This window comes from Bradyrhizobium sp. USDA 4341, from assembly GCF_054063755.1.
Genome location: NZ_JBSSGO010000002.1, coordinates 4498691 through 4609077, shown reverse-complemented (window position 1 = coordinate 4609077; position 110387 = coordinate 4498691). Strand labels below are relative to the sequence as shown.

113 protein-coding genes, 1 pseudogene and 1 riboswitch (2 of these 115 running past the window's edge) are annotated in these 110387 nt (G+C 64.6%); of the genes and pseudogenes, 64 read left to right on the top strand and 50 right to left on the bottom strand.

The genetic code is table 11. The features are described from left to right. Positions 1-877: the 3' portion of a 3-hydroxyacyl-CoA dehydrogenase NAD-binding domain-containing protein gene (locus tag ACVIGB_RS27890; RefSeq protein ID WP_456720224.1), read on the top strand. 1337 nt of this gene lie to the left of the window's left edge; 877 of the gene's 2214 nt are visible here — the last part of the coding sequence; its start codon lies off the left edge, out of view; it ends in the stop codon at positions 875-877. Positions 878-1415: 538 nt separating this feature from the next. Here ACVIGB_RS27890 and ACVIGB_RS27885 read toward each other — a convergent pair. The 3 genes from ACVIGB_RS27885 to gstA all read right to left on the bottom strand — a co-directional run bounded on the left by ACVIGB_RS27885 (position 1416) and on the right by gstA (position 3115). Then, positions 1416-1667: a hypothetical protein gene (locus ACVIGB_RS27885; RefSeq protein ID WP_456720225.1), complete on the bottom strand. Its 252-nt coding sequence runs from the start codon at positions 1665-1667 to the stop codon at positions 1416-1418. A 227-nt stretch (positions 1668-1894) separates the two neighbouring features. Next, positions 1895-2329 carry a hypothetical protein gene (locus ACVIGB_RS27880; protein WP_456720226.1) on the bottom strand — a complete coding sequence of 145 codons (435 nt, stop codon included), beginning with the start codon at positions 2327-2329 and terminating at the stop codon, positions 1895-1897. 168 nt (positions 2330-2497) lie between these two features. Continuing rightward, the gene (gene gstA / locus ACVIGB_RS27875) at positions 2498-3115 is read right to left on the bottom strand and encodes a glutathione transferase GstA (RefSeq protein WP_456720227.1); all 618 of its coding nucleotides are present in this window, start codon (positions 3113-3115) and stop codon (positions 2498-2500) included. A 130-nt stretch (positions 3116-3245) separates the two neighbouring features. On the opposite strand from gstA, the gene ACVIGB_RS27870 reads away from it, so the two are divergent. The 3 genes from ACVIGB_RS27870 to ACVIGB_RS27860 all read left to right on the top strand — a co-directional run bounded on the left by ACVIGB_RS27870 (position 3246) and on the right by ACVIGB_RS27860 (position 5932). Further along, complete coding sequence (locus ACVIGB_RS27870) at positions 3246-3770, top strand: MarR family winged helix-turn-helix transcriptional regulator (protein WP_092119179.1); 525 nt, start codon at positions 3246-3248, stop codon at positions 3768-3770. A gap of 93 nt (positions 3771-3863) precedes the next feature. Next, complete coding sequence (locus ACVIGB_RS27865; RefSeq protein ID WP_092119176.1) at positions 3864-5234, top strand: glutamate--cysteine ligase; 1371 nt, start codon at positions 3864-3866, stop codon at positions 5232-5234. Positions 5235-5377: 143 nt separating this feature from the next. Beyond that, on the top strand, positions 5378-5932 hold the full coding sequence (locus ACVIGB_RS27860) for a PAN domain-containing protein (protein WP_456720228.1): 555 nt from the start codon (positions 5378-5380) through the stop codon (positions 5930-5932). A 147-nt stretch (positions 5933-6079) separates the two neighbouring features. On the opposite strand, the gene ACVIGB_RS27855 is transcribed toward ACVIGB_RS27860, so the two are convergent. Together ACVIGB_RS27855 and ACVIGB_RS27850 are read right to left on the bottom strand one after the other, a co-directional pair. Further along, a complete protein-coding gene (locus tag ACVIGB_RS27855; protein ID WP_456720229.1) occupies positions 6080-7426 on the bottom strand; it encodes a sensor histidine kinase in 1347 nt (448 codons plus the stop codon). Positions 7427-7443: 17 nt separating this feature from the next. Then, positions 7444-8124, bottom strand: a complete 681-nt coding sequence (locus ACVIGB_RS27850; RefSeq protein ID WP_456720230.1) for a response regulator transcription factor — start codon at positions 8122-8124, stop codon at positions 7444-7446. A 245-nt stretch (positions 8125-8369) separates the two neighbouring features. Here ACVIGB_RS27850 and ACVIGB_RS27845 point away from each other — a divergent pair, with 245 nt between their 5' ends. Both ACVIGB_RS27845 and ACVIGB_RS27840 read left to right on the top strand, forming a co-directional pair. Then, on the top strand, positions 8370-9257 hold the full coding sequence (locus tag ACVIGB_RS27845) for a MipA/OmpV family protein (protein ID WP_456720231.1): 888 nt from the start codon (positions 8370-8372) through the stop codon (positions 9255-9257). A gap of 6 nt (positions 9258-9263) precedes the next feature. Continuing rightward, entirely contained in the window at positions 9264-10022 is a 759-nt protein-coding gene (locus ACVIGB_RS27840; RefSeq protein WP_456720232.1) for a hypothetical protein, read from the top strand. A gap of 195 nt (positions 10023-10217) precedes the next feature. Here ACVIGB_RS27840 and ACVIGB_RS27835 read toward each other — a convergent pair whose 3' ends face one another. The 6 genes from ACVIGB_RS27835 to ACVIGB_RS27810 form a co-directional block, all read right to left on the bottom strand. Beyond that, positions 10218-11321 (bottom strand): IS481 family transposase, encoded by a 1104-nt coding sequence (locus ACVIGB_RS27835; RefSeq protein ID WP_456720233.1) that lies wholly within the window; start codon positions 11319-11321, stop codon positions 10218-10220. A gap of 96 nt (positions 11322-11417) precedes the next feature. Continuing rightward, positions 11418-11984, bottom strand: coding sequence for a nucleotidyltransferase family protein (locus ACVIGB_RS27830; protein WP_456720234.1), 567 nt, complete (start codon positions 11982-11984; stop codon positions 11418-11420). A gap of 110 nt (positions 11985-12094) precedes the next feature. After that, a complete protein-coding gene (locus tag ACVIGB_RS27825; RefSeq protein WP_456720235.1) occupies positions 12095-12436 on the bottom strand; it encodes an MmcQ/YjbR family DNA-binding protein in 342 nt (113 codons plus the stop codon). Between the two features lie 121 nt (positions 12437-12557). Further along, entirely contained in the window at positions 12558-13328 is a 771-nt protein-coding gene (gene lepB, locus ACVIGB_RS27820) for a signal peptidase I (RefSeq protein ID WP_456720236.1), read from the bottom strand. Further along, positions 13328-14752 (bottom strand): metalloprotease TldD, encoded by a 1425-nt coding sequence (gene tldD, locus ACVIGB_RS27815; RefSeq protein WP_092119161.1) that lies wholly within the window; start codon positions 14750-14752, stop codon positions 13328-13330. Before tldD ends, lepB begins: the two co-directional genes overlap by 1 nt. Positions 14753-15022: 270 nt before the next feature. After that, the gene (locus ACVIGB_RS27810) at positions 15023-15493 is read right to left on the bottom strand and encodes a winged helix-turn-helix transcriptional regulator (RefSeq protein ID WP_456720237.1); all 471 of its coding nucleotides are present in this window, start codon (positions 15491-15493) and stop codon (positions 15023-15025) included. 135 nt (positions 15494-15628) lie between these two features. Here ACVIGB_RS27810 and ACVIGB_RS27805 point away from each other — a divergent pair, with 135 nt between their 5' ends. Genes ACVIGB_RS27805 through ACVIGB_RS27795 form a run of 3 tightly spaced genes read left to right on the top strand, consistent with a single transcriptional unit; the run spans position 15629 to position 17176 of the window. Next, positions 15629-16021 carry a DoxX family protein gene (locus ACVIGB_RS27805; RefSeq protein WP_456720238.1) on the top strand — a complete coding sequence of 131 codons (393 nt, stop codon included), beginning with the start codon at positions 15629-15631 and terminating at the stop codon, positions 16019-16021. A gap of 10 nt (positions 16022-16031) precedes the next feature. Next, positions 16032-16535, top strand: a complete 504-nt coding sequence (locus ACVIGB_RS27800; protein ID WP_375786711.1) for a DsrE family protein — start codon at positions 16032-16034, stop codon at positions 16533-16535. 35 nt (positions 16536-16570) lie between these two features. Further along, positions 16571-17176 (top strand): TlpA family protein disulfide reductase, encoded by a 606-nt coding sequence (locus ACVIGB_RS27795; protein WP_456720239.1) that lies wholly within the window; start codon positions 16571-16573, stop codon positions 17174-17176. A gap of 130 nt (positions 17177-17306) precedes the next feature. On the opposite strand, the gene ACVIGB_RS27790 is transcribed toward ACVIGB_RS27795, so the two are convergent. Beyond that, positions 17307-17780, bottom strand: a complete 474-nt coding sequence (locus ACVIGB_RS27790) for an invasion associated locus B family protein (RefSeq protein ID WP_456725061.1) — start codon at positions 17778-17780, stop codon at positions 17307-17309. A 684-nt stretch (positions 17781-18464) separates the two neighbouring features. On the opposite strand from ACVIGB_RS27790, the pseudogene coxB reads away from it, so the two are divergent. The 8 genes and pseudogenes from coxB (at position 18465) to ACVIGB_RS27750 (ending at position 25043) form a co-directional block, all read left to right on the top strand. Then, positions 18465-19305 (top strand): annotated as a pseudogene (gene coxB, locus ACVIGB_RS27785) (cytochrome c oxidase subunit II). A 111-nt stretch (positions 19306-19416) separates the two neighbouring features. Then, a complete protein-coding gene (gene ctaD / locus ACVIGB_RS27780) occupies positions 19417-21033 on the top strand; it encodes a cytochrome c oxidase subunit I (protein WP_092119146.1) in 1617 nt (538 codons plus the stop codon). Positions 21034-21095: 62 nt separating this feature from the next. Further along, positions 21096-22034 (top strand): heme o synthase, encoded by a 939-nt coding sequence (locus tag ACVIGB_RS27775; RefSeq protein ID WP_456720240.1) that lies wholly within the window; start codon positions 21096-21098, stop codon positions 22032-22034. A gap of 38 nt (positions 22035-22072) precedes the next feature. Further along, positions 22073-22237: a CoxF protein gene (locus tag ACVIGB_RS27770; RefSeq protein ID WP_092119139.1), complete on the top strand. Its 165-nt coding sequence runs from the start codon at positions 22073-22075 to the stop codon at positions 22235-22237. A gap of 5 nt (positions 22238-22242) precedes the next feature. Beyond that, the gene (locus ACVIGB_RS27765) at positions 22243-22881 is read left to right on the top strand and encodes a cytochrome c oxidase assembly protein (protein WP_456725062.1); all 639 of its coding nucleotides are present in this window, start codon (positions 22243-22245) and stop codon (positions 22879-22881) included. 55 nt (positions 22882-22936) lie between these two features. Beyond that, the gene (locus ACVIGB_RS27760; RefSeq protein ID WP_092119134.1) at positions 22937-23833 is read left to right on the top strand and encodes a cytochrome c oxidase subunit 3; all 897 of its coding nucleotides are present in this window, start codon (positions 22937-22939) and stop codon (positions 23831-23833) included. A gap of 62 nt (positions 23834-23895) precedes the next feature. Continuing rightward, positions 23896-24282, top strand: coding sequence for a DUF983 domain-containing protein (locus ACVIGB_RS27755; protein ID WP_092119130.1), 387 nt, complete (start codon positions 23896-23898; stop codon positions 24280-24282). Continuing rightward, positions 24279-25043, top strand: coding sequence for an SURF1 family protein (locus ACVIGB_RS27750; protein ID WP_456720241.1), 765 nt, complete (start codon positions 24279-24281; stop codon positions 25041-25043). Before ACVIGB_RS27755 ends, ACVIGB_RS27750 begins: the two co-directional genes overlap by 4 nt. A 93-nt stretch (positions 25044-25136) precedes the next feature. Here ACVIGB_RS27750 and ACVIGB_RS27745 read toward each other — a convergent pair whose 3' ends face one another. The 4 genes from ACVIGB_RS27745 to ACVIGB_RS27730 are packed head-to-tail and all read right to left on the bottom strand — an operon-like array spanning position 25137 to position 30719. Continuing rightward, positions 25137-25793, bottom strand: coding sequence for a hypothetical protein (locus ACVIGB_RS27745; RefSeq protein ID WP_456720242.1), 657 nt, complete (start codon positions 25791-25793; stop codon positions 25137-25139). Positions 25794-25813: 20 nt separating this feature from the next. Beyond that, entirely contained in the window at positions 25814-28933 is a 3120-nt protein-coding gene (locus ACVIGB_RS27740) for an efflux RND transporter permease subunit (RefSeq protein WP_456720243.1), read from the bottom strand. After that, on the bottom strand, positions 28930-30126 hold the full coding sequence (locus ACVIGB_RS27735) for an efflux RND transporter periplasmic adaptor subunit (RefSeq protein ID WP_456720244.1): 1197 nt from the start codon (positions 30124-30126) through the stop codon (positions 28930-28932). Before ACVIGB_RS27735 ends, ACVIGB_RS27740 begins: the two co-directional genes overlap by 4 nt. Then, on the bottom strand, positions 30123-30719 hold the full coding sequence (locus ACVIGB_RS27730; protein WP_456720245.1) for a hypothetical protein: 597 nt from the start codon (positions 30717-30719) through the stop codon (positions 30123-30125). The genes ACVIGB_RS27735 and ACVIGB_RS27730 overlap by 4 nt, the downstream gene beginning before the upstream one ends. Positions 30720-30799: 80 nt before the next feature. Here ACVIGB_RS27730 and ACVIGB_RS27725 point away from each other — a divergent pair, with 80 nt between their 5' ends. Next, positions 30800-31699: a LysR family transcriptional regulator gene (locus tag ACVIGB_RS27725; protein ID WP_092126235.1), complete on the top strand. Its 900-nt coding sequence runs from the start codon at positions 30800-30802 to the stop codon at positions 31697-31699. 81 nt (positions 31700-31780) lie between these two features. Here ACVIGB_RS27725 and ACVIGB_RS27720 read toward each other — a convergent pair whose 3' ends face one another. Continuing rightward, a complete protein-coding gene (locus ACVIGB_RS27720) occupies positions 31781-33385 on the bottom strand; it encodes a DHA2 family efflux MFS transporter permease subunit (protein ID WP_456720246.1) in 1605 nt (534 codons plus the stop codon). Continuing rightward, the gene (locus ACVIGB_RS27715) at positions 33385-34641 is read right to left on the bottom strand and encodes an HlyD family secretion protein (RefSeq protein ID WP_456725063.1); all 1257 of its coding nucleotides are present in this window, start codon (positions 34639-34641) and stop codon (positions 33385-33387) included. Before ACVIGB_RS27715 ends, ACVIGB_RS27720 begins: the two co-directional genes overlap by 1 nt. A gap of 222 nt (positions 34642-34863) precedes the next feature. On the opposite strand from ACVIGB_RS27715, the gene ACVIGB_RS27710 reads away from it, so the two are divergent. Next, on the top strand, positions 34864-35586 hold the full coding sequence (locus tag ACVIGB_RS27710) for a TetR/AcrR family transcriptional regulator (RefSeq protein WP_456720247.1): 723 nt from the start codon (positions 34864-34866) through the stop codon (positions 35584-35586). Between the two features lie 169 nt (positions 35587-35755). Beyond that, the gene (locus tag ACVIGB_RS27705; RefSeq protein WP_456720248.1) at positions 35756-36622 is read left to right on the top strand and encodes an outer membrane protein; all 867 of its coding nucleotides are present in this window, start codon (positions 35756-35758) and stop codon (positions 36620-36622) included. Between the two features lie 31 nt (positions 36623-36653). On the opposite strand, the gene ACVIGB_RS27700 is transcribed toward ACVIGB_RS27705, so the two are convergent. The 6 genes from ACVIGB_RS27700 to ACVIGB_RS27675 all read right to left on the bottom strand — a co-directional run bounded on the left by ACVIGB_RS27700 (position 36654) and on the right by ACVIGB_RS27675 (position 41185). Next, positions 36654-37370 carry a dihydrofolate reductase family protein gene (locus ACVIGB_RS27700; protein WP_456720249.1) on the bottom strand — a complete coding sequence of 239 codons (717 nt, stop codon included), beginning with the start codon at positions 37368-37370 and terminating at the stop codon, positions 36654-36656. Positions 37371-37526: 156 nt separating this feature from the next. Then, positions 37527-38246 carry a superoxide dismutase gene (locus ACVIGB_RS27695; RefSeq protein ID WP_456720250.1) on the bottom strand — a complete coding sequence of 240 codons (720 nt, stop codon included), beginning with the start codon at positions 38244-38246 and terminating at the stop codon, positions 37527-37529. A 59-nt stretch (positions 38247-38305) separates the two neighbouring features. Then, entirely contained in the window at positions 38306-38641 is a 336-nt protein-coding gene (locus tag ACVIGB_RS27690) for a hypothetical protein (RefSeq protein ID WP_456720251.1), read from the bottom strand. A gap of 44 nt (positions 38642-38685) precedes the next feature. Further along, the gene (locus tag ACVIGB_RS27685) at positions 38686-38919 is read right to left on the bottom strand and encodes a PepSY domain-containing protein (RefSeq protein WP_456720252.1); all 234 of its coding nucleotides are present in this window, start codon (positions 38917-38919) and stop codon (positions 38686-38688) included. Positions 38920-38978: 59 nt separating this feature from the next. Further along, positions 38979-40370, bottom strand: a complete 1392-nt coding sequence (gene chrA, locus ACVIGB_RS27680; protein ID WP_456720253.1) for a chromate efflux transporter — start codon at positions 40368-40370, stop codon at positions 38979-38981. Then, positions 40367-41185 (bottom strand): chromate resistance protein ChrB domain-containing protein, encoded by an 819-nt coding sequence (locus ACVIGB_RS27675; RefSeq protein WP_456720254.1) that lies wholly within the window; start codon positions 41183-41185, stop codon positions 40367-40369. Before ACVIGB_RS27675 ends, chrA begins: the two co-directional genes overlap by 4 nt. Before the next feature lie 274 nt (positions 41186-41459). Between ACVIGB_RS27675 and ACVIGB_RS27670 the strand changes: the two genes are divergently transcribed. The 3 genes from ACVIGB_RS27670 to ACVIGB_RS27660 all read left to right on the top strand — a co-directional run bounded on the left by ACVIGB_RS27670 (position 41460) and on the right by ACVIGB_RS27660 (position 44047). Continuing rightward, positions 41460-41738, top strand: a complete 279-nt coding sequence (locus ACVIGB_RS27670; protein WP_092126226.1) for a metal/formaldehyde-sensitive transcriptional repressor — start codon at positions 41460-41462, stop codon at positions 41736-41738. 5 nt (positions 41739-41743) lie between these two features. After that, complete coding sequence (locus ACVIGB_RS27665) at positions 41744-42829, top strand: nickel/cobalt efflux transporter (protein WP_456720255.1); 1086 nt, start codon at positions 41744-41746, stop codon at positions 42827-42829. A gap of 123 nt (positions 42830-42952) precedes the next feature. After that, positions 42953-44047 carry a Cj0069 family protein gene (locus tag ACVIGB_RS27660; protein ID WP_456720256.1) on the top strand — a complete coding sequence of 365 codons (1095 nt, stop codon included), beginning with the start codon at positions 42953-42955 and terminating at the stop codon, positions 44045-44047. Between the two features lie 680 nt (positions 44048-44727). On the opposite strand, the gene maiA is transcribed toward ACVIGB_RS27660, so the two are convergent. The 3 genes from maiA to metF all read right to left on the bottom strand — a co-directional run bounded on the left by maiA (position 44728) and on the right by metF (position 50339). After that, positions 44728-45387: a maleylacetoacetate isomerase gene (gene maiA / locus ACVIGB_RS27655; protein ID WP_456720257.1), complete on the bottom strand. Its 660-nt coding sequence runs from the start codon at positions 45385-45387 to the stop codon at positions 44728-44730. A 168-nt stretch (positions 45388-45555) separates the two neighbouring features. Then, positions 45556-49410, bottom strand: coding sequence for a methionine synthase (gene metH, locus ACVIGB_RS27650; RefSeq protein ID WP_456720258.1), 3855 nt, complete (start codon positions 49408-49410; stop codon positions 45556-45558). A 14-nt stretch (positions 49411-49424) separates the two neighbouring features. Further along, entirely contained in the window at positions 49425-50339 is a 915-nt protein-coding gene (gene metF, locus ACVIGB_RS27645) for a methylenetetrahydrofolate reductase [NAD(P)H] (protein WP_092119088.1), read from the bottom strand. A 391-nt stretch (positions 50340-50730) separates the two neighbouring features. Here metF and ACVIGB_RS27640 point away from each other — a divergent pair, with 391 nt between their 5' ends. Beyond that, complete coding sequence (locus ACVIGB_RS27640; RefSeq protein WP_092119085.1) at positions 50731-51750, top strand: LLM class flavin-dependent oxidoreductase; 1020 nt, start codon at positions 50731-50733, stop codon at positions 51748-51750. Positions 51751-51836: 86 nt separating this feature from the next. Here ACVIGB_RS27640 and ACVIGB_RS27635 read toward each other — a convergent pair whose 3' ends face one another. Both ACVIGB_RS27635 and ACVIGB_RS27630 read right to left on the bottom strand, forming a co-directional pair. Further along, entirely contained in the window at positions 51837-52697 is an 861-nt protein-coding gene (locus ACVIGB_RS27635) for a prephenate dehydratase (protein WP_456720259.1), read from the bottom strand. A gap of 21 nt (positions 52698-52718) precedes the next feature. Then, positions 52719-53459 (bottom strand): 3-deoxy-manno-octulosonate cytidylyltransferase, encoded by a 741-nt coding sequence (locus tag ACVIGB_RS27630; RefSeq protein WP_456720260.1) that lies wholly within the window; start codon positions 53457-53459, stop codon positions 52719-52721. 199 nt (positions 53460-53658) lie between these two features. On the opposite strand from ACVIGB_RS27630, the gene ACVIGB_RS27625 reads away from it, so the two are divergent. From ACVIGB_RS27625 to ACVIGB_RS27600, 6 genes are all read left to right on the top strand, one after another. Continuing rightward, positions 53659-54207 (top strand): c-type cytochrome, encoded by a 549-nt coding sequence (locus ACVIGB_RS27625; RefSeq protein WP_092119076.1) that lies wholly within the window; start codon positions 53659-53661, stop codon positions 54205-54207. Between the two features lie 214 nt (positions 54208-54421). Continuing rightward, positions 54422-56326: an extracellular solute-binding protein gene (locus tag ACVIGB_RS27620; protein ID WP_456720261.1), complete on the top strand. Its 1905-nt coding sequence runs from the start codon at positions 54422-54424 to the stop codon at positions 56324-56326. 16 nt (positions 56327-56342) lie between these two features. After that, positions 56343-58214 carry an extracellular solute-binding protein gene (locus tag ACVIGB_RS27615; protein WP_456720262.1) on the top strand — a complete coding sequence of 624 codons (1872 nt, stop codon included), beginning with the start codon at positions 56343-56345 and terminating at the stop codon, positions 58212-58214. A 3-nt stretch (positions 58215-58217) separates the two neighbouring features. Further along, positions 58218-59327 (top strand): microcin C ABC transporter permease YejB, encoded by a 1110-nt coding sequence (locus ACVIGB_RS27610; RefSeq protein ID WP_092119068.1) that lies wholly within the window; start codon positions 58218-58220, stop codon positions 59325-59327. Next, entirely contained in the window at positions 59327-60511 is a 1185-nt protein-coding gene (locus ACVIGB_RS27605; RefSeq protein ID WP_375786747.1) for an ABC transporter permease, read from the top strand. Before ACVIGB_RS27610 ends, ACVIGB_RS27605 begins: the two co-directional genes overlap by 1 nt. A 3-nt stretch (positions 60512-60514) precedes the next feature. Next, positions 60515-62140, top strand: coding sequence for an ABC transporter ATP-binding protein (locus ACVIGB_RS27600; RefSeq protein WP_212314261.1), 1626 nt, complete (start codon positions 60515-60517; stop codon positions 62138-62140). A gap of 116 nt (positions 62141-62256) precedes the next feature. Here the strand turns inward: ACVIGB_RS27600 and ACVIGB_RS27595 are convergent, their stop codons facing one another. Both ACVIGB_RS27595 and ACVIGB_RS27590 read right to left on the bottom strand, forming a co-directional pair. Continuing rightward, the gene (locus tag ACVIGB_RS27595; protein WP_456720263.1) at positions 62257-63099 is read right to left on the bottom strand and encodes an NlpC/P60 family protein; all 843 of its coding nucleotides are present in this window, start codon (positions 63097-63099) and stop codon (positions 62257-62259) included. Continuing rightward, positions 63092-64471: a leucyl aminopeptidase family protein gene (locus tag ACVIGB_RS27590; RefSeq protein WP_456720264.1), complete on the bottom strand. Its 1380-nt coding sequence runs from the start codon at positions 64469-64471 to the stop codon at positions 63092-63094. The genes ACVIGB_RS27595 and ACVIGB_RS27590 overlap by 8 nt, the downstream gene beginning before the upstream one ends. Positions 64472-64677: 206 nt before the next feature. Between ACVIGB_RS27590 and ACVIGB_RS27585 the strand changes: the two genes are divergently transcribed. Further along, the gene (locus ACVIGB_RS27585; RefSeq protein WP_456749241.1) at positions 64678-65475 is read left to right on the top strand and encodes a tetratricopeptide repeat protein; all 798 of its coding nucleotides are present in this window, start codon (positions 64678-64680) and stop codon (positions 65473-65475) included. A gap of 171 nt (positions 65476-65646) precedes the next feature. Here ACVIGB_RS27585 and ACVIGB_RS27580 read toward each other — a convergent pair whose 3' ends face one another. The 9 genes from ACVIGB_RS27580 to ACVIGB_RS27540 all read right to left on the bottom strand — a co-directional run bounded on the left by ACVIGB_RS27580 (position 65647) and on the right by ACVIGB_RS27540 (position 74402). After that, positions 65647-66621 carry a type II secretion system F family protein gene (locus ACVIGB_RS27580; RefSeq protein WP_456720265.1) on the bottom strand — a complete coding sequence of 325 codons (975 nt, stop codon included), beginning with the start codon at positions 66619-66621 and terminating at the stop codon, positions 65647-65649. Between the two features lie 9 nt (positions 66622-66630). Then, positions 66631-67608 (bottom strand): type II secretion system F family protein, encoded by a 978-nt coding sequence (locus tag ACVIGB_RS27575; protein ID WP_456720266.1) that lies wholly within the window; start codon positions 67606-67608, stop codon positions 66631-66633. A gap of 11 nt (positions 67609-67619) precedes the next feature. Continuing rightward, complete coding sequence (locus ACVIGB_RS27570; protein WP_456720267.1) at positions 67620-69083, bottom strand: CpaF family protein; 1464 nt, start codon at positions 69081-69083, stop codon at positions 67620-67622. Between the two features lie 24 nt (positions 69084-69107). Continuing rightward, a complete protein-coding gene (locus ACVIGB_RS27565; RefSeq protein ID WP_092119041.1) occupies positions 69108-70376 on the bottom strand; it encodes an AAA family ATPase in 1269 nt (422 codons plus the stop codon). Then, entirely contained in the window at positions 70373-71125 is a 753-nt protein-coding gene (locus ACVIGB_RS27560) for a CpaD family pilus assembly protein (protein WP_456720268.1), read from the bottom strand. The genes ACVIGB_RS27565 and ACVIGB_RS27560 overlap by 4 nt, the downstream gene beginning before the upstream one ends. 8 nt (positions 71126-71133) lie before the next feature. Continuing rightward, complete coding sequence (locus tag ACVIGB_RS27555; protein WP_456725064.1) at positions 71134-72618, bottom strand: type II and III secretion system protein family protein; 1485 nt, start codon at positions 72616-72618, stop codon at positions 71134-71136. Positions 72619-72620: 2 nt separating this feature from the next. After that, on the bottom strand, positions 72621-73415 hold the full coding sequence (cpaB, locus tag ACVIGB_RS27550; protein WP_456720269.1) for a Flp pilus assembly protein CpaB: 795 nt from the start codon (positions 73413-73415) through the stop codon (positions 72621-72623). Between the two features lie 127 nt (positions 73416-73542). Continuing rightward, on the bottom strand, positions 73543-74067 hold the full coding sequence (locus tag ACVIGB_RS27545; protein WP_092119029.1) for an A24 family peptidase: 525 nt from the start codon (positions 74065-74067) through the stop codon (positions 73543-73545). Between the two features lie 170 nt (positions 74068-74237). Next, positions 74238-74402, bottom strand: coding sequence for a Flp family type IVb pilin (locus ACVIGB_RS27540; protein ID WP_092119027.1), 165 nt, complete (start codon positions 74400-74402; stop codon positions 74238-74240). A 278-nt stretch (positions 74403-74680) separates the two neighbouring features. On the opposite strand from ACVIGB_RS27540, the gene ACVIGB_RS27535 reads away from it, so the two are divergent. From ACVIGB_RS27535 to ACVIGB_RS27515, 5 genes are all read left to right on the top strand, one after another. Next, complete coding sequence (locus tag ACVIGB_RS27535) at positions 74681-75511, top strand: sterol desaturase family protein (RefSeq protein WP_456720270.1); 831 nt, start codon at positions 74681-74683, stop codon at positions 75509-75511. Between the two features lie 24 nt (positions 75512-75535). Next, the gene (locus ACVIGB_RS27530; protein WP_456720271.1) at positions 75536-76981 is read left to right on the top strand and encodes a hypothetical protein; all 1446 of its coding nucleotides are present in this window, start codon (positions 75536-75538) and stop codon (positions 76979-76981) included. A 268-nt stretch (positions 76982-77249) separates the two neighbouring features. After that, the gene (locus ACVIGB_RS27525) at positions 77250-77753 is read left to right on the top strand and encodes a pilus assembly protein N-terminal domain-containing protein (RefSeq protein WP_456720272.1); all 504 of its coding nucleotides are present in this window, start codon (positions 77250-77252) and stop codon (positions 77751-77753) included. A 171-nt stretch (positions 77754-77924) separates the two neighbouring features. Then, positions 77925-78473, top strand: coding sequence for a TadE family protein (locus ACVIGB_RS27520; protein WP_092119018.1), 549 nt, complete (start codon positions 77925-77927; stop codon positions 78471-78473). Positions 78474-78481: 8 nt separating this feature from the next. After that, entirely contained in the window at positions 78482-79111 is a 630-nt protein-coding gene (locus tag ACVIGB_RS27515) for a TadE/TadG family type IV pilus assembly protein (RefSeq protein ID WP_456720273.1), read from the top strand. 158 nt (positions 79112-79269) lie between these two features. Here the strand turns inward: ACVIGB_RS27515 and ACVIGB_RS27510 are convergent, their stop codons facing one another. From ACVIGB_RS27510 to ACVIGB_RS27500, 3 genes are all read right to left on the bottom strand, one after another. Beyond that, positions 79270-79482 (bottom strand): cold-shock protein, encoded by a 213-nt coding sequence (locus ACVIGB_RS27510; protein WP_016842648.1) that lies wholly within the window; start codon positions 79480-79482, stop codon positions 79270-79272. A gap of 268 nt (positions 79483-79750) precedes the next feature. Then, on the bottom strand, positions 79751-80044 hold the full coding sequence (gene infA / locus ACVIGB_RS27505) for a translation initiation factor IF-1 (protein WP_016842649.1): 294 nt from the start codon (positions 80042-80044) through the stop codon (positions 79751-79753). A gap of 24 nt (positions 80045-80068) precedes the next feature. Beyond that, a complete protein-coding gene (locus tag ACVIGB_RS27500; RefSeq protein WP_456720274.1) occupies positions 80069-81487 on the bottom strand; it encodes a DEAD/DEAH box helicase in 1419 nt (472 codons plus the stop codon). 532 nt (positions 81488-82019) lie between these two features. Here ACVIGB_RS27500 and urtA point away from each other — a divergent pair. From urtA to ACVIGB_RS27415, 17 genes are all read left to right on the top strand, one after another. Next, positions 82020-83348 carry an urea ABC transporter substrate-binding protein gene (urtA, locus tag ACVIGB_RS27495; protein WP_092119009.1) on the top strand — a complete coding sequence of 443 codons (1329 nt, stop codon included), beginning with the start codon at positions 82020-82022 and terminating at the stop codon, positions 83346-83348. Between the two features lie 117 nt (positions 83349-83465). Then, entirely contained in the window at positions 83466-85061 is a 1596-nt protein-coding gene (urtB, locus tag ACVIGB_RS27490) for an urea ABC transporter permease subunit UrtB (RefSeq protein ID WP_456725065.1), read from the top strand. Further along, entirely contained in the window at positions 85058-86227 is a 1170-nt protein-coding gene (gene urtC, locus ACVIGB_RS27485) for an urea ABC transporter permease subunit UrtC (protein ID WP_456720275.1), read from the top strand. The genes urtB and urtC overlap by 4 nt, the downstream gene beginning before the upstream one ends. A gap of 4 nt (positions 86228-86231) precedes the next feature. Beyond that, positions 86232-86993, top strand: a complete 762-nt coding sequence (gene urtD / locus ACVIGB_RS27480) for an urea ABC transporter ATP-binding protein UrtD (RefSeq protein WP_456720276.1) — start codon at positions 86232-86234, stop codon at positions 86991-86993. 3 nt (positions 86994-86996) lie between these two features. Beyond that, positions 86997-87692, top strand: a complete 696-nt coding sequence (urtE, locus tag ACVIGB_RS27475) for an urea ABC transporter ATP-binding subunit UrtE (protein ID WP_092119000.1) — start codon at positions 86997-86999, stop codon at positions 87690-87692. Between the two features lie 51 nt (positions 87693-87743). Then, positions 87744-88679 carry an urease accessory protein UreD gene (locus tag ACVIGB_RS27470; protein WP_456720277.1) on the top strand — a complete coding sequence of 312 codons (936 nt, stop codon included), beginning with the start codon at positions 87744-87746 and terminating at the stop codon, positions 88677-88679. Positions 88680-88707: 28 nt separating this feature from the next. Beyond that, on the top strand, positions 88708-89010 hold the full coding sequence (locus ACVIGB_RS27465) for an urease subunit gamma (RefSeq protein ID WP_063695274.1): 303 nt from the start codon (positions 88708-88710) through the stop codon (positions 89008-89010). Between the two features lie 9 nt (positions 89011-89019). Beyond that, on the top strand, positions 89020-89325 hold the full coding sequence (locus ACVIGB_RS27460; protein WP_038387566.1) for an urease subunit beta: 306 nt from the start codon (positions 89020-89022) through the stop codon (positions 89323-89325). 50 nt (positions 89326-89375) lie between these two features. Continuing rightward, positions 89376-89918 (top strand): HD domain-containing protein, encoded by a 543-nt coding sequence (locus tag ACVIGB_RS27455; RefSeq protein WP_092126222.1) that lies wholly within the window; start codon positions 89376-89378, stop codon positions 89916-89918. Beyond that, the gene (gene ureC / locus ACVIGB_RS27450; protein WP_456720278.1) at positions 89915-91630 is read left to right on the top strand and encodes an urease subunit alpha; all 1716 of its coding nucleotides are present in this window, start codon (positions 89915-89917) and stop codon (positions 91628-91630) included. The genes ACVIGB_RS27455 and ureC overlap by 4 nt, the downstream gene beginning before the upstream one ends. 49 nt (positions 91631-91679) lie before the next feature. Further along, complete coding sequence (locus tag ACVIGB_RS27445; RefSeq protein WP_024581875.1) at positions 91680-91979, top strand: putative quinol monooxygenase; 300 nt, start codon at positions 91680-91682, stop codon at positions 91977-91979. 25 nt (positions 91980-92004) lie between these two features. After that, positions 92005-92304 carry a putative quinol monooxygenase gene (locus tag ACVIGB_RS27440; protein ID WP_092118991.1) on the top strand — a complete coding sequence of 100 codons (300 nt, stop codon included), beginning with the start codon at positions 92005-92007 and terminating at the stop codon, positions 92302-92304. An 8-nt stretch (positions 92305-92312) separates the two neighbouring features. After that, the gene (locus ACVIGB_RS27435; RefSeq protein WP_456720279.1) at positions 92313-92942 is read left to right on the top strand and encodes an urease accessory protein UreE; all 630 of its coding nucleotides are present in this window, start codon (positions 92313-92315) and stop codon (positions 92940-92942) included. Next, a complete protein-coding gene (locus tag ACVIGB_RS27430; RefSeq protein ID WP_456725066.1) occupies positions 92923-93660 on the top strand; it encodes an urease accessory protein UreF in 738 nt (245 codons plus the stop codon). The genes ACVIGB_RS27435 and ACVIGB_RS27430 overlap by 20 nt, the downstream gene beginning before the upstream one ends. 150 nt (positions 93661-93810) lie before the next feature. Continuing rightward, positions 93811-94455 (top strand): urease accessory protein UreG, encoded by a 645-nt coding sequence (gene ureG, locus ACVIGB_RS27425; protein ID WP_456720280.1) that lies wholly within the window; start codon positions 93811-93813, stop codon positions 94453-94455. Positions 94456-94857: 402 nt separating this feature from the next. After that, positions 94858-96519 (top strand): CHASE domain-containing protein, encoded by a 1662-nt coding sequence (locus ACVIGB_RS27420; RefSeq protein ID WP_456657925.1) that lies wholly within the window; start codon positions 94858-94860, stop codon positions 96517-96519. Positions 96520-96722: 203 nt separating this feature from the next. Beyond that, positions 96723-97751: a cytochrome-c peroxidase gene (locus ACVIGB_RS27415; RefSeq protein WP_456720281.1), complete on the top strand. Its 1029-nt coding sequence runs from the start codon at positions 96723-96725 to the stop codon at positions 97749-97751. Positions 97752-97781: 30 nt separating this feature from the next. Here the strand turns inward: ACVIGB_RS27415 and ACVIGB_RS27410 are convergent, their stop codons facing one another. Further along, positions 97782-97943, bottom strand: a complete 162-nt coding sequence (locus ACVIGB_RS27410) for a hypothetical protein (RefSeq protein ID WP_171947852.1) — start codon at positions 97941-97943, stop codon at positions 97782-97784. A gap of 317 nt (positions 97944-98260) precedes the next feature. Between ACVIGB_RS27410 and ACVIGB_RS27405 the strand changes: the two genes are divergently transcribed. Continuing rightward, positions 98261-99244 carry a hypothetical protein gene (locus tag ACVIGB_RS27405; protein ID WP_456720282.1) on the top strand — a complete coding sequence of 328 codons (984 nt, stop codon included), beginning with the start codon at positions 98261-98263 and terminating at the stop codon, positions 99242-99244. Positions 99245-99265: 21 nt separating this feature from the next. Here the strand turns inward: ACVIGB_RS27405 and ACVIGB_RS27400 are convergent, their stop codons facing one another. After that, positions 99266-99631, bottom strand: a complete 366-nt coding sequence (locus ACVIGB_RS27400) for a methylamine utilization protein (RefSeq protein ID WP_092118973.1) — start codon at positions 99629-99631, stop codon at positions 99266-99268. Positions 99632-99846: 215 nt separating this feature from the next. Between ACVIGB_RS27400 and ACVIGB_RS27395 the strand changes: the two genes are divergently transcribed. Beyond that, a complete protein-coding gene (locus tag ACVIGB_RS27395) occupies positions 99847-102756 on the top strand; it encodes an EAL domain-containing protein (protein WP_456720283.1) in 2910 nt (969 codons plus the stop codon). A 60-nt stretch (positions 102757-102816) separates the two neighbouring features. On the opposite strand, the gene ACVIGB_RS27390 is transcribed toward ACVIGB_RS27395, so the two are convergent. From ACVIGB_RS27390 to ACVIGB_RS27380, 3 genes are all read right to left on the bottom strand, one after another. Further along, on the bottom strand, positions 102817-103263 hold the full coding sequence (locus tag ACVIGB_RS27390; protein WP_456720284.1) for a YdeI/OmpD-associated family protein: 447 nt from the start codon (positions 103261-103263) through the stop codon (positions 102817-102819). A gap of 83 nt (positions 103264-103346) precedes the next feature. Next, entirely contained in the window at positions 103347-103895 is a 549-nt protein-coding gene (locus ACVIGB_RS27385) for a sigma-70 family RNA polymerase sigma factor (protein WP_092118964.1), read from the bottom strand. After that, entirely contained in the window at positions 103895-104098 is a 204-nt protein-coding gene (locus ACVIGB_RS27380) for a NepR family anti-sigma factor (RefSeq protein WP_018269610.1), read from the bottom strand. The genes ACVIGB_RS27385 and ACVIGB_RS27380 overlap by 1 nt, the downstream gene beginning before the upstream one ends. 266 nt (positions 104099-104364) lie before the next feature. On the opposite strand from ACVIGB_RS27380, the gene ACVIGB_RS27375 reads away from it, so the two are divergent. Then, positions 104365-105177 (top strand): response regulator, encoded by an 813-nt coding sequence (locus ACVIGB_RS27375; protein WP_212314214.1) that lies wholly within the window; start codon positions 104365-104367, stop codon positions 105175-105177. Between the two features lie 95 nt (positions 105178-105272). Here ACVIGB_RS27375 and ACVIGB_RS27370 read toward each other — a convergent pair whose 3' ends face one another. Then, positions 105273-106484, bottom strand: coding sequence for a cytochrome P450 (locus ACVIGB_RS27370; protein ID WP_456720285.1), 1212 nt, complete (start codon positions 106482-106484; stop codon positions 105273-105275). Between the two features lie 113 nt (positions 106485-106597). Between ACVIGB_RS27370 and ACVIGB_RS27365 the strand changes: the two genes are divergently transcribed. The 3 genes from ACVIGB_RS27365 (at position 106598) to ACVIGB_RS27355 (ending at position 108489) form a co-directional block, all read left to right on the top strand. After that, complete coding sequence (locus ACVIGB_RS27365; RefSeq protein ID WP_456720286.1) at positions 106598-107323, top strand: TetR/AcrR family transcriptional regulator; 726 nt, start codon at positions 106598-106600, stop codon at positions 107321-107323. 83 nt (positions 107324-107406) lie between these two features. Then, entirely contained in the window at positions 107407-108288 is an 882-nt protein-coding gene (locus ACVIGB_RS27360) for a DMT family transporter (protein WP_456720287.1), read from the top strand. Positions 108289-108348: 60 nt separating this feature from the next. Further along, on the top strand, positions 108349-108489 hold the full coding sequence (locus ACVIGB_RS27355; protein ID WP_456720288.1) for a hypothetical protein: 141 nt from the start codon (positions 108349-108351) through the stop codon (positions 108487-108489). Between the two features lie 26 nt (positions 108490-108515). Here the strand turns inward: ACVIGB_RS27355 and ACVIGB_RS27350 are convergent, their stop codons facing one another. Next, positions 108516-108758 carry a hypothetical protein gene (locus tag ACVIGB_RS27350; protein ID WP_092118949.1) on the bottom strand — a complete coding sequence of 81 codons (243 nt, stop codon included), beginning with the start codon at positions 108756-108758 and terminating at the stop codon, positions 108516-108518. Between the two features lie 179 nt (positions 108759-108937). On the opposite strand from ACVIGB_RS27350, the gene ACVIGB_RS27345 reads away from it, so the two are divergent. The 5 genes from ACVIGB_RS27345 to ACVIGB_RS27325 form a co-directional block, all read left to right on the top strand. Next, positions 108938-109114, top strand: coding sequence for a hypothetical protein (locus tag ACVIGB_RS27345; RefSeq protein ID WP_171947849.1), 177 nt, complete (start codon positions 108938-108940; stop codon positions 109112-109114). Continuing rightward, positions 109080-109274 (top strand): hypothetical protein, encoded by a 195-nt coding sequence (locus tag ACVIGB_RS27340; protein WP_143046768.1) that lies wholly within the window; start codon positions 109080-109082, stop codon positions 109272-109274. The genes ACVIGB_RS27345 and ACVIGB_RS27340 overlap by 35 nt, the downstream gene beginning before the upstream one ends. Before the next feature lie 57 nt (positions 109275-109331). Beyond that, positions 109332-109392: riboswitch (Fluoride riboswitch) on the top strand. Positions 109393-109462: 70 nt separating this feature from the next. Next, the gene (locus tag ACVIGB_RS27335) at positions 109463-109636 is read left to right on the top strand and encodes a hypothetical protein (RefSeq protein WP_456720289.1); all 174 of its coding nucleotides are present in this window, start codon (positions 109463-109465) and stop codon (positions 109634-109636) included. Next, positions 109633-110019 carry a fluoride efflux transporter CrcB gene (crcB, locus tag ACVIGB_RS27330; protein ID WP_456720290.1) on the top strand — a complete coding sequence of 129 codons (387 nt, stop codon included), beginning with the start codon at positions 109633-109635 and terminating at the stop codon, positions 110017-110019. Before ACVIGB_RS27335 ends, crcB begins: the two co-directional genes overlap by 4 nt. A 362-nt stretch (positions 110020-110381) precedes the next feature. Beyond that, positions 110382-110387, top strand: partial view of a hypothetical protein gene (locus tag ACVIGB_RS27325; RefSeq protein ID WP_092118943.1) — the 5' portion only. 216 nt of this gene lie beyond the right edge of the window; only the first 6 of its 222 coding nucleotides appear in the window; the start codon lies at positions 110382-110384; the stop codon falls past the right edge of the window.

Here is a 110387-nt window from a genome sequence, read left to right as displayed (position 1 = left end):
GATCAATTCGCTGGCCGAGGAGTTCAAGGACCAGGGCAAGTTCATCGGCATCCACTTCTTCTCGCCGGTCGAGAAGATGATGCTGGTCGAGATCATCCTGGGCAAGAACACCGGCGACGTCGCGCTGGCGACCGCGCTCGACTATGTCCGCGCGATCGGCAAGACGCCCATTGTGGTGAACGATTCCCGTGGCTTCTTCGCCAACCGCTGCGTGATGCGCTACATCTCCGAGGGCAATGAGATGCTGCTCGAGGGCGTGCCGCCGGCGATGATCGAAAACACCGCCAAGATGGCGGGCATGCCGGTCGGGCCGCTGTCGCTGCAGGACGAGGTCGCGCTCGATCTCGGCCTCAAGATCACCAAGGCGACCGAGGCCGATCTCGGCCCCAACGCGATCGACCAGGCGCAGAAGAAGCTGATGGTCGAGATGGTCGAGAAGCAGGGCCGCTTCGGCCGCAAGAACGGCAAGGGCTTCTATGACTATCCAGAGAAGGGCAAGGGTCAGAAGAGCTTGTGGCCGGGGCTCGCCAATCTGCAGCCGAAGCAGCTCGATCCCGACACGCTCAGCGTCGAGGAATTGAAGCAGCGCTTCCTGGTGGTGCAGGCGGTGGAAGCCGCGCGCACCGTCGAGGATCACGTCATCACCGACGTGCGCGAGGCGGATGTCGGCTCGATCCTCGGCTTCGGCTTCGCGCCGTTCACCGGCGGTGCGCTGTCCTACATCGACTTCATGGGCACCAAGAATTTCGTCGCGCTTTGCCACGCCTTCGAGAAGAAATTCGGTTCGCGCTTCACGCCGCCGAAGCTGCTCGAGGAGATGGCGGCCAAGGGCGAGACCTTCTACGGCCGTTTCCCGCCGAAGAAGCAGGCGGCGTAAGCGCTGTCGTCTTTCAAAAACGCGATGAGATCGCGAGGTCTCTCCCCTCCCTCTCCCCGTTCTTACGGGGAGAGGGTTGGGGTGAGGGGCCATCTCCGCGAGCTTGATGCAGCGAGTGCGCGGAGATTCCCCCTCACTCGGATTGCATCTGCCTATGCAATCCGACCTCTCCCCGCACGCGGGGCGAGGTGATGCGGAGTCCGCTGCTCGACCTCAGCAAAGTCATCGAGCTCCAGGATCGCAAGGAATCAAGCCGGTCATCGATCCGACTTGATCCTGTTGCGTGACGGTCGCGCAGGTCAAAGTCCCGCCACGCTTGCTCCCCACTGGCACCATGCTGCTGGCATCACTCTTGCTGGTCGATCGCCAAGACGATCACCAAAGATGACGATCAGGGTTGGGGTGTCCTGCAATGCGTTCTGTGCTCAAGGAAGGTGCCGCTGAGGTCACGGGCAAGCATCCCGTCTCGCTCTCACCGCCGCGACGAGGGAATCCGCTGCGCTTGCGGGGCAAGGGTCCTTCCTGGTTCGGCCTGGTGCTATTCTTTCTGGCCGTGGACCTTGTGCTCGCGGCGGCCGCGTGGAATGCCGTCGACTTCTTCCGCCATTGAGCCGTCATGGCCCGGCGAGAGCACAGCGCCGGTGAGATAGGCGATCTGGTTGAATGCGAGGCAGGCGACGACGATCGGGGCGCCAGTGGCAAAGGCATAGCCGTCGGATTGGAGCACGATTGCCGCGAGCACCGCGATCAGCGGCGACACCAGCATCAAGGTCCAAACCCGAAAGTACAAACTGGTTGCCAGCCCGACGAGCGCACTGGTCAACAAAAGCGTAAAGGCGATCGTCACATTTTTAGACCAGTTGGAGCGGAGGGCGCGCCTTAGGTCATAGTCGGTCAGTCGGATCGCTCGAACAAGGACAAGAACGCCCTCAGCCGGAAGTACACCGACTTAGTCTTAATCGGTACAATGCGGATCAAATTCGATTTGTTCCAGCGCGTGCCAAAAGTTTGCCCTGCTCATTTCTCCCTGAAGGCGCGGTGCACCTGGTCGGCCAGCGGCTTCATCAGATAGGACAGCACGGTTCGCTCGCTGGTCCGGATGAAGACCTCGACCAGCATGCCCGGCAGCAGATGCGCGGTCGCGAGCTTGTTCAGCGCCGACGGCGGAATCGCAATGCGTACAAGGAAGTAGGTCGGAGCCGTCTTGTCGTCGCGCGAGACGTCGGTGCCGATCCGGCTGACCTCGCCTTCGATTTCAGGCGTGGTGCGCTGGTTTAAGTTGGTGAAGCGCAGCACCGCTGATGCGCCCAGCTTGACCTGATCGATATCTTGCGGCGCAACATGCGCGATCGATGCGGTGAGCTGGCCGCGTTCGCCGAGCAGCCGCGCCGAATCCCGTTGCAGCGCGCTGAGGCGCGACAGCGAGACCAGGCGTTGCTCCCAGAGCTGCACGCCGGTCAGTTCGTTGGCGATCTGAAAATTGCAGGGAAAGGGCGAGACCGGCCCGGAAATCGGCGTGCTGCACAGTGATGCTTGACGCGACCTCTTCGGTCGAGCGCAGAAAAAAGGGCCGGATCTTTGATCCGGCCCCTTCACGTCTGATGAAACCGGCTCGAGAGCTCAGGCCGCCTTCAGCAGGCCTTCCTTCTTCAGCGCTTCCTGCACCTTCGGGCGCGCCGCGACGCGGGCTTTGTAGGCCATCACATTCGGCAGGCCGGAGAGATCGAAACCGAGCCGATCGGTGGCCCACATGATCATGGTGAAGAGGTAGCCGTCGGCGACCGTGAACTGGTTGCCCATCAGGTATTCGCGTCCGGCGAGCTGGCTCTCGACATACTTGAACTTGCCCATGGCGCGGTCCTTGAAGAAGGCCTTGGCGTCATCGGCGAGCACCGGCGAGAACATCGGGCCGAGATTCTTGTGCAACTCGGTCGTGATGTAGTTCAGCCATTCGAGCAGCTTGTAGCGCTCGTTGGAGTCCCGCGCCGGTGCCAGCTTCCTGTCGGCGACCCTGTCGGCGATCATCTGGATGATGATCGGCCCTTCGGTGATCATTTCGCCGGTATCCAGCGCCAGCGCGGGCACCTGGCCCTTGGGGTTCACTTGCAGGAAATCGTCGCCGTTTTCGAGCTTCTTGGCGCGCAGATCGACCTTGACCAGGTCGTAGGGCAGGCCGGCCTCGAGCAGGGCGATGTGGGGGGAGAGGGAGCAGGCACCGGGGGAGTAATAAAGCTTCATGGGGGTATTCCTTCCCTTGTTCTTGGCGTCCGGAGAGGGATTGCCTACATGCACCTGCATGAAATAGTCAAGATTGATGCAGATGCATTCAGTGCGGTACAGTCGGTGCCGGGACCTTATGGGCTAGACGATGAAACGCAAGCTATCGAGCGAGGCGACGGCCGCCTGGATCCGCCTGATGCGGGTGCCGAGCCGGGTGCTGGACTGCGTCGAGCAGGATTTGAAGAAGGCCGGCTTTCCGCCGCTCGCTTGGTATGACGCCTTGCTCGAGCTGTCGCGCGCGCCGTCGGGCGAGCTGCGCCCGGTCGAGCTCGAGCGGCAGATGCTGATCCCGCAATATTCGACCTCGCGGCTGATCGACAAGCTGGTCGACGAGGGGCTTGCGGCCCGGCGCGAATGCAAGATCGACAAGCGCGGCCAGTTCGTCGAGATCACCGAGGCCGGTCGCGAGCTCCAGAAGAAGATGTGGAGCGCCTATTCGGCCGCGATCGACAAGCATGTCGGCTCGAAACTGTCCGATGCCGACGCGGCCAGGCTGTGCGGTCTGCTCGACCGTCTGGGCTGCTCCTGCGGCGACGCCAAAGGTGACACCAAGGTCGATGCAAAGAGCGATACCAAGGCCGCGCCGGCGCGAGACGGCGTACCTGCCCGATGATATTCCTGACCCCATCATCCGCGGCCGTTGTGGCCCGCGGATGTCCCTGCCACCGCGCGCCTTCGATCGAAGCGCCCTTGAGTTGGATTTTCTATGGCGCGTGACCAGATCGACATGACGCCGCTGCAATCGCGCGACGAACTCGTGGCGTGGATTGAAGCCGGCGTGAAGCCCGAATCCGAATTCCGGATCGGCACCGAGCACGAGAAGACCCCGTTCACGCTCGAGGGCCATCACCCCGTGCCCTATGAAGGCGCGAAGGGCATCGGCGCGCTGCTCGAGGGCATGAAGCTCCTGCTCGGCTGGGAGCCGATCATGGAGTGCGGCAACATCATCGGGCTCTATGACGTCACCGGCGGCGGCGCGATTTCGCTCGAGCCGGGCGGGCAGTTCGAATTGTCGGGCGCGCCGGTCGAGACCGTGCATCAGACCCAATCGGAGCTGATGGCGCATCTGGCGCAGGTGCGGGAGATCGCAACCCCGCTCGGCATCGGCTTCCTCGGCCTCGGCATGACGCCGTCCTGGTCGCGGGCGCAGATCCCGGCGATGCCCAAGGGCCGCTACAAGATCATGAGAAATTACATGCCGAAGGTCGGCAAATACGGCCTCGACATGATGTTCCGGACCTGCACGGTGCAGACCAATCTCGACTTCTCCTCCGAAGCCGACATGGTGAAGAAGCTGCGGGTGTCGCTGGCGTTGCAGCCGATCGCGACCGCCTTGTTCGCCAACTCGCCCTTCACCGAAGGCAAGCCCAACGGCTTCCTGTCGTTCCGCTCCGAGATCTGGCGCGACACCGACAATGCGCGCAGCGGCATGATTCCGTTCGCATTCGAGGACGGCATGGGCTTCGAGCGCTATGTCGATTACGCGCTCGACGTGCCCATGTATTTCGTCAAGCGCGGCGAGGAATATATCGACGTCTCCGGCTCGTCGTTCCGCGATTTCTTCGCCGGCAAGAATGCCGCCATCCCCGGCGAGCGTCCGACTCTGTCGGACTGGGCCAATCACCTGTCGACGATCTTCCCCGAGGTGCGGCTGAAGCGTTACCTCGAAATGCGCGGCGCCGACGGCGTGCCGTGGGGCCGGCTGCCGGCGCTGCCGGCGTTCTGGGTCGGGCTGCTCTACGACAATGACAGCCTCGATGCCGCCTGGGACATCGTCCGGCACTGGACCGCGGCGGAGCGTCAGGCGCTGCGCGACGACGTGCCGCGTTTCGGCTTCAAGTCGCGGATCAAGGACCGCTATCTGTTCGAGATCGCCAAGGAGTGCCTGATCTTGTCGCATGCCGGATTGCGGCGGCGCGGCCGGATCGATCATCTCGGACGCGACGAGAGCCGCTTCCTCGAACCGCTCGAGCGCATCATCGAAACCGGCCGCTCGCCGGCGGAGGAGATGCTGGAGAAGTTCAACGGCCCGTGGAAGGGCTCGGTGGAACCGGCCTATCAGGAGTACGCTTTCTAGTCCCCGCTTGGCCTGAATTCGGGTTCGGAACGCGCGCGGACGGCGGTGGTGTCGCACCCGCCGTTCATCAGCCGTACAGGTTCATGGCGTTCAAATGACGCACCGCGGAGTGCGCGGGGCTGTGCGAATTTGAAAGCAATATCATGGGGATAGGTCGCCTCTTTAGGGCGTGGATGGTGATGTTCGCGGTTTTTGCGGCCGCTTTCGTCGCACGCCCGGCATTGGCGCAGACCAATTTCGACCGTCCCGGCGGCGACTACCAGAATGCGCCGGTGACATCAGGCGATCCCGCCGATTGCGCGCTCACCTGCGAGCGTGACCGCCGCTGCCGCGCCTGGAGCTTCAACTATCCGACCGACGCCAATAATGGCGCGGTGTGCTGGCTGAAGAACACCGTGCCGGCGCGGGTGCAGGACGTCTGCTGCGTCTCCGGGGTGCGTGGTGCGGGCGTGGTCGAACCGCGCAACGGCGCCATCGAAACCTCGATCGACCGCCTCGGCGGCGACTACAAGAATTTCGAGCTGAAGAGCAGCGACGGCGACGAGGCCTGCCAGGCCGCCTGCACCGCCGACAACAAGTGCCGCGCCTGGACCTACGCCCGGCCCGGCTATGCCGGCCGCGACGCGCATTGCTTCCTGAAGAAGGAGATCAAGCCGCCGCGCCGCAAGGCGGGGTTCACGTCGGGCGTGGTGCGGTAGCGCCACCGCGCATCGTCGGTGCGTAACCTGATCCGGGAAAAGAGGCGACGCCCTGGCAGGCGCTCGGGCATCCCGGATGCGTCGCTGGGTGTTGACTGGCCTCTGGATGCGATGATCGCCCATCCGATCCGCATCAACCGGCCGCCCTCAGGTTACCCCGGCCGCGCGCTGAATTGGCATGGCCAACGCGGCCTCCGGAAAGCGAAGGCAAGCGGTCGTTCCCTGTCCGCGGTTCGACGCAATGACGAGCTCACCCCCGTGCGAGGCCATGATCTCCTGCACGATCGACAGGCCGAGGCCGGCGCTGTTCCTGGCCGTGCCGCCGGTCTGGAATGGCTCGATCAGCTTGCGCTCCGAGCCCGGAGCGAGTCCGGCGCCGTCGTCGCTGATCGATACGCGGCCGCGGCTGAGGCTGGCCCTGATGCATCGGGCGCCCCGGGCGTGAATCAGCGCGTTGCCGACCAGGTTGGCCAGCGCGCTCCTGACAGCAGCTTCGACGCCCTGCACCATGGTGGCCGGTTCGTCGCTGTGTTCCAGCGAGAGTTCGATCCCGGCGTCCAAAGCCGACGGGCTGAAATCTGCCAGCACGTCGCGCGTCACGGTCGCAAGGTCGATCGGCCGCTTTTCGAGCGTCCCGTTTTGCAGCCGCGCCAGGTCCAGCATGGCCGAAACAAGCGATGTCAGCCGGCGGACATCGTGAATCAGCTCCACCCGCAAGGCGGGATCGGCCACGTCCTCGACCCTGGCGCGCAGCAACGTCAGGGGGGTGCGGAGCTGATGGGCGGCATTGCCCAGGAACCGGCGCTGCATCCGGATGTAGGCGTGGATCTCATCAAACGCGCGGTTCAGCGCTGTGGCTAGCGGCTTCAGTTCTGCGGGGACCCGATCGAGCGAAATCGATCCCTGCGGCGCGGCCGGATCGATCGCGAGCGCAAGCTTTGTCACCCGTTCGATGCTGCGCGCCACGAAGCGCGCGGCGAGGAACACGCCGATCGCCACGATCAATACGTACCCCGCCGCGTAGAGGGAAATCTCGATCAGATTTTTCAGGATGAACCACATCGCGATCTGGTCAGGACGGACGTGGGCGTTTCCGATCATCATCACGAGTTCGGGGACGTGGCCGCTGTGCATCACCGCCATGCAGAACGAGCTATTCTGGTCGAGCGACTTGAGCATGGAAAGACCGCTCGGTCCGACAAAGGGCAGCGAAACCGGAAGCTGTGGCCTGCGCTCGCGCCCGAATTCGCTCGTCATATCGCCATAGGCCACGACGTACCACAGATCCGGGCTTTGGGATTTCAGCTCTTCCAACCGGGCGGTGGGGCGGACTGTGAGGCTGTTGCCGGGGTTGACCTCGGTGGCGCGGCCAAGAACGTAGGCGGCCGCAAAGCAGCCGCTGCGTTCGGGCTCCTGCGCGATGAACAGCCAGAACACGAGGCCGAGCGCGGCGAAGAAAATCACGGCGGCGGCCATCCCGAGCGAGAGCGTCAATGTCCGTGCGATCGACGTCATCGGATATTTGCCATCCTGAGAATGTAGCCGATGCCGCGCATGCTGCGGATCTCGACGTTGCTGCCAAGTTCGGACAGCTTCTTGCGAAGCCGAGACACCTGTGCCTCGAGCGTGTTGGATTCGATCTCGTCGTCGAATCCGTAGATGGCCTCGATCAGCGCCTCGCGGGCGATGACGCGGTCGCGTCGCATCAAGAGCGCCTCGAGGATCAAGGCCTCGCGGCGCCGGAGCAGGACCTTGTGGCCGGCGACGGTCGCCTCGTTGGTGCCGATCTTCAGTTCGACATTGCCGAACGAAAGCATTGACGACACGAATACGCGGGGCCGCCGCAGCACGGCCCGTGCTCTCGCGATGAACTCCTGCGGCTCGAAGGGCTTGCCCAGATAGTCGTCGGCGCCGCCGTTCAGCCCGTCGATCACGTCTTCCTTGGCGTCCTTGGCGGTCAGCATGATGATGGCCGGCCTGTCCGGCTGTCGGCTCAGCGTCGTGACGATATTGAGCGCATCGCCATCGGGCAGCATTCGGTCGACGATCGCCAGATCGTAGTTGAAACTGCTGAGCGCATGCCTCGCGTCCGTAACGGACTCGACGATGTCGATAACGCCGCCGAGCTGTCCGAGCAGCCGGTCGAGATAGGCGGCGATTTGCGGTTCGTCTTCGATCACGAGAAAGCGCACAGACCTTCCCTCGCATGGTCGGCCGATGATCTTGCAGACGATTGTGTCGGCATCGCGCCAGCGATGGTTCAGCGCTCGCAGCACTCATCGACAGTTCGCTCTGACAAGACAAGCCACGAATCTTTGCGCGCCTTGCGGGCGCTCGCGGCGCGGCAATCTTCGGGCAATGTTCACAGGCCACCTACCCGCGACCATGCAGCAACCCTTCCCACAAGGCCCAGGTCAGAGGTTTTGAGCATTCCGCCATGCGAGAGTTCTCCCGTTCTTGCGCGGCGAAGACCGCGCGTCGTGCCGTCGTTGCTGCTCTTCCTGCCGCATTCGGCGTTGTCGCGGCCTTTCCCGGTCAGGCTGCCGCGCAAACCGCGTTCACGTTGCCGGCTCCGCCTTTTTCAGTCCCTTTCCTGCCCTCGGTCTCGGGCAACTGGACTGTGATGATCGGCGCGAGCGGGGCGTCCAGACCGGATTTCGAGGGTACAAACCACAGCAAGTTCGCCCCGGTCCCGATTTTCGCGATCCGTCGCCCCGGCACCGTCGACCAGTTTCGCAGCCCGCGCGACAACGCGAGCATCGCGATCGTCGACTTCGGTGATTTTCGGGCCGGCCCCGTCGGCAAGTTCGTGTCGTCGCGAAAAGCGAGCAGGTATTCCGAGCTCAGCGGTCTTGCTGACGTCAACGCGGCCTTCGAGCTCGGCGGATTCGTCGAATACTTTCCGGTCGACTGGTTTCGTGTGCGCAACGAGACGCGCCAGGGCCTCGGCGGGCACCACGGCATCGTTTCCGACTTCTCGGCGGACTTCATCGTGCCGGTGTTTGGCGGCCTCACCGTTTCCGCCGGACCGCGCTTCACGGTGGAGACCGCGAAGGCGGTCTCGCCCTATTTCAGCATCGATACCGTGCATGCGATGGCGACCGGGCTGCCGGTCTTTGACGCCAAAGGCGGGGCGCATTCGGCCGGTGTCGGCGCGCAGCTGTCGTATCGGATCAATCCGAAGTGGGAAGTTCATTCCTATGTCGAATATGATCGACTGCTCGGCGACGCCGCGAAGAGTCCGATCGTGACGGTCCGCGGCTCGGCAAATCAGACCACGTTCGGCGTCGGCGCCTCCTATTCATTCGACGTCAAGGTTCAATGAGAGCCCATGCGACGCAGCGGTCGATGTGCGAGCTTCGCGGCGGTCGTTCTTGTCGCCGCAACTGTGGCCGGGTGCGCGACGTTTGCGACCAGCGACAGCAAGCTGCAGGCGGTCAAGACCGTCGGCATCATTTCGGCGGTCGGCGATCAAGTGACCGTCGCCAAGGGAGGGCTCACGGGCCTGGACAATGGCAGCAAAAGCTTCCCGATCGAGCCGTGGGGGCTTGATGATCTGATCGTCCAGCAGGCGACGGCGGCGCTGGGCGGCCGCTTTCAGGTGCAGCCGGTCACCTACAGCCGTTCCGCCTTTGCCACTATCAAGGATTCCGTGTTCACGCCCGCCAACCTTGTTCGCGGCGATCCGTTCAAGCAGCTGGTTCGGACCGAGGTGTCTCCGCAAGGGCTCGATGCGTATATCGTCATCACCAAGGCGCAGGCGGCTTACGGTGGCGGCCACCGAAAGGTCGAAGGCGTCGGCTTCATCACCTACCACACGGTGACGGAGTCCTACAGTCAGATCTATGCGCTCTACGAAATCAGGGTGATCGACGGCAAGACGTTTGACGTCATCGACAAGAAGGCGGCCCAGCCGCTGGGCAATGCGGGGAATGTCCCGCTCGCCGGTCCGAGCCGGCCGGTCGACGGGAATTTTCCGATCAGCTCGGGCGATGGCAACGATGAGGGTCTGCACCGGGCGATTGTCGACCTCATTACGCGCAGCCTGCCGGCGACGTTGGGCGACATGCATCTCGCGGCTGTCCGCTGATACCAATCAACAAGCTGGGAGAACTGCTTTGGAGACGTCGATGTTTGACCGGTACTGGTTCCTGCTGGCCGTCTTGCTTGGCGTTGCCGTGATTTTCCTGGTGAGTCTGAGCTTGATCATCTACGCCTAGATCAGGCACGCAGCATCGCAAGAACCGTGCGGGCGAGATCAAGCCGCCGCGCCGCAAGGCGGGATTCACGTCGGGCGTGGTGCGGTAGCGCCGCACATACATCTGTCGTCCCTGCCTAGTGCGCAATTGCGCACGGGAGCAGGGACCCACCACCGATGCAGGTTGTTGTCCGATCCCGGAATGACGAGTCCCATTCGCCACGTCCGCCGCGGAGTATGGGTCCCTGCTTTCGTGTTTGGTCCCGTGTGATTGGCGAGGGCCTGCATTGGGGCCAGGTAGCCGAGGCATTTGAGGCGAGTTCGGTTGTAGTCGTGGACGAACTTGGCGATGAAGGCGTCCCGATCGGCATGGTCGATGAAGGTGCGCCTTGCACTGCCGCGCTTTTGTTCGCGGCCAATGGCTTCGGCGATACGGCGGTTGAAGCGTTCAACGAGACCGTTGGTCTGCGGGTGGTAGGGCTTGGTCAGGCGATGCTGGATGCCGCGCTGCTTGCAGACCTGATCAAAGGGGTGGTCGCCGGACGGTTTCCCGACCGGCTTGTTCTTCTTGTCGACAGCAAAGCGGTCGGTGAACTCGGCGCCGTTGTCGGTCAGGATGGTGTGAACCTCGTGCGGGAAGTCGGCCAGGAAGCGTTTGAGGAAGCCGGTCGCGGTGGCTCCGTCCCGCCTGGAATGGATCTCGACAAAGACGTAGCGGGTGGCGCGGTCGATGGCGACGAAAGCATAGCTGGTGCGGCGTTGCAGAGCCGGCAGATACTTCACGTCGATATGGATAAAGCCGATGCTGGCGGTCTCGAAGATACCGGGCTTGGGCTTGTCAGGCTTGGCAAGCCGGCTGATGCCATTGCGCTGCAGGCAGCGGTGAATGGCGCTGCGGGACAGCTTGGCATTGATGCATCGCTGCATCACCTCGACGATGTCGTCCAGCGGCAACTGCAGCGACGTCCGCAACTCGCAAACCGCTCGCTCTTCGACGGCCGACAGGCTGGTCGTGAGGTTGTTCGGCCGGTGCGAACGGTCTCCAACCGTGGTGCGGCCGCGCCAGCGGTAGATCGTGGTCTCGCTGACCCCCAGTTCAGCCGCCAACTGGGCAACCGACTTCTTGCTGCGCTGGATGTAGGCGCGCGTCTTGGGTGTCGTGGTGGCGTTCGCGTGCAGGTTCAGTTCCATGACACGAGGTGCTCCCTGACAAAGGCCACGCCTCGTTCTACACCGATTCCATCCAACCAATCAGCAGGGACCAAACACTTTCGCAGGGACGACAGGCTACGCCGCCGCCAGCACCGTGATCTCCGGCCATAGCGCCTTCCACCGCGCCGCCTTCTTCGCATAGTTCGCCGCGGAAAAATTCGCGGTGAGGTTCGGCCGCACGATCATGCCGGCGACATCGTCGAAACCGTTCGGCGCATAGACGTCGTAACCATCGGTGCTGCGGCGGATGCCGATCTGCGTGGTCGCGGTGAGGAAGCGATCGATGCCGTCGGTCGAGCGCGACAGTGCGGGATAGGGCAGGCCGTGCTTGTCGGGATACCAGAGATGGACGCGGGCCTGGTTGCGCGCCTCGATCGCAACCCCGAGATGCCCGAGCCGTGCCTTCAGCTCGCGGATCACTGCGTCCTCGGCCTCCCACGACGTATCCGGATCGAAATAGAAGATGTCGTAGTCGCTGATGCCGTGATCGATCGGCCGGCTCGTCAGCACATTCCACACGGTCTGCACCAGGCAGCCGGACACCAGCCAGGCATCGGGCAGCGCAAGGCGATATAGCTCGTCCGTGATCGCTGGATTGACAGGGTTGCGCAGCGCCGCATCGAGGAATTGGTCCCGAGTCATATTTCCGGGTCTCTCGCCGTCATTGCGAGGAGCGAAGCGACGAAGCAATCCATCGATCCGTTATGCCGTGACATGGATTGCTTCGCTGCGCTCGCAATGACGAGAAACCATTACCCGGTCGCGTCGTAGTCCCTGACCGCTTTCTTCGATGCCAGCGTGCACCAGTGCCGGCGCAGCAGCGGCTCGACGGTCGTGCGCTTGGCCTTCGACAGGCGGATCAGCACGATCGGATAATCGCGGTAGTGATCGGTGAAGTAGAACACCGTCGGCTGGCTCTCGACCAGCATGTCGCGCTCGTCCGGCGGCACGCCGGGCATCACCAGGCTGTCGCCGTCTTCCTTGAGCCGCGCCAGCATCTTCTTGCGCACCTTCAGCGCCGGCGTGCCGTAGGACGAGCCATTCTCGACCTCCGGCCACGCCAGCGCGATGTGCCTGATGTCGTCGAAGGTCACGGCTGGTGCCTCGCGAAGAATGTAGCCCGGATGAGCGAAGCGATATCCGGGATGGTCTCGACACAAGCCCCGGATGTCGCTTCGCTCATCCGGGCTACGTGGGCTACGGGTCTGTTCGAGCTTACTGCACCGAGGTGAAGAAGCGTGCGAGGCGGAAGCCGGAGAGCCAGGTCCAGACCGGCTGGCTGCGGATGCCCATGTCCCAGGAGCCGACCACTGCATCGGCGCGGCCGATCAGATTGTCGATCGGCAACAGACCGACGCCTCCGTCGCGCACCGGCACGCGGCTGTCGGCGGAATTGTCCCGGTTATCGCCGAGCACGAACAGATTGCCGGGCGGCACCGTCACCTCGGCCGTGTTGTCGAGCCGTCCATTGTCGCGGATCTTGAAGATCGCGTGGCTGACGCCGTTCGGCAGGGTCTCGATATAGCGGTAGGCATCCTCGCCGCCGCCGCGATCGTCCTCGGCAAAGCCGGTGCCGTCGGGCTTCAGCGCGGCCGGATGATCGTTGATGAAGAGCTGGCCCTGCCGCATCTGGATGCGATCGCCGGGCAGCCCGACCACGCGCTTGACCCAGGCCTGTGAGCGGTCGCCCGGCCAGCGGAACACGACGACGTCGCCGCGCTTCGGCGTCTCGCCGAACACCCGGCCGGTCTCGGGCAGGGTGATCTGGATCGGCAGCGACGCCGCGCCGTAGCCGTAGGGAAATTTCGAAGCGACCAGCGCGTCGCCGATCAGCAGCGTCGGTTCCATCGAGCCCGACGGCACGTAGAACGGCTCGGCGATCGCGCCCTTGGCAAGGAACACGACGGCCACGATCGCGGCGAGTTGCACGGCCTGCCCGCGCCAGCTGGTCGGCTTGGCCGCCACGACTTCGTTTCCGCTGGTCACTAGCCTGTTCCTCCGACCGTAATCCGTTCCATCCGCAGCGTCGGCTGGCCGACGCCGACCGGCACGCCCTGGCCGTTCTTGCCGCAGGTGCCGATTCCCGTATCGAGCGCAAGATCGTTGCCGATCATGGTGATCCTGTGGAGATCGGTCGGTCCATTGCCGATCAGCATGGCGCCCTTCAGCGGCGCGCCGAGCTTGCCGTTCTCGATCTTGTAGGCCTCGGTGCACTGGAACACGTACTTGCCCGAGGTGATGTCGACCTGGCCGCCGCCGAAATTGGCGGCATACATGCCGTTCTTCACCGAGGCGATGATCTCGGCCGGGTCGCGGTCGCCGGACAGCATGTAGGTGTTGGTCATGCGCGGCATCGGCACATGGGCATAGCTCTGCCGGCGGCCGTTGCCGGTCGGCTTCATGCCCATCAGCCGGGCATTCTGGCGATCCTGCATGTAGCCGACCAAGACGCCGTCCTCGATCAGTACGGTGCGGTTGGTCGGGGTGCCCTCGTCGTCGATCGACAGCGAGCCACGGCGCGACGCCATGGTGCCGTCATCGACCACGGTGACGCCCTTGGCTGCGACCTGCTGGCCCATCAGGCCGGCGAAAGCCGAGGTCTGCTTGCGGTTGAAATCGCCCTCGAGCCCGTGGCCGACGGCCTCATGCAGCATCACGCCGGGCCAGCCGGCGCCGAGCACGACATCCATCTCGCCGGCGGGCGCCGGCACCGATTCGAGATTGACCAGCGCCTCGCGCAGCGCGCCGTCGGCGGCATCGCGCCAGGCCTTGGTCTCGATGAAGCGGGCATAGCCCTCGCGGCCGCCATAGCCCTTGCTGCCGCTCTCCTGCCGGTCGCCCTGGCCGGCGACCACGGAGATATTGACGCGCACGAGCGGACGGATGTCGCGATAGCTCTCGCCGTCGGGCCGCAGGATCTCCACCACCTGCCAGGTCGCGGTGAGGCTGGCCGAGACCTGCCGCACCCGCGGGTCCTTGTCCCGGACATAGGCGTCGATCTCGCCGAGCAGTTTTACTTTTGCCTCGAACGCCGGGCCATCCAGCGGGTTCTCGTCGCCATAGAGCCTGACATTGGTGTGGGCCGGTGCCGCGGCGAAAGTCCCGGCATAGCCGCCGCGCACCGCCGCCACCGCGTCCGCCGCGCGAATCAGCGCCGGGATCGAGACGTCGGAGGAATGCGCATATCCGACCGCGTCGTCCTTGACGGCTCGCAGGCCGAAGCCCTGCGAGGTGTCATAGGTCGCCTGTTTCAGCCGGCCATTGTCGAACACCAGCGCCTCGGTCTGCCCGAACTCCAGGAACAGCTCGCCGTCGTCGGCGCCTTCAAGTCCGCGGGACACCTCGCGGCGGACGGCATCGCGGTCCAGATTGGCGCGGTCGAGCAGGGAGGTGGTGGCAGGATTGGTCATGGTCACTCCGACGCAGTGCGATTCCTTGGCGATTCCTTGTCATCCTTGCCTGAAGCGCAGCTGATTGCCAGTGCGGAACCCGCAGCAGGACTTTCGGGCGATTGAAGCAGAGACGAGCGGAAAACTCACCTTACAACCCGGAAACCTGTGCCGGTCCCGGTTGAGGCCTGGACGGCGATCGGCAAAGATAGTGTTTGGGGTGGCAAACCGGGAGTGCCTGCGGCTATGCGGTCGATCACGGCAGCCCCCGGGATCCTCACCTTGTCGTCATCACCCCGCCCGCCGATCCGCCTTCTGCGGCTGGCTTTCCGGCTCGTCGGCATCGCTCGATTGCGATGCCGGCTTCGGCTGCGCGCCACCGGCGGCGCCCTGTGCCGAGGTCGGAAAACCATGCTCCTGCGCCCACCTGTACAGCTCGTCGAACACCGGTTTGAGCGCCTTGGCCGACGGCGTCATCTCATACTCGACCCGCGGCGGCACCTCGGGATAAACCGTGCGCTTGACCAGGCCGTTGGCCTCGAGATCGCGCAGCTGGGTGGTCAGCATGTGCTGGGTCACGCCGGGGATCGCCTGCCGCAATTCGCCGAACCGGCGCTTGCGCTCGACCAGTTGCCAGAGGATGTCGCCCTTCCATTTCCCGGCCAGCACCGAAAGTGCCCGATGAAATTGCGCCGACAGGTCGCCGTTGCACGGCTTGGACGCAGCAGGAGGCTCGGTGGGCTCAATAGTCATCTTTTTCATACTACCTCACAAAAAGCATCCTACTTGTTCTTTTCATCTTACTCCCGAATTTAGTGCGTCGAAAGCCGCGGGCCGGTCGCCGAATGGGCGGGTGGCCGCGCGGTCCGGTCGATTCGAACATTTGGGGAGTCATCCATGTCAGTTGCCGTTGCCGCAGCGCCGTCGCGCTGGAAATCCGTCACGCTGTGGGTCGTCAGGGGATTGCTCACGCTGGCCTTTGCCGCAGCCGGTGCGGCCAAGCTCTATGGCGTGCCGATGCTGGTCGAGGAATTCGAGCATATCGGGCTCGGCCAGTGGTTCCGCTATTTCACCGGATCGTTGGAGCTGCTCGGCGCGGTCCTGATCCTGGTGCCGCCGGTCGCTGCCTTCGGCGGCCTGCTGCTGAGCTGCATCATGGTCGGCGCCACGCTGACGCATCTGTTCGTGATCGGCGGCTCCCCGGTGCCCGCCCTGGTGCTGCTGGCGCTGAGCGCGATCGTCGCCTACGCCAAGCGCAGCCAGTTCGCCCTGGTCCCGAGCGCACCGTGAGGTGGGCGCGATGCGCGTCTCTCGCCGCATCCTGACGCTGGCCGCGGGGCTCGCGCTGGCCTTCGCGGTGCCGTTCGCCGTGACATTGCTGCTCACCGGTTCAGTCGCGGCGGTGTCCAAACCGGAGGCGAAGAAGCCCGAGCCGCGCGTGCACCATGTGGTGCTGCCGATCAACAGCGACGACCCGACCACGATGCGGGCCCTGATCTCGACCGCGCTCAACCTCCCGAAATATTATCGGGAGCGCAACGAGCCGTTTGAGATCGAGGTCGTCGCCTACAATGCCGGCGTCCACATGCTGCGCGCCGATACCTCGCCGGTGAAGGACCTGTTGCGGGTGGTGCGGGGGCTCACGCCGGACATCCGCTTCGTGGTCTGCGAAGCCACCAAGCTCGGCATGGAGCGCGCCGAGGGACATCCGCTGGTCTTGCTCGACAATGTCGATCTGGTGCCGAACGGGCCCGGACGCATCATCGAATTGCAGGAAGCCGGCTGGTCCTACATCCGGTCCTGAGCGATCTGGCTATCAACGCAAGCGGAGAAACCGACATGACTTCTGTTCGCGTGCCCACCCGCCGTGCCGTCGTCGCCGGCATGATCGGCGCCGGCGCCTCGCTCGCGATGCCGGCAGCTCCGGTCCGCGCAGCGTCGGGCGGGCCGCCGCCATTCGGCACCGTCCGGCACCAGTTCACGCTGGTTCAAGGCGCCCGCCCGGTGCCGCCCGTTGCGATCCCGGCGCTCGCCGGCGGCGCGCTCGATCTCACCGCGTTCAAGGGCAGGCTGGTGCTGGTGAACTTCTGGGCCACCTGGTGCGCGGCGTGCCGGACCGAGCTGCCGATGCTGGATCGCCTCGCCGCCAGCGGCCGCAGCGACCTCGCGGTCGTCGCTGTCAGCACCGATCGCAACCGCGCGCAGGTCGCGCCCTACGTCAAGCAGCTCAAGCTGCGCCACCTTGCGATCGGCTTCGATCCCGGCGGTCTCGTCTCGCGCCTCGACGCCGCCGAGCTCGACACGCCGTTCGCGCTCTACGGCATGCCGATCTCGTTCCTGATCGGCATCACGGGACAGGTCGAGGGCTACATGACGGGAGAGGCGGACTGGTTGTCGGCGGAGGCGGACGGGTTGTTCGATTATTATGCGGGCGGTGGGCGGTGAGATGGCGTAGCCCGGATGAAGCGCAGCGAAATCCGGGGCTGGTCAATCCGCGATTGGAGCGGCCCCGGATTGCGCTACGCTCCATCCGGGCTATGTGCTGCTGTGCCTTGTGAGGCAGCAGGGTGAGTCGCTACGGTAATTTGTCATAACCCTCCGCCAAGCCGTTCAGGCTGAGCGGAAAGCCGATGCCCTCTTCCGGGGTCTCGAAGATGATGAACGTCGCGGTCTTGGCGTTCTTGAGCTGGCCGAGCAGCTTGTCGTCCATCACGACCTCGGCGACGCAGCCATTGGGCAGGCATCGGACAAAACCGGCGCGGCCGACGTCCTGGTTGTCGAGCTTCAGGCCGAGGCCGGAGGGCAAGAGCACACCGAGCGGGGCCACCACGCGCATCAGGCGGCTCTTTTGGTCGGCGGTCTTCAGCACGATCACGGTCAGGCCGGCATTGGAGCGGTCTTCGGCTACCACGCTCTGGATCAGCGCGCATTGCTCGGCCTGGGCGCCGGGCGGGGTGTCGCAGCGGATCTGCCAGTCGCCATGGACCGAGCGCACCGCGCCCTGCGCGTTTGCCGGCCGGGTCAGGCCAAAACAGAGGGCCAGAATCATGAGACCGCCGAGCCAGAAGGCCGCCGTCAAACGCAAATCCCTTGCCTGCAAATCCCTGGCTTGCAAATCCTTGGCCTGAATGTTCGAAGCGCCCATCCGGGTCGATCCTTTGATGTTCGGTCGGTCCGGCCGTCCGCCCGGCCGCCGCTCACACGCGCGATCAGGATGCGCCTGCAAAAACCGCATCGTGATCTCATCTCTTTGTTTGAGCATGATCTTTTCGGAAAACCGGTGATCCCTGTTCCGGATCGTGCTCGTTAGCCGACTGATACCGCAATGACGGCGCCTTGAAGGCGATCTTGAAGCCATTCCCGCGCCGGATTGGGGCAGCCCGCAGCGAATCAGGTTCCTGCGGGCCATCCCGTCTGTGCGTACATCCGGTAATCCCCCTGTCAACAGTACGCGGCGTTGTTTCGGCGACTTTCGCTTGATTTTGCGGGAAAATTCGCAAGCGGCAGCTTCATCGCACGCGCATGGCTTTCGGCCGTACTACTGCATTGCGAGCGCCTGCGAATTATGGTTTGAGAGGCTGGATTTCGACGCGTTCTAGCGATCTGGCTCCCGTACCCACCTTGACTCAGAGACGGGTATGTCCGGAAGGCCATTTGTCAGGGCGGATCGTGCTGTATCTCCGGTCACGTGCCGGGGGTGCGTTGGGGAATAATGCAAGGGAGCGCGAACGGCATGAAGATGTCGATTGGCCGGTTGGGCAGGCAATTGCTGGGGTTGGCGGTGGCGGGTGTGGCGTCAGTCGCCGCGGGATCGGCCTTCGCCGAAATGGGGCAGCCGGCGCCATGGGAGCACACGCTGCAGGAAGCCGCGACCCCGGTGATGGAAAACATCATCTGGTTTCACAATTTCCTGCTGGTGCTGATCACCGTCATCACCCTGTTCGTGCTGGCGCTGCTCGTTATCGTGGTGGTGAAGTTCAACGCCAAGGCCAACCCGGTCCCCTCCAGGACCACCCACAACACGCTGATCGAAGTGGCCTGGACGCTGATCCCGGTCCTGATCCTGGTTGGCATCGCGGTGCCGTCGTTCCGCCTCCTGTTCCTGGAGCTCGACGTGCCGAAGCCGGACCTCACCGTGAAGGTCACCGGCAAGCAGTGGTATTGGTCATACGCCTACCCGGATAACGGCAAGTTCGAGTTCGACTCGCTGCTCGACAAGGACAAGCAGCCCCGGCTGCTCGGCGTCGACAACGAGATGGTGGGTCCCGGTCAACAAGGTGGTGCGGATCCAGACCACCGGCGCCGATGTGATCCACTCCTTCGCGGTGCCGGCCTTCGGCGTGAAGATCGACTCGGTCCCCGGCCGCCTCAACGAGAGCTGGTTCAAGGCCACCAAGACCGGCGTGTTCTACGGCCAGTGCTCGGAACTGTGCGGCAAGGACCATGCCTTCATGCCGATCGCGGTCCGGGTCGTCAGCGACCAGGAATTCGCGACCTGGGTTGAAGGGGCGAAGAAGAAATTTGCGACCAACCCGGCGAATTCCTACGCCTCGGCTGGTCAGGCGGCGCAGTAAGCCCCAAGGGTTAAGGCCCCAAGGCTTGAGGCCCCAAGGCTTGCGGCGCGGATGGAATAAGGGCGATGGGACCGCAAGGTCCAAGAGGGACTGCAAGGCAGGATTTTGAACATGGCGACAGGCGCAGCGACACACGACGATCACGCCCATGATGATCACGCCCACCATCCGACCGGATGGCGGCGCTATCTCTACTCCACGAACCACAAGGATATCGGTACGATGTACCTTATCTTTGCGGTGATCGCGGGCATCATCGGCGCTGCGATGTCGATCGCGATCCGTGCTGAGTTGATGTACCCGGGCGTCCAGATATTCCACGAAACGCACACTTATAACGTGTTCGTGACCTCGCACGGTCTGATCATGATCTTCTTCATGGTCATGCCGGCGATGATCGGCGGGTTCGGCAACTGGATGGTGCCGCTGATGATCGGCGCGCCGGACATGGCGTTCCCGCGCATGAACAACATCTCGTTCTGGCTGCTGCCGGCCTCGTTCGCGCTGCTGCTGCTCTCCACCTTCGTCGAGGGTGAGCCGGGTGCCAACGGCGTCGGTGCGGGCTGGACGATGTACGCGCCGCTGTCGACCTCGGGCCATCCGGGACCTGCGGTCGATTTCGCGATCCTGTCGCTGCATCTCGCCGGTGCGTCGTCGATCCTCGGTGCCATCAACTTCATCACCACGATCTTCAACATGCGCGCGCCGGGCATGACCCTGCACAAGATGCCGCTGTTCGTGTGGTCGATCCTGGTGACCGTGTTCCTGCTGCTGTTGTCGCTGCCGGTGCTCGCCGGTGCGATCACCATGCTGCTGACCGACCGCAATTTCGGCACCGCCTTCTTTGCGGCTGACGGCGGCGGCGATCCCGTGCTGTTCCAGCACCTGTTCTGGTTCTTCGGCCACCCCGAAGTGTACATCCTGATCCTGCCCGCCTTCGGCATGGTCAGCCAGATCGTCTCCACCTTCTCGCGCAAGCCCGTGTTCGGCTATCTCGGCATGGCCTACGCCATGGTCGCGATCGGCGGCATCGGCTTCGTGGTGTGGGCGCACCACATGTACACCGTCGGCATGTCGTCGGCGACGCAGGCCTATTTCGTCGCCGCCACGATGGTGATCGCGGTGCCGACCGGCGTGAAGATCTTCTCCTGGATCGCCACGATGTGGGGCGGCTCGATCGAGTTCAAGGCGCCGATGATCTGGGCGATCGGCTTCATCTTCCTGTTCACCGTCGGCGGCGTCACCGGCGTCGTGCTGGCCAATGCCGGCGTCGACCGCGTGCTGCAGGACACCTACTACGTGGTGGCGCACTTCCACTACGTGCTGTCGCTCGGCGCCGTGTTCGGCATCTTCGCCGGCTGGTACTACTGGTTCCCGAAGATGTTCGGCTACATGTACTCGGAGCGGATCGCCAAGGCGCACTTCTGGTTCACCTTCATCGGCGTCAACCTGGTGTTCTTCCCGCAGCACTTCCTCGGCCTGTCGGGCATGCCGCGCCGCTACGTCGACTATCCGGATGCGTTCGCCGGCTGGAACCTGATCTCCTCCTGGGGCTCCTACATCTCCGGCATCGGCGTGCTGATCTTCATCTACGGTGTGATCGATGCCTTCGTCCGCAAGGAGCAGGCCGCGAACAACCCGTGGGGTGCGGGTGCGACCACGCTGGAGTGGACGCTGACCTCGCCGCCGCCGTTCCACCAGTTCGAAGTGCTGCCCCGCGTGCAGTAAGTCCAAGACCACGCGGCGCACCCTGGGTGCGCCGCGCCTTTTGAGAGAAGTGAGACCTGATCTTGTCGGTTGTCGATCACAACGCCATCGAGCTGCCCCGGATTTCCGAGGCCGAAGTGGGCGACTACATCGCGCTGCTGAAGCCGCGCGTGATGTCGCTGGTGATCTTCACCGCGCTGGTCGGGCTGATGATCGCGCCGGTGCATGTCCATCCGGTACTGGCGTTCACCTCGATCCTTTGCATCGCGGTCGGCGCCGGCGCCTCCGGCGCGCTCAACATGGCCTATGAGAGCGACGTCGACGCCTTGATGTCGCGCACCGCCAACCGGCCGATCCCGCGCGGCCGCATCACTCCGGCCGAGGCAGCCGCCTTCGGCCTGACGCTCGCCTTCTTCTCGGTGATGACGCTCGGCATCCTGGTCAACTGGGTCGCGGGCGGGCTGCTTGCCTTCACCATCTTCTTCTATGCCGTGATCTACACGATGCTGCTGAAGCGCTGGACCGCGCAGAACATCGTGATCGGCGGTGCTGCCGGCGCACTGCCGCCGGTGGTGGCGTGGGCGGCCGCGACCGGCTCGCTCTCGGTCGAGCCGATCCTGCTGTTCCTGATCATCTTCTTCTGGACCCCGCCGCACTTCTGGGCGCTGGCGCTGTTCCGCAGCGACGACTACGCGCGCGCCGGCATCCCGATGCTGCCGGTGGTCGCCGGTCCCGACGCGACCCGGCTGCAGATCCTGCTCTACACCGTCGTGCTGGTCGCGATCGCGCTGGCTCCATGGCCGCTCGGCTATTTCGACGCGATCTACGGCGTCACCTCGCTGGTAGCAGGCGCCGGCATGCTGTGGCTCGCCGTCGAGGTCTATCGCCGCCGTGAGGGCGTTGTAGCCAACCGCGCCACGCGCCGGCTGTTCGCCTTCTCGATCCTCTATCTGTTCGCGCTGTTTGCCGTCCTCCTCGCCGAGGTGGTCGTCCGCGCGATCCTGCCTGTCTTCATCGGGTAGGGACGCCGGGGGGCAAGATGGGGGCGCATGGGATACCAATGGACGAGAAACGCGAACCAGAAGGAATCGTCCTCACCGAGGCGCAGCTCAGGAGCCGCCGCCAACGCTCGATCGCCATTGCGCTCGCGCTCGGCGTCATGGTCGTGCTGTTCTTCGCCGTCACCCTGGTCAAGGGGCCGGCCGTGCTGGTGCGGCCGCTGTGAGTGAGATGGCAAACCAGAGCGCACCGCAGGCTCCGCAAGGCGAGGGCGCCAAGGTCACGCGCCGCATGCTGACGCGCGACGCCATGGTCGCGTCGATCTGCGGCTTCGTCGTGGTGCTGATGGTCGGTGCGTCCTACGCAGCCGTGCCGTTCTACAACTGGTTCTGCCGCACCACCGGCTTCAACGGCACCACCCAGGTCGCGACCTCGGTGCCGACGGATGCGCCGCTGGCGCGCACCATTTCGGTCAGCTTCGATTCCAACGTCGCGCCGGGCCTGCCCTGGAAGTTCGAGGCCGAGCAGACCACGATCGACGTCAAGATCGGCCAGGTCGTCACGGTCTATTACACCGTGACCAACCAGTCGGCGCGCGCCACGACGGGACAAGCCGCCTACAACGTCGCGCCGCTGACGGTCGGCGCCTATTTCCAGAAGATCAACTGCTTCTGCTTCACCGAACAGACCATGGCGCCGGGCGAGAAGCGCGAGATGGCCGTGGTGTTCTATGTCGATCCGGCGCTGGCCAAGGACAGCGAGAACGACACGCTGAAGACCATCACTTTGTCCTACACCTTCTTCCCCGTGCGCGACGCCGCGCCGAAGCCCGTGGCTGCGGGCGAGGCGGAGCAGCGCAAGGGCGGCTAGTTCTGGAATTCTAAGATTAAGACGTGCCTTGCGGCACGCGAATGGAGAGACGGCAATGGCTGAGGCGCAAGTCAAGCATCACGACTATCATCTCGTCGACCCGAGCCCGTGGCCGGTGGTCGGCTCGGTCTCGGCCTTCATCATGGCGCTCGGTGCGATCGGCTGGATGCACCACATGTTCTCCGCCGCGCCGATCGTGTTCGGCGTCGGCACCATCGGCGTGCTCTACACCATGGCGAGCTGGTGGGGCGACGTGATCAAGGAAGCCCAGTACAAGGGCGACCACACCCGCGTGGTCCAGATCAGCCATCGCTACGGCATGATCCTGTTCATCGCCTCCGAAGTGATGTTCTTCGTCGCCTGGTTCTGGGCGTTCTTCAATTCGGCGCTGTTCCCGGCCGATGCGGTGCATGCCACCCGCGATGCCGTGTTCGGTTGCGGCGCCGGCACGGCGATGGGTGCCTGCTCGGTTCCCGGCACCTGGCCGCCGCATGGCATCGAGACCTTCGATCCCTGGCATCTGCCGCTGCTCAACACGCTGCTGCTTCTGACCTCGGGCACGACCGTCACCTGGGCGCACCATGCGCTGCTGGAGAACGACCGCCAGGGCCTCAAGCAGGGCCTGATCCTCACCGTGATCCTCGGCGCCTGCTTCACCTGCGTGCAGGCCTATGAGTACGCCCATGCGACGTTCTCGTTCGGCGGCAACGTCTACGGCTCGACCTTCTTCATGGCGACCGGGTTCCACGGTTTCCACGTGCTGGTCGGCACCATCTTCCTCTTGGTCTGCCTGATCCGCGCCTATGCCGGCCACTTCACGCCGAAGCAGCATCTCGGCTTCGAGTTCGCCGCTTGGTACTGGCACTTCGTCGACGTAGTCTGGCTGTTCCTGTTCATCTGCATCTACGTCTGGGGCCACGGCGCCGAGTCCATGGCGCACGGCGCACACTAACCTCACTGACGTGCTAAGAGGGGGCGGCCCGATGGCCGCCCCTTTGCTTTTGAAGAGAACCGATGACGGACACTCCGCCCACTGTGACCGAAAGCGCGCTGCGCGGCATCGCCTGCCGCTGCCCGCGCTGCGGCAAGGGCAAGCTCTATTCCGGCTTCCTGACGCTGGCGCCGCGCTGCCAGGCCTGCGGCCTCGACTTCGCGTTCATCGATGCCGGCGACGGTCCGGCGATCTTCGTCATCATGCTGGCCGGCGCCATCGTGGTCGCGGCGGCGCTGATCGTCGAGGTGAAGTACCAGCCGCCGTTCTGGGTTCACGCCGCGTTGTGGCTACCGTTGATCGTGGTCACCACGATCCTGCCGCTCCGTTCAATGAAGGCGCTGCTGATCGCGCTGCAATTCCACCACAAGGCCGCCGAAGGCCAATTGATCGAGCGCGACCCGCAATGAATGACGACACGACGACGCGTCGGCCGAGCGCGGCCGGCTTCGGCATTTTCACGCTGATCCTGATCGCGGTGTTCATCGCCCTCGGCGTTTGGCAGTTGCAGCGCAGGGTCGAAAAGCATGCGCTGATTGCCGCGCTCGACGAGCGGCTGGCCGCCCCGACCGAGGCGCTGCCGCCGCCATCGGCGTGGCCCGCGGTGACCTCGGCCAGGGATGAATTCCGCCGCGTCACGCTGACCGCGACCTACGCGAAACAGCCGGACGCGATGGTCTTCAGCTCCGGCTCGGCGGTGCGCGACGATGTCGCGGGACCCGGCACCTGGGCGTTCCTGCCGGCCAAGCTCGCCAGCGGCGAGACCGTTGTGATCAACACCGGCTTTGTCCAGAACACGATGCAGGACCGCGCCTTCGAGGATCGCGTCACAGGCCGCCTCGTCACCGGCGCGCCGGTCGAGCTGACCGGCTACATTCGCTTTCCCGAGCCGCCGGGCCGGCTGACGCCGAAGGAAGATCTGCCGAAGCGGCTGTGGTTCGTGCGCGATCATCGCGCGATGGCGCAGACGCTCGGCTGGGGACAGGTCGCGCCGTTCTATATCGACCTCGAGGCGCCGGTGCCCGACAGCGGCACACCGAAGCCCGGACCGCTCAAGGTGCGGCTCAAGGACGACCACATGCAGTACGCCATCACCTGGTTCTCGCTGGCCGCCGCGGTCACGATCGCCTTCGGCCTGTGGTGGCGCGGTCAACGCCGCCGGGCGGCCTGAGAGACGCGGTGATTGCGGCGGTGTGCTGCGCAGGGCTGCCCAGCCTTGGCGCAGCAGAAGCGCGATGACGATTCGACCCAGTCTCATCGTGCTTCAGGTGGAGAGCGCCTGGCCGGCTCCGATCAGGCGGATCAGCATGTCGCCCCATAGCGCGCCGAGAATCCCGGTCAGCACGAACGCGGTCCAGAACAGCGCGGGACGCCCGATCCGCGCCCATCGGGCCGCAGCCACCGCCGGCAGGCCGATCGCGACGGCCAGAAGCACGATGGACGAGCCGGTCTGGCCGGGGTCCACCACCCAGTCGGCCAACGAGCTGGCGAATGCCTGCGCCAGCATCGCGACGATCCAGAACGGAGCCTGGTCGCGGACCGAGTCGACGGCGAGGAATCCCGTTGTTCCCGCCACCCGAGCCCAGACGATCAGGGCGAGCGCGAACAGCGCCGCCAGCTGAACCGAGGCGACAAGATCGCCGATCCCGAGCGACCGGTCCGCCATATGCGCCAATGCCGCGCTGACGACCAGGACGCCGACAAGCACCGGCCAGAAGGCGATCCGACCGGCACGATCGCGCGCATACAGGCCCCCGATCGCCACCACGCCGGCCGCGGCCAGGACGTGGCTCCCCTTGCCCGCGACGGCATGGCCTCCGAGTTCGCCCAGCACTGCAGCCGCGGTCCTGATCGTCCAGAACCGCAATGCGGCCTCGCGCACTCCCATCGTCCATCGCATCTCGATATGACGCATGTCCATGCGCGTCTCCCCGGCAGCGTTCAGGTCGACAATGTCGGATGTGCCGCAGGCTCACCCGAACGGCCGCGGCGCATTCGGTTGATCCATTGGGTCAAGCCATCGAGATAGATGTACACGACAGGCGTCGTGAACAGCGTCATCAGCTGCGAGACGATCAGGCCGCCGACGATGGCAAAGCCGAGCGGCTGGCGCAGCTCCGATCCGGTGCCGGTGCCGATCATCAGCGGAACGCCGCCGAGCATCGCGCACATCGTCGTCATCAGGATCGGGCGGAAGCGCGCCTTGCAGGCCATATAGACCGACTGCTCGGCAGAGAGATGCTGGTGGCGTTCGGCCTCCAGCGCGAAATCGATCAGCATGATGCCGTTCTTCTGCACAATGCCGATCAGCAGGATGATGCCGACCAGCCCGATCACGTCGAGCCCGAAGCCGAAGGCCCACAGCGCGAGCAGCGCGCCGAGCCCGGCGGACGGCAGGGTCGAGAGGATCGTGATCGGATGGATCGTGCTCTCATAGAGCATGCCGAGGATCAGATAGACGGCGACCACCGCGGCCAGGATCAGGATCGGCGTCGACGCGAGCGCGGCCTGGAACGCCTGCGCATTGCCCTGGAAGCTGGTGATCACGGTCGACGGCACGTGCAGGTCGGCGGTCGCTTTCTGGACCGCCGCGACCGCGGTCCCCACCGCCGTGCCCGGCGCCAGGTTGAAGCTCAGCGTGACCGACGGAAACTGGCTCTGGTGGTTCACTGAGAGCGGCGCGGTGCCGTAATCGATGCTCGCGATCTGGCTCAAGGGCACCATCGTCCCCGCGGACGAGCGGACGTAGATGCGGTTGAGCGCATAGGGGCCGAGCTGGAACGACGGATCGACCTCGAGGATCACGTAATAGGTGTTGAGTGTCGTGAACAGCTGGGCGACGTGACGCTGGCCGAATGAATCATACAGCGTGTTGTCCACTGCGGCCGGATCGATGCCGAGGCGGGAGGCCGCGTCGCGGTCGATCTGCAGCTTGAGCTGACGCGCGGCGTTGGCCTGGTCGGTGGCGACGTCGGCCAGTTCCGGCAACGTCTTCAGCTTCTGATACAGCTTGCCGGCCCACAGATTGAGCTCGTCCTGGTTCACGTCGGTGAGGGTGAACTGATACTGCGTCTTGGACAGCCGGCTGGCGAGATTGATGTCCTGCGTCGCCTGCATGAACACCGACATCCCCTTGATCTTCTGCAGCGCGGTGTCGAGCTGCCGGATCACCTGATCGGCAGAAGCATTGCGCTCGTTGCGCGGCTTCAACAGCACGAACAGGCGGCCGTTGTTCTCGGTCACGGTCGGGCCGCCCGGTCCGATATAGCCGGTCGCATTGGCGACCGCGGGGTTCTTGGCGATGACGTCGATGACACTGCGTTGCAGCGTCGCCATCTGCGCCGGCGAGATGTCCGCCGAGGCCTCGGTGATGCCGGTGATCATGCCGGTGTCCTGCTGCGGGAAGAAGCCCTTGGGGATGGCCACGAACAGCAGGCCGGTCACCACGACGCTTGCCAGCATGATCGACATGGTGGTGGCCTTGTAGCGCAACGCCCTGGCAAGCACGGCCTCGTAGGCGGCCTGGATCGCAACGAAACCGCGTTCCAGCGCGCGCGACACTGCCCCGGCCTCGGCGCCCTGGTGCGGCGACAGCAGATAGGCGCACATCATCGGCGTCAGGGTCACCGAGACGATCACCGACACCACGATGGCAACGCACACGGTGACGGCGAACTCCTGGAACATGCGGCCGATCACCCCGCCCATCAGCAGCAGCGGAATGAACACCGCGATCAGCGAGACCGAGATCGAGATGATGGTGAAGCCGATCTCGCCGGCCCCCTTCAGGGCGGCCTGCATTGGAGAGAGACCTTCCTCGATATGCCGCGAGATATTCTCGATCATCACGATGGCATCGTCGACGACGAAGCCGACCGCGATCGACAGGCCCATCAGCGACAAATTGTCGAGGCTGTAGTTGAGCAGATACATCACGCCGAAGGTGCCGATCAGCGAGATCGGGACCGAGACCGCGGGGATGATGGTCGCCCACAGATTGCGCAGGAACAGGAAGATCACGCCGACCACCAGCGCAATGGTCAGCACCAAAGTGAGCTGAACGTCGGCGACGCTGGCGCGGATGGTCTGGGTGCGGTCGGAGGCGATCTGGACCTTGATGTCGGACGGCAGGCTCGCCACCAGCTGCGGCAGCAGCTTCTTGATGCCGTCGACCGTGCTGATCACGTTGGCGCCAGGCTGGCGCTGGATCGCGAGGATGATGGCGGGCTTATCGTTGTACCAGCCATGCAGCGTGATGTCCTCGGCCGCCACCACGGCATGCCCGATATCACGCAAGCGGACCGGCGCGCCGTTGCGATAGGCGATGATCAGATCGTCATACTTGCTCGCGACCAGCACCTGGTCGTTGGTGGCGAGCGTATAGGCCTGCTGGCTGCCGTAGAGCACGCCCTTGGGCTGGTTCACGGTGATGTTGCCGAGCGTGGTGCGCAATTGCTCGAGATCGAGCCCCGCGGCGGCGAGCTTGGCCGGATTGACCTGCACCCGGATCGACGGCTTCTGCATGCCGCCGATGGTGACGAGCGAAACGCCCGGCACCTGCGACAATTTCTGCGCCAAAATGCTGTCGGCATAGTCGTCGACCTTGGTCAGCGGCTCGGTGTCCGACATCAGCGCGATCAGCAGCACCGGCACGTCGGCCGGGTTGACCTTGTGGAAGGTCGGCGGCGACGGCATGGTCTTGGGCAATTGCCCCGATGCCGCATCGATCGCGGTCTGCACGTCCTGCGCGGCCGCATCGACGCTGCGGTTCAGTGCGAATTGCAGCGTGATCTGGGTGTTGCCGAGCCCGCTGCTCGAGCTCATGCCGGTGAGGCCTGCGATCTGCCCGAATTGCCGCTCCAGTGGCGTCGCGACCGAGGAGGCCATGGTCTGCGGATCGGCGCCGGGCAATTGCGCGGTGACCTGGATGGTCGGGGTGTCCACCGTCGGCAGCGCCGAGACCGGCAGCCGCACGAAGGCGATCATGCCGACCAGCACGATGGCGATGGCCAGAAAGGCGGTGGCGACGGGCTTGCGGATAAAACCTGCGGAGACGTTCATGGCAGCATCCCTGCGCTGGCGGTGGTTGCGTCCTGGACCTGGTCTTTCTTGTCATCGGGCACGATCTCGACCGCCGTCCCCGGATTGAGCCGGTACTGACCCGCGGTGACGACGGTCTCGTTCGCCGCGAGGCCCTGCTCGATCAGGACCTGCCCGTCGCGCGATTGGCCGGTGGTGACATTGCGGATGCTGACGATGTTGTTTGCGCCAACCACATAGGCGAAGCCGCCGTCCGGTCCCTGGCGCACCGCCGTCAGCGGCACGGTGAGCGCGTCGTGGCGAACCGCGATCGTCAGATGGACGTTGACGAAGGTGCCGGGCCACAGCGTGTTGCCGGCATTGGGAAAGGATGCCTTCAGCTGCACCGTGCCGCTCGTGCTGTCGACCTGGTTGTTGATCAGCATCAGGCTGCCGTGGTCGAGCTTGCGCTTGTTCTGTGCATCATAGACGTCGACCGAGGCGTCTCCGGACGCCAGCGCCTGCCGCACGCCCGGGATCTCGCCGGACGGCAGCGTGAAGATCACCGCGATCGGCTGCAACTGGGTGAGAACCACGAGCCCGTTGGTGTCGGTCGGGTGCACGATGTTGCCGGGATCGATGCGGCGGATGCCGGTGACGCCGTCGAACGGCGCGGTGATCGTGGCGAAGCTCAGCTGGGTCTGCGCGGCTTCCAGCGCAGCCTTGTCGAGCGCGACGGTGCCTTCGCCCTGCGTGACCTGCGAATCCTGAGTGTCGAGCAGTTGCTGGGTCGCAAAGCCGCGATTGGCGAGCGGCTGGGTTCGCGCCAGATTGGTCCTGGCGTTCTTCAGGCTCGCCTCGTCGCGCGCCAGCGCGGCCTCGGCCTGGTCGACCTGGGCCTCGTAGACCCGCGGGTCGATCTTGGCGAGCACGTCACCGCGCTTCACCTGCTTGCCCTCGACGAAATCGACGCTGTCGAGCGTGCCCTGCACCTGGGTGCGTATCGTGGCCGTGTTGATCGGCGTCACGGTGCCCAGTCCTTCGAGCACGATCGGCACGTCATGCTGCAGCACCTTCGCGGCCGTCACCGGAACCGCGGGCGTGATCGTCTTCGACTGGGCCGCTGCCGGGGTCTTGTCCGCTGCGCCGTCCGGCCGCACGGCATAGACGCCGGCGCCGATTGCGGCGGCGGCCACCAGGATCGCGCACGCGATCTTGAAGGTCTTCGATGTCATGGATTACCAACTCCATCGGTTGTCCGGCGGCCGATGGTTGCGACCAGCTCCAGGACAAAGGTTTCAGTTGCGCTCGCCGCGGCCGCTTCTGCCCCGCGGCCGGCAGCCAGGTCGAGATTGATGATGCGTGCGTCGAGATCGGCGGCGCGCAAACTGCCGATCAAATTGCCATGCGGCCCTTCGTCGGTGTGATGAACGACAAGCCGGATCGCGGTCGCCGTCGGCACGATGCGAAACGGCAATGCGTCGGCGGCGACGTCGATCGCGACGATGCCGCCGCAGGGCAGTTCGTGCCGCAGCGCCAGTTCGAGCATGCGCCGCGCGACGGGTCCTTCGCCCAGCAGGATCAGCTGCCGCGGGGTCATGCCGACGCGGTCGAGCGCAGCCGCGACGCCGCTCAGGATGCCGGCATGGCCCGTTTCGCAGAGCTCGATCGGCAGCCACGTCGCAAGCGGCGTCAGCCGGCGCCAGCGCGCGAAGGTTTCAGGCATGGCGATCGACGCGGCATCGGGGGCGACCAGGACGCCGACCAGCACGCGCGCGGTGGCGCGACGGGGCCGGGCTGCGATTGCGCTGTGCGGGCTTTCGGACATGACCGGAAGCTGGGCCTTGGCGCAGTATTATACAAATGAATTGTCTTTATCCGCTAATTCACATCGTGCATGATGACGGCATGCGGATGCGCAATCTGGATCTCAATCTGCTGCTGGTGTTCGACGCCGTCATGCGCGAGCGCAGCGTGGTGCGCGCGGCCGGCGCGCTTGCCATCAGCCAGCCCGCCGTGAGCCATGCACTGAACCGGCTCCGTCATGCGCTGAAGGACAGGCTGTTCGTCCGCACGCCGTCCGGCATGCTGCCGACGCCGCGGGCGGAAGCGCTCGCGCTGCCGGTCCGCAAGGCGCTCAGCGAGCTGCAACTCGCGGTCGAGGGAGATCGTTTCGATCCGGCGCAGGCGGAACGGCGCTTCACCATTGCCGTCAACAATTATGCCGCGGTGGTCGCGGCCGGCTCGATCATCGCGGCGGTGCGCGCGCAGGCGCCCAGGGTGCGGCTGACGCTGGTGCCGAGCGGGACGCTCAATCTCCCCGACAGGCTCGATCGCGGCGAGCTCGATCTCGCGATCTCCGCCCGCGCGATGGAGGGCGAGCGCTTCGCCTCCTGTCGGTTGATTGAGGACCGCTTCGTCGCGGTGCTGAGGGCCGGTCATCCGGCGTTGCGCAAGAAGCTGACCGGCGAGACGCTGGTCGAGCTGCCACACCTTGCGATCACCTCCAGCGGCGAGAATCTGGATTTCATCGACGCCTGGCTGCGGGCGCGCAAGGCGAGCCGCACCATTGCGACCGATGTCCCGTATCTATCCGCCGGCGCGGTCCTGGTGCAATCGAACATGGTCGCGATCCTCGGGCGCAAGCTCGCGCTCGAATTCCGCCGCGCCTATCCGATCGAGATGCGGGAGCTGCCGTTCGATGCATCGAAGCTGCAGAGTGTCATGAGCTGGCACCGCCGCTTCGACGATCTGCCGGCGCATCGCTGGCTGCGGGACACGATCGTCGCCGCCACCGGCGGCATTTGATCTGTGTCGCGACGATCCGGAATCAAATACGCCCGCGCCGATCCGTGGCGCGGGCGTATCGCAGTTGACCTCCGCACCCCGTCAGTGGCCGACAGGGGCGGGGCCGCCGAGCTTGACCTTGCGCAAGGTCAGCGCCAGCGGGATAGCCGAGAGCGAGATCAGCATCAGGACCCAGAACGCGTCCATATAGGACAGGAACGAGGCCTGGGTCTGCACCTGCTGCCCGATCCACTGGATCGCCTGTTGATGCGCCTGCGCCAGTGAATTGCCCTGAGCGACGAAGAAATCGGTGACCCGGTGCAGCGTGTCCTGGTATTGCGGGCTCGACGGCGTCACCTGCTCCACCAGCCGGCTCTGGTGGAATTGCTGGCGATGGGTCAGCACGTTGGAGACGATCGATACGCCGATCGAGCCGCCGGTGTTGCGCGCCGCGTTGATCAGCGCGGAGGCCTGGTCGGTCTTGTCAGGCGGGATGCCGTCATAGGACGCTGCCATGATCGGCACGAAGATCAGGGGCAGACCGACGCCGATCAGCATGCGCGAGCGCGCCATGAACCAGAAGCCGAGGTCGCCGTACACGTTGGTCATGCTGTACATCGAGGCGGCGATCACCAGCGCGCCGGCGACGATCAAATATTTCGGCTGCACCTTGGCGGCGAGCCGGCCGACTGCGAACATCATCACCATAGTTACCACGCCGCCGGGCGAGAGCACGAGGCCGGCCCAGGTCGCGGTGTAGCCGAAATCCTGCTGCACCAGCTGCGGCAGGAATTGGGTGGTCGCAAGCAGAATGGCGCCGGTCGCCAGCATTACCAGGAAGCAGGCGCCGAACTGCCGGGTTGCGACCATGCGCAGGTCGATCATCGGATTGCGGCGGGTCATCTCCCACGGGATCATCAGCACGAACGCCGTGGCGCTTATCGCCGCGAAGGTGATGATGAAGGGCGAGCCGAACCAGTCGTCCTCGAGGCCGCGGTCGAGCGTCACCTCGAGCGCGCCGAGGAAGGTCGCAACCAGCGCGAAGCCGATGAAATCGAAGCTGTTGTTCTGCGGCTGCGCGGCCTTCTGCGCTCCTTTGGCCTTCGCGGGCTCCTGCAGCACGGCTGCAATCAGCGCGATCGCGAACACGCCGACCGGCGCGTTGATCAGGAAGCACCAGTGCCAGGACAGATTGTCGGACAGCCAGCCGCCGAGCGTCGGCCCGACCACCGGCGCCACCACCACGGCGATGCCGAACACCGCAAACGCCTGGCCGCGCTTGGCCGGCGGGAAGGCGTCGGCGAGGATCGACTGCGCTACCGGAACCATGCCGCCGCCGCCGAGTCCCTGCAGGATGCGGAACAGCAGCAGTGCGTTCAGATTGGGGGCGAAGCCGCACAGCACCGAACTCACCGTGAAGATGCCGAGGCAGATCAGGAAGAAGGTCTTGCGGCCGAGCATCCTTGCGAGAAAGCCGGAGGCGGTCAGGATGATGGCGTTGGACACCAGGTAGGTCGTGACCACCCAGGAGGCCTCGTCCTCGCTCACGCCCATGCCGCCCGCGATATAGGGCAACGCGACGTTGGCGATGGTGGTGTCGAGCACCTCCATGAAGCTCGCGAGCGCAACCACGATGGCGATCAGCCAGGGATTGACGGCAACGCTCGGAGCCGGGATGCCTTTGGCGTCGATTGCGGCCGCGCTCATTAAAGCCTCCCAAGATTCAACTTCTCAAGACGCTCGAGCAGTGATGGCGCGGGGTTGATCCGCACGGTCGGGACGACAGACATGCCCGGGCCGAGCGCGACGTCGGTCGGCGGATTGTCCATCACGATCTTGACCGGCACGCGCTGCACGATCTTGACGTAGTTGCCGGTGGCGTTCTGCGCCGGCAGCAGCGAGAACGCGGTGCCCGATCCCGGCTGCACACTTTCGACATGGCCGTTGATCGTACGGCCCGGATAAGCGTCGATCTTCAGCGTCACCTTCTCGCCCGGACGCATCTGGTCGAGCTGGATCTCCTTGAAGTTCGCGGTGACCCAGGTCTGGTCAGGTACGAACATCGTGAGGTTGGTGCCGGCCTGCGCGAACTGGCCGACCGCCGCCGAGAGGTTGACGACGCGGCCCGGCTGCGCGGCGGTCACTGTCGTATAGGAGAGATTGAGCTCTGCCTGGTCGCGCTGCGCCTCGGCCTGGGCAAGGTTGGCGACCGCGCTCTTGCGCTGCGCCTTCAGCGATTCCACCTGGCGCTGCGCCAGGTTGAGCGTCGCCTGCGCGCTCAGCAGAGACGCCTGCTGCTGATGTAGTTGCGAGGTGTACTGCTCGGAATTCTGCACGGTGCCGTAGCCGGTCTGCTCCAGATGCTGGTAGCGCGTCGCCTGCTGCTGGGCGAAGGTCAGCGCCGCCTGGGCCTGGTCCACCTGGGCCTGGTTGGCTGATATTTGCGCCTGCTGCACGTCGAGCTGCGCATCGACATTCTGGATGCTGGCCTGCGCGGCCGCGACCTGCGCCTCGGCCTGCGCCAGCGCGACGCGATAGTCGCGGTCGTCGATGCGCGCGATCACGTCGCCGGCGGCGATGTGCTGGTTGTCGGTGACCGGAACCGCGGTGATGTAGCCGGAGACTTTCGGCGCGAGCGCGAACTGCCGCGCCGCGATGAAGGCGTCGTCGGTGGATTCGAAATGCCCGGTGGAGTCCATGTAGAGGGTGCCGCCGCCGAGCGTGGCGGCGAGCAGCACGGCGCCGATCGCGGAGACCACCGGACGGCGGCGCAGGAAGCCGCGCCGCTGTGGGGCGACCTCCGGCGGGATGGCTTCCGGGGCGGGCTCCTTGCTTGCGGGCCGTTCCTGCGCCGGAGCCCGCGCGGTGACCTCCGGCCGCTCGGATATGACGTTGGGCTCGTGTGCGGCCGGCGCCGAGGGCGAACCCTCGATGCTCTCGTGCCCTCCTTGGTCGCGCTCCAAAACAGTGTCTTCGAACATGATGGCTGCTCCTGCTGTCGGGCGAGGTCTGCAAGGCCTTCGCAAAAGGGAACGATACCGTTCCGTTCTGTGCGGCAAATAGTCTCGCGGCAGCGCAGCGTCAATAGAAACGGAACTGTACCGTTCTATTTACAACTAGATGTGATAAGCCTATATTGCTTGATGTTGCCGGCCGGACCGGCCCATGGAACCCGGGGAAGACTGATGACCACCAGTACCCTGAAGATGCCGCGGGCGCCCAAGACCAGAACGGCGACCGGGCCGGTCGAGGTGCGCGCGGGCCGGCCGCCGAAGGAATTGGCCGGCGAGGTCGATGCGCGCATTCTCGATGCCGCACGCAAGGTCTTTCTGCAGCGTGGCTTCGAAGGCGCCAGCATCGACGAGATCGCCGAGGCCGCGCGCTCCGGCAAGCGCACCATCTATGCGCGCTTCCGCGACAAGCGCGCGCTGTTCACCGAGGTGGTGACGCGGGACATCCTGTCACGCATCGCCGAGTTCAAGGCGGACGCGCCGCTCGGAGCGACAGTGGAGGAACGTCTCACCAGCGTCGCCTCGACCCTGTTGCATTGGGGCCTCGACGCCGACCGGATCGGGCTGATGCGGCTTGCGATTGCGGAGGCGCATCGCTTCCCGGATCTCGCCGCCACCGTCAACCGCAGGGCGCGCGCGCTGGCCACCGAGCTCGGCGTTCACCTGCTGCGCGACCTGACGCGATCCGACGAGCTCGGCAAGCTGCCGGCCTTCGCGCCGGAGCACCTGCCGACCACGGCGCGCCTGTTCCTCGACATCATCGCGGTGCCGATGCTGCTCCGGGCTCTGTACGAAGTCGACCTGAAGGCGCTCGATCCCGAGCTCGATGAGCACGTCGCGCGCGGCGTCGCGTTCTTCGTCGCGGCGTGCAGGAGCGGCTGGGTGGAGACCGATTGATCCCGGACGGTCCACTCAACAGGTTGTGAGTGCGGGTCGTTGCAACGTGGCCACAGATTGCTGAAAAGCATGTGGTTCGAGTGAGACACGCTGTCGCATTTATCCCCTCCATGGCAAAGACTTGGGTCACTTGGACTTGGGCCACTTGCTTGCGGCAAGTGCGAGAGGAATGGAAGTGCGTCGTTTTGCAATCGTTGGGACTAGCCTGCTCTTGATCACGGGGTTTGCAGGCGCGGTCTCAGCCGCTGACCTGCCGGAGCGCAGCTGGACCAAGGCTCCGCCATTGGTGGCTCCATCGTTCAACTGGTCTGGATTCTACGCCGGCGTGAATGTGGGCGGTGGCTGGTACGATGGTGGGAATATCACGACCAGCAGCAATATCACGTCCCTTATCGCCCCCGACAACATCGTCCGTATTCCCGTTTCGGACAGCAGCCAGTCGGGTGTCACTGCTGGTGGATTGCTCGGATACAATTATCAGTTGGGCAAGGTCGTCCTCGGGGCGGAAGCCGATTTTAACGACGCCAACCTGAAATCCTCCCGGGATGGAAGCACCACCGCCGTTTTCGTTATCCCTCGTTTATTTGGTCGAGGCGGAGGCGGTCGGCGAGATACCAGCGTGACCGGAATCTACAATTTTGAGAACACCAGCAAGATCGACTGGTTCGGCACCGTGCGGGGGCGCATCGGCTTTGTGCCGACCGAGCGCGTGCTGATCTACGCGACGGGCGGTCTGGCCTATGGCGAAGTGAAGACCCACATCGCCAATTCGGAAGCGTTTTCCACTGGCCTCTCGCGGCTCTGGCTTGGCGATAACTCCGACGTCCGCGTCGGTTGGACCGCCGGCGCCGGCCTCGAATATGCATTTGCCAATAACTGGACGCTGCGCGGCGAGTATCTCTACGTCGATCTCGGTAGCAGCGGCGCTACAGCGACATTCCAGGGCACGGATCCGCTGCAGAGCCAGATCCGTTACGATGCCAGCCGCGAGAGCAGGTTCAGCGTTGCTCGCGCCGCGTTGAGCTACAGGTTCTGACACCGGCGCGAGCAAAACGCTCTCGGATCGCTCAGCCCGGCGTGCGCTCCACCGCGTGACGCAGCCACACCATGCCGCCTTCCAGCGTCTCGCAGTGCGTGAGCCGAAGCGACTGCCCGGCGCCGGGCCGGTCGCCTTCCGGGCCGTGATAGTCGACGATGCTCTGCGATCCCGCGACGCCGTCGACGGCCGGATGGATCAACGTGCTGAACTCGTCGATCAGCCCCTGCTTCAGGAACGCGCCATTGATCCCGCCGCCGCCTTCGAGCAGCAGCGTCTTGGCGCCGAACAGCGCTGCGAGCTGCGTCATTGCGCTCGCCAGATCGTCGCCCTTGCAGCCTGCGAAGATGTAGGACGCGCCGTCCTCGCGCAGCTCGGCGAGATGGCTGTCCGAGACCTGCTCGCCGAGCACCGCAACGGCGTGATCGCCGCCGACATTGTCCTTGCCGAAATGCACGCGGCCCGACGGATCGATGCCGACAGCGAGCTTGCGGCCGTTGCGGTTGCCGAGATGCGGCTCGCGCGGCAGCTTCGGTGGGTTGGCGAACTGCCGCTCGGTTCCCTTGGCCATCTCGTTCATGGTGATGCGGCCGATGATCCATCCATCGGCATTGAAGCCGTCATGGATCCTCTCATAGTGGGAGCGCAGCACGTCGGCCGGGATGCCGGCGGCCGGCTTGGTGAAGCGGCTGGGATGAAGCCGGCCGTCGATCGACGTGCCCATGTGGCAGATGATGTGGGGTCGCATAGACTAACTCGTCGGTGGAGCGGCGCGGTGACAGCGCCGGGGGAGGGGCAAGCTCTGATCTAGAATGGCGGAGGCACGTTCTCAATGCCGATAACGCAGCAGTGTTTGGCAACATGCCCGCCGAATGGAACCGGCAGCGCCGCTCCACGTCTCTCCTCACGTCTCCTTCGCGTATTGCTCGTAAAGCCGGGCTGCATTGTCCCAGCGAATGGCCTCCATGTAGACGTCGACATAGCGGGCCGCGGCGGCACCGAAGTCCATGTGATAGGCGTGCTCATACATGTCGAGCACCAGGACCGGACGGCCGCCGGCCAGCGTCGTCGTATGATCCGCGGCCCATTGATTGACCAGCCGCTTGTCGCGGGGCGAGTAGGCGAGGATCACCCACCCCGAACCGCCACCTTCCGCCTTGCCCATCGCCGCGAATTCCGCCCGCCAGCGCTCCATGCTGCCGAAGTCGCGCGCAATCGCCTCGGCGAGCGCTCCGGTCGGTTTGCCGGCGCCGCCGAGTCCATCGAAATAGACTTCATGCAGGATCATCGAGTTTGCCGCGATCAACTCCTCGCGCTTCAGGCCGTTGATCATAAAGTTCGGCGCCTTGGCGAAGTCGAGTTCGGCAAGCTGCGTGCCGATGGCGTTCAGCCGCTTCACCGCGCCGACGTAATTGTTCTCGTAGTGGCTGACGAGAATTTTCTCCGAGATGCCGCTGATCGATTTTGGGTCGAACGACATCGGTTTTGCCTGATAGGACATGGCCCTGGTTCCTGTCTGCTGGTTGGTTTCGGCAGCGGCTTGGTTGGCGCCCAGCACGACTGCCGATGCGGTGGCCGCGCCAACCGCTGTGATGAAGTTTCGGCGCTCGGTGTTGATGGTCATGGGTCCTCCTGATGTTGAGCAATGCCGGTACGTTTGGATCTAAGGCGCAAAAGTTCGCGCTATTCCTTCGTGAGCCCGACGATGGTCCGGAATCCGGCGATGCTCTGCACCGAGAACGCGACGGGGTCGCCGAAGCGAACGGCGTTGAAGAGCAGGCCGTCCTGGACCTTGAACGGCTCTGTTCTGTCCGGAGACAGGCGTATCCTGATCGTGTCGTTGCGTTCATCGATGCTATCGACGACGCCGTGCAGGGTCTGGGTTGCCGGCGGCTGGACCGTCGCCGCCTCGGCCAACGCCACGACGGCTTGCTGCGGCTCGCTGTCGTCGGTTGGCGTCGAGAGAGCCATTGCAGGCCAAAGCAGGGCGACGCACAGGACCAAGGTTGATTTGGGCATGACCGTTCCTCGTTCAGTTCGATTGTGGTGGTTTCGCCAGGACCTCAGTCCTGCTCCTTGACCTGACCGCTGCTGTCGATCACGAGCCGCACCGGCTTGCCGTTCTTCATCGCCTTCGCCGTAATGCCCTCGGCCGTCGATTTGACGTCGCTGATGTCAGCGTAGCCGGCGGCCCGAAGCTTCGCGACAAGCTCGTCCCGCGTCAGGGCGTTAGCGGGCATCGCGCCGGCCGCGATCGCAAGCGCGAGGATCAAATGCGAGAGGGTCGCTTTCTGCATGGTTGCTCTCCTGGTTGTGTCGGGCTGCCCCAGGTCTCTCGTGACGCGTGCCGCTCGGCTCAGATGAGGCCTGCAAGGCGCAGCAGCACGCCCGTGATGCAGGACGCTGCGAGGACGCTGAGCATCCCCACATTGAAACGGAAGATCGCAATCGCTGCGGCTGCCGACAGCGCAAGCGCAGCCCAGTCGACGCTAGTAGGCACCGGCGCGTCGAACGACAGGCCGAGCCCGTGCACCGGGAAGGTCTGCCGAAACAGCGTATGCAGCGCGAACCAGATCGACAGGTTGAGGATCACGCCGACCACGGCCGCGGTGATCGCCGAAAGCGCGCCCGCCAGCACCTTGTTGCCGCGCAGCGCTTCGATGTAGGGCGCGCCGACGAAGATCCACAGGAAGCACGGTGTGAACGTCACCCATGTCGCCAGCAACCCGCCGAGCGTGGCGGCTAGCATCGGCGACAGGCCGCTTGCCTCGCGGAACGCGGCCATGAAGCCCACGAACTGAACCACCATGATGAGCGGGCCGGGCGTGGTCTCGGCCATGCCGAGCCCGTCCAGCATCTCGCGCGGACTGACCCAGTGATAATATTCGGCGGCCTGCTGTGCGACATAGGCGAGCACGGCGTAGGCCCCGCCGAACGTCACCATTGCCATCTTGCTGAAGAAGATTGCGATCTGGGTGAACACGTCGCCGGGTCCCAGGGCAACGAGCAGCGCGAACACCGGAACCAGCCAGAGCGCGAGCCAGACGGCGCCGACACGCAAGGTGCGGGAGGCGTTGGGACGGACATGATCAGGCACCGCTTCGCCCAGCATGCTGTCGATCACGGCGGAATTTTTCCCGCCATGTTCGACGGCGGCAAATTCGCTCCGGCCCAGGCGTGCGCCGATCAGTCCTGTGACGGCGGCAGCGCCGATGATCAGCGGAAACGGCACGGCGAAGAAAAAGATCGCGACAAAGGCGATGGCCGCGAGCGCGATCATCACCCGGTTGCGCAGCGCGCGTTTGCCGACCCGCACGACAGCCTGGATGACAATGGCAAGCACCGCGGCCTTGAGGCCAAAGAACAGGGCCTCCACAAACCCCACATTGCCGTACGCTGCGTAGACATAGCTGAGGCCCATGATGGCGAAGATGCCGGGCAGGATGAACAATCCGCCCGCCACGATGCCCCCAAGCGTCCGGTGCAGCAACCAGCCGATATAGGTCGCGAGCTGCTGCGCTTCCGGTCCCGGCAGCAGCATGCAGTAGTTGAGGGCGTGCAGGAAACGCCCTTCCGAGATCCAGTTCTTCTCCTCGACCAGAATGCGATGCATCACCGCGATCTGGCCGGCCGGTCCGCCGAAGCTCAGGATGGCGACACGCATCCAGACGAGCAGCGCCTCGTGAAATGAGATGCCGTGCGCGTGCTCCTGTCCGCGCGCCCTTGATGTTGTTGCGAAGTCCGTCATGGCTTCACCTTGCTGGTCGGCCAGTTGTGTGTCTCCCGCGTCGCGTCGCGGCACCAGCGATAGAAGGCGTCGTAGAGCAGCATGCCGGCGCTCAGTTGTTCGAGGTCGTCGTCGAACATGCGCGACAGGCCGAGCGAAGCGGCGAGCAGCCCCGGCGACTCCGGCGAAAGATCGAGCCGCGCGGTATCGGCTGCGCGCACCATCGTCGCGAGCCGCTCCAGTGCAGGCGTCGACAGGCCGAACTCCCTGACCATCACGTCGAAGGTGCAGAGCTCGCCGCGATGGCTCCAGAACACGTTCTCGATGTCGAATGGCGTGGCGTCGAAGCGTTCGGCGACGGCCTCGACTTCCGCTGATGTGACGAACAGGAACACGGCCGCGGGATCGACAAAGCGGCGGATCAGCCACGGGCAGGCGATACGGTCGATTTTCGGCCGCGATCGCGTCACCCAGACGGTGCGGCCGCGCCCGTCGCGTTTCGGAATCTTGTCGACAGGAACGGTCGGGAGTTCCGCGGCCTTCCACGCGAGGTGGCCGCCCTCGAGAACTTCGGCAGCAATGTTGCCGCACCGGAGCCAGGCGGCGGTGCCTTCGCTGAGCTTCTGTCCCTTCTGGCAAATCACGACCACGGACTGGCCGGAAAGGCGGGAAGCCCAGTCCTGGACATCGAGATGGGAGTGCCTGATGGCGCCAGGGATCAAGCGCGGATCGGCGGCGAAATCCTCATCGAGGCGAACGTCGACGAGCGTCGGCGCTTTGGCCGTACCGATGAGACGAGACAGTTTTTCTGATGAGATCGATGTGTATGACGACATGGTGCGTCCTTGGTGAACAGGACGCGATTCTTGGGCATGTCGCCTCGCGGGGAGATCGCACATCCCCGTGGCTTCAATAAAAGACGAATGCGCGTTGGTGTCAACGGCTCAGCCGGATGGACGGATCACCAAGAATTCACCGTCGACGACGGGAACGTGTCGGCGCCGTAATCCGGGTCACGGCATCCCGTCTGCCAGCAGCATCCTGGAAGCCCCAGGCCGACAACGCGAAAGCGTTGTTGACCGATATAGGGTACCCCCCTATATTATGGCCATGTCGCACACGATCAAGCACAAATCCAAGCTCGTCGGCCGGGTTCGCCGCATCAAGGGTCAGCTCGACGCCGTCGAGCGGGCGCTGGAGTCCGAGATAGGCTGTGCCGACGTGTTGATGCTGGTGGCCTCGGTTCGTGGCGCCATCAACGGTCTCACCGCGGAACTGCTCGAGGATCATATCCGCCATCACGTGGTGGATCCGGCCCGGGAGAAGGATCCCGAGAGAGCGCAGGGCGCCGCCGACCTGATCGACGTCGTTCGTACCTATTTGAAGTGAAGCACATGACCGATCTGTCCCAGCTGCTCCAGCAGAGCAGCGCGCATGCATGGCTGTTCATCCCCAGTGCGATCCTGCTTGGCGCGCTGCATGGTCTCGAGCCCGGCCACTCCAAGACGATGATGGCGGCCTTCATCGTCGCCATCCGCGGCACGGTGGTGCAGGCGGTGCTGCTCGGCCTGTCGGCCACGATCTCGCACACCGCCATCGTCTGGATCGTCGCGCTGGCGGGGCTTCACTTCGGCCAGCAATGGTCCGGCGAACGCAGCGAAGCCTGGCTGCAACTGGCCTCGGCGGCGATCATCATTTCGATCGCAGCCTGGATGGCCTGGCGCACCTGGCGCGAGCAGAATTCGGAACACGACCATCATCACGATCATGACCATGATCACCATCATCACGACGAAACGCGCCAATTGACCCTGGCCGGGCAACCGCTGTCGCTCGAAGTCTTCGAGGACGGCGTGCCGCCGCGCTGGCGGTTGCGAAGCGAGGCCGGGGCACTTCCGGCAGCCGGCGAAGTTGATGTAGTGACGATCCGTCCCGACGGCAGCGAGCAGCAGTTTCGCTTCGCCGCGCGGGACGGCTATTTGGAAAGCATCGATGAAATTCCGGAGCCGCATGCCTTCAAGGCGCGCGTGTCGGTACGGGCGGATATTGCGGAAATCCTGTTCGAGGAGCATGACCATGCGCATATGGATCTCGGCGACGCCGACGATGCGCATGCGCGCGCGCACGCTGCCGACATCCGCAAGCGCTTTGCCGGACGGACCGTCACGACGTGGCAGATCATTCTGTTCGGCCTGACCGGCGGGCTCATTCCGTGTCCGGCGGCGATCACCGTGCTGCTGCTCTGCCTTCAGCTCAAGCAGTTCAGCCTCGGCTTCGTGCTGGTGCTCTGCTTCGGCATCGGGCTTGCGATCACCATGGTCTCGGTCGGTGTCGCGGCGGCGCTCAGTCTCCGTCATGTAGAGCGTCATTGGGGCGGCTTCAGCCGCTTCGCCCAACGCGCCCCCTACGTGTCGGCCGCGCTGATCGTGCTCGTCGGCCTCTACACGGGCTGGCTGGGGTTGCACGGGATCACGGCCTGATCCCACTTCGATCTTGAAACCTGCGCGAGGTGGTCTAGAGTTCCTGCCAAGGGGACAAGGCAGACTCCCCGTGAGACCTCGGTCCAAGCTCTGCGCGACACTCAACCGTCGTGGAGCTTTCACATGGACGCCGAACCACACGCATCCCGTCGTTCCAAAATCGCCATCCTGTGGCGTGGCGATGCCGCGTCGCGCCGGGAGGCGACCCCACAAAACAGCCGTTTCGTTCGCGTCTTCGAAGCGCTTGCCGCTTCCGGCATCGACGCTTTTCCCGTCGTCTATGACGAGGCCGTCGCCGATCTTGTCCGCGACCAATTGCTGACTGCGGACGGCGTTCTCGTCTGGGTCGATCCGATCCATCAGGGCAAGACACGCGCGGCGCTCGATCCGCTGCTGCGCGAGGTCGCGATGAAACGTCCGTGGGTCAGCGCACATCCCGAAATCATCCTCAAGATGGGCGTCAAGGAGGTGCTCTTCCGGACGCGTCATCTGGGCTGGGGCGCCGACACGCATCGATACGCCACCGCAGACGCCTTCCGCGCCGAATTCCCATCGCGCCTTCGCGCGGCCGGGCCACGCGTGCTCAAGCAGAACCGTGGCAATGGCGGGCAAGGCGTCTGGAAGGTCGAAGCCTTGAAGGTGGAAGGTTTGCCGAATGCGGACGCGACCGTCCGCGTGCTTCACGCACTGCGCGGCAGCCGGCCCGAGGAGCTGTCGCTGGACGCTTTCATGGCGCGCTGCGAGCCGTATTTCGGTTGGGGCGGCTGCATCATCGATCAGGCATTCCAGCCGCGGCTGCCCGAGGGCATGATCCGTTGCTATGTCAGCGGATCGAAGGTCGCGGGTTTCGGACACCAGCTGATCAAGGCCTTGATCCCGCCGCCGCCGGAAGGCCCGGATTCACCGGAAGCTCAACCCGGACCGCGCATCATGCACGGTCCTGATGCCGCACAATTCCAGACGTTGCGGCGGCTGATGGAAGACGAATGGATTCCGGGGTTGATGGCGGCGCTGGCGATCGATGCAGCGTCGCTGCCGGTGATCTGGGATGCGGACTTCCTCTACGGTCCGCGCGATGCCGATGGCGCCGATACCTATGTGCTCTGCGAGATCAACGCGAGTTCGTGCTTTGCGATTCCCGAAGAGGCGCCGGCGGCGATCGCACGGACGGTCGGCGAGCGTGTTCGTCGGCATCTGGAGAGCGATGCAGGCCGGTAGGGCAGGCGCGCCAATCTCTCTCGTCATTCCCCGGTGCGCAATTGCGCACCTGAGGGCGACGCGCAGCGTTTGCGAAGTTGCGTCCCCACTCAGACTGTCATCGCCCGGCTCGACCGGGCGATCCAGTACACCGCGGCTTTTCTGCTCAAGCACTGGCGCCTCTGGAATACTGGATCAGCCGCTTGCGCGGGTGATGACACCGCGCTGCTTGACATCTTGAAATGCGATCCATCCTCACCGTCGTCCCGGCGAAGGCCGGGACCCATAACCACCGCCGCAAATAGTTATGCAATGCTGGAACGACGAGTGCCATCCACAACATCCGCTGCGGCGTATGGGTCCCGGCCTTCGCCGGGACGACGCCTGGAGGGCGCCGTGGCATCCCGGCCAAGCACTGGCGCCTCTGGAATACTGGATCACCCGCTTGCGCGGGTGATGACACCGACTGCCTGGTTGCTTGACCACCGAATCCGAAACAATCCGTCGTCCCGGGCAAGCGCAGCGCGACCCGGGACCCATAACCACCGATGGTCATTGTTGCGCAACGCTGGAGCCACAGCTCGCTTCAACGACAATGCCCTGTGGTTATGGGTCCCTACTTTCGCAGGGACGACGGTGGGGAGAGGATCGTGCACACGTTTGCGCCTCTGCCTATGCTTCGCAGCGCTTCCGTTCGCGCACTACTTCACCCGCATCGCCTCGGGCGTATCCGGCTGCGCGGAGGGATGTGCCTTGGCGAACGCCGGCAGCGCCATGGCGGTGTCGTGGATGCGTTTCACGGTCGGCCAGGGCGACAGGCTGATCTGCTGGTTGATCGCCGCGGTGACATGGCCGACCAGGCAGATATCGGCGAGGGTCGGCGCATCGCCGTGACAGAACTGCCCGGTTGCGTTGTGGCCGGCGAGGTGGCCCTCGAGCGCCGCCAGCGTCTCGATCGTCCAGTGCCGCCGCCACGCGTTCTGCTGGCTGTCGCGCAGATCGAGCTCGCGGTCGAGATAGCGGCGCACCCGTGGCGTCAGCAGCGGATGGCCCTCGCAGGCGACGATCAGCGCAAGCCCGCGCACCCGGGCGCGGCCGAGCGCATCTGGTGGCAGCAGCGGCGGGCTCGGGTAGGTCTCGTCGAGATAGTCGATGATCGCGAGCGACTGGAACAGCACCGTGCCATCGTCGGTCACCAGCGCCGGCAGCGCCATCTGCGGATTGATCTTGCGATAGGCATCAGTGCGATGCGCGTCCGCATCGATGTCGACGAACACGACCTCCGCCGGTACGCCCTTCAGATTGAGCGCAATTCGTACCCGAAAGCTCGCCAGCGATCGCCAGAAGGAGAAGAATTGCATGGGGAAATTCTCACTGTGCCAAACGACGCGGCCCGTAGCCCGGATGAAGCGCAAGCGTAATCCGGGATCGGTCGTCGTTCCGTCGCAGTCTATCCCGGATTGCGCTTCGCTGCATCCGGGCTACGGGCACGCTTCCCTTCTCCCACGAGGAGAGAAGGGAAGAAAGAGCTACCCCGCACCCACCTTCTTCTTCCGCCAGGCAAGGTGCACCGCGCAGGTGCAGCCCTGCGGATGCGAGGCCAGTTCCTCGTCGTTGGCGGGCGTCGCGGCGGGCGCGATCGCCTGGCCCTTGGCGCCGTCCTGCGAGGGGATGTAGTTCAGCACCGGCGCGAGCCAGCGCTCGATCTCAGCGACCGTCATGGCCTTGCGCGCGGCATAGTCCTCGACCTGATCGCGCTCGATCTTGCCGACGCCGAAATAGAAACTTTCGGGGTGCGAGAAATACAGCCCCGAAACCGACGAACCCGGCCACATCGCGTAGTTCTCGGTCAGCTTCACGCCGGACGTGTTCTCGGCATCGAGCAGCGCGAACAGCGTCCGCTTCTCGGTGTGGTCGGGCTGCGCCGGATAGCCGGGCGCGGGGCGGATGCCGTTGTACTTCTCGAGGATCAATTCGTCCGGCGACGAGGCCTCGTCGGGCGCGTAGCCCCAGAACTCCTTGCGCACGCGCTGGTGCATGCGCTCGGCGAAGGCTTCCGCCAGACGATCGGCCAGCGCCTTGCACAGGATCGAGGAGTAATCGTCATTGGCGTTCTTGAAGCTGTCGGCGACCGCATCCTCGCCGATCCCCGCCGTGACGACGAAGCCGCCGATATAGTCGGGCACGCCGGCTTCCTTTGGTGCGACGAAGTCGGACAGCGCGGCGTTGAAGCGGCCCTCGCGCTTCTCGAGCTGCTGGCGCAGCGTATGGAAGGTCGCGATCTTCTGCTTCCGCGTCTCGTCGGCATAGACCTCGATGTCGTCGCCGACCGCGTTCGCCGGCCAGAAGCCGATGGTGGCCCGCGCAGTGAACCACTTCTCCTGGATGATCGTGCCGAGCATCTTGCGCGCGTCGGCATAGAGTGAGCGGGCGACCTCGCCGACCTTGGGGTCGTCGAGGATCGCCGGGAAGCGGCCGGTCAATTCCCAGGTCTGGAAGAACGGGGTCCAGTCGATGTAGTCGGCCAGCTCGGCGAGATCGTAGGCGTCAAAGCTCTTCAGCCCGAAGAACGCCGGCTTCTTCGGCGGCGCTGCCGCAAAGTCGATCGCGACCTTGTTGGCGCGGGCGTCGTTGAGCTTCAGCCGCTTCTTGTCGGCCTGGGCGCGGAAATGCGCCGTCGAGATTTTTGCGTATTCGGCGCGCACCTCGGCGGCATAGGCCTGCTTCTTCTCGGCCGACAGCAGCGAGGAGGCGACGCCGACCGCGCGGCTCGCGTCATTGACATGCACGACCGGGCCGCCCGGATAGTTCGGGTCGATCTTCACGGCGGTATGCACGCGGCTCGTGGTGGCGCCGCCGATCAGGAGCGGCACGTTCATGCCCTGCCGTTGCAGTTCGCCGGCGAGGAAGCTCATCTCGTCGAGCGAGGGCGTGATCAGCCCGGACAGGCCGATGATGTCGGCGCCCTCGGCCTTCGCGGTCTCGATGATCTTGCTGGCGGGCACCATGACGCCGAGGTCGATCACCTCGAAATTGTTGCACTGGAGCACGATGCCGACGATGTTCTTGCCGATGTCGTGGACGTCGCCCTTCACCGTCGCGAGCACGATCTTGCCCGCGGCGTTGCGGCCGCCGGTGATGCCATTGGCGAGGTTGCGCGCCTTCTCCTCCTCCATGAACGGCATCAGATAGGCGACCGCCTGCTTCATCACGCGCGCCGACTTCACGACCTGCGGCAGGAACATCTTGCCGTCGCCGAAGAGGTCGCCGACCACATTCATGCCGGCCATCAGCGGCCCCTCGATGACGTCGAGCGGACGGGACGTGTTCTGGCGCGCGGCCTCGGTGTCAGCCTCGATGAACTCGGTGATGCCGTGCACCAGCGCGTGCGACAGCCGCTTCTCGACCGGCCATTCGCGCCAGGCGAGATCCTGCTCCTTGGTCTGCTTCTCCTTGCCACGGAATTTCTCGGCAAGCGCCAGCAGCCGCTCGGATGCGCCCGGATCGCGGTTGAGGATCACGTCCTCGCAGGTCTGGCGCAGCTCGGGGTCGATGTCGTCATAGACGATCATCTGCCCGGCATTGACGATGCCCATGTCCATGCCGGCATGGATGGCGTGATACAGGAACACCGAGTGCATCGCCTCGCGCACCGGCTCGTTGCCGCGGAACGAGAACGACAGGTTGGAGACGCCGCCGGAGATGTGGGCGCCGGGCAGGTTCTGGCGGATCCAGCGCGTCGCCTCGATGAAGTCGACGCCGTAATTGTTGTGCTCCTCGAGCCCGGTCGCGATCGCGAAGATGTTCGGATCGAAGATGATGTCCTCGGGCGGGAAGTCGAGCCGGTTGACCAGAAGGTCGTAGGCACGCTTGCAGATCTCGGTCTTGCGCGCGAACGTGTCGGCCTGGCCGGTCTCGTCGAACGCCATCACCACCACGGCGGCGCCGTGACGTTTGGCGACGGTCGCCTCGTGCAGGAACTTCTCCTCGCCTTCCTTCATCGAGATCGAGTTCACGATCGGTTTGCCCTGAATGCATTTCAGGCCGGCCTCGATGACGTGGAATTTCGAGGAGTCGACCATCACGGGCACCCGCGCGATGTCGGGCTCGGCGGCGACGAGGTTGAGGAACGTCACCATCGCCGCTTCGGAGTCGAGCAGGCCCTCGTCCATGTTGACGTCGATGACCTGGGCGCCGTTCTCGACCTGGTCGCGCGCGACCTGAAGCGCGGCGGTGTAGTCGCCCGCGGTGATCAGCTTGCGGAAGCGCGCCGAGCCAGTGACGTTGGTGCGTTCGCCGACGTTCACGAACGGAATTGCGTCGGTCAGCGTGAACGGCTCGAGGCCGGAGAGCTTGAGCCGCGGTTCGATCTCGGGCACGACGCGCGGCTTGTGCGGGGCGACGGCCCTGGCGATCGCGGCGATATGGTCGGGCGTGGTGCCGCAGCAGCCGCCGACGATGTTGACGAGGCCGGCGGCGGCGAATTCGCCGATCAGCCGCGCCATGTAGTCCGGCGTCTCGTCATACTGGCCGAACTCGTTGGGCAGCCCGGCGTTGGGGTAAGCGCAGACCAGCGTGTCGGCGACGCGGCCGATATCGGCGATGTGCGCGCGCAGATCCTCGGCGCCGAGTGCGCAGTTGAAGCCGATCGTGATCGGCTTGGCGTGCCGCACCGAATGCCAGAACGCCTCCGGCAACTGGCCGGAGAGCAGCCGGCCGGACTTGTCGGTGATGGTGCCGGAAATCATCACGGGCACGTCGATGCCGCGCTCCGCGATGAGCTCGGCGATCGCGTACAGCGCCGCCTTGGCGTTCAGCGTGTCGAAGATGGTCTCGACCAGCAGCAGATCGGCGCCGCCATCGAGCAGGCCCTTGGCCTGTTCGCCATAGGCCTTGCGCAGATCGTCGAAGGTCACCGCGCGATAGCCGGGATTGGAGACGTCAGGCGAGATCGAGGCGGTGCGGTTGGTCGGGCCAAGCGCGCCGGCGACGAAGCGCGGCTTGCCGTCCTCGGCGCTCACCCGCTCCGCGGCCGCACGCGCGAGCCGCGCGCCCTGCAGGTTGAGCTCATAGGCGAGGTCCGACATGTCGTAGTCGGCCTGCGCGATCGAGGTCGAGGAGAAGGTATTGGTCGCGACGATGTCGGCACCGGCACGCAGGTAGGCGGCGTGGATGTCCGTGATCGCCTCAGCCTGCGTCAGGATCAGGAGATCGTTGTTGCCCTTGATGTCGCGGTGGAAGTCCTTGAAGCGTTCGCCGCGGAAGGCGGCTTCGTCGAACTGCAAGCCCTGGATCATCGTGCCCATGGCGCCGTCGAGCACCAGGATGCGCTCGCGGGCAGCCGCGAGCAAAGCGTTACGCTTGGGAGAAACGGGAACGGACATCGATTGCTTTCTGGTCAGGCAGCTTTTTGGGCACCGGTCGGCCGGATGCCGAGCAGGTGGCTGATCGCGAACACGAGGTCCGCGCGGTTCATGGTGTAGAAGTGGAAGGTGTCGACGCCGTGCTTGAACAGCTTCTGCACCTGGCCGGCGGCGACGGTGGCGGCGACCAGCTTGCGGGTCTCGGCGTCATTGTCGAGGCCCTCGAACTTCTCGGCGAGCCAGTCCGGCACGCTGGTGCCGGCGCGGGTGACGAAATTGCGGGCCTGCTTGAAATTGTGCATCGGCATGATGCCGGGCACGATCGGAATCTCGATGCCGCGTGCGCGCACCCGATCGACATAGCGATGGTAGAGGTCGTTGTCGAAGAACACCTGGGTGATCGCGCGCGTCGCGCCGGCGTCGACCTTGGCCTTCAGCGTGTCGATGTCGGCGTCGAAGTCGGCGGCTTCCGGATGCTTCTCCGGATAGGCGGACACCGAGATCTCGATGTCGGCGTGGCGCTTCTTGATGGCGGCGACCAGCTCGGCGGAGCTTTGATAGCCGTCGGGATGGGTGAAGTAGGGTGTGCCGATGCCGCCAGGCGGATCGCCGCGCAGCGCCACGATGTGGCGGACACCGACCTCATGGTAGCGGTCGACGATCTCGTCGATCTCGCCGCGCGAGGCGCTGACGCAGGTCAGATGTGCGGCCGGCAGCAGATCGGTCTCGCGCAGGATGCGGCTGATGGTGGAGTGGGTGCGCTCGCGGGTCGAGCCGCCGGCGCCGTAGGTGACCGAGACGAAGTTCGGCGTCAGCGGCGCCAGGCGATTGATGGTCTCCCACAGACTACGCTCCATCTCCTCGGTCTTCGGCGGGAAGAACTCGAAGGAGATTTTCGGCGTTTTCGGCGCGCGCTGCCCGTTCGGCAGGGAGGAAATAGTCTCGGTCATGATACGCAAGGGCTCCGCAACTGGAGGGCAGACGTCCGGCCTGGATATGGAGGCCCTAAGATAGGCGAAACCGGTGGGCCGAAACAGCCCATCGGATATGGGAAATTGCCCATTGATGACGATGATGCGCTCAAAATGAGCGGTCGAGAACGAGTGGTGGGCTCCGCCTTCAATTGGCGAACAGCGGAATTAATTCATTGAATTATATTAATAAAAACGTGATTGCGGAATCGGTTGGATGCCCGAATCGGCCGTGGGCAGAGCCGCGTGTCGACGAATCTTCGCATTTCGTCCCAAGAGTCGCGATGAGCCGCGCCGACTTTCCGGTGCGGGACTGGTCTGCGCAGCCGGCGTCTTTGTCGCCTCGTGGCGCCACATTAGGTTGTCGGCCATGATCCCGCTCTCCGTCCTCGACCTGTCCGTCGTCACGTCAGGCACCAAGCCCGCCGCTGCGCTCCGCAACAGCATCGATCTGGCGCGCCATGTCGATGGTCTCGGCTACGTCAGATACTGGCTCGCCGAGCACCACAACCTCGCCTCCGTCGCGAGCCCGGCGCCCGATCTGATGATCGGGCAGATCGCGGCGGTGACGCAGCATATCCGCGTCGGCTCCGGCGGCGTGATGCTGCCCAACCACGCGCCGCTGGTGGTCGCCGAGCGCTTCAAGATGCTGGAGGCGCTGTTTCCCGGCCGCATCGATCTCGGCCTCGGCCGCGCGCCCGGCACCGATGGCGCCACTGCCTACGCACTGCGCAGCCGGCTCGATCGCCGCGAGGGCGACGATTTCCTCGAGCGGCTGCATGAGCTGATCTTGTGGGAGACGCGCGATTTCCCGGCCGGCCATCCCTACAACAATGTGGTGGCGATGCCGGATGATTCGCCGCTGCCGCCGATCTGGCTGCTCGGCTCGAGCGACTATTCGGCCGAGCTCGCCGCGCAGGTCGGGATGGGCTTTGCGTTCGCGCATCATTTTGCCACTCACGACGCAATTGCGGCGATGACGAATTATCGCGCGCATTTCAAGCCCTCGGGCTGGCGTACGGCGCCGCAGTCGATCCTGGCGGTCGCGGCCGTTGCGGCGGAGACCGATGCGGAAGCCGAGCGGCTTGCGATGTCGATGGATCTCAACCGGCTGCGCCGCGATCGCGGCCAGTATCTGCCGCTGCCCAGCGTCGAGGAGGCAGAGGCCTATCCCTACACCGACGCCGAGCGCGCCTCGATCGCGCGCAACCGCGTACGCTTCTTCGTCGGCAGCCCCGCAACCGTGATGACGAAGCTGCAGCCGCTGATCGCGGCGACCCAGGCGGACGAGCTGATGGTGATCACCGCGGTCTACGATCACGCGGCGCGGAAGAAATCCTACAGCCTGCTCGCGGAGGCGTTCGGGCTGCAGAAGAGGATTGCTGCTTGATGCTGTCGTTCCGGGGCACGCGAAGCGTGAACCCGGAACCTCGAGATTCCGGGTTCGATGCTACGCATCGCCCCGGAATGACGGAATCATTCCCGCGTTTCGCTGAAGGTCGCGCGGAACGGATGGCCGGGATAGACGCCGACGATGCGGAATTCGCGTGAGAAGAATTTCAATTCCTCCAGCGCGAAGGCGAGTCCACGGTCGTCAGGATGACCGTCGACATCGGCATAGAATTGCGTGGCGAAGAAATTGCCGTCGACCATGTAGCTTTCGAGCTTGGTCATGTTGACGCCGTTGGTGGCGAAGCCGCCCATCGCCTTGTAGAGCGCGGCGGGCAAATTGCGCACCCGGAAAACAAAACTGGTGACCAGCAGCCCGGAGCCCTGCGCAGCCCATTTGGCCTCGCGCGCCAGCACCACGAAGCGGGTGGTGTTGTGGGCCTCGTCCTCGATGTCCTCGGCGAGAATGTCGAGGCCATAGATATCGGCGGCGAGGCGCGAGGCGATCGCCGCCACGCTCTTGTCGCCGCGCTCGGAAATATCGCGGGCGCTGCCGGCGGTGTCGCCGGCGACGATCGGCCGGACGCCGAGCTTGCGGATGATGCGCCGGCACTGGCCGAGCGCATGGACGTGGCTCTCCACGCTCTTGATGTCGGCGAGCTTGGTGCCCTTGACCGCCATCAGCTGGTGGCGGATCGGCAAGAACCATTCGCCGACGATGAACAGGCCCGAGGCGGGCAAGAGATGATGGATGTCGGCGACGCGGCCGGCGACCGAATTCTCGATCGGGATCATGCCGAGGTCGGCATCGCCCGAGGAAATCGCGGCCAGCGCGTCCTCGAAGGTCGGGCAGGGCATCGGCTCGGCGTCGGGATAGGCCTCGGCGATCGCGATATGAGAATTGGCGCCAGGCTCGCCCTGGAACGCGATTTTCAGCTTCTTGGTCATGGGTGGCCTTTTAGCAGCGGCTTAGGCTTTTGCCAGTATCCGCCGGGCGGTTTCGAGGTCGGCCGGGGTGTCGACGCCGCGGGGCACGGTGTCGACGATGGTGATGTCGATCCGCATCCCGGCCTCCAGCGCCCGCAGCTGCTCGAGCTTCTCCTGCTGCTCCAGCGGCGAGGGCGGCAGCCGCACGAACCGCTCCAGGGCGGCCCGACGGTATGCATAGAGGCCGATATGGTGGTAGCGCGGTCCGTCGCCGTAGGGCGCCGTGGCGCGGGTGAAATACAGCGCGCGCAACCGGTTCGCGCCGATCGGGGAGCCGACTGCCTTGACGACGCTGGGGGCCCGATCCTCCTCCTCGGTATGGATGCGCGAGGCCAGCGTCGAGATGTCGACGGTGGGGTCGGCGAGCGGCGGCATCACGCTCCGGATGGTCTCGGGCGTGATGGTCGGGAAATCGCCCTGCAGATTGACCACGATCTCGGCAGCGCCGTCCGGGTCGAGGATCGTCATCGCTTCATAAATCCGGTCCGAGCCGGAGGGATGGTCGGGGCGGGTCATCACCACCTCGCCGCCCGCAGCCTTCACTGCGGCTGCGATCTCGGGCGAGTCGGTCGCGACCGCGACCCGGCCGATCCCGGCCGCCTCGGCCCGTCGCAGCACATGGACGATCATCGGCGCGCCCGCGATATCGAGCAGCGGTTTGCCGGGAAGGCGCGTGGCGGCCATGCGGGCCGGAATCAGCACCAAGGTTCGGGGTTGGGTCATTCGTGTCGGGGCCCGTCCGGCCTGCGGAAATTGGCGGGGAGGAGGTTGAATTCGGCGCGTTTATACGGGTTGCCAGAGCGCGGGCAAACCGATATCTCAACCCTGCTTGGGGCGGTGCGATAAGGCCGATTCCCAGGTCTTTCCCCGCGGCCGTATTCCCGGCCTGAAGTCGACATTCAAGGCCCGGAGCCTGACCGAAATGGACTCCTTCGAACTCAACAAAATCCTCGGTGCGGTTCTCGGCACCTGCATCGTCGTCCTGGTGATGAGCTTTGCTGCCAGCGCGAAATTCGCGCCGAAGCTGCCGGAGAAGCCGGGTTTTGAGATCGCGGTGAAGGAAGAGTCCCATGGCGGTGGTGGCGAGGCCGCTGCGGCCGCCTCCGAGCCGATCGAGAAGCTGCTGCAGACCGCTTCCGCCGAGAAGGGCGCAGCCGCCGCCAAGAAGTGCCAGGCCTGCCATACCTTTGAGAAGGGCGGCCCCAACCGCGTCGGTCCGAACCTGTTCGGTATCGTCGGCGAGAAGAAGGGCGAGGGCCGTGGCTTCAATTTCTCGGCCGCGATGAAGGGCAAGGGCGGCGACTGGTCCTTCGACGACCTGAACAAGTTCCTGACCAACCCGAAGGGCTTCGTCCCCGGCACCGCGATGGGCTTCGCCGGCGTGCCGAAGGACAGCGAGCGCGCCGACATCATCGCCTATCTGAATTCGAACTCGGAGCATCCGGCTCCGCTCCCGACCGCTTCGAAGTAACGAATTGCTTCGCGCAAGCATGCGGATGAAACGGCCAGGCACTGCCTGGCCGTTTTCGCATGGGGAATCCGCTGTCGCGGGGTTGTTATCGGGACGTTTCGCCGCACCGATATTGTTCCCGGGCGATTATCATGAGGAAAAAGCAACGTAATTTGTCGAACCGTTGCCTTATATTGGGTCCCATGTAACCGGGGCCGCAAGCAGGAAACCGAATTTGGCGATCACCCGACGACACCTCCTTCAAGGCAGCGCATTGGCGGCACTCGCTCCGGCGCTCGGACTGAACTCCGGCCTGTCGGCGATCACGCCGGCACTCGCCGACGATGCCCCCAACGGGCTGAAATGGCGCCACGGCCTCTCCACCTACGGCGAAATCAAGTACCCGGCCGACTTCAAGCGTTACGATTACGTCAAGCCGGACGCGCCGAAGGGCGGCGTGGTGCGGCTGTTCCAGCCCGGCACCTATGACAGCTTCAACCTGGTCGTTGCGGGATTGAAGGGCACGGTCGCCGCGGCGGTCACCCGCATTTACGACTCTCTGATGGAAGCCTCGCTCGACGAGCCCGATACCTATTACGGCGAACTCGCCGAGGGCGCAGCCTTCCCCGACGATTTCTCCTACGTGATCTACCGCCTCCGTCCCGGGTCGCACTGGCACGACGGCAAGCCGGTCACGCCTGAAGACGTGATCTTCTCCTTCGAGGCGCTGAAGGCGAACAGCCCGATGTTCAGCGCTTACTACCGGCATATCGCAAAGGCCGAGAAGATCGGCGATCGCGACGTCAAGTTCACCTTCGACAGCCCTGGCAACCGCGAGCTGCCGATGATCACCGGTCAGCTCGTCATCCTGCCCAAACATTGGTGGGAGGGCACCGACGCGCAGGGCAAGAAGCGTGACATCACCGCGAGCACGCTGGAGCCGCCGCTTGGGTCCGGCCCGTACAAGATCAAGGAATTCGTCGCCGGACGATCGGTCGTGCTCGAGCGCGTCAAGGATTACTGGGGCAAGGACATTCCGATTGCGATCGGGCAGAACAATTTCGACGAACTGCGCTACGAGTATTTCCGCGACGACACGGTCGCGCGCGAGGCGTTGAAGGCCGACCAGTTCGATTGGTACAACGAGCGCAGCGCCAAGGAATGGGCGTCGGCCTACGACGTTCCGCCGGTGCGCGAGAACCGGCTGCTCAAGGAGCTCTTCACCGTCCGCAATCAGGGCCGGATGCAGGGCTGGGTGTTCAACCTGAGGCGCCCGAAATTCGCGGACCCCAGGCTGCGCCGGGCCTTCAACTACGCGTTCGATTTCGAAGAGATGAACCGCGTGCTCTCGACCGGCGAGTACCATCGCGATTCAAGCTATTTCGACGGCATCCCCGATCTGATGGCGACCGGCCTGCCGGAGGGCAAGGAGCTCGAGCTCCTGGAGACGGTGCGTGACAAGGTGCCGCCGGAACTCTTCACGACGCCCTACACGAACCCGGTCGGCGGCACACCGGAAAACGTCCGCGCCAATCTGCGCGAGGCGACGCGGCTGCTGAAGGAAGCCGGCTTCGAGATCCGCGATCGCAAGCTGGTCGATTCCTCGGGCCAGCCGTTTACGGTCGAGATCCTCGGCAACAGCGGCGATTCCGGCATGGAGCGGATCACGCTGTTCTACAAGCCGAGCCTGGAGCGCCTCGGCATCACCGTCAATCTGCGCGCCGTCGACACCGTGCAGTATCAGAACCGGGTACGCGATTTCGATTTCGAGATGGTCACCCAGGTGTGGGGACAGTCGATCTCGCCCGGCAACGAACAGCGCGACAATTTCGGCTCGCAGGCTGCCGACCGGGCGGGCTCGAACAATCTTCCCGGCATCAAGAATCCGGCCGTCGATGCCATCATCGAGCGCATCATCTTCGCCAACAGCCGCGCCGATCAGATCGCCGCCGCCAAGGCGCTGGACCGGGTTCTACTCTGGAACTTCTATTGCGTTCCACACTTCAACTACGACAAGCAGCGCTATGTCTATTGGGATCGCTTCAGCCATCCCGATCCGCTGCCGAAATACGCGGTTTCAGGATTTCCAAATCTCTGGTGGTACGACGTCGACAAGGCAGCCAAGCTCAAGCGTTCATAAGCTCAAGGATCCGCGCATGGCGCTATTCTCCCGTCGGCACGCACTCGGTCTCGGCATCGGTGCGTTGAGTGCCGCAGGCCTGCGGACTGCACCGGCAGTGGCCGACAACGGAACCGAGATGCACGGCATGTCGGTGTTCGGCGACCTGAAATATCCCGCGGATTTCCAGCAGTTCGACTATGTCAATGTGAGGGCGCCGAAGGGCGGTGTGTTTTCGACGATTCCTTCGACACGTGCCTACAACCAGTCCTTCTATACGTTCAGCTCGTTCAACGCATTCATCCTCAAGGGCGAAGGCGCGAAGGGCATGGAGCTGACCTTTGACTCGTTGATGGCGCGCGCGGCGGACGAGCCTGATGCGATGTACGGCCTGGCCGCAAGATCGGTCTCAATTTCTCCCGACAAGCTCACATACCGCTTCACGATGCGGCCCGAGGCCCGCTTTCATGACGGCTCGAAACTGACTGCGCAGGATGTCGCTTTCTCGCTCAACACGCTGAAGGAGAAGGGACATCCGTTGATCGTGGTGCAACTGCGCGATTTCGTGAAGGCCGAGGCGCCCGACGACGGCACCGTGATTGTGACCTTCGCGCCAAACCGCGCGCGCGATGTGCCGCTTTATGTTGCGGGCCTGCCGATCTTCTCGAAGACCTATTATGCGAATCGGCAGTTCGAGGAGTCCACGCTGGAAGTGCCGCTTGGCTCCGGGCCGTACAAGGTCGGCCGGTTCGAGGCCAATCGCTACGTCGAATACGACCGCGTCAAGGACTGGTGGGGCGCCGATCTTCCGGTCAATCGCGGCAGCTACAATTTCGATACCGTGCGCTACGAATTCTATCGTGATCGCGACGTCGCGTTCGAAGGCTTCACCGGCAAGAACTATCTGTTTCGCGAGGAATTCACCGCCCGGGTCTGGGCGACGCGGTATGATTTCCCGGCACTCAAGGACGGACGGGTCAAGCGCGAGACATTGCCGGACGAGACACCGTCCGGTGGGCAGGGCTGGTTCATCAACACCCGTCTCGACAAGTTCAAGGACCCGCGTGTCCGCGAAGCGTTGATCTATGCCTTCGATTTCGAATGGACCAACAAGACCATTATGTACGGCGCTTACGCGCGCAGCGTCTCGCCGTTCCAGAATTCGGACATGGTGGCTAGTGGGCTACCTTCGCCCGAGGAACTGAAGCTGCTCGAACCATTCCGCGGCCAAGTGCCGGATGAGGTGTTCGGCGAGCCGTTCGTGCCCCCGGTGTCGGATGGATCGGGACAGGACCGCACGCTGCTGCGAAAGGCGACGCAACTGCTCAACGAGGCGGGATGCGTCGTCAAGGATGGCAAGCGGCGATTGCCCAACGGCGAGCAGCTTACGATCGAGTTCCTGCTCGATGAGCCGACGTTCCAGCCGCATCATGCCAGCTTCATCAAGAATCTCAACCCGCTTGGGATTGATGCGAATATCCGGCAGATCGACGCCGTGCAGTATCGCGCGCGCGTCGAGGCTTTCGATTTCGAGGTGACGACCGAGCGTATGTCCATGTCAGCGACGCCGGGCGACAGTCTGCGGCCTTACTTCTCGTCCCAGGCTGCGGCCACCAAAGGCTCCTACAATCTGGCGGGCGTTGCCAACCCGGCAATCGACGCATTGACCGAAAAGGCCATCGCTGCCGAGACGCGGGCGGACTTGACCTTTGCTTGCCGCGCCCTCGACCGCGTCTTTCGCGCCGGCCGTTACTGGGTGCCGCAATGGTACCGCAACACGCATCCGATCGCCTATTGGGATCAGTTCGGCCATACCGAGAAGCTGGCAAAATATACCCAGGGCGTCGGTGCGCCGGAGAATTGGTGGTACGATGCCGCCAAGGCCGCGAAGCTCGAGCAGGCGAAGTAGCCGATGAGCGCCTATATCGCCCGACGTATCTTCCTGATGCTGCCGACGCTGCTCGGCATCCTGTTCGTCTCCTTCGTGGTCGTGCAGTTTGCTCCCGGCGGTCCGGTCGAGCGCGTCATCGCGCAGATCAACGGCGCCGACACCGGCGGCACCTCGCGGGTGTCGGGTGGCGGCGGTGATTTCGGCGCGCAGCGCGGCCAGGGCGCGGGAGCGGCCGGCGCCGTCAACTCGAAATATCGCGGCGCGCAGGGGCTTGATCCTGATTTCATCAAGAAGCTCGAGGTGCAGTTCGGCTTCGACAAGCCGGCGCCCGAGCGGTTCGCGCTGATGGTTTGGAATTTCGCGCGGTTCGACTTCGGCCAGAGCTATTTCCGCAGTGTCAGCGTGCTCCAGCTGATCAAGGAGAAGCTGCCGGTCTCGATGTCGCTCGGCATCTGGATGACGCTGCTGACCTATCTGATCTCGATCCCGCTCGGCATCCGCAAGGCGGTGAAGGACGGGTCGCGGTTCGACACCTGGACCTCGGCCGTGATCATCATCGGTTTTGCGATTCCGGGCTTCCTGTTCGCGATCCTGTTGATCGTGCTGTTTGCCGGCGGCTCGTTCCTCAATATCTTCCCGTTGCGCGGCCTCACCTCGGACGGCTGGGCGCAATTCCCCTGGTACTGGAAGATCATCGACTATTTCTGGCACCTGACGCTGCCGCTGGTGTCGATGGCGCTCGGCGCCTTCGCGACGATGACCTTGCTCACCAAGAACTCGTTCCTCGACGAGATCCGCAAGCAATATGTGATGACCGCGCGCGCCAAGGGCTGCAGCGAGCGTCAGGTGCTGTATGGCCACATCTTCCGCAACGCGATGCTGATCGTGATCGCGGGCTTCCCGGGCGCGTTCATCCACGCCTTCTTCTCGGGCTCGCTGCTGATCGAGACCATCTTCTCGCTCGACGGGCTCGGCCTGCTCGGCTTCGAGAGCGTCCTGAACCGCGACTATCCGGTGGTGTTCGGAACGCTGTTCATCTTCTCGCTGGTCGGACTGGTGGTCAATCTGATCTCCGATCTTGCCTATATGTGGATCGATCCGCGGATCGACTTCGAAGCGCGGGAGGTCTGATGACGATGCTCGCGCCCCAGCCGGTCGAGACCACGACGCAATCGCCGATGGGCGAGGCGGTGCCCGCCACCCGCCACGCCTTCGCGCCGTCGCCGCTCAACCAGCGGCGCTGGCAGAACTTCAAGGCGAACCGCCGCGGCTACTGGTCGTTCTGGATATTCCTCGTTCTGTTCGTGCTGTCGCTGTTCGCCAATTTCATTGCCAACGACAAGCCGCTGGTCGTCAAATATGACGGCCGCCTCTACTGGCCGGTGGTGTTCACCTACGCCGAGACCACTTTCGGCGGCGACTTCGAGACGGCGGCCGACTATCGCGATCCCTATCTACAGAAGCAGATCGCCGCCAAGGGCGGCAGCATGATCTGGCCGCCGATCCGCTATTCCTACGACAGCCGCAACCTCGACCCGCCGACGGCGGTGCCGTCGAAGCCGACCTGGCTCCTGACCGAAAAGCAGTGCGCGGATGTGGTGAAGCGAAAGGGGCTGACCGGCTGCCGCGACCTCGAATACAATTGGCTCGGTACCGACGATCAGGGCCGCGACGTCGTCGCACGATTGATCTACGGCTTCCGCATCTCGGTGCTGTTCGGCCTGACGCTGACCATCCTGTCCTCGATCATCGGCATCGCCGCCGGCGGCGTGCAGGGCTATTTCGGCGGCTGGATCGATCTCGGCTTCCAGCGCTTCATCGAGATCTGGACCGCGATCCCCTCGCTCTATCTGCTGCTGATCATCTCGGCGGTGCTGCCGCCGGGCTTCTTCATCCTGCTCGGCATCCTCCTGTTGTTCTCATGGGTCTCGCTGGTCGGCCTGGTGCGGGCCGAATTCCTGCGCGGCCGCAACTTCGAATACATCCAGGCGGCGCGCGCGCTCGGTGTCTCCAATCGCGTGATCATGTTCCGCCATCTGCTGCCGAACGCGATGGTCGCGACCATGACGTTCCTGCCCTTCATCGTCTCGTCCTCGGTGATGACGCTGACGGCGCTGGATTTCCTCGGTTTCGGCTTGCCGCCCGGTTCGCCCTCGCTCGGTGAATTGCTGTCGCAGGGCAAGGCCAATGTGCAGGCGCCGTGGCTCGGTCTCACCGGCTTCTTCTCGGTCGCGATCATGCTGTCGCTGCTGATCTTCATCGGCGAAGCCGCGCGCGACGCCTTCGATCCGCGCAAGACGTTCTCGAAGGGCTGACGCATGGACGCGACCAACCAGCCTCTGCTCGACGTCAGCGACCTCTCGGTCGCCTTCGGCCGCTCGCTTGCGGTCGATCGCGTCTCTTTCTCGATCAAGCGCGGCGAATGCACGGCGCTGGTCGGCGAGTCCGGCTCGGGAAAATCGGTCAGCGCGCTCTCGGTACTGAGGCTGCTGCCCTATCCGGCGGCGTCGCATCCCTCCGGAGCGATCCGCTTCAAGGGCCGCGATCTCCTGGGATCGTCGGAACGCGAGATGCGCGGGATTCGTGGCAACGACATCTCGATCATCTTCCAGGAGCCGATGACCTCGCTCAATCCGCTCCACACCATCGAATCCCAGATCGGCGAGATCCTGTCGCTGCACAGCGGCATCAGCGGTGCGGCGGCGCGGGCGCGGACGCTGGAGTTGCTGGGCCAGGTCGGCATCCCCGAGCCGGAGACGCGGCTCAAGAGCTATCCGCATCAACTGTCCGGCGGCCAGCGCCAGCGCGTGATGATCGCGATGGCGCTTGCCAACGAGCCCGATCTGCTGATCGCGGACGAACCGACCACGGCGCTCGACGTCACGGTGCAGGCGCAGATCCTCGCCTTGCTGGCCGAGATCCGCGCGCGGCTCGGCATGAGCCTGTTGTTCATCACCCACGACCTCGGCATCGTCCGCCGCATCGCCGACACCGTCTGTGTGATGAACAACGGCAAGATCGTTGAACAGGGCCCGGTCGAGCAGGTCTTCACCGCGCCGAAGCACGCCTATACGAAGGCGCTGCTGGCGGCCGAGCCGAAGCCCGATCCGGCGCCGCCGCAGCCGGATGCGCCGGTCGTGATGTCGGCGGACAATCTCAAGGTCTGGTTTCCGATCAAGCGCGGGCTGATGCGCTCGACCGTCGGCCACATCAAGGCGGTCGATGGCGTCAGCCTTGCGGTGCGCAAGGGCGAGACGCTCGGCGTCGTCGGCGAATCCGGCTCCGGCAAGACCACGCTCGGGCTCGCGCTGCTCCGGCTGATTTCGTCCGATGGCCCGATCGTGTTCCTCGGCAAGGACATCCAGGGCCTGCGCTTCAAGCAGATGCTGCCGTTCCGCCGCGACATGCAGATCGTGTTCCAGGACCCGTTCGGCTCGCTCAGCCCGCGCATGTCGGTCGCCGACATCATCGCCGAGGGGCTCGAGGTGCACCAGAAGCAGCTGTCGCGCGAGGAGCGCGAGGCGCGGGTGATCAAGGCACTCAAGGACGTCGGCCTCGATCCCGACTGGCGCTTCCGCTATCCGCACGAATTCTCCGGCGGCCAGCGCCAGCGCATCTCGATCGCGCGCGCAGTCGTGCTGGAGCCGAACTTCGTCGTGCTGGACGAGCCGACCAGTGCGCTCGACATGCTGCTCCAGGCCCAGATGGTCGATCTGTTGCGCGATCTGCAGCGCAAGCGCGACCTCACCTACATGTTCATCTCGCACGATCTGCGCGTGGTGGCCTCGCTCGCGAGCCACCTGATCGTGATGAAATCCGGCAAGGTCGAGGAGGAGGGGCCGGCCTCCGAGCTGTTCAAGAACCCGAAGAGCGACTACACCCGCGCGCTGTTCGCCGCCGCGTTCCGCATCGAAGCGGCCGGCGAGGGCACGGTGGCGACGTAGCCATTACGCGTCATTCCGGGGCGCGCGAAGCGCGAGCCCGGAATCCATCGACCCGCACGTTCGGTGGATGAATGGATCCGGGGTTCGACGCTGCGCGTCGCCCCGGAATGACAGGCTCAAAGCCGCTTAATCGCGGCGACCTCGCTGCCGGCGGCCTTGATGCGCGCGATGGCCGCGTGTGTGTTCTCCACCACCGTTGCCATGTGATGCGCGTTGGCGTGCACGATCGTCGTCGCATCGCGCACGATGGCGACATGGCCCTTCCAGAAGATCAGGTCGCCGCGCTGCAGATGCCTCGATTCCGCTGCCGTCAATTCGCGGCCGAGCCCGTCCTGCTGCATGTCGCTGTCGCGCGGGCAGCCGGTGCCGGCGGCGGTCAGCGCGATCTGCACCAGGCCGGAGCAATCGATGCCGAGGCTCGACTTGCCGCCCCAGAGATAGGGCGAGCCGACGAACTGCTCGGCGATTGCGACGAAATCCTGCGCCATCGTGTCGAGAGGGGCGAGATGCTGGCGCGGCAGATGCCAGCCCTCGCGGGTCACCGCGAAGGGACCGTCCTCGCGGATGATTGCGACCCTGGTCCCCATCGCCAGCGCCTCGACCGGCGGCAGCTTGATCGACGGTCCCGGAAACGCCAGCGTACGCAGCGCCGTCACCTTGTGCGTCGGTGCCGTGCCGGGCGCCGTCAGCGCGGCCTCGGCAATCCAGCCGACATAGCCGTCATCGGCAAGCTGGCCCCAGGCCCAGCCTTCGCCGTTGCGGTCGTACACCGTGATGCGTTCACCCCTGAGTGCCTGCGTCATCTGTTCGGCATCGGCCGCCGGCGCCCGCCGCAGCGGCGCGATGGCATCGCTGACCGCAAGCGTCTCGCCGTCGACGAAGCGCGCCGCCTTCACCTTACCCTCGAGATATTTTGCCGCGACGTCCTCGCGGGCCGGCGTCAGTCTGGCATCATACATAGCGCTGGCTCAGCAATTTGTAGATCGCGCGCGCGGCCTGGCACTCGCCGCCTTCGGGGCGGCCGGGCTTTGCCGACGGCGTCCAGCCGTAGATGTCGACATGCAGCCAGCTCCTCGCGTGCTCGACGAAGCGCTGCAGGAACAGCGCGCAGGTGATCGAGCCGGCGAAACCGCCCGACGGCGCGTTGGTGATGTCGGCGGTCTTGGAGTCGAGCCAGACATCGTAGGCCGGCCACAGCGGCATTCGCCACAACGGGTCGTTCTCGCTCCTTGCATATGCTGCAACGTCGCCAGCGAGCGCCTCGTCGTTGGTGTAGAACGGCGGCAGATCCGGGCCGAGCGCCACGCGCGCCGCGCCGGTCAGCGTGCCGAGATCGACCAGCAGGTCCGGCGTCTCCTCGTCGGCCAGCGCCAGCGCGTCGGCGAGCACCAGCCGCCCCTCGGCATCGGTGTTGCCGATCTCGACGGTGATGCCCTTGCGCGACCTGAAGATGTCGAGCGGGCGGAACGCGTTGCCGGCAACCACGTTCTCGACCGCCGGGATCAGCACGCGCAGCCGCACCTTCAGCTTTGCATCCATCACCATCTGCGCCAGCGCCAGCACGTTGGCGGCGCCACCCATGTCCTTCTTCATGATCAGCATGCCGCTCGACGGCTTGAGGTCGAGCCCGCCGGTGTCGAAGCAGACGCCTTTGCCGACCAGCGTCACCTTTGGATGCGCCGGATCGCCCCAGCTCAGATCGATCAGCCGCGGCGCGCGCGTCGATGCCATGCCGACGGCGTGGATCAGCGGGAAGTTCTGCGCGAGCTCGTCGCCATCGATGCAATTGAAGGCGGCGCCGAATCGCGTTGCGAGGTCGCGCGCCGCCTCGGCGAGCTCGGCCGGCCCCATGTCGTTGGACGGCGTGTTGATGAGGTCGCGCGCCAGCGCCGCGGCATCCGCCATCCGCGCGATCTCGGCCGTGTCGACGCCATCGGGCGGCACCAGGCGGACCTCGGGGGTCTTGTTCTTGCGATAGCGGCCGAAGCGGTAGCAGCCGAGTGCGAAGGCGAGCGTCGCAAGCCGCGTGTCATGCGGCGCATTGGCAAAGCGGTAGACGCCCGGCGGCAGCAGGCCGGGCAGGGCACCGGCATGGAACGGATCGCGCGCCTTGTGGTCCGCATCCTCGAGGCCGAACAGCACCTGCGCGATGCCGCCATCGGCTGCCGGCAGGGCGAGCGCCTTGCCCGGCTTGGCCGCAAAGTCATTGGCCTCCGCGAACTGGCGTGCCGGTGCCGGCAACTCGCTGCGGATCGCATCCCATGTCGCCTTGCTGACGAAGGTGATCGGCGTGACGGCGGTCGTGGGTGCGGTCTCGAACACGGATGGCATGCGGCTCTCGGCTGTTCTGGCGTCGTTGCTGGTGACTAACACGCCTTTCGTGGTGGATGGTAGCGCGCCCGCGGTTGACGCGACCTGCGGGACTGGAACCGGCGTGCCGGCCGCCGGTGCCGCAGTTAACCAGACGTTAGGGTTAACAGTCTATTGCTGGCACGCTCGGCTCGATCCATTTGCCCGATTTCGTGAGTCACAGTGCCATGCGTCGACAGTCCATTTTGACCCGGCATCTTAGTTCCGCGGCCCTCGTGGCGGTCCTCGCCGCCGGGCTTGGCGGTTGCCAGACCATGTCAGACGTCACCGGATCGATCGCGTCCCGGTCCGATCCGGTGCCAGACGATCCGCGCCGCAATCTCGAAGTGTATGGCGAGCGCTATCGCAAGAATCCCAAGGATGTCGACGCCGCGATCGCTTACGGGCAGGCGCTGCGCATGACCGGACAGCGTTCGCAGGCCTGCGCCGTGCTGGAGCAGGCCACACTCGCCACCCCCGGCAGCAAGCCGCTGCTCGCCGCCTATGGCCGCGCGCTCGCCGACAACGGCAATTCGCAGGCCGCATTCGACGTGCTGAGCCGCGCGCACAGTCCGGACAATCCTGACTGGCGGATCCTGTCGGTGCAGGGCACTACGCTCGACAAGTTGAACCGGCACGAGGAAGCGCGGCGCTATTACGCCAGTGCCCTTCGACTGGCTCCCGACGAGCCGTCGGTGCTGTCCAATCTCGGCCTGTCCTACATGCTGACCAAGGAATTGCCGAAGGCGGAAGAGACGCTGCGCCAGGCCTATGCCAGCGCCCGCGCCGATACCCGCATCCGGCAGAACCTTGCCCTCGTCGTCGGCCTGCAGGGCCGCTTCGCGGAGGCCGAGACCATCGTCAAGGCCGACCTCCCGGCCGATGAGGCGGCCGCCAACGTCGCCTATCTCCGCGACATGCTGAACCGCAAGGACGGTCCGCGGATTTCCTCGCGCGCCGCGCCGGTTGTCGCCAAGGACGATTAAGCCAACATCACAGATCCAAACCTCCCCTTGAAATGGAGAGGTCGCTTTGCTCGCGAGAGCAAAGCGGGTGGGGATGTGCTCTCTCCACATGAAGCGTCGTTTGCGGCTGATCCCCATCCCGACCTTCCCCCTTTCAGGGGGAAGGGGAAGGCAGCCGGCGCAGCGCGCGGCTCAATGCATCGTGGCGATCTTGATGTAGGACGGCCCGAGGATCACGATGAAAAGGCAGGGCAGGAAGAACAGGATCATCGGCACGGTCAGCTTGGGCGGCAGGGCCGCCGCCTTCTTCTCGGCCTCGTTCATGCGCATGTCGCGATTTTCCTGCGCCATCACGCGCAGGCTCTGACCGAGCGGCGTGCCGTAGCGTTCGGATTGTTGCAAGGCCATGCACACCGACTTCACGCCTTCGAGCCCGGTGCGGCGCGCCAGGTTCTCGTAGGCGGACTTGCGGTCCTGCAAATAGGACAGTTCCGCGGTGGTCAGCGCGAACTCCTCCGACAGCGCGATCGACTGTCCGGCGATCTCGTTCGCCACCTTCCGGAACGCGACTTCGACCGACATGCCCGACTCGATGCAGATCAGCAGCAGGTCGAGCGAATCCGGGAAGGCGCGCTTGATCTGGAGCTGGCGCTTGGAGATCGCGTTCTTCAGGAACAGCATCGGCGCCTGGAGGCCGGCATAGGCCGCACCGACGCAAATGCCGATCTTGAGCGTGAGCGACCAGTTCGCGCCCGCGATGAAGAACGTATAGACGATGGCGCCGAGCAGCAGCACGATCGGCGTCACCGCGCGGGCGAACAGGAAGGTGACGTAGGGGGCGTGGCCGCGATAGCCCGCCATCACGAGCTTCTCGAGCGCCGCTTCCTGGGCGAGCCATTTCGTGAGGTTGAGATCGTCCACCACCCGGGAGACCACCTGCTTCGGGGTCTGCCGCAGCGCCACCTTCTCCGTCTTGGCGAGACGCTCGCGCTCACGCTGCCGGAGACGCTCGCGCTCGCTGGCGACGGCCTTCATGCGCTTGTTGAGGTCGCCGCCGGCGAGCAGCGGCATCACCAGCGTGTAGACCGTCGCGCTTGCCGCGATGAAGGCAAGCAGCATGGTCATGAACCTGACGTCGTGGAGCTTGGCGATCAGAATATCAATCATGCTGCACCGTCAGAAATCGAAGTTGATCATCTTCTTCATCACCAGCACGCCCATCGACATCCAGACGGCGCAGGCAACCAGCATGAGCTGGCCCATCGAGTTCGTCCACAGCAGGGCGATGTAGTCCGGCGTCGTGAGGAACACGAGGATCATCACGATCGGCGGCAGCGAGCCGATGATGGCGGCCGAGGCTTTCGCTTCCATCGACATCGCCTGGATCTTCTCGGCCATCTTCTTGCGGTCGCGCAGCACCCGCGACAGGTTGCCGAGCGCTTCCGACAGATTGCCGCCGGACTTCTGCTGGATCGCGATCACGATGCCGAAGAAGTTCGCTTCCGGCAGCGGCATGCGTTCGTAGAGCCGCGCGCAGGCCTCGCCGAGCGGCATGCCGATCGCCTGGGTCTCGATGATCGCAAGGAACTCGCTGCGCAGCGGCTCAGATGCGTCGTTGACGACCGCCTTGAGCGATTCGAACAGCGGCAGGCCGGCCTTGATGCCGCGCACGATGACGTCGACGGCGTCGGGCAGCGCCTTCAGAAAGGCTTTCTCCCGCCGCTTCTTCAAGAAGCCGAGCAGCCAGCGCGGCAGGCCGAGACCCATGGCAAAGCCGATGCCGGCCGCGCCCAGCAGGCCTCCGCCGACCATGAATGCTGCGCCGAACCCGAACAGGCCGAGGGCGCCGGAGATCATCCAGAATTTCTGCTCGGACCACTCCAGTCCGGCCTGCGAGATGCGCACGCCGAGCGGGACTTTCTTGTCCTTCTGCCGGCGCGCCTCGAGCTCCTTGAGCGATCCTTCGACCTGCTCGCGGCGGGAGCGCTGCGTGCGGTCGGTGCTTCGCGGCGTCGATGGTTCGCTGCGCGCCACCGAAGCGCGGCGTGACTCGGCCTTCTTTTCCCCCGAGAGGTAGGGATAGAGGAAGACCCAGGCGATGCCGCCCACGGTGGTGGCGGCGAGGAAGGCCAGGGCAAGGGTTTGCGTCTGCATCCTGCGTTCCCCTAGACCGGCGCCGGCGAGTCGGAGGCATCCAACGCCGCCGCAAGCCGCTTCTCTTCATTGTAGTAGCGCGCACGCTCCCAGAAGCGCGGCCGGCCGATGCCGGTTGAGCGGTGCTTGCCGATGATCTTGCCGTTGGCATCTTCCCCGACCACGTCGTAGAGGAAGATGTCCTGGGTGATGATGGTATCGCCTTCCATGCCCATCACCTCGGTGATGTGGGTGATGCGGCGCGAACCGTCGCGCAGGCGCGCGGCCTGCACGATGATGTCGACCGAGGCGCAGATCATCTCGCGAATGGTGCGCGAGGGAAGCGAGAAGCCGCCCATGGTGATCATGGATTCGCAGCGCGACAGCGCTTCGCGGGGATTGTTGGCGTGCAGCGTGCCCATCGAGCCGTCATGGCCGGTGTTCATCGCCTGCAACAGATCGAACGCCTCGGGTCCGCGGACTTCGCCGACGATGATGCGCTCGGGCCGCATACGCAGGCAGTTGCGGACCAGTTCGCGCATCGTGACCTGGCCCTCGCCCTCGATGTTCGGCGGCCGGGTTTCCAGCCGCACCACATGCGGCTGCTGCAGCTGAAGTTCGGCGGCGTCTTCGCAGGTGATGATGCGTTCGTCGTGCTCGATATAGTTGGTCAGGCAGTTCAGCAGCGTGGTCTTGCCCGAGCCGGTACCGCCCGAGATGATCACGTTGCAGCGGACACGGCCGATGATCTGCAGGATGGTCGCCCCGTCCGGCGTGATCGCGCCGAACTTGACGAGCTGCTCCAGCGTCAGCTTGTCCTTCTTGAATTTACGAATGGTGAGCGCGGGCCCGTCGATCGCCAGCGGCGGCACGATGGCGTTGACGCGCGAGCCGTCGGCGAGGCGGGCGTCGCAGATCGGCGAGGATTCGTCGACGCGCCGGCCGACCTGGCTGACGATGCGCTGGCAGATGTTGAGCAGCTGCTGGTTGTCGCGAAAGCGGATGCCGGTGCGCTGGATCTTGCCAGCGACTTCGATGAACACGGTGCCGGCTCCGTTGACCATGATGTCGGCGATGTCGTCGCGCGACAATAGCGGCTCCAGCGGTCCGTAGCCGAGCACGTCGTTGCAGATGTCGTCGAGCAGCTCTTCCTGCTCGGCGATCGACATCACGATGTTCTTGATCGCGATGATCTCGTTGACGATGTCGCGGATTTCCTCGCGCGCCGACTCGCTGTCCAGCTTGGCGAGCTGGGCAAGGTCGATCGCCTCGATCAGGGCGCCGAAGATCGTCGCCTTGACCTGGTAGTAGTTGTCCGAGCGGCGGGCTTCGACGGCGGGAGCAGGCGGTGGCTTGGCAGGGGCCAGCGGCGGCGACGATACCGTCGGGGCGACGGACTCGCGCGCCATCGGCGACGAGCCGGCAGGCTCCGGTGTCTGAAAAGCGGGCTTGGGTGCCCGGATATCCCCATCGTTTCCGCTACGCTTACCAAACACGACGTCTTGACTCCACGCGGGCCACTATTTGGACCGCAGCTTTTCGAGCAGGGGCGACAGGAAGGACCCCCTCGGCTTCTTGGTTTCGCCGCGGCCTGTCAGCCGCTGCGCCATCTGCAGAAACATCTCGACTGCGCGGTGATTGGCGGAGATTTCCGCGATCATCTGACCGTTGTTGGCGGCCGAACCGAAGATCTGCGGATCGAACGGGATGGCGGCGATCGGCGGGCTTTCGATCGCCTTGGCGAATTCGCCCGCCGCGATCTCCGGCCGCTTCGGCACGCCGACCTGGTTCAGGCAGTACAGCGGCGCGCGGTCGTTCGGCCGCGACGCCTTCAAGAGGTCGAACATGTTCTTGGCGTTGCGCAGGTTGGCGAGGTCGGGCGCCGCCACGATCAGGATGTCGTCGGCCGCGATCAGCGCGCGCTTGGTCCAGCCGGACCATTGGTGCGGCACGTCGAGCACGATGCAGGGCATCGTGGTGCGCAGCGTGTCGAAGATCGCATCGAACGCTTCGGCGCCGAAATCGTAGACCTTGTCGAGCGTGGCCGGCGCCGCCAGCAGGCTCAGATGGTCGGTGCATTTCGACAGCAGGCGGTCGACGAAGGCGGTGTCGACACGGTCCGGCGAGAACACCGCATCCGCGATGCCTTGCGCCGGGTCCTGGTTGTAGTTGAGGCCGGCGGTGCCGAATGCAAGGTCGAGATCGGCCACTACGGAATCCAGCGCCAGATCGCGGGCGATCGCCCAAGCGATATTGTGGGCGATCGTCGAGGCGCCGACGCCGCCCTTCGCGCCGACGACGGCGATGACGCGGCCGACCGCCTTGGCTTCCGGCGCCGAGAACAGGTTGCAGACCGCGCGCACCACATCGATCGCATGGGCCGGCGCAATCACGTAGTCGCTGACGCCACGGCGCACCAGCTCGCGATACAGCGTGACGTCGTTGACCCGGCCGATCACGACCACCCTTGTGCCGGCGTCGCACACCGTGGCGAGTTGGTCGAGCCCGGCCAGAATGTCGCTGCGGCCCTCGGTCTCGAGGATGATGACATTGGGCGTCGGCGCCGAGCGATAGGCCTCGATGGCAGCCGCCATGCCGCCCATCTGGATCTTGAGGTGGGCCTTGGCCAGCCGGCGATCCTCGCCCGCCGACTGAACGGCGGCAGCGGTCTCGACCGTCTCGCAGAACGCCTGGACCGAGACCCGTGGCGCCGGAGCAATATGGTCGTCCACGGCCTGCGGCGGGGCGTCCGTCTGCTCTTCGGAGTTTTGCTGCGCGTAGGTGATCATTTTCCTGTGTCGCTTAGCTTGGCCCTGTCGGACTCGGGATACGTCGTGGCAGTGGTGGTGCCCTTGCGATACTTGTCGAAAGCGATATTGCGGCGCGACGTGTAGGCAGGGGTCTCCGCGCGCGGCTGCACGAGGTCAGTCGGGTCTTCGACCATGGCTGCGAGGTTGCGCTGATTGGCGCAGCCGAAATTGTAGTATTGCTTGTTCTGGATGTAGGAACCGTTGTGCATCGACGGGCCGAGATCTTCCGGCCAGAGGCCGCACGGCCCGGCCTCCGCCTTCATCTTTGGATAGTTCACGCGGATCGCAGGCATCAGGCGCGGGTTCTCCGGATGGTATTTGCGCACGAAGATCCCGCGCGGCGGCACGCCGGCAGCGGCGAAGGTCGCCTGGATCTCGCGCAACGATTCCTGCGCGGGCCGGGCGTTCGGCGTGTCGGCGGGAACGTCGATGGTGACGGCGCCGGTGCCCTCACGCATCCAGTCCTGCGCCATTCCCATCACCTCGGCGCGCTGCTCCGCGGTCAGGCCGCCGCGGCTGCGGCCGACGAAGACCACGATCGAGCGATCGGCCTCGGTCACCGCGATCGGGTGACGCTGGCGATAGTCGGCCGGCGAGTCTGCCATTGCGAAACTGTTGTCGGCGGCGTGCTGGCAGGCGCCGAGCGTCATGGCAAGGCCGACGAGCGCTCCGGCGAGACCGGCGGTGCGCTCGTAATCGGCGGATGTTCTGGGTGTGGTCTGTGTCATCGTCCGCCTCAGTCGGTAATGAAGCCGTAGGTGCCGCGGTAATTCCGCGCCGGCTCGGTGCGGCCAGGCACACCGTAGACGCGATTGATGCTGCCGAGCAGGTCGGCCTGCGGATCGGACGCGTTGGCAAAGCCGTCATCCGGACGCGACAGGTCCTTCTGCGCCACGGCGCGAACGACATAGGGCGTCACCAGAACCATCAGTTCGGTCTGGTTGTTGACGAAGTCGCGGCTGCGGAACAGCGTGCCGAGCACGGGCAGCGACGCCAGCCCGGGAAGGCCGTTGATCGCCTGCTTGGTCTGGTCCTGGATCAGGCCGGCCATGGCCATCGAGCCGCCCGAGGGAATTTCCAGCGTGGTCTCGGCGCGGCGGGTCTTGATCGAAGGGATCGTCGTTCCACCCGCGCCGCCGGTCAGCGCGTTCTCGGTCGAGACTTCCGACACTTCCGTCATCACGCGCAGGCTGATGCGCCCCTCGGTCAGCACCACCGGCGTGAAGTTGAGCGAAATGCCGAATTTCTTGAAGCTGACGGTCTGGACGCAATTCCCGATCGCGCCCGTCGACGAGGTCTGACAGGTCACGCCGGTCGGAATTGGAAACTCGCCGCCCGAGATGAAGGTCGCCGATTCGCCTGATATCGCGGTCAGGTTCGGTTCGGCGAGCGTCCGCACGACGCCGGCGCTTTCCATGGCGCGGATCGTCGCCGACACCGACGATCCGAACGATGTCGTGAGCGCGTTGCCGGCCACGAGCGGTGAGCTGTTCGCAGTGAACGGGTTGCTGTTGGCGAATTTTACCACGGTCGTGCCGTAGTTGAGGTTCGCGGTGAGGTCGATGCCGAGCTGCTTGATCAGACTGCGCGCGACTTCGGCAACCGTGACCTTCAGCATCACCTGGTCGCGGCCGCGAACCGTGATCGAGTTCACGACCTTGTCGGGGCCGCCGACCAGCCGCGCGGCGATCTCGCCGGCCTGCTGTGCGTCGATCGGGCTCGCTGCGCTTCCGCTCAGCATCACGCCGTCGCCGACGCCCTCGATCTGGATATCGGAATTCGGCAGTGCCGCGCGCAGCGCGGCGCGCACGCCGTTGAGATCGCGCTTGACGGCGATGTCATAGGCCGCGATCTGCTGGCCGGCGGCGTCGAAGAACACGATGTTGGTCTGGCCGACCGTCGCGCCGATGATGTAGGCGCGTTGCGCCGAGCGGACCACGGCGTTGGCGATCTTGGGATCAGCGACCAGCACGTCCTTGATGTCCCTGGGCAGGTCGATCACGATCGATTTGCCGACGCCGAGCGAGAGGAAGCGGGCATTCATCTGACCGCCATCGGCCGATGCGGCAGGGGCAGGCGCGGCGCGGTAATCGCTCGCCACCACCGGTGTCAGCGCCGGATTGAGCGTGAGCGCCGCGACGGCCGAGAACGACAATGCGCGGACCATGAAGGCCCGCATCGTCCGTTGAGTTGCCCCGCCCTTCATCACGTGTGTCCTCATGGTCACTTCTGCATCGTCGCCTGGTTGGCAACGCCAAACCGGATGACGTTGATCGTGTCACCGCGCTTCTGCCGGTTGTCGTCGGTCTTGGTTTCGGGCGTGTTGTTGTCGGCGATGCTGCGCAGCGCCAGCGACAGGACGCCGCTCTGGCGCGCGCGCGCCAGCGTTTCGGTCTGTTCGGGCTTCAGCTCCAGCGTCACCGTCTTGCCGATCAGTGCGTTGGTGCCGTCCTTTTCCTTCGGTGCCTGGTCGATCGCGAGCACGCGAACGTTGGTCAGGATCACTTCGGAGTTGACGATGTCGGCGCCGTTGCGGTCCGGATTCTTGTCCCGCTTCGACAGCAGGACGTCGACCCGGTCATTCGGCAGGATGAAGCCGCCGGCGCCGGTCTCGGGTGAGATTTCGGTCGATACCGCCCGCATGCCGGTCGGCAGGATCGCAGCCATGAAGCCGCTGCCGTCGGCCTTGACGAGCTTCTGCTCGCGAATCGGTTCGCCCTGGATGAACGGGGCGCGCGCGATCGAGCCGGTCACGTCCTTGATCGCTTCGGCGTTGCTGTCCCTGCGCATGAAGCTGGCGCTGGCGGTTGCCGCCGGCCAGGTCTGCCATTGCAAATCTTCGGGCTTCACGGCCTGGCCAAGGCCGATGTCGGTTTTCGCGACCAGGATGTCGACGGTGGGTAGCTGCGCGACGGGCGGAGCCGGCGCCGGCTTGTCGTCGCTTCCGCTCGCCAGATAGAGCGCCGCAAGGCCGGTGCAGCCTGCGATTGCCAGGACCAGAATGCGGGCCTTATCCATTACGCTTCACTTTCCACATGACGCCGCGACGCTGCCGCCGCCGTGATGGGAGTTGACCAGCTATTCGTCAAAGCATGGTTAATGAGGCGTATCTAAATCGCCTTAACGCGCGGTTACCGCTGCTTTCTCAGCGCATGGCGAAGTGCGCGAGATCGATCGTCTTGATCCAGTCCGTCTCGGGATAGATCAGCAGGGCGCCGAGGGCGAGTGCGATGCCGTAGGGAATTCCGGTCTGCTTGTCGTGCAGGCGGCTGAGCCAGGCCTGGTTCGCGAGCGCATAGGGCAGCGGCCATTGCCGGAGCTGCAGCAGCAGCACCGTCAGGGCACCGCCGAACAGCGACGCGAAGACCAGATAGGGGAGCAGATGCTCGAACCCGAACCACAGGCCGGCCGCGGCCGCGACCTTGGCGTCTCCGCCACCGACCCAGCCCATCGCAAACATGCCGAATGCCACCACCAGAACCAGCGCGCCCGCGCCGGCATGGTTGAGGATCTCGTGCACGCCCATCCCGGTCAGCGGCGCCAGGACGAAGAAGCCGGCCGCCAGCGCCAGCGAGATCCGGTTCGGGATCGTCATGGTCAAGAGATCACTCGCCGCCGCAAAGGCCATCAGGGCCGGAAACAACATCAAGCGTGCGATGTCGAGGATCATGGATTCATGCCGTCAAGCTGGAGCTGCGGTCGAGACCCGACGCTAGCGGCCAATGGTGAACAATCGGGAAAGGCCGCCGTGGTCGCCATCAAGGCGCCGACGGCCTGTCTACCAAATAGCAAAGGTCCCGGGGATGCCGGGACCTTTGATGTGAATTCGTTGGAACCGGCTTACTTCAGCGAGCTGGCGACCGTGTTGAAGGTGCCCGAGAGGTTCTTGCCGACGCCGTTGACGGCAGCGATGATCGCGATGGCGATACCGGTGGCGATCAGGCCGTATTCGATGGCGGTCGCGCCCGATTCATCCTTCACGAAGCGCGAGACGAGATTCTTCATAAATAGCTCCTGTGTACACGTGGCTGGTCGAACTAGGTTTGGTCTCGCCGGCGTTCTCAGCACCGTGACCATTGCCGCACCCTACGGTTCGACAATTTCGGCGCGGTTAATTTGATCGTATAAACACAGCGGGAACCCGCAGTTGTTGCGCACAGTAAATTTGGAATTAAGCGGTCCGCTAAGATTGCAGATTGTTGCCGGGGCCCGCTATCGGCACCTGTTCACGGCTCCTTAAGCGCACATCTATACCCATGGGGCTTCCGTCGAATGAGGCCGTCATGCCCACCCTTCCCTTTGAAGTCATCGAGATGATCGGCCAGACGATGATGAAGGTGGTGCCGATCACGATCGCGCTGGCGCTGTTCTTCACGGTGCTTACTCATTTCTGGGCCTGCAATCCCGGCAAGCCGTGGTGGCAGAAGCGTGAGCTGGTCACCGACATCTGCTACTGGTTCTTCGTGCCGGTGTTCGCCCGCGTGCTGCGGATCGGGCTCCTGGTGGTGGGCGCAGCCGTGGTGTTCAACGTTCACGACGCCGACGATCTGATCGCGTTCTACGAGAACGGACATGGCCCTCTGGCGCAGCTTCCGCTCTGGCTGCAGTCCATTATCTTCCTCGTCGCCTCCGATTTCATGCTGTACTGGCTGCACCGGATGTTCCATGGCGGCGGCTTCTGGAAGTACCACGCCATTCATCACTCCTCCGAGGATCTTGAATGGATCTCGGCGGCACGCTTCCATCCGGTCAATCTTCTGGTCGGCACGATCACTGTCGATGTGATCCTGCTGATGGCGGGCATCTCGCCGAACATCATGCTGTGGGTCGGCCCGTTCACCACATTCCATTCGGCATTCGTGCACGCCAATCTGAACTGGACGCTCGGCCCGTTCAAATACGTGATCGCGACGCCGGTGTTTCACCGCTGGCATCACACCGGGCTCGAGGACGGCGGCGACACCAATTTCGCGGGCACGTTTCCGCTCTGGGATATTCTGTTCGGAACGTTCCGCATGCCCGAAGGCAAGCTTCCGGAAGATTACGGCGTCGATGCCGAGCAGGGCGTGCCGTCCGAGATCGGCGGGCAGTTGGCCTATCCGTTCCGGCAATGACGCCGCCAGCCGGCCGGTGCGATCATGAGCGCTGAGACCGCGACCTTTCCGCGCGCGAAAACCTCCGTGTTCGCCGAGCTTCCGGCCTGGTTCTGGATGGCGTGCGGCGTCTATGCGCTGCTGCTTTTCGTCGGCGACAGGCTGCTCGCCGATTCCGACACCTACTGGCAGATTGCCGTCGGCCGCTGGATCCTCGACCATCGCACGCTGCCGTCTGTCGACATCTATTCGTTCACCAAGGCCGGTGAGCCGTGGGTGTCGTCGTCCTGGCTGGCGCAGGTTCTGTTCGCGAAGGCCTATGACCTCGCCGGGTGGACCGGCCCCGTGGTGCTGGCCGCCGCCTGCGCCGCTGCCAGCTTCGCGCTGCTCACCGCCATCCTCAGCCGCGCGCTGCCGACGATCTACGCGAGCCTGATCGCCCTTGCCGCGCTGGTTCTGACCTGCGGGCACCTGTTGGCCCGTCCGCATGTACTGGCGATGCCCATCATGATCGTCTGGGCGAACGGCCTGATGACCGCCAGCGAACGCCGCAAGGCGCCCTCGTTCTGGCTGCTGCCGCTGATCGCGCTGTGGGCCAATCTGCACGGCGGCTTTCTGTTCGGTTTGGTCCTGGCCGGCGCATTTGCGCTCGATGCGATGTGGAATGCCTTGCCGGCTCAAAGGTTGGCGCTGGCGCTGCGCTGGGCGGCGTTCGGCATCGGCGCACTGGCTGCGTGCTGCGTGACCCCTTATGGCTGGGGCTCGATCCTCGCCTCGCTCAGGATTCTCGGCCTCGGTGAATTGTTGCATCTCATCGCGGAGTGGAGGCCGGCGACGTTCGGCGAGATCGACCCGTTTGGACTATCGATCCTCGGCCTGCTCGGCGCGGCGCTCTATTACGGGGCGAGGTTGCCGCTGCCGCGAATCTTCCTGGTGCTGGGCTTGCTGCACATGGCGCTGTCCCATGTCAGAAACCTCGAGCTGTTCGCCCTGCTGCTGCCGCTGGCCGTGCGGACGCCGGTCGCCACCCAGTTCGGGCTGCGCGCCGCTAGCGCCGTCCGCCCGAGGGCTGCTCCGGCCGCAATCCTTATCGTCGGGCTTTGCGCGTGGACCTCCGTCGTTGCCGCGCGCCAGGTGATATCGCCACCACTGATTTATTCGCCGGCTGCCGCCGTTGACGCGATGAAGGCGCACAACGTCAAGCGCGTGCTCAACGATCTGCAGTTCGGCGGCTACCTGATCTGGCGTCAGATGCCTGTTTTCATCGACGGGCGCGCCGAGCTCTATGGTGAGACGTTCGGCATGAGCTTGGCCCGCGCGCTTCAGCTCAAGGACGTCAACGGTTTCCTCAATCTGCTCGCGACCCATGACATCGATGCGGTGATGCTCGATCCGACCACGCCGGCGTCCAAATTGCTGGATCACATCGGAGGATGGCAGCGCCTCTACGCCGATGACCGCGTGGTCGTTCACGTCCGCGCCGCCAGTTGAAGCCGCCGCAGCCACTGCTTTGGAGACTCCTAAGATTGCCATAAGCGCACCGCTTCCCGCCCAATGGCAGGACGATGGGATCGGCGACCGGATAGTTCTGTGCGAGGTACCGGACGGTTGGCCGATCCGCTCGGGAAGTCGTTACATCCGCGCAATTCGGCGGTCGATCTTTGCTCTTCCTAAATGAATTGCCGTCAGATTTGCCAGCGTCGGGCGCCGGTCCGCAGCGTATCGCCTTTGCCGGCCTGTTAACGTCCCGGGGTAGAGTATGTCGTTTCAGTCCCAGCGTATTCGCGCCGTTGCGCGCATTGGTTTCATCTCGATGGCCGCAGCCATGCTGCTGGGGCCCGCACTCGCGACGGCAGCGCCGGATCCCGACCGGATCGCGGTCAATGTCGATCAGGCGAAGCTCGTCAAGCTGCCCGGCGGTATTGCCACGATCGTGGTCGGTAATCCCCTGATCGCTGACGTCACCCTGCAGAATGGCGGGGTTGTCGTGGTGACCGGCAAGGGTTATGGCGCGACCAATTTCATCGCACTCGACCGCTCCGGCCAGGTGCTGGTGGATCGCCAGATCCAGGTCGAGGGTCCGACCGATCAGCTCGTCACCGTCTATCGCGGCATCGATCGCGAGACCTATAGCTGCATGCCGGTTTGTCAGCGCCGCATCACCCTCGGCGATGGCGAGGCCTATTTCAACGCGACGATGGGCCAGGCCGGTTCGCTCAACAATCAGGCCTCCGGCTCGGGCGGCGCGAAGCCGCAGAACTGACGTGCGTCCGCTCGGGCGCTTCACACGCCGGGGCCTTGGCCGATCGCAGGCGATTCGCCCGACATGCTTGATAAAGGCCTAACGGATCGGGTCGCTCTGTCCCGATCCGGCGAAATACTTCGACAATGACTCTTGGGTAGTTATTGCCACCATGTTGATCCGGGGTCGTTGATGCCGCTGCCCGCTCATTCTTTTGCACGCCTTCTCCGTCGCTTTCGCCGAAACCGCCGTGGTGTGACCGCGGTCGAATTCGCGCTGGTCGCGCCGCTGTTTTTCGCGTTGCTTTTTGCGATCATCGAAGTGGCAATGATCTTCTTTGCCAGCCAGGTGCTTGAGACGGCGACGCAGGATTCCTCGCGCATGATCATGACCGGTCAGGCCCAAGGCGCGAATTATACCCAGCAGCAGTTCAAGGACTTCGTCTGCGGCCGGGTCAACGCGTTGTTTGATTGCACCAACGGCGTCTACGTCGACGTGCGCAGTTATCCGGCGACGAGTTTTTCTACCGTCAACCTCACGCCCATCGTCGATCCCACCCAGGTGAAATGGTGTCCCGGCAAGGACGGCGACGTCGTGGTGGTCCGGCTGTTCTATCAGTGGCCGCTGTTTGTCACCAAAGTTTTCAGCTCCACCAACCTCACCAACGGCAAGCGGCTCCTGATTGCGACCGCGACGTTCAAGAACGAGCCCTCCGGAACCGCCGGCACAACATGCTCATGAGCAAAGTCATGAAAACCCTGCCCGCGGGCTTGCTCCGCGTCGTTGTGGCGCTCGGGCGTGACCGCCGGGGCCTCGCCGCCGTCGAGTTCGCTTTCATCATGCCGCTGATGCTGGTGATGTTCTTCGGCACCGTCGAGTTTTCATCCGGTGTCGCGGTCGACCGCAAGGTCACACTGATGGCGCGCGCCGCGTCAGATCTGACCTCGCAGGCGACGCAGGTGGTGGATGCCGATCTCCAGAACTTCTTCAGCGCCAGCGTCGGCATCATGACGCCCTACGATCCGTCACCGACCAAAGTCACGCTGTCGGAAATCTACGTCGATAATTCCAACATCGCACGGATACAGTGGAGCAAAGCGGGGACGATCGCCTCGGGCGCGACGCAGGCCACGGTGACGGCCTCAAGCCGCAGTCAGGGTGACATCGTGACAAGCATCGTTCCGTCGGCGCTGCTGGTTGCGGGCACCTATCTGATCTTCAGCGAAGTGAGCTACAAATACGTTCCGACGATCGGCTATGTGATGGCCAAGGCCGGCATCAATCTCAGCGACGTTGCCTTTACGCGGCCGCGGCAGTCGGTTTGCGTGTTCTATGCTCCGACGTCCGCCACCATGCCGACGACCTGCTCGACTTTCTAGAGCGCTTTCGAGCGAAGTGGCTACCGCTTCGCGTGAAGAAAATGCTCGACGCCGCGCTGCCAGAGACGCAATCCAGACAAAAAGGGCCGCACCCGAAGGTGCGGCCCTTGATGCTTTGACGGCAATTTCCTGGAGCTTCGCGCTCCCCGGAAATCGGCTTATCCAGCGGCGCGCAGATTGTCGGCCGAGGATTTGCCGGAACGGCGGTCAGCAACGATCTCGTAGGAGATCTTCTGGCCTTCACGCAGAGTGCCAAGGCCGGCGCGCTCGACTGCACTGATGTGCACGAACACGTCGTTCCCGCCTTCATCCGGCTGGATGAAGCCGTAGCCCTTGGTCGCGTTAAACCACTTCACGGTTCCCATGCTCACGTGGGTAGTCCCCTTCTCAGATATACAAGTTCAAGACCCGCTTGTCGGCGGGGTGGTGAGATCGAATTTTTGGAAGGGTCGTCAGCGTCTGAACCGGCTGTACCGGTATTGGCTAATGTCGTCCGGCCGAAAATCGATGGGTAGGATATTATTCGATAGAAGGCCTCAAAACAATCCTGACGTGCGCGATTTTTTGGCCGGCGCAGCCGCCGGCCATTTGTTGCGCAGGACATCACGACGTCTGCGCGTAACGGTTGCAATGCCCAACCTATCGGCGGCGGAACTGGCCGCCGCGCTGTGCGCCGCCCCGCGGCGGACCGCCGGGTGCGCCACTCGGACGTTCGTCCTTGTGCCGGAAAATCAGGCGGCCCTTTTCGAGATCGTAGGGCGACATTTCGATCGTGACGCGGTCGCCGGCCAGCGTCTTGATGCGGTTTTTCTTCATCTTGCCGGCGGTGTAGGCGACGATCTCGTGTCCGGCATCGAGTTGCACCCGGTAGCGAGCGTCGGGGAGGATTTCGGTCACCAGTCCTTCGAACTGGATCAGCTCTTCCTTAGCCATATGTTTCTCCAGATCGAGCGACGGCTAGTGCTTCGGTCGGTTGTTGCGGTTGGGTTGCGGATTCGGCCGGCTCTCGCGATGCAAGAAGGCGACGCCCTGAATGCCTTCGCTGCTGCCGGCCTGCGACGGACGCGGCGACTCGCCCCGGCTCGTCTGCGGCGCGGCATTATTACCACCTCCGCGGCGGCGGCGGCGAGGCCCTTTTGCACTCGGAGCGGCCTCATTCCCACGGACATTATGCGCGCGCGGCGCAGAGCGGCCGCCACGGTGGGGGTGGGTCGCCGGTGCGGGCGCGGCGGCCTCGCGGCTGCCCTGCGTGCGGCGGTCTTCCCGCGGCACGGTGATCCGGATCAGCCGCTCGATATCGCGCAGATAGCCCATCTCCTCGGCGCCGGCGACCAGCGAGATCGCGATGCCGTCGGCGCCGGCACGCGCGGTGCGGCCGATGCGGTGGACGTAGGTTTCCGGGATGTTGGGCAGGTCGAAGTTCACGACATGGCTGATGCCGTCGACGTCGATGCCGCGGGCGGCGATATCCGTCGCCACCAGCGTGCGAATCTCGCCGGTGCGGAACGCCGCAAGCGTGCGCTCGCGGTGGTTCTGCGACTTGTTGCCGTGGATCGCATTGGCCTCGATACCGGCCTTGGCGAGGCTCTTCACCACCTTGTCGGCGCCGTGCTTGGTGCGGGTAAACACCAGGGCACGATTGACCGCCTCCTGTTTCAGAAGCTGGGCGAGGACCGTCGGCTTGGCCGCGAAATCGACCTGGATCGCGCGCTGGGCGATGCGATCCACCGTCGAGGCCACCGGCGTCACCGCCACGCGGGCCGGGTCGCGCAGCATCGCCTCGGCGAGCTCGGCGATGTCCTTGGGCATGGTGGCCGAGAAGAACAGCGTCTGCCGCCGGATCGGCAGCTTGGCGACGATTTTGCGGATGTCGTTGATGAAGCCCATGTCGAGCATGCGGTCGGCTTCATCGAGCACCAGGAACTCGACCTGGTTGAGCTTCAGCCCGTTGCTTTGCACGAGATCGAGCAGGCGGCCGGGGGTGGCGACCAGCACTTCGACGCCCTGCATCAGGGAGCGGACCTGACGGCCCATCGGCACGCCGCCGATGGCAAGCGTCGAGGACAGCCGGATGTGGCGGCCATAGGTATTGAAGCTGTCCAGGATCTGCCCGGACAGTTCGCGGGTCGGCGAGAGCACCAGCACGCGGCAGCTCTTGGGCTGCGGGCGAATGCGGTTCTCGAGCAGCCGGTGCAGGATCGGCAGCGCGAAGGACGCGGTCTTACCGGTTCCGGTCTGGGCGATGCCGACGACGTCGCGGCCGGCAAGTGCGAGCGGGATAGTCTGGGCTTGGATGGGGGTCGGCGTGAGATAGTTTTCTTCTCGAAGCGCGCGGGCGATGGGATCGGTGAGGCCGAAATCCTGAAAGGAGGTCAAAAGGTGGTTCTTTCCATAAAAGCCGTCATCGTCCCGGCCAGTATCGGCCGGAATCGCATGAAAGCATTCGGGGACACCCGCGTGTCTGGGGCGTCAAGCTGGGTTAGCTGAAAGGCGAGCCAGAAGCCGCTTGGGGCAGCTTGAACACGCAGCTCGCGAAGGCACCGCGATGTCGCGGGCATGGCGAGGATATGGACCAGGAACTGGGCGGTTTCAAGATGATATCGCCGGAATAGGCGCGCGGAATGCGCCGAACCATCGCGCAAACTGTCACAAATCGGTGCCGGAAATTTAGCCAAGAAGGTAATTTTGCCTACGAAATGACCTGATTGCTCTTTCGGCAGTCAAGTTGACGGCTCAATGATTGAGCAATCGCTCTCCGTATTTGCCCGGAACTCGCGAAATTATCCAGTTGGTTCATCGGCTTACGGTGCCCACACACCGTGGCACAGTTCTTGCGATTCCCTTAACCGCAGGCGGCCAAGCGGCCGTTCGCAAGCGTTCCACGCCTGCGTCAGGGAGACGACATTTCATGCTTACTCAGCTTACTCACAAAATAACGACGATGACCCGCCGCCGCGCGCTCGCGGCGACCGCCGGCCTGGTTTTGGGTCTGGCTGCGTCCTCGCCGTTCGCGCCCGCCCAAGCGGCCGACGACACCATCAAGATTGGTATTCTTCACTCGCTGTCGGGCACCATGGCCATCAGCGAAACCACGCTGAAGGACACGATCCTTTTCCTGATCGACGAGCAGAACAAGAAGGGCGGCGTGCTCGGCAAGAAGCTCGAGGCCGTCGTGGTCGACCCCGCATCGAACTGGCCGCTGTTTGCCGAAAAGGCCCGCGAGCTGATCACCAAGGACAAGGTTGCGGTCGTGTTCGGCTGCTGGACCTCGGTGTCGCGCAAGTCCGTGCTGCCGGTGTTCAAGGAGCTGAACAACATCCTGTTCTATCCGGTGCAGTATGAGGGCGAGGAGTCCGAGCGCAACGTGTTCTACACGGGCGCGGCGCCGAACCAGCAGGCGATCCCCGCCGTCGACTATCTGATGAAGGAAGAAAAGGTGAAGCGCTGGGTGCTGGCCGGCACCGACTACGTCTATCCGCGCACCACCAACAAGATCCTGGAAGCCTATCTGAAGTCGAAGGGCGTCGCCCAGGACGACATCATGATCAACTACACGCCGTTCGGTCACTCCGACTGGCAGACGATCGTGGCCGACATCAAGAAGTTCGGCTCGGCCGGCAAGAAGACCGCCGTGGTCTCGACCATCAACGGCGACGCCAACGTTCCGTTCTACAAGGAGCTCGGCAACCAGGGCATCAAGGCGACCGACATCCCGGTGGTCGCGTTCTCGGTCGGCGAAGAAGAGCTCGCCGGCATCGACACCAAGCCGCTGCTCGGCCATCTCGCCGCCTGGAATTACTTCGAGTCGATCAAGACCCCGGCGAACGAGAAGTTCATCAAGGAGTGGCAGGCCTACACCAAGAATCCGAAGCGCGTGACCAACGATCCGATGGAAGCGCACTACATCGGCTTCAACATGTGGGTGAAGGCGGTCGAGAAGGTGAAGTCGACTGATCCGGACAAGGTGATCGACGCGCTTCCCGGCACCGAGGCGCCGAACCTGACCGGCGGCACCTCGAAGATGCTGCCGAACCACCACATCACCAAGCCGGTGTTCATCGGCGAGATCAAGGGCAACGGCCAGTTCGACGTGGTCTGGAAGACCCCGGGCCTGGTGGCCGGCGACGCCTGGTCGAAGGAGCTCGAGGGCTCCAAGGACCTGATCGGCGATTGGGTCGGCAAGAAGTGCGGCAACTACAACACCAAGACCAACAAGTGCGGCGGCCAGGGCTCCTGATAGGGCGCACCTGACCTCAACAACGACACAACACAACCTTCCAACACCGGAGAAGGCGGCATTGCTCGCCGCCTTCTCCTCCACTCCTGCCGGGGTACTGACGTGTTTGCTATTTGTATTGATCGCTTTCGTGCGCTTTGTCTCTCGATCCTGCTGCTGAGCTGCCTTGCTGTGCCGGCGCTGGCCGGCCCGTTCGAGGATTCGGTCGCCAAATTCGCCAATGACGAGTTCTCCGACACCGAGGCTGCGATCGGCGAAGTCGCCGCATCGGGCAATGTGCTCGCTTCGCCGATCATCGGCGCGCTGCAGGACGGCCGGCTGTCGGCCGATCCCGACAGCAAGAAGGTCTTCATCACGCAGGCCGACGGCAAGATCGTCGACGCCGCCACCGGCGCTGCCGTCGACAAGCTGCCCGACAGCGCCGCCGCCGTTCGCCTCAACAACCGCCTGCGCCGCACCGTGGAGGCCGCGCTCGGCGGCCTGACGCTGCTGTCGCCGGATCCGGCCAAGCGGCTCGCCGCTGCGCAGTCGGTGTTCAAGAGCCACGAGGAGAATCTGCTGCCGACGGTGGAGGGCGCGCTTGCCAAGGAGAGCGTCAAATCGATCAAGCAGGCTTTCGCCGAGGCGCGCGCCGCCATCATCCTGTTCAAGCCGGATGCATCGGACAGTGACAAGCTCGACGCCGTTGCTGTGGTCAAGGCCCGCGGCGACCAGGAGGCGCAGGCGCTGCTTACCGGGCTTGGCGACCAGCCGCCGCTGGTCGCCAAGGCGGCGGCAACCGCGGTCACCTCGATCCAGAGCAATCTCGCGATGTGGTCGATGGTGCAGAATGCCTGGTACGGCCTGTCGCTCGGCTCGGTGCTGCTGCTCGCCGCGATCGGGCTTGCCATCACCTTCGGCGTGATGGGCGTCATCAACATGGCGCATGGCGAGATGGTGATGCTTGGCGCCTACACCACCTTCGTGGTGCAGGAGGTGATCCGCACCCGCTATCCCGCGCTGTTCGACTACTCGCTGCTGATCGCGGTACCGCTCGCCTTCCTGGTCGCGGGCCTCATCGGCGTCGTGATCGAGCGCACCATCATCCGCTTCCTCTACGGCCGTCCGCTGGAGACGCTGCTCGCGACCTGGGGCCTGTCGCTGGTGCTGCAGCAGGCGGTGCGCACCGCGTTCGGCCCGACCAACCGCGAGGTCGGCAACCCGTCCTGGATGAGCGGCGCCTTCGAGCTCGGCCAGATCACCATCACCTATAACCGGCTCTGGATCCTCTGCTTCACGCTCGCGGTGTTCGCCATCCTGCTCGCGATGCTGCGCTACACCGCACTCGGCCTCGAGATGCGCGCGGTGACGCAGAACCGCCGCATGGCGGCCTCGATGGGGATCGCCACCTCGCGTGTCGACGCGCTGACCTTCGGCCTCGGCTCGGGGATCGCCGGCATTGCCGGCGTGGCCCTGTCGCAGATCGACAATGTCAGCCCGAATCTCGGCCAGAGCTACATCATCGACTCATTCATGGTCGTGGTGTTCGGCGGCGTCGGCAATCTCTGGGGCACGCTGGTCGGCGCCTTCACGCTCGGCATCGCCAACAAGTTCCTCGAGCCGATGGCAGGTGCGGTGCTCGGCAAGATCGCGATCCTGGTGCTGATCATCCTGTTCATCCAGAAGCGGCCGCGCGGCCTGTTCGCGCTCAAGGGCCGGGCGGTGGAAGCATGACGCCGCACATCCTGACCCGTTCGCTCGACCGCGCCGCGAGCGCGTTCGTGCTGCTCGTCGCCGCGGTCGGCGTGCTGATCCCGCTGTCGAACCTGCTGCTGCCGCAGGGCTCGATGTTCCAGGTGCCGACCTATCTGGTGGCGCTGTGGGGAAAATATGTCTGCTACGCCATCCTCGCACTCTCGATCGATCTGATCTGGGGCTATTGCGGCATCCTCTCGCTCGGCCACGGCGCGTTCTTTGCGCTCGGCGGCTACGCGATGGGCATGTACCTGATGCGGCAGATCGGCAGCCGCGGCGTGTACGGCAACCCGATTCTGCCCGACTTCATGGTGTTCCTGAACTGGGACAAGCTGCCCTGGTACTGGTACGGCTTCGACAAGTTCCGGGTTGCCGCGTTGATGGTGCTGCTGGTGCCGGGCCTGCTCGCCTTCTGCTTCGGCTGGCTCGCCTTCCGCTCGCGTGTCACCGGCGTCTATCTGTCGATCATCACGCAGGCGATGACCTATGCGCTGCTGCTGGCGTTCTTCCGCAACGATTTCGGCTTCGGCGGCAACAACGGTCTGACCGACTTCAAGGACATCCTCGGCTTCAACGTGCAGGCCGAAGGGACCCGCGCCGCGCTGTTCCTGCTGAGCTGCCTTGCACTGATCATCGCCTTTCTGATCTGCCGCGCGATCGTGACCTCGAAGCTCGGCAAGGTCCTGATCGCGGTGCGCGATGCCGAAAGCCGGACCCGCTTCCTCGGCTATCGCGTCGAATCCTACAAGCTGTTCGTGTTCACGCTGTCGGCCTGCATGGCCGGGGTCGCCGGCGCGCTTTACGTGCCGCAGGTCGGGATCATCAATCCGAGCGAGTTCGCACCCGGCAATTCGATCGAGGCGGTGATCTGGGTCGCGGTCGGCGGCCGCGGCACGCTGATCGGCGCCGCGCTCGGCGCCGTCGTGGTCAATTACGCCAAGACGTTCTTCACCTCCGGGCCGCTGGCGCCGTACTGGCTGTTCATGCTGGGCGCGATGTTCATCCTGGTCACGCTGCTGTTGCCCAAGGGCATCGTCGGCACTTTCAACAGCTGGTGGGAGACGCGGCGCAGCGCGGCCCTTGCGGCCGACAGGGAAAGCGCCGCACGCGAAGATGGTGTCGGCGCACCGAACCCGGCGGAGTAGACAGATGAACGTCATGGATACCCGCGCCACGTCGGCCATGCTCTATCTCGACGGCGTACACGTCTCGTTCGACGGCTTCCACGCCATCAACAACCTGTCGCTGACGCTCGCGCCCGGCGAGATGCGCGCCATCATCGGCCCGAACGGCGCCGGCAAGACCACGATGATGGACATCATCACCGGCAAGACCAAGCCGGACGAGGGCACCGTGCTGTTCGACGGCACCGTCGACCTGACCCGGCTCGACGAGACCCGTATCGCCGAGCTCGGCATCGGCCGCAAATTCCAGAAGCCGACGGTGTTCGAGAGCCAGACCGTGCAGGACAATCTGCTGCTCGCGCTCAATGTCGATCATTCTGTGCGTGGCACGCTGTTCTGGCGCGGCAGCAAGGCCGAGGCCGAGCGCATCGACAAGGTGCTCGAGACCATCCGCCTGACCGATGCGCGCAACCGCCTCGCCGGCAGCCTGTCGCACGGCCAGAAGCAGTGGCTCGAGATCGGCATGCTGCTGGCGCAGGACCCCAAGGTGCTGCTGGTCGACGAGCCGGTCGCCGGCATGACCGATGTCGAGACCCATCTGACCGCCGAGCTGCTCAAAGAGATCAACAAGAACCACACCATCATGGTGGTCGAGCACGACATGACCTTCGTGCGCGAGCTCGGCGTCAAGGTGACCTGCCTGCATGAAGGCACGGTGCTCGCCGAAGGTTCGATCGACCAGGTGTCGTCGAACGAGCGGGTGGTCGAAGTGTATCTGGGGCGCTAGGCGATGCTGAAGATCGACAACATCAACCTCTATTACGGCGCGGCGCAGGCGCTGCGCGGCGTGTCGCTGACTGCCGAGCCGGGCAAGGTCACCTGCGTGCTCGGCCGCAACGGCGTCGGCAAGACCTCGCTGCTGCGCGCCATGGTCGGCCAGTATCCGATCGCCTCCGGCGCGATCAATTTCGACGGCAAGGACATCACCGCGCTAAAACCCTATGAGCGGGCGCGGCGCGGCATCGGCTTCGTGCCGCAGGGCCGCGAGATCTTCCCGTTGCTGACGGTGGAGGAAAACCTCAAGACCGGATTCGGCCCGCTGAAGCGCGAGGACCGCAACATCCCCGACGACGTGTTCTCGCTGTTTCCGGTGCTGCAGACCATGCTGGGCCGCCGCGGCGGCGATCTCTCCGGCGGCCAGCAGCAGCAGCTTGCGATCGGCCGCGCGCTGGTGATGCGGCCAAAGCTCCTGCTGCTCGACGAGCCCACCGAGGGCATCCAGCCCTCGATCATCAAGGACATCGGCCGCGCGATTTCCTATCTGCGCAACCTCGGCAACATCGCAATCGTGCTGGTCGAACAATATCTCGACTTTGCCTGCGAACTCGGCGACAGTTTTGCCGTGATGGACCGGGGCGCGGTGAAATATGCCTGCGATCGTGCAAGCCTCGATCCCGCCGAGATCAGCCGCCAGATGGCGCTGTGAAGTTGATGTGACGCCGCCGCGCGCGGCGTGCGTTAAGGGAGCGTCGGGGGAATGCGGACCGGGATCGCAGGCGCGGCAGCGGCAACGTTTGCGGCAAACCGCGCCCAAGGCGCGGTCAGGTTCGGCGTGCATCGCAAGGATGGCGCCTCCCGCCGCGGCGACCTGCATGAGTCAGGCTCGTTGCGCGTCCGTTTCCCGTCGCCGGAGGACGACGGCCTGTCGGCGATGTTCGTCAACACCGCCGGCGGCATTGCCGGCGGCGACCGCTTCGAGATCGCGATCGCGGCCGGAGAGGGCGCCCGGCTGACCCTGACCACGGCGGCCGCCGAAAAGGTCTATCGCGCACCGACAGCGTTTTCGAGCGAAGTGGATGCCGGTTCGCGTGAAGAAAACGCGTCCAAACAAAATGAGGGCCTGGAGCGATCCAACCGGATCGCACCAGGCCCGGCCGCGGCGGCGCGGCTCGACATCGCGCTGAAGGTCGCGGATGGCGCGCATCTCTCCTGGCTGCCGCAGGAGACCATCCTGTTCGACCGCGCCCGTGTTCATCGCCGCTTCGACATCGACCTGGCCGAGGGCGCCTCGCTTTTGCTGTGCGAGATCGTGGTGTTCGGCCGTGCTGCGATGGGCGAGACCATGCGCCACGGCGAGTTCGTCGACCGCTGGCGGATGCGGCGCGGCGGCAGGCTGGTGTTTGCCGAGACCATCCGCCTCGACGGCGAGATCGGCGAGAAGCTGGCACGGCCTGCAATCGCAGGGGGCGGCTGCGCGATCGGCACCGCGCTGATCGTGCCGGGCGACGAGGCGCTGGTCGAGCGCATCCGCGCGGCGTCTGACAGCTTCGGCGCCGAGGTCGGCATCTCGGCCTGGAATGGCTTTGCAATGGCGCGCTTCTGTGCCCAAGATGCGGCCCGGTTGCGCGCCGACATGATGGCGGTGCTCGGCCGCGCCTCCTTGGTCCCGCTGCCGCGGCTGTGGCTCAACTAGACCTTTCAAGAACGATCAGAATGCTCGCATGAATTTGTCTCCCCGCGAAAAGGACAAGCTCCTGGTATCGATGGCCGCCATGGTGGCGCGCCGCCGGCTCGAGCGTGGCGTCAAGCTGAACCATCCCGAAGCGGTGGCGCTGATCACCGATTACATCGTCGAGGGCGCACGCGACGGCCGCACCGTCGCCGAACTGATGCAGGCCGGCGCGAAGGTCCTGACCCGCGCGCAGGTGATGGACGGCATCCCGGAGATGATCCACGACATCCAGGTCGAGGCGACATTTCCCGACGGCACGAAGCTCGTCACCGTGCACGAACCGATCCGATAGGAGCGCGACATGATCCCCGGCGAACTCTTCATCAAGGACGGCGAGATCGAGCTCAATGCCGGCCGCAAGACCGTGACGCTCTCGGTCGCCAACACCGGCGACCGTCCGATCCAGGTCGGCTCGCACTACCACTTCTTCGAGACCAACCCGGCGCTGAAATTCGACCGCAAGAAGGCCCGTGGCATGCGCCTCGACATCGCCGCCGGCACCGCCGTCCGCTTCGAACCCGGCCAGACCCGCGACGTCCACCTCGTGGCACTCGCCGGCAAGCGCGTGATCTACGGCTTCCGCGCCGAGGTGAAGGGGAAGTTGTGATTCGCGCCTTGCTCGCCGACCATGGCTCGATTGCTGGAGGAGGCCGCGAGATGTGGATGTCCCCGATCTGTCTCATCTCCGAAGCTGCAGAATTTGCGGCGCGCCGCCATACGGGCATGTCGCGAAAGGGACGGGGTGACGAGCCATACATCAATCACCTTGCCGAGGTGGCAAATCTCATTGCGACGGTCACCGGAGGCCGCGACGCCGAGCTGATCGCGGTCGGTTGGCTTCACGATACGATCGAGGATACGGCGACCACGCGAGAAGAACTTGCGCAGAAATTCAGCGAGCGCGTCGCTGACCTCGTGGCAGAGGTGACCGACGATATGAGGTTACCCAAGACTACGCGTCGTCAATTGCAGATCGTGGACGCGCCTGGAAAGTCAGCCAGCGGCAAGCTGGTCAAGATCGCCGATAAGATCAGCAACATCCGCGCCCGCATTCATTCCGATCCGAGTGCAGAGGAGCGTGCGGATCTCATCGATTATGTCGACTGGGCCGAAAAGGTTGTTGCGGGCTGCCGCGGCGGCAACGCAACCCTCGACCGGATGTTCGACGAAACTGTCAAGCTTGCAAGGAGCACGCTGTGAGCACGAAGATCAAGCGTTCCGTCTATGCCGACATGTTCGGACCGACCACCGGCGACAAGGTGCGGCTCGCCGACACCGATCTGATCATCGAGGTGGAGAAGGATCTCACCACCTATGGTGAGGAGGTGAAGTTCGGCGGCGGCAAGGTGATCCGCGACGGCATGGGGCAGTCGCAGGTGACCAACGCGCAGGGCGCGGCCGATACCGTCATCACCAATGCGCTGATCGTCGATCACTGGGGCATCGTGAAGGCCGACGTCGCGATCAAGGAGGGCATGATCGCCGCGATCGGCAAGGCCGGCAATCCGGACATCCAGCCCAATGTGACCATCATCATCGGGCCCGGCACCGACGTGATCGCGGGCGAGGGCAAGATCCTCACTGCGGGCGGGTTCGACAGCCACATCCACTTCATCTGCCCGCAGCAGATCGAGCACGCGCTGATGTCGGGCGTCACCTCGATGTTGGGGGGCGGCACCGGCCCGTCGCACGGCACCTTCGCCACCACATGCACGCCCGGCCCGTGGCACATGGGGCGGATGATCCAGTCGTTCGACGCCTTCCCGGTCAATCTCGGCATCTCGGGCAAGGGCAACGCGTCGCGTCCGGCGGCGCTGGTCGAGATGATCAAGGGCGGCGCCTGCGCGCTGAAGCTGCACGAGGATTGGGGCACCACGCCGTCGGCGATCGACACCTGTCTCTCCGTGGCCGACGATTACGACGTCCAGGTGATGCTGCATTCGGATACGCTGAACGAATCCGGTTTCGTCGAGGACACCGTGAAGGCGTTCAAGGGCCGCACCATCCATGCTTTCCACACCGAGGGCGCCGGCGGTGGCCACGCGCCGGATATCATCAAGATTGCCGGTCTGAAGAACGTGCTGCCGTCCTCGACCAATCCGACCCGGCCGTTCACCCGCAACACCATCGACGAGCATCTCGACATGCTGATGGTGTGCCATCACCTCGATCCGTCGATCGCCGAGGACCTCGCCTTCGCCGAAAGCCGGATCCGCAAGGAGACCATCGCCGCCGAGGACATCCTGCACGATCTCGGCGCGCTCTCGATGATGTCGTCGGACTCGCAGGCGATGGGCCGGCTCGGTGAAGTCATCATCCGCACCTGGCAGACCGCCGACAAGATGAAGAAGCAGCGCGGAGCCCTGCCGCAGGACAAGGGCAACGACAACGACAATTTCCGCGTCAAGCGCTACATCGCCAAATACACCATCAATCCGGCGATCGCGCATGGCGTGTCGAAGCTGATCGGTTCGGTGGAGAAGGGCAAGATGGCCGATCTGGTGCTGTGGTCGCCGGCGTTCTTCGGCGTCAAGCCGGACTGCATCATCAAGGGCGGCTCGATCGTGGCAGCTCCGATGGGTGATCCCAACGCCTCGATCCCGACGCCGCAGCCGGTGCACTACCGGCCGATGTTCGCCGCCTTCGGCAAGGCGCTGACCGCGTCCTCTGTCGTGTTCACCTCGAAGGCCGCGGTCAACGGCGGCCTCGCCCGCAAGCTCGGGATCGGCAAGAAGCTCTATGCGGTGCAGAACACCCGCGGGAAAATCTCCAAGAAGAGCATGATCCACAATGACGCGACGCCCGAGATCGAGGTCGATCCGGAGACCTATGAGGTACGTGCAGACGGCGAACTCCTGACCTGCGCGCCGGCCGAGGTGCTGCCCATGGCACAGCGCTACTTTATGTTCTAAAACCACTCCCGGTATCCAAAGCCATAAGAGAAAACCGGGAGGAATTTCCGTGATTTACGTCGTAGCCACCCTGACCATCAAGCCCGAGACCCGCGCCGAATTCATCGCTGCGGCGACGGCCTGCATCAAGGAAACCCGCAAGGAGCCCGGCAACATCGCCTACGACTTGCACGAGAGCGTCACCGACCACAGCAAGATGGTGTTCGTCGAGCAGTGGGAGAACGCCGAGGCGCTGGTGCCGCATCGCACCGCCGAGCACATGAAGACCTTCGGCCGCGTTGCGGTGAAGTGCATGGCTGCGCCGCCGAAGATCGAGGTGATCACGCCCGAGAAGGTCGACGTTCGCTAACAAGAACAAGAACGGGAGAAACAGCATGATCTATGTCATCGCCACCACGCCGATGAAGCCGGAGAACAAGGACGACTTCATTAGGGGACACAAGGCGTGCATCGCCGAGACCCACAAGGAGAAGGGCTGCCTCTCCTACGAGGGCCATGTCAGCGTCAACGATCCCAATCTGTATGTGGTCGTCGAGCGCTGGGAAACCCGCGACGACCTGACCGCGCACAGCAAGGCGCCGCACATGAAGGTGTGGCGCGAATATTCCGCCGAAATGAAGACGGGCCCGACGGTGATCGAGATCATCAGCGACGCCAAGGTTCAGAAGCTCTGAGGCAATCGATGATCCGCGCAACCAAGGTCCTGGGACAGCATCGCTGGACAGAAGCGGCAGCCGACACCGTCGTGCTCGATTTCGACGACCGGCACCGGCGGCGGATGGCAATGACCGGGACGCGCGGGCTCGAATTCCTGCTCGATCTCGAGAACGCCGTCGCGCTGCGCGGCGGCGACGCATTGGTGCTGGAGGACGGCCGCCTCATCGAGGTGGTCGCAGCTCCGGAGCCGCTGGCGGAAATTCGCGGCAGCGATCCGCATCATCTGATCCGGGTCGCCTGGCATCTTGGCAACCGCCATCTGCCGACGCAGATCATGCCGAAAGGCCTGCGCATTCGGCGCGATCACGTGATCGAGGCGATGGTGAAGGGGTTAGGGGCCCGTGTCATCGAGATCGAGGCGCCGTTCGATCCCGAAGGCGGCGCCTATGCCGAGCATGCGCATGCCGACGAGCACGCGCATGGTCACACCGGGCACGATCATGCCCATAGCGACGCGCACGATCATGGTCACCACCACGGTGATGGACATCACCATGACCATGGGCATGACCACGACCACCACCATCATCATGATGAGCATTGCGACCATGCCCATCATCACCACGACCACTCCCATGCTCATGACCACAAATGAGCCTGATCCCGCTGCGGTGCGCGGCGGGATGACGGAGGACGAGGCGGCCGCGCTGTACCGGCTGATGACGTGGCTGTCGCCGTCCTTTCCGGTCGGGGCGTTCGCCTATTCCAGCGGCATCGAATGGGCGGTGGAGGCCGGCGACATCACCGATGCCGCGTCGCTGCGCGGCTGGCTCGCTGCGATGCTCACCGACGGCAGCGGCTTTTGCGACGCCGTGTTCCTTGCGCAGAGCCATCGCGCGGCGTCGGAGCCCGGCCACGCCGGACTGAAGGAGATCGCCGAGCTTGCTGCTGCCTTCGTGCCGTCCCGCGAGCGGCAGCTCGAGACCACGACCCAGGGACGCGCCTTCATCGAGATTGCCCGTGCGGCCTGGAGTTCGTCCGGCCTCGACGCGATGACTGCGGCTTGCGACGGGCCGATCGTGTACCCGGTCGCGGTCGGTATCGTCAGCGCTGCGCATGGCATCCGGCTGGCGCCATCGCTGCATGCCTTCCTGCATGCCGTGCTCTCGAACTGGATTTCCGCAGGCAGCCGGTTGATCCCGCTCGGGCAGACCGACAGCCAGCGCGTGCTGGCCGGTCTCGAGCCGGTCGTCGCCGCGACCGCGGCGCGGGCCAACGCAGCTTCGCTCGACGATCTCGGCAGCGCGACCTTCCGGGCCGACCTCGCAAGCCTGCGTCATGAAGCGCAGTATACGAGGCTGTTCCGGTCATGATGCGCCCTCCGCTGTCGTCCCGGCGAAAGCCGGGACCCATAACCACCGGCCTTCGTGGTTATGCAAGTTTGCGGCCCCAGCTTCGCGCAACAACTCAATTCGGTGGTTATGGGTCCCGGCTTTCGCCGGGACGACGATGGATGGATTGATATGGCAACTTCTCATGGCCCGTTGCGCGTCGGCGTCGGCGGTCCGGTCGGCTCCGGCAAGACCGCGCTGATGGACCTGCTCTGCAAGGCGATGCGCGAGCGTTACGACATCGCCGCGATCACCAACGACATCTACACCAAATGGGACGCCGAGTTTCTGGTGCGCTCCGGTTCGCTGACACCGGACCGCATCGCCGGCGTCGAGACCGGCGGCTGCCCGCACACCGCGATCCGCGAGGACGCCTCGATGAACCTCGCTGCGGTCGCCGACATGCGGGCGAAATTCCCCGATCTGGACCTGGTGCTGATCGAGTCCGGCGGCGACAATCTGGCGGCGACCTTCTCGCCGGAATTGGCGGATCTGACCATCTACGTCATCGACGTCGCCGCCGGCGACAAGATCCCCTCCAAGGGCGGCCCCGGCATCACACGATCCGACCTTCTGGTGATCAACAAGATCGACCTCGCGCCCCATGTCGGTGCGTCGCTGGAGAAGATGGACACCGACGCCAGGCGGATGCGCGGCGAACGCCCCTTCGTGATGACCAACCTGAAGAAGAGCGACGGCCTCGACCGCATCATCAGCTTCATCGAGACCAAGGGTGGCCTTCGGTCGCAGGGCGCGGGCAAGGCGGCTGGCCGTTAATCATTGTGGCGGACCGTGGTGCGCTTCACCGTCACTCTGAGGCGCTCGCGTAGCGAGCCTCGAAGGGTGTACGGCCCCACTGTCCGGGCCGTTCATCCTTCGAGACGCGCTTCGCGCTCCTCAGGGTGACGGACGACGAGAGGGGAGCGCACTCCGCCGCAAAAAAGCTGCGCAATTGCCGGAACAATTTCCAACTTTGACGATTAGCAACCTTTGGTGCCGCCAAAGACCGCCGGATGGCGTCGTCGTTAATGTTGCCGACCGGCTCCTGTTGCGTACCGATGATCGCTATTCCATATTCCCTTGCGGCTGGCGTTCATCGCACCCTGATTTGTCGCCGCCCCCGCAGAAGCCAGATGCCTACCGTCCCCTTTCGCCACCCCCTGATTGCCGAGTAAGCGTGTGGTTCGACTGGGCTTCATCGTTGCATTGATTGCGCTGATCGGAGTTCTGCTCTCCGGTCTTGCCGCCTATCGGGTGCACGATCAGGAGCTCGCAATCGACGGTATCGCGCTGGCGCGGGCGATCGACGTCCATGCCAGCCTGGTGCAGGACCGCCTGACCGAGCGCGAGCTGCTGGCGCGGGTGGCCTCGGGACTGTTCCGGACCCCGTCGATGGTGAAGGCCAACATGCTGCAGCCGCTGCGCTCGGCGATCTACGCCTTCAAGACCGATTTCGTGGTCGCCGCCTGGATCGCGCGGCTCAAGCCGAACGAGCTGACCGCGGCCGAGGCGGAGCTGAAGGCCGCCGGCTTCACCAATCCCTCGATCCGCGATTTCGACGACCAGGCGCTCGACATCAAGGCGCTCGACAAGCCGATCAACGTGCTGATGGACGTCGAGCCGCGCAATCCGGAAACCCTGAGCATCCCGGGCCGCGCCTTCGACCGCCACTCGGTGGTCGGTCCGATGCTGGCGCGGGCAATGGAGAACGCCAAGCCCGTGGCCTCGGATCCGGTGCCGCTGCTGCGGCAGAACGGCCCGGTCGGGGTCGTGCTCGCCGCGCCGGTGTTCCAGGAGGGCGGGTCCGAGCCGGCCGGCTTCATCACCTTTTCCTACGAGCTGTCGTCGCTGATGCTGACAAATGACGATTCCTCGCTGTTCGCGGTGGCGTTGAAGGACCCGCGTGATTCCAACGACGAGTTCACCGCCAACGAGCAGGGCATCGTCACCTCGCGCGCGGTGCGCCAGGACGGCCCGCTGCCGTCGATGGTCCGCACGGTGACGTTCGGCGGCCGGGACTGGTCGCTTGACTATTACGCCAAGAGCAACGCCACGGTGCGTGCGCAGCAGACCGCGACCATCGTCGCGGCGATCGGCCTCGCGCTGACAGGCATCGTCTGCGGCCTGTTCGGCTATGTCGCCTACAACAATTTGCGCCTCAGCCGCGAGATCGAGGTTCGGATCGGCTTCGAGCGCCGGCTGACTGCGGTCATCGACGAGCTCAACCATCGGGTCAAGAACATCCTCGCGGTGATCCAGTCGATCGTGACCCGCACGCTGCGGCACGGCGCCGACATCGACGTCGCGCGCGAACTGTTGATCGGGCGCATCCACGCGATGTCGAATGTCGTCACGCTGCTCAGCGAGAGCCAGTGGCAGGGCGTCAAGCTGAAGGGCCTGTTCGAATCGCGCGCGATTCCGCATGCCGACCGGATCGCGGTGAACGGTCCCGACATCACCGTCAGCGCCCGCGCCGCGCAATCGCTGTCGCTGCTGTTTTTTGAGCTCGCCTCGCACTCCGACGAAGGGCTGTCGCTGGTCGGCAAGCATCCGCACATCGTCGCGAACTGGGAAGTCGCCGGCGAGGATGCGGACTCGATGTTCCATTTCCGCTGGGAGGAGTTCAACACCAGCCAGGCGACGCGGCGGGCCGACAGCGATTTCGGCCTGATCCTGCTCGACCGCGTCGCGCCGGAGGCGCTGGGCGGCACCGCGAAGCGCTACTTCACCGACGTCTCCTATGTCTATGAGCTCACCGCGCCGATGGACACCGTGGTCGACATGACCGAGCGCGACCGCACCGAGCAGCTCTCCGCGCCGGTCCGTCCGGCGAAGAAGTAGAGCGCCCCACGAAGTAGACCGCCGTGGCCGCCTTAGGTTGAGTGGCTATGTTATTGCACGGATTGATCGAAATCAGGAGCGCCGGACGACGCTCAAATGATCTGTGACGGAATCCGGCATCCGTAATAGACCGCAACCGAGTGTTAAAACTTCGTTGAACATGCTTCGGCATATACCGAGCAGGATACCGTCTGAGGACCCCCATGAGGCTTTGGGTCAGCCTGACCTTGCTCGCGGCAGTTTTGCCTGTCGGGCTGTCGCTTGCCTTGACCCCGGCGACGGCGCCGCGCGACCCTGCGACAATCCGTGCCAGCTATCGCCGGCCCGACGTCGTTCCCTTCCCGAGCAGTAATCCCTATTCGGAGGCGAAATCCGCGCTTGGGCAGATGCTGTTCTTCGATCCGCTGCTGTCGCGGTCCAAGACGCATTCCTGCGCGAGCTGCCACAAGCCGAGCCTGTCATGGGCCGACGGCCTGCCGCGCGCCATCGGTGAGGATCCGAAAGGCTTGCCGATCCGTTCGCCGACGCTGATCGATGTGGCCTTCTTCGAGCCGCTGGGATGGGACGGCAAGTTCAGGGATCTCGAATCCGTTGCGTTCGGGCCGATTCTGAGCCCGATGAACCTCAACATGACCGAGCCGGAATTGATCGCGCGTCTCGCGGCGATCCCCGGCTATGTCGATGCATTCACCCATGCGTTCGGCGACGGCGCGATCACGCGGCCGAGGATCGAGCAGTCGCTGGCGACCTTCGAGCGCTCCATCGTCGCAGGCGAAGCCCCGTTCGACCGCTGGATCAAGGGCGACGAGAGCGCGATCAGCGCAACGGCCCAGCGCGGCTTTGAGATTTTCAACGGCAAGGGACGCTGTTCGTCCTGCCACAGCGGCCCGTCCTTCTCCGACGGGTCCTTCCAGGATATCGGCACCGCCAAGGGCCACGACATCGGGCGCGGACGTTACTTTCCGACCTCGGCGAAGCTGAAATATGCGTTCAAGACCCCGACATTGCGCGATGTCGCGCGCCGTGCGCCCTACATGCACGACGGATCGGTCGCGACGCTGGAAGATGTCATCGAGCTCTACAACAAAGGCGGGATTGAGCGGCCGAGCCGGTCGCCCGACATCAAGCCGTTGTCTCTGACGGCAGGCGAGAAGAAGGACCTCATCGTCTTCCTGCAATCCCTGACCGCCACGGCCCCGCCGGTGGCGGGGATACCCAAATTGCCGCGCTGAGCGCAGCAGAGGGTCTGGAACGGGGGCTCGTCAGGCCAGGTGCGGTAGTGCGGCCCCAAGCAGGCCGAGGCCGACGATCAGGAACGCGCCCGCGCAGGTCTCGAGGGCCGCCGTGCGCGACGGGGACGATTTTGTCACATAGGCGAGGGCTGACCCCACCCCGATACTCACGACGCTCAACACTCCGAACATTTAACCGGCCTCCCGATCCGATTTGTCCGGGTTTCACTACGACAGTTGAATTGAGCCCCCGTGCCGGAATTAGCTAAAATTCGATGGAACTGCCCGGAAAAGATGCAATGAGGGACGGGTTGGGGCCTGCCTGCCGCAATTAACCACAATGCAACCAGCGGATGTCCAGAGGCAGGCGCAAAGCGTAAAATTTGATATAAGTTAAACAAGTCCTTAAGCGTATGTGTGTGTGGGCGGTTGGTTCAATGTTTAATGGGCGGGAGCGAGATGCCGCGTCGGCTGTGCGCTCCTTTTTCGCCACGTGCCTTGCAGCGGTTTTGTTTTGCGTCGTAGCCGCGCGCAGTGCCGAGGCACATGTCAAATGGTTTTGCGCTTACGATGTCGCCGGTCAGCCCCGCGGACTCGAGAATGTCCTTTGCCTCGATTTTGAACTGCTGCTCGGTGTCGCCGTCTTCTGGCTGTTTGCGGGCTGCCTGATCGAGCCGACGTCGCTCGGCGATGCGACCATTCGCGTGCTGGACCGCATTACCGAGGGACTTCGGCTGCACACCGAACTGATGATGCGCGCCGTCTGCGCGTTCTTCTTCATCTCGATCTGGGCCGTGGGCGGGATCCTGCTGACCCCCGAGTTGAAGACGTCGTCACCGCTGGTGGGCGCGTTGCAGCTCGCCATCGCCGCCGGCATGCTGTCGCGGCGCACGCTGCCGCTGTCGGCCGTGGGGATGGCGATCCTGTTCGGCATCGGCGTTCGCGGTTACGGCGTCTTCCATCTTGCCGACTACCCGATTTTTCTCGGCGTTGCCGCCTATTTTGCGCTGATCGGGCTGAACAAGGATCTGTTCGGAATCCGGCCGATCGACGTGATGCGGTACGCCGCGGCGGTGACGCTGATGTGGGCCTCGATCGAAAAATGGGCCTATCCGGAATGGAGCTTTCCGCTCCTGATCGAGCATACCGGGATGACCCTCGGCTTCGACAATGAGTTCTACATGCGCGCCGCGGGCATGGTGGAATTCACGCTCGCCTTTGCCCTGATCTGGACGCCGCTGATCCGGCGCTGCGCCGCCGCCGTGCTGACGGGGATGTTCATCAGCGCGTGCTTCGAATTCGGCAAGATCGACACCATCGGACACTCGGCGATCATCGCCGTGCTGTTTGCGATTCTCGCCGACAACAAGGTGTTGCCGCGCGATCGTCGCGCGCCGTGGCTTGCCCCGGTCGCGCTCTGCGCCGCGCTGTCGCTGACGCTGTTCGTCTACTATTTCGGCCACGCCGCGATCTTCAAAACCTCGGTCCTGTAGATCGTTGATCCCTGAGGGAGACTATTTGGCGACGTGGACCGCGAGCTTCATCTTCGGATGAATGCCGCACAGCACGGTGTAGTCGCCGGGTACGGAAAATGTGACGTCGAACTTGCTGCCAGGCTGCTGGTCGCCCGAGTCGAAACTGAACGTATCGGTGCTCAAATAAGCGTGATGCAGCAGTTCGCCGTCATCGTTAATGAATCGTAAAATCTCGCCGCGCTTGATTGATATCTCTGCGGGCTTGAATTCGCGATCCTTCTGCGAAATGACGTATGGCGCCGCACCCAGAGCGGCGCCGGCTAGCGCTCCCGTGACAATCGCGGCCACTAAAGGCGCGCCTCCGGACCGGCCGAGGCGCAGGATGCGCAACAAGCCTGACTGCATGAGACCCCCGCTTGGAATTCCGACGCCGGCCAATCTAGCGTGCAAATGATGCGTCCCGCGTTTACCTGTAAGGGTGATTATCGCCAGCTGATCTTAACGATTTCAGCATGAGTTGCAGTCACTACTAAAGCAATTTTGAGCAGACAGTCATTTTTCCGCAAGCGCTGCGCGTTTCTGCGTAGCTTGAACATCGAGCGCAACGGCGAAACGCGGGTATGGATAGCCTATTAGGCAACCTCAGGGTAAAGAGCGGTGCAGCCTTTCGGCTCGCGACCGGCGGCCTGTCGCGTCTTGCCCTGACCACAGGTTCGATCCGCACCCAGATTCTGATTTTTTGCCTCGCGATGAGCGCCGTTGCCGTCGCGCTCGGCGGATACTCCATCCTTGGCATCCGCCATGCCGGCGATCTGGTGGCCAAGACGTTCGACGAATCCCTGATGTCGATCAATTACGCCCGCGCGGCCGGTGCGGACTTCGCCACAATGCGGGTCGCGTCGTCGCAGCGTCTGCTGACCACGGATCCGGAAATTCACGCCAGCCTCGACAGCCAGATTGAAAAGCTCGCCAAGACGCTCTCGGAAGACCTGACGATCGCTGCCGACCGCTCGCAGTCCTCGCGGGCCGCGCAAGCCGCCGCAAAGGTTCAGGAAGCCGCCGACGCCTGGATGGCGCTGCATCGTCGTGCGATCGGATCGTCGGTCGAGGGAAATTCGGCGGCTGATCCACGTGCATCGGGGACGACGGTCGGCGATGTCGATCGCTACTCCAAGATCGTCAGCCAGCAGGTCGAGCTGCTGGTCAACTACACGGCCGGCGACGGCTTTCTGTTCCGGCAAAAGGCGCTCTCGACGATCAAGCGGGATCTGCAACTCAACGTCGCCGGGCTGACCGTCGCGCTGTTCCTGTCGGCGCTGTTCTCGTGGGTGTTGGCGCGCCGGATCATCGGGCCCGTCGCCATTGCATCGCGGGCCGCGCGGAGCATCGCCGGCGGCGACCTCGACGCGACCGTCCCCAAGGGCGGCACCGACGAGCTCGGCACGCTGCTGACCGCCATGGAAACCATGCGCGACAACATCAGGCGGATGGTCGATCAGGAGGTCTCGCAACGCCGCTCCGCGCAGGCGCGGCTTTCCGATGCGCTCGAAACGTCGCACGAAGGCGTCGTGCTGCTCGATGCGGATGGCCAGATCGCGCTGGCCAATTCGCGCGCCAGCGAATTCATCCGTCTCTCGCCGCAGCTTCTGCAGTCGGATCGGCTCGATGCCCCCAGCCTGGCGCCGGCCGACAGTGACTTCGATGGCTTCGCGAGCGAGGCGCAGCTTTCCGACGGGCGCTGGCTGCGTGTCAGCCGCAGCGAGACGCAGGAGGGCGGCGTCGTTCTTGTCTACAGCGACATCTCCGCGATGAAGCAGCAGAAGGCCGAGCTGCATGAAACCAATCTGCGGCTCGACGCGGCGCTCACGCACATGTCGCAGGGGCTGTGCCTCTACAACAGCGAGGCGCGGCTGCAGGTCGCCAACCGCAGGTTCTGCGAGATCTTCGATATTTCGCCGGAGCTCGTCGTTCCCGGAATGACCATGGAGGACGTGCTCAGCCTCAGCGTTGCCGCCGACAATCACGGTGACCAGACCGTCGAAGACCTGCTGGCGGAACGCGAGCGATCGATGGCCCAGCACGAGGGCAACTATCTGCAGCATCTCAGCGATGGACGGATCATTGCCATCGCGCAACGGCCGACATCCGACGGCGGCTGGCTCGTCACCTGCGAGGATGTCACCGAACAGCAGCGGGCCGAGTCGCAGATCGCGTTCATGGCCCGGCACGATGCCCTGACCAGGCTGCCGAACCGGACGCTGCTGGCCGAACGGATCGAGCTGGCGGTCGCTCAGGTCGGCCGCGGATCCGGCTTCGCGGTGTTCTGCCTCGATCTCGATAATTTCAAGCAGGTCAACGATACGCTCGGGCATCCGGTCGGCGACGAACTGCTGTGTGCGGTCGCCGACCGCCTCAACGCCTGCGTCCGCGAGGTCGATACCGTCGCGCGCCTGGGCGGCGACGAGTTCGCGGTCATCCAGTGTGGCGTCCAGGGCGGAGAGGAGGCTGAGCGCCTCGCCCGCCGCATCGTGGAATGCGTCGGCGCTCCGTACGAGCTGAACGGGCATCGTGTCGTGGTCGGATGCAGCGTCGGCATCTCGATGTCGCCGGTCGACGGCAGCACCGGAGAGAAGCTCCTGAAGAACGCCGACGTCGCTCTGTACCGCGCCAAGATGGAAGGCCGGGGTACCTGGCGCTTCTTCGAGCCCGCGATGGACGCCAGCCTGCAGCGGCGTCGGGCGATCGAGCTCGATCTCCGCGAGGCGATGGCCAAGGACGAGTTCTCGTTGTACTACCAGCCGCTTTACGATCTCCATCTCGACCGCATCTGCGGCTTCGAGGCGCTGCTGCGCTGGCATCACCCGAAGCGGGGAATGGTGGCGCCGGACCAGTTCATCCCGATCGCCGAAGAGATCGGCCTGATCGGCCCGTTGGGAGAATGGGTGCTCAATCGTGCCTGCGAGCAGGCCGTCACCTGGCCCAGCGAGATGAAGCTCGCGGTCAACGTCTCCGCGGTCCAGTTTCGCGATCCCGACTTCATCGACGTCGTCGTCAACGGGCTGGCGGCGTCGAAATTGTCGCCGCGCCGGCTGGAGCTCGAAATCACCGAATCCGTCTTCCTCGCGAACAGCAGCGAGACGCTTGCAACGCTGCACAAGCTGAAGGCGCTGGGATTGCGCATCGCGCTGGACGATTTCGGCACCGGTTATTCGTCGCTGAGCTATCTGCGCAGTTTTCCGTTCGACAAGCTCAAGATCGACAAATCCTTCGTGCGCGACGCGACCGCGACGCATGGATCGAAATCGATCGTGCGCGCCGTCATCAGCCTTGGCAGGAGCCTTGGCATGACCACGATCGCCGAGGGCATCGAGACCGTCGAGCAGCTGGACCACATGCGGGCCGAGGGCTGCAACGAGGCCCAGGGCTTCCTGTTCAGTCATCCGGTCCCGGTGACCGAGATCGCGGGCAAGATCCTCGAATTGAGAAACGGCTTCAAGCCGACTGCCGTCAAGCAGGCAATGGCGGGCTGACGGCGCGACCGTCGCGCAACGCGGCAGATCACGCAGCAGCGAGCGCCAGGGAAAAACGCTCTAGTTTGACGATGATCGATCGAGACGGGCGATGGTCTGCTCGATCCGGCGTGCGCGCGTCTCCGGCTTTTTGGCTTCGGTGATTGCCTCGACGTATTCTCGCTGGTGCGAGTAGCTGAGCTGATCCCAGCGGGCCCGCGCAGCGGGGGTGAGCGCCTTGTCCAGGTCGGGTGGGACGTCGACAGTGCGTTTTTCGGCATCGAGTTCGAGCGTGACCCGTAATGTCTCGCCGCCCTTTAGGCCCGCCGCCTCGCGGTTGCTCTTTCGCAAGGGAATGCAGACCTGCCCGCCCATCGAGGCGATGGTGCTTCGATAGGTGTAGCCGTTCAGCGTGACCAGAACCGGAGCGCGAACCTTCCCGAAAACAACCTTCGGATCGAACGTCACCGGTATGAAGCAGGCGCTGCCTTCCAGGACGATGGTGGCTTCAAACGTCTTCCTGGTCATGCTGCGCGATACCGTTGTGGACCATCGCCGAATGAAAAAAGGCGGCCCAGCGGGCCGCCCTTCCGTTCTAGCATCGCGCCTGGCTATCCGCCATTGCCGCCGATCACGGCGCGCACGGTGTTGTCGGGACCGAAATCCTCGGCGCTGTCGACGTAGAGCAGCGCGGAGAGCTTCGATCGCGCGCGGTTGACGCGGCTCTTGATGGTGCCGACCGCGCAGCCGCAGATCGCCGCGGCATCCTCGTAGGAGAAGCCGGAGGCGCCAACCAGGATCAGCGCCTCGCGCTGGTCCTGCGGCAGCTTTTCGAGCGCAGCGCGGAATTCCTCGAACTCCAGATGCGCTGTCTGCGACGGCTGGCTCTTCAGGGTCTTGGCATAGTTGCCCTCGGCATCCTCCACCTCGCGCCGCCGCTTCCTGTAGTCGGAGCGAAACAGGTTGCGCAGGATGGTGAACAACCACGCGGGCAGGTTCGAGCCGGGCTGGAACGAGTCGATATTGGCGATCGCGCGCAGCAGGGTCTCCTGCACCAGATCGTCGGCGCGGTCACCATTACCGGACAGCGAGATCGCGAACGCGCGCAGGCTCGGGACCGACGCCAGGATGTCGTCGCGAAGTTCATTCGTGAGAGGCATTAGTCCCCTCCATTGTTCTTGTCAGTATCGCCCCCGGCCACAGCCGCCGCGGCAGCCTCGGGTCCGTCGAGTTTGCGGATCAGCTCCGCAAAGCGGTCGGGCACCCCCTGCCGCACCACGTCGTCGTACATGGCGCGAAGCTGGTGGCCGATTCTCGATTGAATCTCGGCGTTGAGACCGCCCTGCTTCTTTACTTCCTTCATGATGTGATCCACGCTTCCCCGGGAGTGAAGTCTCTGATTTTCAAGTCGATTCCTCGAAAAAAGAGGCTGGCCGCGTTGCCTCGTCGGTCAGGAGCTAATGCAAAGTTGCGCAGAAAGTTCCGGAAGGCTGGAACTATTTCGTGGAACTTTTTCGGCGCTCGCGCGTAGTCGGGCATGCAGGGGAACCTGGGGCGCCCCAAAATGGTACGCCGCCCCAGAGTACGGGTTTCAGGCCGGTTGGCCTCACGAACAAGGATGGAGTGGGAATGTCCCGATCACAGATCGTTGCCGAACACCTTCCGCTGCTGCGCCGTTATGCGCGCGCACTGACCGGAAACCAGGCGTCCGGGGACGCCTATGTCGGGGCCATGCTCGAGGCCCTGTTGCAGGACGGATCGTTGCTGGACCAGAGCCACGGTCCGCGCGCCGGGCTATTTCGGCTGTTCACCCAGATCTGGAATTCGGTGTCGGTGAACAACAACGACAATGCCGATGTGGCGACGCTCTCGTTGCCGCCGGAGCGCCGGCTCTCCAACATCACGCCGCTGCCTCGGCAGGCCTTCCTGCTGTTGTCGCTGGAAGGCTTCTCGGAGGAGGAGGTCGGCTACATTCTCGGCACCGATATCGCCGAGACCCGCAAGCTGACCGATGCCGCCGGTCGCGAGATGGCCGCCGAGATCGCCACCGATGTCCTGATCATCGAGGACGAGACTTTCATCGCCATGGACCTCGAAAGCCTGGTGAAGAATCTCGGCCACAATGTCATCGGCGTCGCGCGCACCCATTCCGATGCGGTGGCGCTCGCCAAGAACAAGAAGCCCGGCCTGATCCTCGCCGACATCCAGCTCGCCGACGGCTCGTCGGGCCTCGATGCGGTGAATGAGCTGCTGCGCACGTTCGAGGTGCCGGTGGTGTTCATCACGGCCTATCCCGAGCGCTTCCTGACCGGCGAACGGCCGGAGCCGGCGTTCCTGATCTCGAAGCCGTTCCAGCCCGCGATGGTGTCGGCGGTGGCGAGCCAGGCGCTGTTCTTCCAGCGCAACTCGCGCAACCGCACGCCGCGCGCGGCGTCGGCATGAGCTGAGTTTACGGAAGAGGGCAAAGTGCAAGCCGGCGTACCGAGAGGTACGCCGGCTTTTTCTTGAGCAAGGCTGCGTGGCGCGCGATGTCGAAGCTATTTGCGGGTGACCTGCACCGGCATCGTGCTGAGCGCGCGCAGGCCGGAGCTGTCGCGGAAGGCGACCGGACCCGCAATGTCGAACTGCTTCACGCGGCTCGCGAGCGCTGCGATCACGGCCTCCGCCTCCAGCCGCGCCACCATCTGCCCGACACAGCCGTGGATGCCGACGCCGAAGCCCATGTGCCCGGACAGCCGCCGTCTGATGTCGAACTGGTCGGGATGCTCCCAGCGCGTCGCGTCGCGGTTGGCGGAGGCGAGCAGCAGCAGCACCTTCTCGTGCTTGCCGATCCGGACGCCCGCGATCTCGGTGTCATGCGGCGTGGTGCGGAACACGAACGGCGCCGGTGAATCGAAGCGCAGCGTCTCGTCGAACGCCGCGCGCGACAGCGACGGGTCGGCTGCGAGCAATGCCCATTGCTCCGGATGGCGCGCAAGCGTGTACAGCGCCATGCCGATCGCGCTGATCGTGGTGTCGAGCCCGGCCGAGAGCAGCGAACGCACCAGCAGCGGAGCTTCCTCGACGCTGATTTCGCCGGTGTCGGCCGCCTCGTAGACTTGCGCGCCAAAACTGTCGGGGCGCAGCGCCTCGCGCTGACAGCGTGCCGCCACCCAGGGCAGCACGCGCGGCGCCTCTTTCATCAGGTTGCGGAAATAGTCGTTCTCGGGCCCGAAGCCGGCGAACACCATCGCGCCATAGGTCAGGAAGTTCTCGCGGCCCTCCTGGTCGATGCCGAGCGCGTCGGGAAACACACTGACCGGAAACACCTCCGCGATGTCCTTGATCGCATCGAACGATCCGCGCTCGACGAGTCCGTCGATCAGCTGCGTCGCCGTGGCCTTGAAATCATCGGCGAGCCGCCGCATCGCGCCGGGCGAGAGGATCCGCGCCAGCACCGCGCGGGTCCGCGTATGCAGTGGCGGATCGGCTTCCAGCACGAGGCTCGGCGGCCGCCACGGCGTTTCCTTGAAGTGGTTCGCAAGCCCGGCGCCGCCGGCGTTGCTGAAATTGACATGGTCTCCGAAGATCGCCTTGACCTCGGCAAAGCGCGGCACCGCCCAGATGTCATATCTGGTCAGGCGAACGACCGGCGCCGCGGCACGCAGCGCCGCGTAGGTGCCGTAGGGATCGGCCCGCGTCGCCGGGCTGAACGGATCGAAATCGCTGCGGACAATTTCGCCGGCGAGGGGGCTCGCAGGGGCGCTCATTGCATCCTCCCGTCTTGTGATCATTTAATTGACCATAGTCAATTAACTCGGCTATGGCAAGGGGGAGCCTCGTTTCGATTCCATCGGAGCGGAAAAGGCTCTAGGAGACGGCAATGTCGATCGAGGAGCGATCCAGCAGGGGTGCGCGGCGCTTTCAGCGCAGGGCGCGTCAGGAGGCCGACAAGGAGGCGCTGAAGGCGCTGATCCTCGAGACCGCGCGCAAGGAGTTCGCCGCCGGCACGCTCGAGACCGTCTCGATCCAGAAGATCGCCGACGCGATCGGCTATTCGAAGGGCACCGTCCTCAAATATTATCCGACCAAGCTGCTGCTGCTGCTCGCGGTGAAGCAGCAGAATCTCGAGGCGGTTGCCGAACAGCTCGAACGGGTCCGCGCGCAGACCGCCGACAGCGATGCGCGGCTGCGGCGGGTGATGGAAACCTATCTCGACTATTGGGCCGACAATCCCGATCACTTCCGTTCGCTGTTCTCGATGTCCGGCACGGTCGAGGACCGCCGTTTTCCCGACGGCGTCTATTTCGGTGAGACCGAGATCGCGCGCCGCAGCTACGAGCTGTTCGTGATCTCGGTGCGCGAGTATCTCGCGGCACAGGGCGCCGAGCCGGCGTCCGGCCTGCCGCCGCGGCTCGCAACTGCGCTGCTTGCCGCCGTGCACGGCGTGATCGCGCTCGCGCTCGGCACGCCGACCATGAAACTGCCCGACATGCGCGGCACCGGCCGTCTTCTGATCGCAAGCCTGATCGATGCCTGGACAAGCAAGCTTGCCGCCGCGCGGAAAAGCGAGGGCTGGCCGCGGGTCTCGATCGGCACCTTTGCCTGACGGAATGGTATCCGAGATGCACGCCGACGCGGCATGCGCGCCGCGAAGTGGAATCGCCTGGCTCCGCCTGCTAAGCGCGGCCGATGGATAAGACGCAACGCGACCGAACGATAGGCTTTCTCTGCCTGGTGGTGACGGCGTTCGGCTGGGCCCTGAACTGGCCGCTGATGAAGCTGCTGCTGCAGCAATGGCCGCCGCTGTTCGCCCGCGGGCTGGCCGGGACCTGCGCGGCGGTGATCCTGGGTACGCTGGCGCTGGCCCGCGGCCAGTCGCTCGCGGTGCCGCGCGAGGCGCTGCCGCGGCTGTTGTTCGCCTCCTTCACCAATGTCTTCGCCTGGATGGGCTTTGGCACCATCGCGATGAAATTCGTCACGGTCGGCGAGGGCGCGCTGTTGGCCTACACGATGCCGATCTGGGCGATGCTGTTCGCCTGGCCGGTGCTACACAGCCGCCCGACGCTGCGGGATCTGGCGGCGCTGGTGCTCGGCGTCGCCGGCGTCGCGTTCTTGCTCGGCGGCAACGGCTTTGCGTTCAGCGCCGACAAGCTCACCGGCATCGCGCTTGCGCTCGCCTGTGCCATCCTGTTCGCGCTCGGCAACGTGCTGAATCGCAAGCCGCTGTCGATGCCGCCGCTCGCGGTGGTCGCCTGGCAGGTCGGCATCGGCTGTCTGGTGATGCTGCTGCTCGGCGTTCTGTTCGAGCACCCGAACTATGCCGCGATCACGCCGTTCGGCCTCGGCTGCTTTGCCTATATGACGCTGATGCCGATGGGCATCTGCTATCTCACCTGGTTCGAAACGCTGCGCCGCCTGCCGCCGACATCGGCGTCGACGGGCATGCTGCTGGTGCCGGTCATCGGCGTGATTTCGGCTGCGATCATTCTCGGCGAGCCGTGGGGGCTGCGTGAGATCGGCGCGATGGCGCTGACGCTCGGCGGCGTGACGCTGGCGCTGCAGCGGGCGTGAGAAGGCGGCCGAGGGAACCGACGTTCACGCGACGCGTTCTCCTGAAAAGGGAGCTTGGCCATGCGCAAGGCGATCGCGCGGCTTGATGCGGAGCAGAAGGCGCAGCTGCTTTATCTCGCAGATCTCAGTACGGCGATGTTCACCTCGGCGCTTGTGGTCTGCACGCTGAAAGCGGTCGTGGACCTCTTCGTCGCCGGCTGAACCGCCGCATCAGCGCCAACGCGCCGTTACTCCCCTTGCGGCGCGTCGCCTTGGGTGTGCCCATCCGGCCCCCGGTTAAACACCCCATACTCGCTCGACTTCACCCCGGCCCCTCCATCAACGCCGTTGCCGGCCAGACCGAGCCTGAGCAGCTCGCGCACTGCCGCGGCACGGGTCGGCATGCGGTGCCTGAAGCGGAAATCGTCGAGAGCTGATAATTCTTCGGGGGAAAGCATGACTTGAAGACGTTCAGCGCGAAGCTCATTCATCGCAAATCGCCCAAAATTAGTTAGTTGAGTAATTTGCTAAACGAACCAATTCGCGGTCGGTTCCACAGCTTGAGATAAAAACGTCGATTGAGTAAGTTAATCAAATAAAATCAATGGCTTACAAGAAAAACTAAGGGAACGATCCGGCTGCCCCTCCGTTGTCTGGCGGGAGTGACGCCATGACCAATCACGTCAAGCTGCCCCGCAAGCTATCCGAGGAGCCGGAAGCGCCGGAACCGCGGCGCCCGAGCCACGCACGGGTGATCGATCAACTGGACCGCTGGGCCAATAGTCCCGGTCTGCAACCGCCAAGGGTGAGTGATGCAGAAGACGATTCGGAAGCGGAAGCGATCTGAACCCCACACCTTCGAGCAGCGCCTCGAAGAACACCGGGTGCGGCTCGAGAGCCAGCTCGCGGAATTGCCGCGCGGCGCCAAGCGCGAACAGATCGCCGCGCGGATCGAGCAGCTGCGGACTGCCGTCGAGCTGAACGCGATGCTGTCGACGAGCGAGTGAACCAACACCGGCGTGGGACGCCCACTTGCTCCCGCTGCTCCGTTTGCCTACCATCCCTGTGTTGATGGGGATGGAGTCCCCCGATAACCGCCGCAAGGCTGATGACTCCTACCGGGCGCGACAGCGTCGGTAGGAGCATACGCCACCGCCGATCCGCAGCGCGCCCCGCGAATGAGAAGGGGCAGAGCATGACGGGTCTTCCTGGGTCACTCTCAATCGCATTGTCGCTGGTCGGGTCGATCTGGCTCGTCGGTGTCGTCGCCCTGCTGGTCGGCGCCCCGGGCGAGCTGGTCGCCGCCACCTTCGTTGTTGGGCTTGTGACAGGCGTCGCCGAGTGGCGGGGCGGAAAGGCAGAATCTTGAGCGTTCAGTTGTTGGCGGCGGTCGCGATCGGCGGTTCGCTGGGATCGGTCGCGCGCTATCTGGTGGCGATCGGCGCGGGGCGCCTGGTCGGCACCGATTTTCCCTGGGGCACGCTGATGATCAATATCGTGGGCTCGTTCCTGATCGGCGTCTTCGCGGAGTCCTTCGCGCTGACCTGGAATGTCAGCCAGGCGGTGCGGGTGTTTCTCACCGTCGGCATCTGCGGCGGCTTCACCACCTTCTCGACCTTCTCGCTCGATGCGATCGTGCTGATGCAGCGGGGCGAGCTATGGCCGGCCGCTGCCTACATCGCGGCCTCCGTTGCGCTCTCGATCCTCGCGCTGTTCGCCGGCCTGCTGCTGGTGCGGGCGTTCGCGGGTTAATTGTCAGCTACGCGCCCGCTCTTCACGTCATCCTGAGGAGCGCGGAACGCGCGTCTCGAAGGATGCACGGCCCGGCTGGTGGCCGTCGATCCTTCGAGGCTCGCCCAGCGGCGCAATTGCGCCGCAAGGCTCGCGCCTCAGGATGCCGGGGCCAATACACGAACGGATATGCCAATCTCTCTAAGCGCTAATCAGCAGGATGGCGGCCGGCGTGCGGGTTCGTCGTCTGACCCGCGTGGGCGCCGTTCCAAAAAAGTGAAGGGCTGGAGGTATCGCCTGCCGCCGGAATCCTTGGCGCGCCCGGGGCCAGCCGGTAGGATGGAACCCGGATCGAGGTCAGGGACCAAGGGAAAGACTGGGGAATGAAG

What these genes read in the sequence shown, in the direction of transcription:
- gstA (WP_456720227.1), bottom strand. Translation starts at nt 3,115, where the DNA reads ATGAAGCTTTATTACTCCCCCGGTGCCTGCTCCCTCTCCCCCCACATC.
- ACVIGB_RS27870 (WP_092119179.1), top strand. Translation starts at nt 3,246, where the DNA reads ATGAAACGCAAGCTATCGAGCGAGGCGACGGCCGCCTGGATCCGCCTG.
- ACVIGB_RS27865 (WP_092119176.1), top strand. Translation starts at nt 3,864, where the DNA reads ATGGCGCGTGACCAGATCGACATGACGCCGCTGCAATCGCGCGACGAA.
- ACVIGB_RS27860 (WP_456720228.1), top strand. Translation starts at nt 5,378, where the DNA reads ATGGGGATAGGTCGCCTCTTTAGGGCGTGGATGGTGATGTTCGCGGTT.
- ACVIGB_RS27845 (WP_456720231.1), top strand. Translation starts at nt 8,370, where the DNA reads ATGCGAGAGTTCTCCCGTTCTTGCGCGGCGAAGACCGCGCGTCGTGCC.
- ACVIGB_RS27840 (WP_456720232.1), top strand. Translation starts at nt 9,264, where the DNA reads ATGCGACGCAGCGGTCGATGTGCGAGCTTCGCGGCGGTCGTTCTTGTC.
- ACVIGB_RS27835 (WP_456720233.1), bottom strand. Translation starts at nt 11,321, where the DNA reads ATGGAACTGAACCTGCACGCGAACGCCACCACGACACCCAAGACGCGC.
- ACVIGB_RS27830 (WP_456720234.1), bottom strand. Translation starts at nt 11,984, where the DNA reads ATGACTCGGGACCAATTCCTCGATGCGGCGCTGCGCAACCCTGTCAAT.
- tldD (WP_092119161.1), bottom strand. Translation starts at nt 14,752, where the DNA reads ATGACCAATCCTGCCACCACCTCCCTGCTCGACCGCGCCAATCTGGAC.
- ACVIGB_RS27810 (WP_456720237.1), bottom strand. Translation starts at nt 15,493, where the DNA reads ATGAAAAAGATGACTATTGAGCCCACCGAGCCTCCTGCTGCGTCCAAG.
- ACVIGB_RS27805 (WP_456720238.1), top strand. Translation starts at nt 15,629, where the DNA reads ATGTCAGTTGCCGTTGCCGCAGCGCCGTCGCGCTGGAAATCCGTCACG.
- ACVIGB_RS27800 (WP_375786711.1), top strand. Translation starts at nt 16,032, where the DNA reads ATGCGCGTCTCTCGCCGCATCCTGACGCTGGCCGCGGGGCTCGCGCTG.
- ACVIGB_RS27795 (WP_456720239.1), top strand. Translation starts at nt 16,571, where the DNA reads ATGACTTCTGTTCGCGTGCCCACCCGCCGTGCCGTCGTCGCCGGCATG.
- ACVIGB_RS27790 (WP_456725061.1), bottom strand. Translation starts at nt 17,780, where the DNA reads ATGATTCTGGCCCTCTGTTTTGGCCTGACCCGGCCGGCAAACGCGCAG.
- ctaD (WP_092119146.1), top strand. Translation starts at nt 19,417, where the DNA reads ATGGCGACAGGCGCAGCGACACACGACGATCACGCCCATGATGATCAC.
- ACVIGB_RS27770 (WP_092119139.1), top strand. Translation starts at nt 22,073, where the DNA reads ATGGACGAGAAACGCGAACCAGAAGGAATCGTCCTCACCGAGGCGCAG.
- ACVIGB_RS27765 (WP_456725062.1), top strand. Translation starts at nt 22,243, where the DNA reads ATGGCAAACCAGAGCGCACCGCAGGCTCCGCAAGGCGAGGGCGCCAAG.
- ACVIGB_RS27760 (WP_092119134.1), top strand. Translation starts at nt 22,937, where the DNA reads ATGGCTGAGGCGCAAGTCAAGCATCACGACTATCATCTCGTCGACCCG.
- ACVIGB_RS27755 (WP_092119130.1), top strand. Translation starts at nt 23,896, where the DNA reads ATGACGGACACTCCGCCCACTGTGACCGAAAGCGCGCTGCGCGGCATC.
- ACVIGB_RS27750 (WP_456720241.1), top strand. Translation starts at nt 24,279, where the DNA reads ATGAATGACGACACGACGACGCGTCGGCCGAGCGCGGCCGGCTTCGGC.
- ACVIGB_RS27745 (WP_456720242.1), bottom strand. Translation starts at nt 25,793, where the DNA reads ATGGACATGCGTCATATCGAGATGCGATGGACGATGGGAGTGCGCGAG.
- ACVIGB_RS27740 (WP_456720243.1), bottom strand. Translation starts at nt 28,933, where the DNA reads ATGAACGTCTCCGCAGGTTTTATCCGCAAGCCCGTCGCCACCGCCTTT.
- ACVIGB_RS27735 (WP_456720244.1), bottom strand. Translation starts at nt 30,126, where the DNA reads ATGACATCGAAGACCTTCAAGATCGCGTGCGCGATCCTGGTGGCCGCC.
- ACVIGB_RS27730 (WP_456720245.1), bottom strand. Translation starts at nt 30,719, where the DNA reads ATGTCCGAAAGCCCGCACAGCGCAATCGCAGCCCGGCCCCGTCGCGCC.
- ACVIGB_RS27725 (WP_092126235.1), top strand. Translation starts at nt 30,800, where the DNA reads ATGCGGATGCGCAATCTGGATCTCAATCTGCTGCTGGTGTTCGACGCC.
- ACVIGB_RS27720 (WP_456720246.1), bottom strand. Translation starts at nt 33,385, where the DNA reads ATGAGCGCGGCCGCAATCGACGCCAAAGGCATCCCGGCTCCGAGCGTT.
- ACVIGB_RS27710 (WP_456720247.1), top strand. Translation starts at nt 34,864, where the DNA reads ATGACCACCAGTACCCTGAAGATGCCGCGGGCGCCCAAGACCAGAACG.
- ACVIGB_RS27705 (WP_456720248.1), top strand. Translation starts at nt 35,756, where the DNA reads ATGGAAGTGCGTCGTTTTGCAATCGTTGGGACTAGCCTGCTCTTGATC.
- ACVIGB_RS27700 (WP_456720249.1), bottom strand. Translation starts at nt 37,370, where the DNA reads ATGCGACCCCACATCATCTGCCACATGGGCACGTCGATCGACGGCCGG.
- ACVIGB_RS27695 (WP_456720250.1), bottom strand. Translation starts at nt 38,246, where the DNA reads ATGACCATCAACACCGAGCGCCGAAACTTCATCACAGCGGTTGGCGCG.
- ACVIGB_RS27690 (WP_456720251.1), bottom strand. Translation starts at nt 38,641, where the DNA reads ATGCCCAAATCAACCTTGGTCCTGTGCGTCGCCCTGCTTTGGCCTGCA.
- ACVIGB_RS27685 (WP_456720252.1), bottom strand. Translation starts at nt 38,919, where the DNA reads ATGCAGAAAGCGACCCTCTCGCATTTGATCCTCGCGCTTGCGATCGCG.
- chrA (WP_456720253.1), bottom strand. Translation starts at nt 40,370, where the DNA reads ATGACGGACTTCGCAACAACATCAAGGGCGCGCGGACAGGAGCACGCG.
- ACVIGB_RS27675 (WP_456720254.1), bottom strand. Translation starts at nt 41,185, where the DNA reads ATGTCGTCATACACATCGATCTCATCAGAAAAACTGTCTCGTCTCATC.
- ACVIGB_RS27670 (WP_092126226.1), top strand. Translation starts at nt 41,460, where the DNA reads ATGTCGCACACGATCAAGCACAAATCCAAGCTCGTCGGCCGGGTTCGC.
- ACVIGB_RS27665 (WP_456720255.1), top strand. Translation starts at nt 41,744, where the DNA reads ATGACCGATCTGTCCCAGCTGCTCCAGCAGAGCAGCGCGCATGCATGG.
- ACVIGB_RS27660 (WP_456720256.1), top strand. Translation starts at nt 42,953, where the DNA reads ATGGACGCCGAACCACACGCATCCCGTCGTTCCAAAATCGCCATCCTG.
- maiA (WP_456720257.1), bottom strand. Translation starts at nt 45,387, where the DNA reads ATGCAATTCTTCTCCTTCTGGCGATCGCTGGCGAGCTTTCGGGTACGA.
- metH (WP_456720258.1), bottom strand. Translation starts at nt 49,410, where the DNA reads ATGTCCGTTCCCGTTTCTCCCAAGCGTAACGCTTTGCTCGCGGCTGCC.
- metF (WP_092119088.1), bottom strand. Translation starts at nt 50,339, where the DNA reads ATGACCGAGACTATTTCCTCCCTGCCGAACGGGCAGCGCGCGCCGAAA.
- ACVIGB_RS27640 (WP_092119085.1), top strand. Translation starts at nt 50,731, where the DNA reads ATGATCCCGCTCTCCGTCCTCGACCTGTCCGTCGTCACGTCAGGCACC.
- ACVIGB_RS27635 (WP_456720259.1), bottom strand. Translation starts at nt 52,697, where the DNA reads ATGACCAAGAAGCTGAAAATCGCGTTCCAGGGCGAGCCTGGCGCCAAT.
- ACVIGB_RS27630 (WP_456720260.1), bottom strand. Translation starts at nt 53,459, where the DNA reads ATGACCCAACCCCGAACCTTGGTGCTGATTCCGGCCCGCATGGCCGCC.
- ACVIGB_RS27625 (WP_092119076.1), top strand. Translation starts at nt 53,659, where the DNA reads ATGGACTCCTTCGAACTCAACAAAATCCTCGGTGCGGTTCTCGGCACC.
- ACVIGB_RS27615 (WP_456720262.1), top strand. Translation starts at nt 56,343, where the DNA reads ATGGCGCTATTCTCCCGTCGGCACGCACTCGGTCTCGGCATCGGTGCG.
- ACVIGB_RS27610 (WP_092119068.1), top strand. Translation starts at nt 58,218, where the DNA reads ATGAGCGCCTATATCGCCCGACGTATCTTCCTGATGCTGCCGACGCTG.
- ACVIGB_RS27605 (WP_375786747.1), top strand. Translation starts at nt 59,327, where the DNA reads ATGACGATGCTCGCGCCCCAGCCGGTCGAGACCACGACGCAATCGCCG.
- ACVIGB_RS27600 (WP_212314261.1), top strand. Translation starts at nt 60,515, where the DNA reads ATGGACGCGACCAACCAGCCTCTGCTCGACGTCAGCGACCTCTCGGTC.
- ACVIGB_RS27595 (WP_456720263.1), bottom strand. Translation starts at nt 63,099, where the DNA reads ATGTATGATGCCAGACTGACGCCGGCCCGCGAGGACGTCGCGGCAAAA.
- ACVIGB_RS27590 (WP_456720264.1), bottom strand. Translation starts at nt 64,471, where the DNA reads ATGCCATCCGTGTTCGAGACCGCACCCACGACCGCCGTCACGCCGATC.
- ACVIGB_RS27585 (WP_456749241.1), top strand. Translation starts at nt 64,678, where the DNA reads ATGCGTCGACAGTCCATTTTGACCCGGCATCTTAGTTCCGCGGCCCTC.
- ACVIGB_RS27580 (WP_456720265.1), bottom strand. Translation starts at nt 66,621, where the DNA reads ATGATTGATATTCTGATCGCCAAGCTCCACGACGTCAGGTTCATGACC.
- ACVIGB_RS27575 (WP_456720266.1), bottom strand. Translation starts at nt 67,608, where the DNA reads ATGCAGACGCAAACCCTTGCCCTGGCCTTCCTCGCCGCCACCACCGTG.
- ACVIGB_RS27565 (WP_092119041.1), bottom strand. Translation starts at nt 70,376, where the DNA reads ATGATCACCTACGCGCAGCAAAACTCCGAAGAGCAGACGGACGCCCCG.
- ACVIGB_RS27560 (WP_456720268.1), bottom strand. Translation starts at nt 71,125, where the DNA reads ATGACACAGACCACACCCAGAACATCCGCCGATTACGAGCGCACCGCC.
- ACVIGB_RS27555 (WP_456725064.1), bottom strand. Translation starts at nt 72,618, where the DNA reads ATGAGGACACACGTGATGAAGGGCGGGGCAACTCAACGGACGATGCGG.
- cpaB (WP_456720269.1), bottom strand. Translation starts at nt 73,415, where the DNA reads ATGGATAAGGCCCGCATTCTGGTCCTGGCAATCGCAGGCTGCACCGGC.
- ACVIGB_RS27545 (WP_092119029.1), bottom strand. Translation starts at nt 74,067, where the DNA reads ATGATCCTCGACATCGCACGCTTGATGTTGTTTCCGGCCCTGATGGCC.
- ACVIGB_RS27540 (WP_092119027.1), bottom strand. Translation starts at nt 74,402, where the DNA reads ATGAAGAATCTCGTCTCGCGCTTCGTGAAGGATGAATCGGGCGCGACC.
- ACVIGB_RS27535 (WP_456720270.1), top strand. Translation starts at nt 74,681, where the DNA reads ATGCCCACCCTTCCCTTTGAAGTCATCGAGATGATCGGCCAGACGATG.
- ACVIGB_RS27530 (WP_456720271.1), top strand. Translation starts at nt 75,536, where the DNA reads ATGAGCGCTGAGACCGCGACCTTTCCGCGCGCGAAAACCTCCGTGTTC.
- ACVIGB_RS27525 (WP_456720272.1), top strand. Translation starts at nt 77,250, where the DNA reads ATGTCGTTTCAGTCCCAGCGTATTCGCGCCGTTGCGCGCATTGGTTTC.
- ACVIGB_RS27520 (WP_092119018.1), top strand. Translation starts at nt 77,925, where the DNA reads ATGCCGCTGCCCGCTCATTCTTTTGCACGCCTTCTCCGTCGCTTTCGC.
- ACVIGB_RS27515 (WP_456720273.1), top strand. Translation starts at nt 78,482, where the DNA reads ATGAAAACCCTGCCCGCGGGCTTGCTCCGCGTCGTTGTGGCGCTCGGG.
- infA (WP_016842649.1), bottom strand. Translation starts at nt 80,044, where the DNA reads ATGGCTAAGGAAGAGCTGATCCAGTTCGAAGGACTGGTGACCGAAATC.
- urtA (WP_092119009.1), top strand. Translation starts at nt 82,020, where the DNA reads ATGCTTACTCAGCTTACTCACAAAATAACGACGATGACCCGCCGCCGC.
- urtC (WP_456720275.1), top strand. Translation starts at nt 85,058, where the DNA reads ATGACGCCGCACATCCTGACCCGTTCGCTCGACCGCGCCGCGAGCGCG.
- urtD (WP_456720276.1), top strand. Translation starts at nt 86,232, where the DNA reads ATGAACGTCATGGATACCCGCGCCACGTCGGCCATGCTCTATCTCGAC.
- urtE (WP_092119000.1), top strand. Translation starts at nt 86,997, where the DNA reads ATGCTGAAGATCGACAACATCAACCTCTATTACGGCGCGGCGCAGGCG.
- ACVIGB_RS27470 (WP_456720277.1), top strand. Translation starts at nt 87,744, where the DNA reads ATGCGGACCGGGATCGCAGGCGCGGCAGCGGCAACGTTTGCGGCAAAC.
- ACVIGB_RS27465 (WP_063695274.1), top strand. Translation starts at nt 88,708, where the DNA reads ATGAATTTGTCTCCCCGCGAAAAGGACAAGCTCCTGGTATCGATGGCC.
- ACVIGB_RS27460 (WP_038387566.1), top strand. Translation starts at nt 89,020, where the DNA reads ATGATCCCCGGCGAACTCTTCATCAAGGACGGCGAGATCGAGCTCAAT.
- ACVIGB_RS27455 (WP_092126222.1), top strand. Translation starts at nt 89,376, where the DNA reads ATGTGGATGTCCCCGATCTGTCTCATCTCCGAAGCTGCAGAATTTGCG.
- ACVIGB_RS27440 (WP_092118991.1), top strand. Translation starts at nt 92,005, where the DNA reads ATGATCTATGTCATCGCCACCACGCCGATGAAGCCGGAGAACAAGGAC.
- ACVIGB_RS27435 (WP_456720279.1), top strand. Translation starts at nt 92,313, where the DNA reads ATGATCCGCGCAACCAAGGTCCTGGGACAGCATCGCTGGACAGAAGCG.
- ACVIGB_RS27430 (WP_456725066.1), top strand. Translation starts at nt 92,923, where the DNA reads ATGCTCATGACCACAAATGAGCCTGATCCCGCTGCGGTGCGCGGCGGG.
- ureG (WP_456720280.1), top strand. Translation starts at nt 93,811, where the DNA reads ATGGCAACTTCTCATGGCCCGTTGCGCGTCGGCGTCGGCGGTCCGGTC.
- ACVIGB_RS27415 (WP_456720281.1), top strand. Translation starts at nt 96,723, where the DNA reads ATGAGGCTTTGGGTCAGCCTGACCTTGCTCGCGGCAGTTTTGCCTGTC.
- ACVIGB_RS27410 (WP_171947852.1), bottom strand. Translation starts at nt 97,943, where the DNA reads ATGTTCGGAGTGTTGAGCGTCGTGAGTATCGGGGTGGGGTCAGCCCTC.
- ACVIGB_RS27400 (WP_092118973.1), bottom strand. Translation starts at nt 99,631, where the DNA reads ATGCAGTCAGGCTTGTTGCGCATCCTGCGCCTCGGCCGGTCCGGAGGC.
- ACVIGB_RS27395 (WP_456720283.1), top strand. Translation starts at nt 99,847, where the DNA reads ATGGATAGCCTATTAGGCAACCTCAGGGTAAAGAGCGGTGCAGCCTTT.
- ACVIGB_RS27390 (WP_456720284.1), bottom strand. Translation starts at nt 103,263, where the DNA reads ATGACCAGGAAGACGTTTGAAGCCACCATCGTCCTGGAAGGCAGCGCC.
- ACVIGB_RS27385 (WP_092118964.1), bottom strand. Translation starts at nt 103,895, where the DNA reads ATGCCTCTCACGAATGAACTTCGCGACGACATCCTGGCGTCGGTCCCG.
- ACVIGB_RS27380 (WP_018269610.1), bottom strand. Translation starts at nt 104,098, where the DNA reads ATGAAGGAAGTAAAGAAGCAGGGCGGTCTCAACGCCGAGATTCAATCG.
- ACVIGB_RS27375 (WP_212314214.1), top strand. Translation starts at nt 104,365, where the DNA reads ATGTCCCGATCACAGATCGTTGCCGAACACCTTCCGCTGCTGCGCCGT.
- ACVIGB_RS27370 (WP_456720285.1), bottom strand. Translation starts at nt 106,484, where the DNA reads ATGAGCGCCCCTGCGAGCCCCCTCGCCGGCGAAATTGTCCGCAGCGAT.
- ACVIGB_RS27365 (WP_456720286.1), top strand. Translation starts at nt 106,598, where the DNA reads ATGTCGATCGAGGAGCGATCCAGCAGGGGTGCGCGGCGCTTTCAGCGC.
- ACVIGB_RS27360 (WP_456720287.1), top strand. Translation starts at nt 107,407, where the DNA reads ATGGATAAGACGCAACGCGACCGAACGATAGGCTTTCTCTGCCTGGTG.
- ACVIGB_RS27355 (WP_456720288.1), top strand. Translation starts at nt 108,349, where the DNA reads ATGCGCAAGGCGATCGCGCGGCTTGATGCGGAGCAGAAGGCGCAGCTG.
- ACVIGB_RS27350 (WP_092118949.1), bottom strand. Translation starts at nt 108,758, where the DNA reads ATGAATGAGCTTCGCGCTGAACGTCTTCAAGTCATGCTTTCCCCCGAA.
- ACVIGB_RS27345 (WP_171947849.1), top strand. Translation starts at nt 108,938, where the DNA reads ATGACCAATCACGTCAAGCTGCCCCGCAAGCTATCCGAGGAGCCGGAA.
- ACVIGB_RS27340 (WP_143046768.1), top strand. Translation starts at nt 109,080, where the DNA reads ATGCAGAAGACGATTCGGAAGCGGAAGCGATCTGAACCCCACACCTTC.
- ACVIGB_RS27335 (WP_456720289.1), top strand. Translation starts at nt 109,463, where the DNA reads ATGACGGGTCTTCCTGGGTCACTCTCAATCGCATTGTCGCTGGTCGGG.